Here is a 113508-nt window from a genome sequence, read left to right as displayed (position 1 = left end):
TGCAAAGAGCGCGCGCGTCACCTGCGGCTTCAGCATACGGAACCCGATGCCGTAAGGAACGTTGCCCCTGCATCCGCACAAACAGGAGCCTCCCTCATGAACAACATCATTTATATCGTCGGTCTGGTGGTTGTGGTCATCGCTGTTCTGTCCTTTTTTGGGCTGCGCTGATCGTTAGGACGCGCCGGGCGCCTCCTGGCGGCGGCTTAGGGCCGCCGGAATCCACAGCTTCGCCTCAAGGCCAGCAGATGTGCGGGCGAGGCGAAATCCACCCCCTGCCCTCGTGGCGAAGGCAGCTATCTCATCGATCCGCGTCGCCGCGCTTCTGCTCTCCTCGGGCACGGCGGTGAGGATCGAACGTACGGCGACAAGCACATAATCCCCCGGCTCGACCTCCTGCTCGCTACTGCGAACAACGTCGCGCTGGGCGGACAGGTGGATCTGGCTCCCGGCGTCCGCTTGTCGTTTCATACCCATGACGAGATCCAAGATCGCCAGTTCGAACCGGGCGGCATCTACAAAGGCATCTAATCCCCGCACGTCGTCCACAGCGACGATCTCGATCGGCGGCCAGATGGAGCCGATCAACAGGCGGCGCACGCCATTCAGAACGTTGGGAACGTTGACAATCCGCGGCAGTGTACTGCGACGACCGGCGCCGAGCAGACGTTGGGCGAGCCGCACGCCATGCGCCGCGCCGCTCAATGCGTCATCCCCTTCCTGCTCCTGCCCGTCGAGACGGGCGTGGGCCCCGGCAAAAGTCAGGTCGGCAAGCACCGGTGTCAGAACCCGGTCGACGGCGCCAACCGCCGCCAAATCGAGGGTATGCTGCGCATCGGTGCCCGCGGCACCACGCCGGCCCCTTGGCCCTGGCCCCAACCAATCCCACCCGCTGCGTCGACGCAGGAGCGCCCCCACTCCGATAGCGGACGCGACAGCGAACACCGCATATCCGGTCGCCCGCTTGTACCAAGCCGAAAGGATATCGAATTCGCTCACGGCGTAAACCATCGTGAGGTCGGTGCCCGGTACTGCGCGATAGGCGACAATCGCCTGATCGCCGTCGATCACCGCACTGGCGGTCAAAAGACCCGATTCGTGCCGGCTGCGCTCTTCTCTCACGTCGGGAACGAGGGTCGGCGTCTCCGGGGCGTCCCGCAAGTCCGGCGAGCGCAGCAGCAAGGTCCCGTCCTTGCGCACCAAGGCCATGGCAGCGCTGCTCGACTGCGCCAGCAGGGCCCGGTAGGAGGCATGAAAATATTCCGGGAAAACGATGGCGCCAACCACGCCTCGGAACACCCCGTCGCGCCAGAGCGCGCGACTGATCGCGAACGAGACCGACCGACTGGTCTGGCCCCGGAAGGGCACGGAGAACAGCAGCGCCTGCTGGCCCGCCTTGCCGGCGAGGTAGAATTCTCGCTGGCTCAAATCCCGCTCGGGAGCCGGGAAGGTCCGGCTCGTCGCCACCAGACCCCCGTTCTCATCGGCCACGAATACCAGTTCGAGCTGCGGCATGCGGCGGACCAGCCCCATCAAAATGCGATGCACGTCCGCGTCCGAGCGCAACTCCGCTGGTGCCCTGTCGCCCAGCGTTTCCCGCACCTGGGCCAATGCCAAGTCCACGGAAAGGAACAGCGCGCCGACATGCTCGGACAGCACATGCGTTGTAGCGACAACCTTCTGGCGGGCGCTCCTAAGTTCCGCCTCCCGGTCGATCCAGGCGACTGCCGCCACGATGAGCAGCGGCATGCAAACCAAGGCGACGGGACGCCCCAAGCGAAAAAGGCCCCTGTCCTGCGTCCTGGTTAGGCGCCAAAAGCGCAGCAGGCCGATCTGCATATCCATCCCCTGCTTCCGCCCCGCTCGACCATAGTCCAGCGCGACGGCGGTTTTCAAACCACACGATGCGATGGGAAAAGCCAGGATGCCCAGCATCGCGCCCTGGGGAAGAATCGACGTTGTGCTCTATGGTGTTCGCCTCGCAGGAAACACCCGCCATGAGCGCCGACACTTGGTATTTCTACACGCCCGCCGAGGGCCATGGGCTGCCCCATGATCCGCTGAACGCCATCGTGGGCCCGCGCCCAATAGGCTGGATTTCATCCCGTGCGACCGACGGGACGCTGAATCTTGCGCCTTACAGTTTCTTCAACGCCTTCAATTACCGCCCGCCGATCATCGGCTTCTCGAGCGTGGGCTGGAAGGATAGCGTCGCCAATATCGCGGCCCGTGGCGAATTCGCCTGGAACCTCGCGACGCGCCCCCTCGCGGAGGCCATGAACGTCACCAGCGCGGCCGTGCCGCCGCAGGTGGACGAATTCACCTTGGCCGGGCTGACACCGGCACCAAGCCGGCACATCGACGTGCCGCGCGTGGCACAGAGCCCGGTCTCGTTCGAATGCCGCCTGACCCAATTGATCCAGCTTGAGACGGCGGAAGGTCGGAAGATCGAAACTTGGCTGGTGCTGGGCGAGGTGGTCGGCGTGCACATCGCCCGCGCCCTGCTGAAGGACGGCATCTATCAGACCGCGCAGGCTCATCCCGTGCTGCGCGCCGGCGGACCGAGCGGCTATGTGGAGGTGACGCCCGAGGCGGTCTTCCACATGTGGCGACCGGAGGTCTGAGCCAGGCCACCGAAACCGGCGGCACCGGCAGCGTGCCGTGCCCCGAAGGCCAATGAACGTCAGGAAAACGAAAGTGGTGGAGCCAGGCGGAATCGAACCGCCGACCTCTTGAATGCCATTCAAGCGCTCTCCCAACTGAGCTATGACCCCACCGGGTCGCGAGCTTCGCGCTGCCACCTCGCCGCGGGCAAACCGCCCAATTCGAAGCGCTGGCGCGTCGGGAACTCCCGCGACGGTTCCCGGGGAAAGAACGCCCCCGAGCGCGCGCGGACCTTGAGACGATCCGCAATCTTTAAAGCCTTATCTCTTTTCAGAGCCGGCGGAAACGAAATGGTGGAGCCAGACGGAATCGAACCGACGACCTCTTCAATGCCATTGAAGCGCTCTCCCAACTGAGCTATGGCCCCACCGGATCGCGAGGTGCGCGCAGGCGGTCATTTAAGTGACACGTGATGTCAATTAAGAACCAATTGCGCGTCGGGATACCCCGCGACGGATGCCAGGGGGAATCGTGCCCCCCAGCGAGAGCGGCCTTTAAGCACAGGCCGCAGACCGTATCAAGTCTCTTCGTCGTCCTCGAGGCCCTCGCCGATCAAATCGGAGACGTCATCTCCTTCGTCCTCATCCTCTTCGAGGAAAGTGTCGTCGGCGTCGGCGACCAAGTCGTCGTCCACGTCCACATCGACGTCCACATCGTCCACGGGCACCTTGGCGCCTGCGGTTTCCTCATCCGCCTCTTCAAGGCTGATCACCTCGACGTCGGGGGTTTCCTCATCCACGTCCGCGACCACCGGAACGACGGCGGCACGCGCCGCTTCGCCACGACTGCGGACGACCGGCTCGAAATAGGAGCGCGGATAGGATTCGCCGGTGAAGGGAGACACCACCGGGTCCTTGTTGAGGTCGTAAAACTTGCGCCCTGTAACAGGACAGATGCGCTTGGTGCCGAGTTCTGGCTTCGCCACGGCAAAGATCCTAGGGGGCTGTCAAAAGGAGGGTGCTCCATTGGCGAATGCCCATGCCCCTGTCAAGCACCGAATCCATATCAGCCGCGTGGCCAGCGTGCACGAGCTTGTGTTAGACGGCATGCAATCCATCCTGGAACGGCGGCCGGCCGCGCTTTGCGAGGCATCGCACGCCGAAATTGGGAGCATCCGATGTCCAGCGCCGCCGCACAGTCATCTGCCCATGGCCATGGGCAAAATGCCGTTCCCGGCGAAAGCCGACCCTCCCCGGCTCTGCGCGGGACGGTACGGGTGCCGGGCGACAAATCGGTGTCGCACCGGGCGCTCATGTTCGGCGCGCTGGCGCGGGGCGAAACCCGGATCACCGGCCTGCTGGAAGGCGAGGATGTGCTCAACACCGCGAAAGCCTGCACGCAGTTGGGCGCCGAGGTCGAGCGGCTCGGCGCGGGAGAATGGCGGGTGGTCGGCCTCGGCGCCGGAAACTTGAAAAGCCCTGACGCCCCGCTCGATTTCGGCAATTCCGGCACCGGCGCGCGGCTGATGATGGGCGTGGTCGCCGGCAATCCCATCGTCGCCACCTTCGACGGCGACGCCAGCCTGCGCCGCCGGCCCATGAAGCGGGTGCTGGATCCACTGCTGGCCATGGGTGTGGTGGTCGAGGAGGAGGCCCCGGGCGGCCGCCTGCCTTTGCGCCTGAAGGGCCTCACAGCGCTGAAGGCGTTCACCTATGAAACCCCGGTCCCCTCGGCGCAGGTGAAGTCCGCCGTGCTCCTTGCGGGGCTCGCCGCAGCGGGCGACACGGTGGTGGTCGAACGCGAATCCACCCGCGACCATACCGAGCGCATGCTCACCCATTTCGGCGCCGACGTGCGCGTGGAGCCTTTCGGCGCCCACGGTCGGCGAATCACATTGGCGGGCCGGCCCAACCTCAAGGCGGCACCGGTTGCCGTACCGTCCGATCCCTCTTCCGCCGCCTTCCCGCTGGTGGCGGCGCTGATCGTGCCGGGTTCCGACATCGTGTTGAAAGACGTGATGATGAACCCGCTGCGCACCGGCCTCATCACCACGCTGAAGGAAATGGGCGCCTCCATCGAGACCCTCGCCGAGCGTACCGAGGGCGGCGAGACCGTCGCCGACCTGCGCGTGCGTCATTCCCACCTGAAGGGCGTGGACGTTCCGCCGGAGCGGGCACCCTCCATGATCGACGAATATCCCGTGCTCGCCGTGGCTGCGTCCTTTGCGCACGGCACCACGCGCATGCGCGGCCTCAACGAATTGCGGGTGAAGGAAAGCGACCGACTGGCCGCGGTGGCCGACGGCCTCGCCGCCTGCGGCGTACCCCATGAGATCCTTGGCGACGATCTGCTGGTAACCGGCCTCGGCCCCGATGGTGTCGTCGGCGGGGGGCCGGTGGCCACCCATATGGATCATCGCATTGCCATGGCCTTCCTCGTCATGGGCTTTGCTGCGCGAGACGGCGTGAGGGTGGACGACATGCGCTTCATCGCCACCTCCTTCCCCACCTTCGTGCCCATGATGGGCGACCTCGGCGCCGTGCTGAAATGAGCGCCGCCATGATCATTGCCATCGACGGTCCGGCGGCATCCGGAAAGGGCACCCTTGGCCGGCGCATCGCGGCCACCCTTGGCCTGCCCCATCTCGATACGGGCCTGCTCTATCGGGCGGTGGCGGCCCGCTGCCTCTCCGATGGCACGCTGGACGACGAATTGGCGAGCGCCGATGCCGCGCGCACCCTCGACCTGCGCAGCCTCGACCCGGAACAGCTTCGCACCGGCGAACTGGGCGAGGCGGCGTCTGTGGTGGCGGCCCGGCCGGCGGTGCGCAGCGCGCTGCTGGAGCTTCAGCGGCGCTTCGCCGAGCAGCCCGGCGGCGCGGTGCTGGACGGGCGCGACATCGGCACGGTGATCTGTCCGCATGCGCGGGTGAAACTGTTCGTCACGGCCACGCCCGACGTGCGCGCCACCCGCCGCCACCGTGAACTGCTGGAGCGGAAGTGCGACATCGCCTTCGAGGACGTTCTGGCGGACATCCGCAAGCGCGACGAACGCGATTCGCACCGCGCGACCGCACCGCTGGTTATGGCCGCGGATGCCGTCCTGCTGGACACCACCCACCTCGGCGTCGAGGACGTGCTGGCGGCGGCACTTGAAATCGTCGCCGCAAAGAAGGCCGGGGAACACGCCGAGGCGCAGCAGGGCGAAAGCTGAGACGGCGCACAGGGGTCCGATGCGGTTCATTGACTTCGGGCCTGACCGGTTCTTAAGTGTCGGCGTCGATGGTCCCGGTTCGAGCGGCTTGCTGCTTCCGCCGGGTGAAAAGGGAATGCGGTCGCGCACGGGTTTTCCGGACGATAGCCGCAGCTGCCCCCGCAACTGTAGGCGGTGAGTTCCGGCCGAAAAGCCACTGGAGAAGGGCGCTAGCGCCCCTTCCGGGAAGGCGGCCGCGAACGGCGATCCGCGAGCCAGGAGACCTGCCACCGACAGGAGCGCGTACCGGGCGGGGTGCCCTGGCATGGCGATTCTCTCTGAGGCACGCGCCGAGCGGGCCGCTCGCACCCATGGATACGCGGCGTGGAGCGACCTTCCAACGACGATGCACCTTTCGCGGCGGGCGACACGACGGCGCGAAGCGGCACGCCCGCCGACGGGCCGACCCGCGATTCCCTGCGCGTCGCCTGCGTTCCGGCCGTGACCCTGTTCGTCTGCACCACCTGCAAGCTTACCGGCGCCGATCCGCAAACCGAGCCGGCCGGCGCGGCCCTGGCACGGGACGCGATCCGCGCCGTGGCAACGGGCGGGGACCCCGCCATCGCCGTGAAAGAGGTGCGCTGCCTTTCCAACTGCAAGCGCGCGCTTTCCGCAGCGCTGGTGCGCACCGGCGGCTGGTCCTACGTGTTCGGCGATCTCACCCCCGACAGCGCCGCCGACCTGCTCACCGGCGCGACCCTCTTCGCGACCTCCACCGACGGCATCCTGCCCTGGCGCGGACGCCCCGACAGCCTCAAGCGCGGCATGATTGCCCGCATTCCTCCCATGAGCTTCTCCGAGGACCAGCGATGACCTCTCTCGCCCGCATTCCCTGCACCATCGTTACCGGCTTCCTCGGCGCGGGGAAGACGACCCTGATCCGCCACATCCTGGAAAATGCCGGGGGCAAGCGCCTCGCGGTGATCGTCAACGAATTCGGCGACGTGGGCATCGACGGCGAGATTTTGAAGGGCTGCGGCATCGAGAGCTGCCCGGAGGACAATATCGTCGAGCTGGCCAATGGCTGCCTGTGCTGCACGGTGGCCGACGATTTCGTGCCGGCGCTGGACCTCATCTTGTCCCGCACGCCGCGCGTGGACCACATCCTGATCGAGACCTCCGGCCTCGCCTTGCCAAAGCCCCTGGTGCAGGCGTTCCAATGGCCCGCCATCAAGAGCCGCGTCACGGTGGACGGCGTGGTGGCGGTGGTGGATGGGCCGGCGCTGGCGCAAGGCCGCGTCGCGGACGATCTGGAAGCCCTCGCCGCCCAGCGCGCGGCCGATGACACGCTCGACCACGACGATCCGGTGGAAGAGGTATTCGAGGACCAGATTGCCTGCGCCGATCTCATCATCCTCTCCAAGTCGGACCTGCTGGATGCGACCGGCGCTGAAATCGCCGATGCCCGCATCGCCAAAGCCCTGCCGCGCGCCGTCAAGGTGGTGCGCGCGGCCGGCGGCAAGGTGGATGCTGCGATCCTGCTTGGCCTTGGCGTCGGCACAGAGGACGAGATCGACGCCCGCCGGACCCATCATGACGACGAGCTGGATCACGACCACGACGATTTCGACAGTTTCATCGTGCGCCTGCCCGATATCACCGACCCTGCAGCGCTCGCCGCCCGGGTCGCCCGCGCGGCGGAAACGCCGGACGTCTTGCGTGTGAAAGGCTTCGCCCATGTGGCGGGCAAGCCGCTGCGGTTGCTGGTGCAGGGGGTGGGCACGCGCATCTCGCACCAATTCGACCGGCCCTGGCGCGAGGGCGAGCCGCGCACCGGTGCGCTGGTGGTGATCGGCCTGCAGGGCTTCGACCGCTCCGCCGTGGAGCGTGCCCTGCTGAGCGAGGAACCGCTGGCGCTTTCCGTTTGAGCCTGGGGTAAGCTTTCCCATGCACCTGCTCGCGAGCACGTCCGCAACCATCGAGGATCTGGCCGAGCCCATCGACTTGCGCCAGCCGCCCGGTGACGTGCTTGCCCTCTCCTTCACCGACAGCGACCTCCTGGCGCTCGCCGCCGCGTGGCGGCGGGGCCGCGACCGCCTGCCGAGCCTGCGGCTCGCGCGGCTGAAGGATCTGCGCCATCCCATGTCGGTGGATCTGTGGATCGACAAGGCGGCGCGGCACGCCAAGGTGATCTTGGTGCGCCAATTGGGCGGGCTCGACTGGTGGCGCTATGGCGCCGAGCGGCTGGCGGATCTCGCCCGCTCGCACGGCATCGCGCTCGCTCTGCTGCCCGGCGAGGACCAGGACGACCCCCGCCTCGCCGCCCTCTCCACGGTGCCGGCGGACCAACTCACCGACTGGCTGGGATATTTCCGCCAGGGCGGGCCGGACAACATGGCCGCGCTGCTGGAGCGGGTGGCGCGCGTGGTGCGGGGGGAAGCCGGCGCATCAATCGTCGCGCCGAAAAGCGTGCCGCCCGCGAGCTTCTATCTGCCGGGCCTTGGGGCAGTGGATCTGGCGGACGTGATACGGAACGCACCGCGCGCCGCAAGCGCTCTCCCTCCGCTTCCTCGCGACCTCCCTGCCCTTCCCCCCTCAGATCCCTCTGCTCCCCTGCCGCGCGCCCTGCTTCTGTTCTACCGCTCCATGTGGCTGGCCGGGGATCTTGCGCCCATCGATGCCCTCTGCGCGGCACTGGCGGCGCACGGCATCGCGCCGGTTCCGCTGTTTCTCGCCAGCCTGAAGGATCCCAGATCCCGCGCCTTCGTGCGCGACGCCATCGCCGCCACCGCCCCGGACCTGATCCTCACCGCCACCGCGTTTGCGGCAGGCGATGCGGAGGATATTTTCCCCGCCGGCGGGCCGCCGGTGCTCCAGATCATTCCCGCCACCACGGCGCGGGACGCCTGGGCGAACAGCCCGCGCGGCCTCGCCGCCGCCGATCTTGCCATGCACGTCGTGCTGCCGGAGCTGGACGGGCGGGTGCTGGCCGGCGCCATCTCCTTCAAGGACATGGCCGCCCCGGACGCGGACCTCGCCTTCACCGCCGCGCTCAATCGCGCGGAGCCGCAGGCCATCGCCCATGTGGCGGCGCGGGCCGCCGCCTTGATCCGGCTTGCCCACACACACCGCGCAGAACGCCGCATTGCGATCCTGATGCCCGATTATCCCGGTGCCCCCGGCCGCACCGGCTATGCGGTGGGCCTCGACGTGCCGGAAAGCGTGCGCCAATTGCTGGAGACACTGGAGCGGGAAGGCTATGACGTCGGTGCGGCGCCGGTGGATTCGAAAGCCCTGCTGGATTGCATCGTGGGCACCGCGGCGCTGCCGCTCGCCGATTATCAGCTCCTGTTCGCCGGCCTCCCAGACCCCGTGCGCGCCGCGATCACCGCCGCCTGGGGCACGCCGGAGCAGGATCGCGACCTACGGGCGGGCGTCTTCCATTTCCGCTTCGCCCGCTTCGGGCACGTGACCGTGGCGCTGGCGCCGGATCGCGGCGCCTCGCTCGACCGCCGCGCGGACTATCACGACCCGGCCTTGCCGCCGCGCCATGCCCTCCTCGCTTTCGGCCTGTGGTTGCGGCACGGGCTCGATGCCCATGCCCTTGTTCACATGGGCGCCCATGGCACGCTGGAATGGCTGCCTGGCAAGGCGGTTGCGCTCACGCAAGACTGCTTTCCGCAAGCCGTTCTGGGCGCCCTTCCGGTCATCTATCCCTTCATCGTCTCCAATCCGGGCGAGGCGGCGCAGGCGAAGCGGCGGATCGCCGCCGTCACGCTCGGCCACCTGCCGCCGCCGCTCACCGGCGCCGGACTTACCGAAGCGGAACAGACCCTCGAACGGCTGGTGGACGAATATGCCGAGGCGGACGGGCTCGATACCCGCCGCCGCGACCGGCTTGCCCGGCTGATTGTCGAGAGCGCCGCCGAAACCGGCCTTTCCGTGCGTGCCGGCATCGATGCCGGGACCGATCCGAACGAGGCGCTGCGCCGGATCGATGCCTGGTTGTGCGATGTGAAGGACATGCAGGTGAAGGACGGCCTGCATATCTATGGCGCGGAAGACGATGATGCCGACCGCACCCAGAGCGCCCACGCCGAGCGCGCGGCCCTGCTCACCGCCCTCGACGGTCGCCATGTCAGCCCCGGCCCAGCGGGCGCCCCGGCGCGTGGGCGGCGCGATGTGCTGCCCACGGGGCGCAATCTCTTCACCGCCGATCCGCGCCATCTGCCCACTGCCACCGCCATGGACCTCGGCCGCCTCGCCGCCGACGAGGTGGTGCGGACCTATCTCCAGGAGCATGGCGATTACCCCCGCAGCGTGGTGATCGACCTGTGGGGCAGCGCCACCTTGCGCACGGGCGGCGAGGAGATCGCCCAGGGGCTGCATCTGATGGGCTGCCGGCCGATCTGGGATCATGGCAGCGCGCGCGTTACCGGCATCGAAGTGCTGCCGCCCGCGAGCCTCGGCCGGCCGCGCGTGGATGTAAGCTGGCGCGTCTCCGGCCTGTTCCGCGATATTTTTCCAGCCCAGCTCGCCCTGTTGGACGCAGCAGCCCGCGCGGTCGCAGCCCGCGCGGAGGAAGCGGATGAAAATCCGCTCGCCGCTTTGGCGCGCGCCGGCGCGGATGTCGCCCGCATCTTCGGCTCGGCGCCGGGCGCCTATGGCGCTGGCATCGAGGACGCGCTGGCACGCGGGGCTTTCGCCGACCGGAGCGAACTCGGCGCCGCCTATCTTGCCGCCGCCTCCCATGTCTATGACGGGCCGGAGGGCGCGGCCCGCCCGGCCGTCGGCGCCTTCGCCGCCCAGGTGGCGCGCGCCGACGCGCTGTTGCATACGGCCGACGATCCCGCGCGCGACCTCCTGGACGGCACCGAGGATGGCGCCTTCATGGGCGGGTTCGCCGCCGCCGCCGCGCTGCTCGGGAAAGCGGTGGATCTGGTGGTGCTCGACACCAGCGATCCCGAAAAGCCGAAGGCCCGCGCCCTGAAGGATGCGCTGGCCCGCATCGTCCATGGACGCGTGTCCGCCACCTTCATCGCCGGCCAGATGCGCCACGGCCCGCGCGGCGCCGCCGAGCTGACCGAAACCGTGGACCGGCTGATGGCCTTCGCCGAGACCACCCATCAGGTGCCCCCCCACCTGCTCGACCAATTGCACGCGGCCTATCTTCTCGACGAGGCCGTGCGCGCCTTTCTGCTGCGCGAAAACCCGCAGGCGGCAGAGGCGATGGCGCGCCGCTTCGAGGATGCCCGCCGGCGCGGCCTGTGGCACGCGCGGCGCAACGATCTCGACGCGGATCTGGCCGCCCTGCGCGCGGAAGCACGTGACATCGCGAAGGCGCGCACCGAGGCGCGAAATCAAGCGACCCTTGGCACGGAGGCGGCGGAATGAACGCGCTGTCCCGCCGGCGCGGCGCCTGCCCGGCGCTGAGCGCCCCCATGGCGACCGGCGACGGCCTTCTGGTGCGCCTCGTGCCCGCCGACGGCATTTTCGCGCCGCGCGCCCTGGTGGGGCTGGCGCGGGCGGCCCAAGCGTTCGGCAACGGCATAGTGGAAGTGACCGCGCGCGGCAGCCTGCAGATTCGCGGCCTGGCGGAGGAGAGCGTCGGCCCGCTCAATGATGCCGTCGCCGCCCTCGCTCTGGTGCCGCGCGAGGGCCTCGCCATCGATGCATCGCCGCTCGCCGGCATCGACGCCGCCGAGATCGCGGACGCCCGCCTGCTTGCCGGGGAGATCGGCGCGGCGGTGGCCGCCGCCGGCCTTCTGCCCCGCCTTGGGCCGAAGGTTTCGGTTGTGATCGACGGCGGCGGCGCTTGCCCGCTCGATGCCTCCAAGGCCGACGTGCGGCTGCAAGCGGTGCGCGCGCTCCGTGGCGTGGCGTGGCGGATCGCCTTGGCCGGCGATGCGGCGCGCGCCCATCCCCTCGCCAAGCTAGGCCGGCGGGAGGCTATCGCGGCCGTGGTCGACCTCTTGGCGCGCATCGCCGCGCTTGGGCGTGCGGCCCGGATGGAAGATGTGCTGCGCCGGTCCGCATTGGACGATCGCGCGCGAGGCGCGGCATCCGCGCACGACGCATTCTCCGCCTCAAGCGCCCCCCAAGGGCCGCAAAGTCCCCTCTCCCGCGTACGGGGGAGGGGTGGGGAGGGGGAAGAGTGCCTCGACGCCGCACCGCAGCCGACCCGCACGCAGGCGAATTCTGAAGCGGACCCGGGCGCCGACCTCGCGCCCCGGCCCTCTCTCGCGCACCGGTCCCCCAAAACCCGCCCCGGCCCACTGCACCTCCACCCGCTCGCCGATGGCAGCTTCGCGCGCGGCATCGGCTTGCCGTTCGGCGCGCTGGAGGCAGAGACTTTCATCGCCCTCATCGAAGCCGCCGAACAGGCCGGCGCCCGGGAGATCCGCCTCGCCTCCGGCCGCGCGCTGCTGGCAATTGGCCTGACGCAGGACGGCGCCGCCTGCCTGGAACGGGCCGCCGCGACCCTCGGCCTCCTTACCGATCCCGCCGACCCGCGCGGCTTCGTGGCCGCCTGTCCGGGCGCGCCGGCTTGCGCGTCCGGCCTGCTGCCGGCCCGCGCGCTCGCCCCGCAGGTGGCGCGCGCGCTCGCCCCGCTGCTCGACGGCTCTTTCGAGGTGCATGTTTCCGGCTGCGCCAAGGGCTGTGCCCATCCCGCGCCCGCCGCCGTGACGCTCGTGGGGCGCGAACCGACCGGCGCGCGCCCGAATGACTTGCCCGTGGGAAACTTGCCGGCTGTGGACTTTCCCATCGCCCTCGTGCGAGAGGGCACGGCGGAGGGCGCGGCGCTCACCGCGCTTGCACCTTCAGCCCTCATCCCCACCCTCACCCGCCTCGCCGCGCCGGGCAGACAGCCCGGTGAAAGCGGGGCGCAGGCCCTGTCCCGCCTGCTCGCGCAGGCTTTTCTGGAGCGTTCCGCCTGATGGCTGCCGGGTTCGATTATGTGCGCGATGGCACCGCCATTTACGAGCGCTCCTTCGCCATCATCCGCGCCGAGGCGGACCTCTCGCGCTTCACCGAGGAGGAGGCCGACCTCGCGGTGCGCATGATCCATGCCTGCGGGCTGGTGGAGGCGGCGCGCGATTTCGTGTTCGGCCCCGGATTCGTGGCGGCGGCCCGCGCGGCGCTGAAAGCCGGAGCGCCGATCCTGTGCGATGCGCAGATGGTCGCCCATGGCGTCACCCGCGCCCGCCTGCCGGCCCGAAATTCTGTGCTGTGCACCTTGCGCGAACCCCAGGTGCCGGAACTGGCGGAGCGGCTCGGCACCACCCGGTCTGCCGCCGCGCTGGAATTGTGGCGGCCCCATCTGGAGGGCGCGGTGGTGGCCATCGGCAATGCGCCGACCGCTTTGTTCCACCTCCTGGAAATGCTGGACGCCGGGGCGCCGCGCCCGGCCGCCATCCTCGGCATGCCGGTGGGCTTTGTGGGGGCGGCAGAATCCAAGGATGCGCTGGCGGAAAACCCGCGCGGCATCCCCTTTGCCATCGTGCGCGGACGGCTCGGCGGCAGCGCCATCACCGCCGCCGCCTTGAATTCGCTTGCGAGGGCCGGCCTGTGACGGGACGTTTGATCGGTGTCGGCGTCGGGCCGGGAGACCCCGAACTCATCACGCTGAAGGCGGTGCGCGCGCTCGGCGCGGCGGACGTGATCGCGCATTTCGCCAAGGCCGGGAATTCCAGCCACGCCCGCGCCATCGCCAGTGCCCATTTCCCGCCGGGCGCCGAGGAAGTGCCGCTGCTCTATCCCGTGACGACGGAAATCCCTCATCGCGACGACGCCTATCGCAGCGCCATCGCCGCCTTCTACGACGCCTCCGCCGCCGCGCTCGCCGAACGGCTGATGGCGGGGCAGACGGTGGCGGTGCTGAGCGAGGGAGACCCGCTGTTCTATGGCTCCTACATGCATCTGCATGTGCGCCTCGCCCCGCGCTTTCCGACGCAGGTGATCGCCGGCGTCACCGGCATGTCGGGCTGCTGGTCCACGGTGGGCGCGCCCATCGCCCAGGGCGAGGACGTGCTGATGGTGCTGCCCGGCACGCTGGACGAGGATGCGCTGACGCTGCGCCTCGCCCAGGCCGATGCCGCCGTCATCATGAAGGTGGGCCGCAATCTGCCGAAGATCCGCCGCGCTTTGGAACGCGCCGGCCGGCTGGAGCGCGCCATCTATGTGGAGCGCGGCACCATGGCGGGCTGCACCCATGTTCCGCTCGCCGGACGCGACGATGCCCGCGCGCCCTATTTCGCCATCGTGCTGGTGCCGGGCTGGGAGGGCGCGGCGTGAGCGGGCATCTTAGCGTCGTCGGCCTCGGCCCCGGATCGCCGGAACAGGTGACGCCCCAGGCCCGCGCCGCGCTCGATGCCGCGCAGGAGATCTTCGGCTATGGCCCCTATCTCGCCCGCGTGCCCGAAAAGCCGGGCCAGACGCGCCACGGCACCGAAAATCGCGAGGAGCTGAGCCGGGCCGGCGCGGCGCTGGAACGGGCGGCGGCGGGGGCGCGGGTGGTGATGGTCTCGGGCGGCGATCCCGGCGTGTTCGCCATGGCGGCGGCGGTGTGCGAGGCGATCGAGCACGGCCCGCCGCCATGGCGCGCGGTGGAGGTGGAGATGGTTCCCGGCATCACCGCCATGCTGGCCGTTGCCGCCCGCATCGGCGCACCGCTGGGCCACGATTTCTGCGCGCTCTCGCTATCCGACAATCTCAAGCCCTGGCCGCTGGTGGAGGCCCGCCTGAAGGCGGCGGCGCAGGCAGGGTTCGTGATCGCGCTCTACAATCCCATCAGCCGCGCCCGGCCCTGGCAGCTCGATCGCGCCTTCGAGCTGCTGCGCGGCGTGCTCGACCCGTCGGTCCCGGTGATCTTCGGCCGCGCGGCGGGACGGCCGGACGAGCGGATCGTCCTCTCCACCCTCGCCGAGGCGAAGGGCGAACAGGCGGACATGGCGACCTGCGTCCTCATCGGCAGCGAGGAGACGCGGATCGTCGAGCGGCCGGGATTGTCCCCGCTGGTCTATTCCCCCCGCTCCGCGCGGGCCGCGGGATGAAGGCGGGCGTCCAGCCACGCCACCGCCGCATCGGCATCGCTCACCCGCGCCACGTCCGGCAGCGGAGGGCGGCGCAGCATCACCACTTCGATGCCGAGGGCGCGGGCAGCGGCGATCTTGCCATAGGTGGCGGTGCCGCCGCTGTTCTTGGCGACGATAATATCGATGCTTCGCGCCGCGAGCAGGGTCCGATCATCGGCCTCGGTGAAGGGCCCGCGCGCGAGGATATATTCGGCCGTCGGCACCGCGAGCGGCGGCGTGATGGAATCGACGCTGCGCACCACATAGGCATGCTGGGGCGCCGCCTCGAAGGCGCGCACCTCGTTGCGGCCGAGGGCCAGGAACACCCGGCGGGGCGCGGCACCGAGCGCATCCACAGCCGCCGCCACATCAGGCACCTCGCGCCAGCGGTCGCCCTCTTGCGCCTCCCAGGCCGGACGGCCGAGGGCCAGCAGCGGCACGCCGGTCGCCGCGCAGGCCGAAGCCGCATTGCGCGAGATGTTGGCGGCATAGGGATGGGTGGCGTCGATCACCGCGCATGTCCCGTGGGTGCGCAGGAAATCCGCCAGCCCCTCGGCGCCGCCGAATCCGCCGCTGCGCACCGGCACCGGCTGGGGCGCGGGATGTTCGGTGCGTCCCGCAAGGGACAGCAACACGCTAAGATCAGGGCGATCTGCGAGTCGCGCCGCCAATTGCCGGGCGTCTTGCGTGCCGCCGAGAATGAGGATCGGTCGCGTCATGGCTGAACCGCAGGAACAGGATCGAGCATCGGGCGAAGCCATCGGCACCGGAGGAACGGGGCCGGAGACTGCCGCACCCGCCCCCTGGCTGTCCATCGTCGGCATCGGCGAGGATGGACTCGCCGGCCTTTCGCCAGCGGCACGGGCGCGCATCGAACAGGCCGAGATCGTGTTCGGCGGCGCGCGGCATCTGGTGCTGGCGGCAGAGGCGATCATCGGCGAGGCGGTGCCTTGGCCCAGCCCCCTCGCCGACGGCGTCGCCGCCGTGATTGCCGCCCGCGGGCGAAACGTCTGCGTGCTCGCCTCGGGCGATCCGTTCCTGCACGGGGTCGGCGCGACGCTCGCGCGCCAGATTCCTGCCGGCGAAATGCATGTCATCCCCGCCCCTTCCGCCTTCAGCCTTGCGGCCGCGCGGCTCGGCTGGGCGCTGAGCGAGGTCGCCCAAATCTCCCTGCACGGCCGCGAGATCGGCCGCATCCGCCCTGCCCTCCATCCCGGCACCCGCATCCTCGTCCTGACCTCGGATGAGAACGGCCCGGCCGCCCTCGCCGCCTTGCTGGCGGGGCTCGGCTTCGGCGCCTCGCGCATCACGGTGCTCGAAGCGCTGGGCGGGCCGCGCGAGCGCATCCGCACCGCGCGGGCGCACGACTTTGCGCTCGCCGACATCGACCCGCTCAATGTCCTCGCCATCGAGGTTGACGGGCGCGGCGCGGTCCTCACCCGCGCCGGCGGGCTGGATGATGAATTGTTCGAGCATGACGGGCAGCTCACCAAGCGGGAGATCCGCGCCATGACCCTCTCCGCACTCGCCCCGCGCAAGGGCGAGTTGCTGTGGGACGTGGGCGGCGGCTCCGGCTCCATTGCCATCGAGTGGCTGCTGGCGGACCCATCGCTCTCGGCCATCGCGGTGGAATCCCACACCGAACGGGCCGCGCGCATCTGGCGCAATGCCATTGCGTTCGGCGTGCCCCATCTGCGCATCGTCGAGGGCAAGGCGCCGCAGGCGCTGGCGGGCCTGCCCGCACCGGACGCCATTTTTCTTGGCGGCGGAGTGAGCGACGAGGGCGTCGTGGCGGCTGCCGAGGCGGCGTTGAAGCCGGGCGGGCGGATGGTCGCCAATGGGGTGACGCTGGAAACCGAGGCGGTGCTGCTCGCGTTGCATGCGCGACTGGGAGGTGATCTGGTGCGGATCGCGATATCCCGTGCCGTGCCGGTCAAGACCATGACCGGATGGCGACCCGCCATGCCCATCACCCAATGGCGCTGGCAAAAGCCAGGGAGTGAGGCGGAATGATCGTGGCCGGCATCGGCAGCCGCCGGGGCGTCTCGGCGGAGGAGGTGATCGCCACCATCGATGGCGCCCTCGACCGCGCGAACCTGGAGCGCGGCGACCTCGGCGCCGTGGCAACCCCGGCCGTGAAGGGCGGGGAAGTTGGCATCTCCCAGGCGGCCGCCGAACTCGGCTTGCCGCTGGTTTTGGTGCCACAGGGCCAGTTGGAGGCGATGGCGGAGCGGGTGCAGACCCATTCCGAGCGCGTGGTCGCCCTGCTGCGCGTGCCCTCGGCAGCGGAGACCGCCGCGCTGGCGGCGGCGGGGCTCGGCGCGCAGCTTCTCGGGCCGCGCCTTGCGCTGGGGCCGGTCACCTGCGCCCTCGCGCGCAGCGGAGAGGATTCGTGACTGTACATTTCATCGGCGCAGGTCCCGGCGCGGCGGACCTCATCACGGTGCGCGGGCGCGATCTGCTGGCCCGCTGCCCGGTGTGCCTCTATGCCGGCTCCATCGTCGCGCCGGAATTGCTCGCCTATTGCACGCCCGGCGCGCGGCTGATCGACACCGCCCCGCTCGATCTCGACCGAATCGAGCAGGAATATGTGCGCGCCCATGAGGCGGGGCAGGACGTGGCGCGGCTGCATTCGGGCGATCTCTCGGTCTATAGCGCGGTGGCCGAGCAGATCCGCCGGCTGGAGCGCCACGGCATTGCCTATACGCTCACGCCCGGCGTGCCGGCGTTTGCCGCCGCCGCCGCCGCGCTCGGGCGCGAGCTGACCGTGCCTGAGGTGGCGCAGAGCTTGGTCATCACCCGCATTTCCGGCCGCGCCTCGGCCATGCCGCCGGGCGAGACCCTGGCCGCCTTCGCCGCCACCGGCGCCACACTGGCGATCCATCTCGCCATTCACGCCCTGGAGCGGGTGGCCGCGGACCTCATCCCCTTCTACGGCGCCGATTGCCCGGTGGCGGTGGTGGCCAAGGCGAGCTGGCCGGACGAAAAGCTGGTGCGCGGCACGCTCGGCGACATCGCCGCAAAGATCGCCGCCGATCCCATCGAACGCATGGCGCTGATCCTGGTGGGGCCGGCGCTCGGCGCGCGCGATTTCCGCGAGAGCGCGCTCTATGACGTGGATTATGTGCGCCGCTTCCGGGGCATGGCTACCTAGAGCTCAGCCCTTCCCCGCCGGCGCGAACGGCGCGCGGCCCATGAGCGTGCCGGCGCGATCGAACACCAGGATTTCCAGCGCCATATCCGCCCGCCCCAGCGCCGCCGCCGCAGTGGTCCAGGCGCGCGCGGCCACCAGATCGCCGAGCATCAGGCCGTCAGCCGTCGCATGCTGGAAGGCTTCCGCCACCGTATTGGCGGCGCGGATGCGCGCGCACAGCCCGGCCGAGCCGCCCGCCGCCCCGGCAAGAACCGCGAGCGCCTCCAGATCCGGCGCGCCGCGCTTGGAATGCAGGTCCAGCAGGCCTTGCGCGAGCTTGGTCATCTTGGCGACGCCGCCCGCCACCGTGACCTTGGCGACGGGATGGGCGCGCAGATATTTCAGCATGCCGCCGACGAAATCCCCCATGTCGATCAGCGCCACCTCGTCGAGGCCGTGAAATTTCTGCGCCGCCGCTTCCGAGGCCGAGCCCGTCGCCCCCGCCACATGGTCGAGCCCCATGGCGCGCGCGACATCGATGCCGCGATGGATGGAGTGAATCCAGGCCGAGCAGGAAAAGGGAATGACGATGCCGGTCGTCCCCAGAACCGAAAGCCCGCCGAGAATGCCGAGGCGCGGATTGAGGGTCTTCAGCGCCAGTTCGGCGCCATGCTCGATGGAAATCTCCACCTCCGCGTCGGCAGCGATGCCCTGCGCCGCCGCCACTTCCGCGATGCCCTGGGCGATCATGGCGCGCGGCACGGGATTGATGGCGGGTTCTCCGGGCGGGATCGGCAGGCCGGGCCGCGTCACCGTGCCCACCCCCGCCCCGGCGCGAAACACGATTCCGCCGCCAGCCGGCAGGCGCTTCACCCGCGCCATCACCAGCGCGCCGTGGGTGACGTCGGGATCATCCCCCGCATCCTTCACGATGCCGGCCATGGCGCTGTCCCCCTCCAGCGCCTGCACCGCCAGCGCGAAGGCCGGACGGGCGCCGGAGGGCAATTGCACCTCCACCGGATCGGGAAAATCGCCGCCCGCGAGCGCCGCGAACGCCGCCTTGGCCGCGCCGGCCGCACAGGTGCCCGTGGTCCAGCCGCGCTTGAGCGGCCGGTCGGGGGGCAGATCGAAATCGGCGCCGTCGAAATCGGAGCCGTCGGGGTCGGACGCGGCGGGATCGCTCATGGTCCTTTCATACGGCCGGCGCGGGCCTGCGTCACGGGCAGCGCGGACCACGCGGCTTGCCGCCCCCGGCGCCCTCCTCTAAGACGCGGCTTTCCGCACAAGAACAACAGGCGCATTTTCCCATGTCCACGCAGAGCAACAAGCCGAAGGCACGGCTCCCGCGCGGTCTCGTCGACCGGCACGGCGCGGAGCTGGCCGCCACCCGCGCCATGCTGGACAAGATCCGCGCCGTCTATGAGCTCTACGGCTTCGAGGCGCTGGAGACCCCGGCCATCGAGTACACCGACGCGCTGGGAAAATTCCTGCCCGACCAGGACCGGCCCAACGAGGGCGTGTTCTCGTTCCAGGACGATGACGAGCAGTGGCTCTCGCTGCGCTACGACCTGACCGCGCCGCTCGCCCGCCACGTGGCCGAGCATTTCGAGCAATTGCCGAAGCCCTACCGCTCCTATCGCTCCGGCTATGTGTTCCGGAACGAGAAGCCGGGCCCCGGCCGCTTCCGCCAGTTCATGCAGTTCGACGCCGACACGGTGGGCGCGCCCTCGGTCTCGGCGGACGCGGAAATCTGCATGATGGTCGCCGACACGCTGGAAGCAGTGGGCATCTGCCGCGGCGACTATGTGGTCAAGGTGAACAACCGCAAGGTGCTCGACGGCGTGCTGGAGGCCATCGGCCTCGGGGGCGAGGCGAATGCCGGGCGGCGGCTCACCGTGCTGCGCGCCATCGACAAATTGGACAAGGTGGGCCTTGAAGGCGTGCGCGACCTTCTCGGCAAAGGCCGCATGGACCCCTCCGGTGATTTCACCAAGGGCGCGGGGCTGGACGGCGCGGACATCGACAAGGTGATCGCCTTCGTCAGCGCGGGCGCTGGTCTCGGTGGGCTCGACAAGCTGGAGCTGGTGGTCGGCGAGAGCGAGATCGGCCGCGCGGGCCTGGACGAGCTGCGCCTCATCTGCAAGCTGGTGGCCGCCGCCGGCTATGATGACGGGCGCATCCTCGTCGACCCCTCGGTGGTGCGCGGGCTCGAATATTATACCGGCCCGGTCTACGAAGCCGAATTGACCCTCGATGTGAAGGACGCGGACGGACGGCCGGTGCGCTTCGGCTCGGTGGCGAGCGGCGGGCGCTATGACGGGCTGGTGGCGCGCTTCCGGGGCGAGCCGGTGCCGGCCACGGGTTGCTCCATCGGCGTCTCCCGCCTGCTCCATGTGCTCGCCCATCTCGGCAAGATGGAGAGCGCGGCCGAGATCGGCCCCGTCGTGGTGCTCGCCATGGACAAGGAGCCGGAGCGCGTCGCCGACTATATGAGGATGGTGTCGGAGCTGCGCGCCAACGGCATCCGCGCCGAGATGTATCTCGGCGGCTCGGGCATGAAGGCGCAGATGAAATATGCCGACAAGCGCGGCGCCCCGGCCGTGGTGATCCAGGGCTCCAACGAGAAGGCCGTCGGCGAGGTGCAGGTGAAGGACCTCGTGGAAGGCGCCCGGATCGCCGCTGGCATCACCGACAATGCCGAATACCGCGCCGCCCGCCCGGCCCAGTTCGCGGTGAAGGAAAGCGAATTGGTGGAGGCCATTCGCGGCATTCTCGAACGCCGCGCTGCGCCGACCCTCGGCCTTGCGGACTGACCGCACGCTCTCCCGCAAAAGCCCGCCTTCCGCTAAAGCCAGCCTCTTCCCCTCTCCCGCGTGCGGGGGAGGGAGCAAGCGGGGGCGGCAAGATGCACTCCGCTGCCACATAGGTGCGGATCAGGGAGCAACCACTGCCGCGGAGCGCACTTTCGCGCCACGGCCCAACGCCACGATTCCCACCACGGCGGCGGCGAACAGCAAAGTCTCAAGGTCCGGCACCTCGCCATTGATCGGCCAGGCGAGGCCCACGGTGACGAAGGTCTGCAGCAATTGCACCTGCGACACCCGCGAAATACCGCCGAGCGCGAGGCCGGCGTTCCAGAAGAAGAAGCCGATATATTGGCTCATCAGCGCCACATAGAGCATTCCGGCCCAGGCGCCCGGCGGCACCACACCCACATCGGCGGGAAAGGTGAGGAGGCTCAAAGGCAAGGTCAGCGGCAGGGCGAGGACGAGGGCCCAGGAGATTACCTCCCAGGCTTCCATATGCCGGGCTAGCCTCGCGCACACGGGATAGCCGATGCCACAGGCCACCACCGACAACACCAGCAGCGTGTCGCCGAAGCCGAAACGATCGGCGCCGCCGTTGCGCAGGGCGAATGCAACCACCACGCCTGCGCCGACCAGGCTGAGGAGGATGAAGGCGCGGCTCGGCCGTTCCCCGGCGAGTGCCGCCGCGCCGGCCATGGTCGCCAGCGGCAGCAGCCCGAGCACGACGCCCGCATGGGCCACCGGCACCGTAAGCGTGGCGAATCCCATCAGCAGCGGAAAGCCGAAGATGAGGGTCACGACCACCACTATCAGATCCAGGATCACGCCGGGGTGGCGCGGCACCGAACGGCCGCGCGCCAGCAGCAGCGCGCCCGCCACGAGCCCGGCCAGTGCGGCGCGTCCGAAGGTCAGAAAATCCGGGCTGAGGCCCGTGAGCGCCAAGCGGGTCGCCGGCAGGGTCGCACCGAAGATCAGCACACCGATGAAGCCGAGAAAAAGCCCGAGGGGAACACGTGAGGGCATGGGCGAACGGCACCTGAAGCGGCGTCTACCTGCACGCCTGGACGAGGAGAATGAGCGGCACCCGGCGCCGCCCTGATGCAAGCGGCGATGCCAAAGGCGGCGTCCCCCGGCCGCGACCCGTTCTAGGCTCCGGTCCGCGCAGCGAATAGCCAAAGGATGCGATGGCATCCATCACTTCTCGTGACCAATCCCGGCGGCGCTCTCGCGCGGCGCGCCCTGCGGCGCCTCCCGAAAGCCGCAAGACCGCAGCACTTTTGCCTGCTATATCTTGGACTTGACCGTGATGCCTAGGCGTGATGCCGGCAAAATTCATCATGGACGTGTGCGCCGCAGCAGTTACACTGCGTTGGCGTTTTGTTCGGTGCCACAGCCGATCCGGGGACCATCCTGGGATGGGGATCGCGTGGCAAGTCAAGGGGATGTTTGATGACGCAGCCGCAACGGCCGGGCCACGAAGTGGACCCCAAGCTTCTGGAAATCCTGGTCTGCCCGCTCACCAAGGCGCCGCTTTCCTATGATCGGGCGCGCCAGGAGCTGGTGTCGCGCGCGGCCAAGCTGGCCTTCCCGATTCGCGACGGCATTCCGATCATGCTGGCCGACGAAGCCCGTCGCCTCACGGAAACCGAGCTGAACGGCTGAGCTGACGTGATATCGCGTCGCACGCTCCTCGCAGCGGGCGCTTGTGGCCTGCTGCTGACCGGATCGAGGCGCCTCGGCGCCGCGCCCGCCTTCGCGGTCGACGAGCGCCCTTGGTCGCACGGCGGGTTGAGCGGAACCTTGGCGATCGCCCGTGACGGCCGCGCAGCCGGGCCGGCCGTGCTCCTTCTGCCGGGCTCCGGCCCGCTGGACCGCGACGGCAACGGGCCGGCCATCTCGACCGACCTCTACCGTCAGTTGGCCTTCGGCCTCGCCGGCGCCGGCTACCGGGTGCTGCGCTACGACAAGCGCGGCGTCGGGGCGAGCCGCGCGCTGGTCGCCCGCGAGGAGGATCTGCGGTTCGACCAATATGTCGACGACAGCATCGGCGCCCTGCAATCGCTCGCCGGGCGGGAGGACGTGTCGAGCCTCATTCTGATCGGCCATAGCGAGGGGGCAAGCGTCGCGACCCGCACCGCCGCGCGCGTCCCGGTGGCGGGGCTGGTGCTGCTGGCGGGCGCCGGGCGGCCGTTGGCGGATATCCTGCGGGACCAGTTCATCGCCATGAACCTTCCCGACTCCACCCTCGACACGGCTTTGACGATCCTGCGCACCGTGGCGGCAGGCGGGCGGGTGCGCGATGTTCCTGCCGCTCTGCGCATGGCGTTCCGTCCCTCTGTCCAACCCTTCCTCGCTTCGGAATGCGCGGTGGACCCGGCCCACGACCTGTCCCGCGTGCGTGCCCCGACGCTTCTGGTGCAGGGATTGCGGGATCTCCAGGTCGGCGGCCAGGACCTCGCCGCCCTGCGGCGCGGGCGGCCGGACGCGCAAGTCGTGACGCTGGCCGATGCCAACCACATGTTTAAGGTGGCGCCGGAAGACCGGGCGGCCAACTTCGCTCTCTACAAGAACCGCACGGCCCCGCTGCATCCCGGCGTGCTGCCGGCCCTGGTGCGGTTCATCGAGACCCAGGCCTGAGGCGCAGCCTCAGGCGGATGTGGGAGGTTGAGGCGAAGCCTCAGGCAGACGCGGGACGTTGGGGCGCAGCCTCGGGCGAGGGGCCGGGCCAGCCGCGCGCGAGGGGGGCGCATGGCGCGGATTCATCTTTCGCGAACTTCGGCGGAAATCACGATGTTCTCCGCCGAAAAGCCGCGAACAACACGCCGCAAACCCCTGTTCTTCTTCCCTGGACATTGTTTCACGTGAAACGTGTTCGGAAGATCGGGCGCTTGCAGGCCCGCTAAAGCGCCTGCCCCCGCATGAGCTTGGGCACCGCGCCGGTGAGCCCCGCGGCATCCTTGATGAACAGGCCCTTGAGGCGCGGCAGCCGGTCCACCAGCCCGAGGCCGACATCGCGCATCAGGCGCAGGACGTCGGAATGGTTGGAGAACAATTTGTTCAGTCCGTCGGTTGCAACCCCCATGGCCAGCGTGTCGAACCGGCGCCACTGCTGATAGCGCTCCAGAACCTGGGGGGAGGCGAAATCGAGGCCCACGCGGGCGGCGTCGGTGATCGCCTCGGCCAATGCCGCCACATCGCGCAGGCCCATGTTGAGACCCTGTCCCGCAATGGGATGGATGAGATGGGCGGCATCCCCAACCAAAGCGAACCGTTCGCCGATGAAGCTGCGGGCCATCGCAAAGCCGAGGGGATGCACGCTTGGCTTTGTGACGGGCGTTACAGCCCCGAGAGAAAGGCCGAAACGCTTCTCAAGCTCTTCCTGAAACCGGTAAGGCGGCAGTTCGACGATGCGCTGGGCCTCGGCCGTGCGTTCGGTCCACACGACGGACAGCCGGTTGCCGGGAAGCGGCAAGGTGGCGAACGGACCACCGGGCAGGAAATGCTCCTCCGCACGACCCTCGTGGGGCCGCTCATGCTCGACCGTGAAGGTGATCGCCGATTGGCCATAGGCCCAGGAGACGGTCTGAATGCCCGCCATCTCCCGCAGGCGCGAGCGTGCCCCGTCGCAGGCCACCAGCAGCGGCGCCCGCAAGGTCTGGTCGGCCCCATAGAATACCGTGACGCCACTGCGGTCTGTGGCGAAATCGCGCACCGGCTCAGCGATCAGCAGGACGCCGGCCGCTCGGGCCGCATCGGTCAGCGCCTGCTGGAGCACCGCATTGGGCACCATGTAGGCGAACGCCTCCCCCGGCTCCACCTCGCCATCGAAGGTGAGGAACACCGGGCGGGCGACGTCGCGGGTGCGACTGTCGGTGACCACCATGGTGCGCATGGGCTCCGCCGCCTGCGCCACCTTGTCCCAGACGCCGAGCACGGTAAGCAGGCGGCGCGCGCCGGCAGCGATGGCCGAGGCGCGGGGATCGGTCCAGGTGCCGCGCGCCAAGGCGGGATCGAGCACAGCGATGGCGGCATCGCTGCCAAGCCCGTCCTTGAGCGCCAACGCGAGGCTCAGCCCGGCGAGCCCGGCCCCTGCGATCACCACATCGGCGCGACCGGCGGCGGGCTCTTGGCTGTGGACAGTGGCGGTCATGGTATTCTCCCGAATTCGCCGGCACCCGAAACGCGCCGCCCGGCGCGTATCCGGCAGGGCCGGCAGCGCGGCCTTGACGGGAACCTGCGCGCGTGGCTCGCTCGCCCCGACCGCACTGCTCCTCCTTAAGGCCGAGCCCCGCACATGAATGATGTCGAAGCCCTTCTGAACATCCTCGACCTTGAGCCGCTGGAGATCAACCTGTTCCGCGGTCGCAGCGGCACGCCCGGAGGCGGGCGGGTGTTCGGCGGGCAGGTGGTGGCGCAGGCCCTGGTGGCCGCCCAGCGCACCGTGGATATCGACCGCATCACCCATTCCCTGCATGGCTATTTCCTGCTGGGCGGCGACCCCTCGGTGCCCATCATCTATGAGGTGGACCGCATCCGCGACGGCCGTTCCTTCACCACGCGGACCGTCAAGGCGATCCAGCACGGCAAGGCGATCTTCTCCATGTCGTGCTCGTTCCAGGTGCTGGAGCCCGGGCTGGAACATCAGATCGCCATGCCCGACGTGCCCCAGCCGGAGCAATTGCCTTCCGACGAAATCTGGCGCGAGAAGCTGCTGCGGCGCTTTCCCTCAGCCTCAAAGCGCGACTGGATGGCGCTGCGGCCACTGGAAGTGAAACCCACCAGCCTCGACCCCTCCTTCCTGTCCGGCACCATCAATACCTCGCGGCCGAGCATCTGGGTGCGCACCCGTGGGCCCTTGCCCGACGATCTGCGTACACAGCAGGCGGTGCTGGCCTATGCCTCGGACCTGTCTCTGCTGCAGGCGGCGCTCGTGCCGCATCGCAAGAGCGTGTTCGACCCCGATATCCAAGTGGCGAGCCTCGACCACGCCCTTTGGTTTCATAAGCCGTTCCGTGCCGATGAATGGTTGCTCTACGTACAGGAAAGTCCGGCGGCGGGGGCCGCGCGCGGCTTCTGCCGGGGCGAGCTCTTTACCCGCGACGGAAAACTGGTGGCGTCAGCGGCACAGGAAGGCCTGATGCGCCCAGTTACCCCCAGATGATCGCGCATTAGGCGATAAGATTAATTTTTAGGCAAAAATTCCGGCAACGCTGCGGCAAGCGCATGACGAAGAGTCTCGTGGCGAGAAAATAAGCACGCCGTAAAGGGCGCTTTACTCAACTGGCACGGTCCTTGATTCCCTGTTCGCAGGCTTGGGAGCCGCAGCGTGGATTTTCCCCGTCACGCACGGCCCAGCCGTAGGAACGCGCCCTCCGCTTTGCGGTGTGGGGGCATCACGGGGACAGGGACAGGGATCGATCCATGAAGATCGTGATGGCCATCATTAAGCCGTTCAAGCTGGAAGAGGTCCGCGACGCCCTCACTGGCATCGGGGTCCACGGCCTCACCGTGACCGAGGTCAAGGGCTACGGCCGCCAGAAGGGACACACGGAAATCTATCGCGGCGCCGAATATGCCGTGAGCTTCCTGCCCAAGCTGAAGATCGAGGTCGCAGTCGCGTCCGATCAGGTCGCGAAGGTTGTGGAAGCCATCACCGCTGCCGCCAAGACCGGCCAGATCGGCGACGGGAAGATCTTCGTCTTCCAGATCGACCAGGCGGTCCGCATCCGCACCGGCGAGACCGACACGGACGCCCTCTGAGCAATCCTCATTTGACGGAGTCTTTTTCAATGACGTTCAAGACCTGGTCCCGTGTGGGACTGCCAACCCTTCTCGCAGCGGCGGCCATTGCCATGCCCGTGCTTGCGCAGACAGCAACGCCGGCGGCCGACGCGGCTGCAGCGGTCGCTGCGGCTCCCACCATCAATAAGGGCGACACCGCCTGGATGCTGGTTTCCGCCATGGTCGTGCTGATGATGTCGGTCCCCGGCCTCGCCCTGTTCTACGGCGGCCTCGTACGCGGCAAGAACATGCTCTCGGTGCTGATGCAGGTGTTCTACACCGTCTGCATCGTCGGCCTCATCTGGGTCCTGTACGGCTATTCGATGGCCTTCACCGGCGGCTCCGATTTCGTCGGCGGCTTCTCCAAGGCCTTTATGAAGGGCATCACCACGGAATCCGCCGGCGCCACCTTCACGGTCGGCGTGGCCATTCCCGAGCTGGTGTTCGTCGCCTTCCAGATGACCTTCGCCATGATCACCCCGGCGCTGATCTTCGGTGCGTTCGCCGAGCGCGTGAAGTTCTCCGCAATCGTGCTGTTCGTGCCGCTCTGGGTCACGTTCATCTACTTCCCCATGGCCCACATGGTTTGGTACTGGGCGGGCCCGGATGCGGTTGACGCGGCTGCCAAGGCGCTTGCGGCTGCGGCTGACGGCCCGGCCAAGGCTGCCGCCCAGGAAGCCCTGGACGCGGTGATGGCCGATGCCGGTTACATCTACAAGCTCGGCGCTATCGACTTCGCCGGCGGCACCGTGGTGCATATCAATGCCGGTATTGCCGCCCTCGTGGGCTGCCTTATCGTCGGCAAGCGCACGGGCTTCGGTAAGGAAGCCTTCTCCCCCCACTCTCTGACGCTCACCATGGTCGGCGCCTCCCTCCTGTGGGTCGGCTGGTTCGGCTTCAACGCCGGCTCCAACCTGGAAGCCAACGGCCTCACCGCGCTGGCCATGATGAACACCTTCATCGCCACCTGCGCCGCGGCCATCTCCTGGATGATTATCGAGTGGCTCGCCAAGGGTAAGCCCTCCATGCTCGGCGTCGTGTCGGGCGCGGTTGCCGGCCTTGTGGCCGTCACCCCGATGGCTGGCTTCGCCGGCATCATGGGCTCGCTTGTGTCGGGCCTGATCGTCGGCGTGCTGTGCTTCTTCTTCTGCACCACCGTGAAGAACGCCTTCGGCTACGACGACTCGCTTGACGTGTTCGGCGTGCACTGCGTTGGCGGCATCTTCGGCGCCATCGCGACCGGTATCGTCGTGAGCCCCGCCCTCGGCGGCACGGGCATCTTCGACTACACCACCGGCGCGGTCGCTGAATATGCGATGGGTACCCAGGTGATGGCTCAGGTCAAGGCGGTGCTGGTCACCCTCGTGTGGTCTGGCGTCGGTTCCGCAATCCTCTTCTACATCATCAAGGCCGTGGTCGGACTGCGCGCCCCGGTGGAGAAGGAGCGCGAGGGTCTCGACATCACCGAGCACGGCGAGCGCGCCTACCACAGCTGAGGCTGAGGGGCGGGTTTATCCTCGCCCCTTCCTCCCGCTGCACCACAAGGGCCGCCCGCGCGGCGGCCCAAAGATGCGAACCAGAATGCGGCCTTGGCGAACCGGGCCGTGGACGATCACCGGGCAGGCCCCGCGAAACGGCGCTGCCCGTCCGAAATAAAAAGAGGGGAAGATGAAGCCTCGGCCTTAGGGCCGGGGCTTCATTGCTTTTGGGGCCAGGGTTCTCACGTGTGGCGCTTAGCGTCCCGACCGCTCGTCTCATCCCCTCCCTCGCCCGCACGCGGGCGAGGGAGGGGATGAGACCCACGAAGAAAATTGGGAACAGGAAGCAAGATCCCGCAGCACAACAGCGCGGCATCCGGGCTTTTCCCGCGCGAAGACGCCTGCTAGAAGCCCTGCATGGCACAAGCACCGTCACATCAGGGCGCGCGTAGCCCGGTTCGGGCGCGAATTACCGGCCCGGCACCCCGCCAGCGCGCCTAAGCGCGCGGGGTCAACCGGGACACGCCCTTCGTAGCGATCGCCCCCGCTTCCGCGCCGGGGCGCGCCATCCGATGTAACGATCTGCCGCCAAGATCCTTTCCGAGTCCGATCCCATGACCGACAAGACGCCGTCCGACACCGTGGACTATTCCGCGACCCTGTTCCTGCCGCAGACCGACTTCCCCATGCGGGGCGGCCTGCCGAAGAAGGAGCCGGAATTGCTGGAGCGCTGGGCCCGCATTGGCCTTCGCGAGCGGCTGCGTGAGGCGGGACGCGGGCGGGCGCGCTTCGTGCTGCACGACGGCCCGCCCTATGCCAATGGCAACATCCATATCGGCCACGCGCTCAACAAGATCCTCAAGGATGTGGTGACGCGCTCCCAGCAGATGCTGGGCTTCGATTCCAATTACGTGCCCGGCTGGGATTGCCACGGCCTGCCGATCGAATGGAAGATCGAGGAAGAGAATTACCGCAAGAAGGGCAAGGCCAAGCCGGACTTCTCCGACAGCGCGGCAATGATCGCCTTCCGCCAGGAATGCCGCGCCTATGCCGAGCATTGGCTGAACGAACAGCGCACCGAATTCAAGCGCCTCGGCGTCGAGGGCGATTGGGACCACCCCTACACCACCATGAGCTTCCTCGGCGAGGCGCAGATCGCCCGCGAGATCATCAAGTTCGCCGAAAACGGCCTGCTCTATCGCGGCTCCAAGCCGGTGATGTGGTCGGTGGTGGAGAAGACCGCCCTGGCCGAGGCGGAGGTGGAATATCACGACCACCAGTCGGACACGGTGTGGGTGAAGTTTCCGGTTCAGTATGCCGTTCGTCACGGGGCAGAAATCTCCGCACCCACCACCATTGCCGCGAACAAGCTCGCCGGCGCCTGCGTGGTCATCTGGACCACCACCCCCTGGACCATGCCCGGCAACCGGGCGATCTCCTTCTCGAACCGCATCTCCTATGGCCTGTATGAGGTCACCGAGGCGCCGGCCGACAATTGGTCGAAGGCCGGCGACAAGCTGATCCTCGCGGACAAGCTGGCGGAGGACGTGTTCAAGGCCGCCCGCGTCACCAGCTTCAAGCGCCTCGGCGACGTACCGGCCGATGTCCTGGCGAATCTCGTCACCGCCCACCCCCTCGCCAGCCTCGGCTATTCCTTCAAGGTCCCCCTGCTCGAAGGCGACCATGTCACCGACGACGCCGGCACAGGCTTCGTCCACACCGCCCCCGGCCACGGCCGCGAGGATTTCGAGGTGTGGACGCAGCATCGCCGCTGGCTGGAGGAGCGCGGCATCAATCCCGCCATTCCCTATACGGTGGACGCGGACAGCTTCTACACCGACCAGGCGCCGGGATTTTCGGGCAAGCGCGTTATCACCGAAAAGGGCGAGAAGGGCGACGCCAACCAGGCGGTCATCGACGCCCTTGTGGCGGCCGGCAACCTGCTCGCGCGCGGACGGCTGAAGCATCAATATCCCCATTCCTGGCGCTCCAAGAAGCCGGTCATCTTCCGCAACACGCCGCAATGGTTCATCGCCATGGACCAGGACATCCGCCTGCCCGACGGCACGGCGGCGCCGCGCCCGGCGACCCTGGCCGGCAACGAACCCGACACCCTGCGCGCCCGCGCGCTCGCCGGCATCAAGACCGTGGATTGGGTGCCGGCGACGGGTGAAAACCGCATCACCGGCATGATCGAGAGCCGGCCCGACTGGGTGGTCTCGCGCCAGCGCGCCTGGGGCGTGCCGATCGCCGTGTTCGTGAAGGAAGTGGGCGACGGCTCGGTGGAGATCCTCAAGGACCCGGCCGTAAACGCCCGCATCGCCGAGGCCTTCGCGCTGGAAGGCGCCGACGCCTGGTATAAGGACGGCGCCCGCGAACGCTTCCTCGCCGACCGCGCCTCAGAAGGCTGGGCGAAGGTGGACGACATCCTGGACGTCTGGTTCGACTCCGGCTCGACCCATGCCTTCACCCTGGAAGTGCGCCCCGACCTGAAGGCGAACCGCCCGCCGGACGGGCCGGACCGGGTGATGTATCTGGAAGGCTCCGACCAGCATCGCGGCTGGTTCCACTCCTCGCTGCTGGAAAGCTGCGGCACCCGCGGCCGCCCGCCCTATGATGCGGTGCTCACCCACGGCTTCGTGCTGGACGAGAACGGGCACAAGATGTCCAAGTCGCTCGGCAACGTGGTCTCGCCCCAGGACGTGATCAAGACTTCCGGCGCCGATATCCTGCGCCTGTGGGTGTGCGCCTCCGATTATGCCGACGATCTGAAGATCGGCCCCGAAATCCTGAAGACCACCGCCGACACATACCGGAAATTGCGCAATACCGTGCGCTGGCTGCTGGGCTCGCTGCATCATTACCGCGCCGCCGAGCGGGTCGCCTTCGCCGACATGCCGCCGTTGGAAAAGCTGATCCTGCATCGCCTCCAGGAGCTGGACGGGCAGATCCGCGCCGCTTACGTGGCCTATGATTACAAGAAGGTCCACGCCTTGCTCACGTCCTTCATGACGAGCGAGCTGTCGGCCTTCTATTTCGACGTGCGCAAGGATGCGCTTTACTGCGATCCTCTGTCCTCCCTCACGCGCCGCGCCTGCCTGACCGTGCTGGATGAGGTGTTTGAGCGCGTCGTGACTTGGCTCGCGCCCATCCTTCCCTTCACCTGCGAGGAAGCTTTTCTCGCACGCACCGGCGATACGGAAGGCTCGGTGCATCTGCGCACCTTCCTCGAAACGCCGGCATCGTGGAAGGATGAGGAACTCGCCGAAACCTGGCGGAAGATCCGCCTCGTCCGCCGGGTCGTGCTCGGTGCGCTGGAGGTGGAGCGCACCGCCAAGCGCATCGGCTCCTCACTGGAAGCCGCCCCGCACGTCTTTGTGACCAATGCCGATCTCGCCCAAGCCCTGGACGGGGTGGACCTCGCGGAAGTGTGCATCACTTCCGGCGCGACCTTGATCCTCGCCGAACCGCCCGAAGGCGCCTTTGCTCTGGACGAGGTACCGGGCGTCGCGGTGGTTCCCGCCTTGGCCCAAGGGCGCAAATGTGCGCGGTCCTGGAAGGTGCTGGAGGAAGTCGGCAGCGATCCCGATTATCCTGATGTGACCTTGCGCGATGCCCGTGCCTTGCGCGAGTTGGCAGCCCGCGTCGCTGCCGAATGAGCCGCCCGGTGCGCCACATCCGCCTTGGCGTCCTGGTGGCGCTGATCGTCCTGGTGCTCGACCAGGGCACCAAGACCGCGGTCCTGGCCTGGTCACAGAGCTGGCCGGAGGGCGTGCGGGAATTGACCCCGTTCCTCAATCTGGTCGTGCTCTGGAACAGCGGCATCAGCTATGGCCTGTTTCCCCAGGGCGAGACCGGGCGCTGGGTGCTGGTGGCCTTCAAGGTGGTGGCCTCGCTTCTGTTCGCGATCTGGCTGGCACGGACCTCGCGGCGGGTGGAAGCCTTCTCCCTTGGCCTTTTGATCGGCGGCGCCATCGGCAATGCGGCCGACCGGGTGGTCTATGGCGCGGTGTTCGACTTCGTGTCGCTGCACGCCTTCGGCTTCAATTGGTACGTGTTCAACATCGCCGACGTGGCCGTCGTTGTGGGTGTGGCGGTGCTGCTCTATGATGCTTTTTTCGGACGCGCCTCAAAAATGCCGCCCTCAGACCCCAGCCGTATGGGCTGAATGTCCGAGAAGGGGCAGGCGCACGAGGGAAAGGCCCATGCGAATGACGGATTATCGGCAGAGATACGGAATGGTGCTGCGCACGCTCGTGCTTGCGGCCCTGCCGTTCACCGCCCTCGCAGCCGCCCCGAATGCTGCCTTGGCGCAGGAAAACGACAGCGGCGACTTCTTCAAGACCACGCTCGGCGGATTCCTGGGCCTGAACGACGACGAGAAGCCGCAGATCCAGTACCGCGAGCGCGCCCCGCTGGTTGTGCCGCCGCCGAACGCGGCGACCACATTGCCACCTCCGCGCGCCGGCGGTGCGGCCGCAAATCCCAATTGGCCGAAGGATCCCGATGTCATCCGGGCGCAGCAGGCCAAGGCGGGCGACAAGACGCCGGTCGGCCTAAACGATCCAAGCCGTGTCCTGCTACCCTCGCAATTGAACAACGCCAAGCACAAGCCGACCCAGAGCGTGGCCAGCGGCGCGCCGGTCGGTGCCGAATCCAAGCGCGATGTCCTTATGCCGAACGAGCTCGGCTTCAAGAGCTGGTTCGGCGTCGCCGGCTCGAACGACAAGCTGACATTCAACGGCGAGCCGGAGCGGCAGGAACTGACCGAGCCTCCTCCGGGGTATCAGACGCCCTCTCCGAACGCGCCCTATGGCGTGGTGGAGCAGAAGGAAGAACCCTTCAAGTTCCCGACCCTGTTCGATCGCCAATAGGCAGGGCCCACCCCCGGCGGGGCAGCTAAAATTTTTCCGCGCTGACGCCTGTGCGTTGGCGCAACGGTACGGGCTTCCTATCTTTATGCGGCGCGTCGCAACCTTCCATGCGGCCTTCGCCTCGATCGGGGCAGAAACGAACAGATGAGACGCCTGGCAATGATTGCAATGGTCGCCGCGGGAACCGCCGCTGCTCAGTTGAGCCCTGCCTCCGCCGCGGGGCCTGACGTCACCGAATATCACCTGTCGAACGGCCTGACCGTGATGGTGATCCCGGATCACCGCGCGCCGGTCGTCACCCATATGGTCTGGTACAAGGTGGGCTCGGCGGACGAACAGCCGGGGAAGTCCGGCATCGCGCATTTTCTTGAGCATCTCATGTTCAAGGGCACCGAGATGGCGGGCCCTGGCAAATTCTCCGGCGAAGTGGCGCGGCTCGGCGGCCAGGAGAATGCCTTCACGTCCCAGGATTACACGGCCTATTACCAGCGCGTCGCGAAGGAACACCTTGAGACGGTGATGACCTTCGAGGCCGACCGCATGACCGGCCTCAAGCTTACCGATGACGTGGTGTTGCCGGAGCGCGACGTGGTGCTGGAAGAACGGCGGATGCGCACTGACAGCGATCCCGGCGCGCGCCTTTCGGAGGCGCTGCAGGCCGCGACCTATGTGAACCACCCCTATCAGCACCCGATCATCGGCTGGGAGCACGAGATCAAGAAGCTCAACCGGCAGGATGCGCTCGCGTTCTACCGTCGCTTCTATGCGCCCAACAATGCCCTGCTGGTGGTGGCGGGCGATGTGGAGCCCGAAGCCGTCGAAGCGCTGGCTGAGAAGACCTATGGCAAGATCCCGCGCGCCGATACTCCGCCCCGCGACCGCCCACAGGAGCCGGAGCCCCAGGTACATCGCCGCGTCTCCCTGAGCGACCCGCGCGTCGCCCAACCGACGCTTCAGCGCTCCTACCTCGTGCCGTCCTACCGCACCGCCAAGCCCGGCGAGGCGGAGGCGCTGGACGTGCTGGCGCAGATTCTCGGGGGTGGTCAGACCGGCCGCCTGTATCGCGAACTGGTCGCGGAACAGGGGCTCGCCGCCGGCGCCGGTGCCTGGTACCAAAGCACGGCCTATGACGAGACTCGTTTCGGCGTTTCCGCCGCGCCGCGCCCCGGCGTGACGCTTGAAACTCTCGAGCAGGCCATGGACGGCGTGATCGCGAAGATCGCCAAGGAAGGACCGGACGACGTCGAGCTGGCCCGCGCCAAGACCCGCCTCACGGCGGAAGCCATGTATGCGCGCGACAACCAGGCCACGCTTGCGCGCATCTATGGCGCAGCTTGGGCCACCGGCATTTCGGTGGACGACGTGAACCGCTGGCCGGACATGATCAAGCGCGTCAGCGCCGACGACGTGAAAACCGCCGCCGCACACTATCTCGTGCTGAAGCGTGCGGTGACGGGATATCTGACGCCACCTCCGGCGCCTGTGACGGCGGTGCCTTCGGCCCCGGAGAAACGCTCGTGAGCGTGCATCCCGCCGCCGCCTTGTTCCGTGTTCGCTTCCTTGTGTTGGTGATGATGGCTGTTTCCCTCCTTTCCGTGGCTCCGGCCCAGTCCCAGACCACGCGAATTACACGCGTGGTCAGCCCAGGCGGCATCGAAGCCTGGCTGGTGCGTGATACCACCTTGCCGATCCTGGCCATGGAGTTCGCCTTCCTCGGCGGCGCCGCGCAGGATCCCGCCGCGCGCCCCGGCATCGCCAGCCTCACCGCCTCTCTCCTGGACGAAGGCGCTGGCGAATATGATGCCGAGCGCTTCCACCAGGCCCTCGCGGACAAGGCCATCGAGCTCCATTTCGACGCCGGACGCGACGAACTGCGCGGCTCGCTGCGCACGCTTTCCGAAAATCGCGGCGAAGCCTTCGACATGCTGCGCCTGTCGCTGACCCAGCCGCGCTTCGACACCGAAGCGGTCGAGCGCATCCGCACCGCCCAGCTTGCCTCGCTGCGCCGGCGGTCCACAGATCCCAATTCCCTCGCCAATGAGCGCTGGTTCTCACTCGCGTTTCCGAACCATCCGTATGGCCGGCCGGTGGACGGAACGCTCGCCAGCGTCCCCGATATCACGCGCGAGGATCTCGCAGGCTTCGCCAAGCGCAATCTCGCCCGCTCCAATCTTCGGATCGCGGTGGTCGGCGACATCAGCCCCGAAGCACTCGCCGCCGAACTGGACCGGATATTTGGCGCCCTTCCCGCAACCGCCCAGTTGGTTCCGGTGGCAGACGTGACGCCGCAAGATCTCGGCAAGACCGACATCATCCCCCTCGACGTTCCGCAATCGGTCGTCGTGATCGGCACCGACGGACTTGAGCGCCAGGATCCGGATTTCATCCCGGCCTATGTGCTCAATCACATCCTCGGGGGCAGCGCCTTCTCCTCGCGCCTGTTCAAGGAAGTGCGCGAAGCACGTGGGCTCGCCTATTCGGTCTATTCCTATCAAGTCGCCTTGGCGCACGCCGGCCTGTGGTTCGCCGGTACGGCCACCAAGAACGATCGTGCGGGTGAATCCATCAAGATCATCACCGAGGAGTTCCAGCAGATCCTGGACAAGGGCCCCACCCAGGCCGAATTGGACGAGGCCAAAAGCTATTTGACCGGTAACTATGCGCTGCGCTTCGACACCTCCGCGAAGATCGCCGGCCAGTTGCTCCAGATCCAGATTGACAAGCTCGGCTTGGATTACATCGACCGCCGCAATGCTCTGATTGAAGCGGTCACGTTGGACGATCTGCGCCGCGTCGCGAACCGCCTCGCCGCAGCGAAGAAAGCCCTGGTCGTGGTGGCCGGGCGCCCGGTCGGCGTGGTGGGCAACTGATCCGCGCCGGTAACCATAGAATCAAATACCTCCACGCGGAAATGATTAAGGAGGGGTAGCCCTCTCCCCCCGAGCTTTAACCTTCTGTTATACATACGGGGTCCTGCGGAGGTTTTCGGAGTTTCCAGATGCGTTTTGCTTTCGACGCTGCTCTGCCTATGCGTGTGTTGGCCGGGGCAGCCATGGCCATCACCCTTGCAGGGTGCGCAGGCAATTCGCAGGGGACGTTCGGAGCGCCCGGTGTGAATGTGGACGCAGCCGCAGCGGGCGGCGTTGGTGCCGCTCAGCCCACGAACAATATGACAGTCGGCTCCGGCCCCGATGCCGTCGAGTTCGATTGTCCCCGTGTGGACGTGCGCTCCGGTGCATCCGCCTGGCAAGTGCCGGCGCCCGGTGGCGGCCTGAAATACCAGGGCTCGCTCGGCCAGCTCGCGCGGGAATGCAACATCGCCAACGGCGTCATGACAGTTAAGGTCGGCCTCGATGGTCGGGTCCTGCTGGGCGACAAGGGCACGCCCGGTGCGCTCAATGTGCCGATCCGCATCGCGGTGGTGCAGGAAGGCCCGACTCCCAAGACCATCACCACGAAGTTCTTCGTCGTACCCCTGAACATTCCCCAGGGCGAAACGCAGACCTCCTTCACGGTGGTGGAGGATACGATCTCCTTCCCGGTCACCACGCCGGGCGAGATCGAGAAATACGTCATCTATGTCGGCTTCGATCCCAAGGGCGAAGTTCCGGCCCGGCCACGTCCGGCCCGGCCCCGCCCCGCCGCGGCGGCCGCGCCCGCAGCAGCAACCACATCCGCGCCGGCCGCAACTCCTGCGAAGCCTGCCGCGGCGGCGCCCGCAGCGGCGGCCGCCGATCCCAACACCTTCGGTCCCGCCCCGACCTTCGGGCCGGCACCCGCCACGTTTGGCCCGGCGCCCGCGCAATGATGGGAACGCCGCATTGACCGTGCGGCGCTATTCTCTATGGTGACGGCGGCCGCTTTTCGAAGCGGTCGCTCGGAAGATCCCTGCGGGAGAGACCGGCCCATCTCCAGATGATGGCCGGCGCCGAAGGCGCAACCGCCCCGGAACCGCTCAGGCAAAAGGACCGCAGGGGGACGACACTCTGGAAAGCAGCTGCGGCGTGGCCTTGCGGTCATGCGGGTGGCTCACCGAAGGAGTAAGCCGCGCCCGTTCCACCGGGTACGGTCAAATCTCTCAGGTTCCGGTGACAGAGGGGGCGCCGCTCGGGCCGAAAGGTCCGATGACTTTGGCGCGCCCTAGGAACCGGAATGTCACAGACCGAAACCGATCCCCCCCTTCTGAAGACCCCGTTGCACGGCGCCCATGCGGCGCTCGGCGCGCGCTTGGTGCCCTTCGCCGGCTATGACATGCCGGTGCAATATCGCGACGGCATCCTCGCCGAGCATGCTTGGACCCGCTCCCACGCCGGCCTGTTCGATGTCTCCCACATGGGGCAGGCGCAATTGGTCGGCCCGGACCATGCGACCACGGCCGCGGCGCTCGAAGCGCTGATTCCCGCCGATATCCTCAATCTGAAGCCGGGCCGCCAGCGCTATTCCCAGCTCATGGCGGACGATGGCGGCATCCTCGACGATCTGATGGTCACCCGCCCGGCCGACCCAGAGGCGGACGGCACCTTGCTGCTGGTGGTGAACGCCGCCGGCAAGGAAACGGACTATGCCCACATCGCCGCGCGCCTGCCCGCGCATGTGAGGCTGGAGCGGTTCGACGACCGCGCCCTCCTCGCCCTGCAAGGCCCGGAGGCCGCGCCGGTTCTGGCGCGTCACGCGCCCGAAGGCGCGGCGCTCGACTTCATGGCGGCCGGGCCAACCACCTTTGATGGCATTCCCGTCCATATCTCCCGCTCCGGCTATACTGGCGAGGACGGGTTCGAAATCTCGATCCCCGAGGCATCTGCGCTCGTCGTTTGGAACACGCTCCTCGCAGAGCCGGAAGTGAAGCCGATCGGCCTCGGTGCGCGTGATTCGCTGCGGCTGGAGGCGGGGCTTTGCCTCTATGGCCATGATATCGACCCCACCACCTCGCCCGTCGAGGCCGCGTTGGTTTGGTCGATCCAGAAGCGGCGGCGCGAGGGTGGCGGTTTTCCTGGCGCCGCGCGCATCCAGCGCGAACTCACTGATGGCCCGGCGCGCATGCGCGTCGGTCTGCGCCTCGAAGGCCGGGCTCCGGCGCGCGAGGGCGCAGAAATCGCCAAGGATGGACGTGTGATCGGCATCGTCACCTCCGGCGGGTTCGCGCCCACGCTCCAGGCGCCCATCGCCATGGGCTATGTGCCGCCGGCCTTCGCCGCGCCCGGCACCGTCCTCGACATCGTCGTGCGCGGCAAGAATCTGCCCGCGACCGTTGTCACATTTCCGTTCGTGGCCCAGCGCTACGTCCGTAAGAGCGAACAGAAGGGGGCCTGACCATGAGCGATGTGCGCTACACCAAGGAACACGAATATGTCCGCATCGATGGCGATGTGGCCGTCATCGGCATCTCCGATTATGCCCAGAGCCAGCTTGGCGACGTGGTGTTCGTGGAATTGCCCACGATCGGCGCAAAGGTCGAGCAGGGCAAGGAAGCTGCCGTGGTCGAGAGCGTCAAGGCCGCGAGCGAGGTCTATGCCCCCGTCTCCGGCGAAGTCGTCGCGGTGAACGAGGCGCTGGAAGCAGCGCCCGGTGCGGTGAACGAGGACGCCGAGGGCAAGGGCTGGTTCGTGAAGCTGAAATTGTCCGACCCGAAGGAACTGGACGGCCTCATGGATGCGGCAGCCTATGCTGCCTTTGTCGAAACGCTGAGCTGACACACCACACATCGCGATCACGGGGCGCTCCGCCTCTACCTGGTCGCCGAGGCCTACGCATCATGCGATATCTTCCCCTGACTCCTGACGACAGGACGGAAATGCTGGCGCGCGTCGGCGTGCCGTCCATCGACGCCTTGTTCGCCGACATTCCCGCCGACAAGCTGCTCGCCGACCTCCCGGACCTGCCCCGACGCAAGGGCGAAATGGAGGTGGAGCGCGCCCTCTCGCGCCTGGCCGCACGTAACGTGCCGGCCGGCTCCGTGCCGTTCTTCGTCGGCGCCGGCGCGTATCGCCACCATGTGCCGGCGAGCGTGGACCATCTGATCCAGCGCTCGGAATTCCTCACCTCCTACACGCCCTACCAGCCCGAGATCGCCCAGGGCACGCTGCAATATCTGTTCGAGTTCCAGACCCAGGTGGCGGAACTCACCGGCATGGAGGTGGCCAACGCCTCCATGTACGACGGCTCCACCGCCGCCGCTGAGGCGGTGCTGATGGCCCATCGCGTGACGAAGCGCGGCAAGGCGGTGCTGGCGGGGAACCTCCACCCCCATTATGCCCAGACCATCGCCACCATCTCCCATTATGCCGAGGTGCCCCTGGTGCAGCTCTCACCCCAGCCTACGGGGCTGGACGATGTCCTGTCCGCCATCGACGAGACGGTCTCGTGCGTGGTGGTGCAGAGCCCGGACGTGTTCGGCAATCTGGTGGATTTGAAACCGATCGCGGAAAAGGCCCATGCGGCCGGCGCGCTGTTGGTCGCGGTGTTCACGGAAGCCGTATCGCTCGGCCTCGTCGAGCCGCCGGGCGCGCAAGGCGCGGATATCGTGGTGGGGGAAGGCCAGTCCATCGGCAATCCCCTCACCTACGGCGGCCCCTATGTCGGCCTGTTCGCCACCCGCGCGAAATTCGTGCGGCAAATGCCGGGCCGCCTGGCCGGCGAGACGGTGGACGCGGAAGGCCGGCGCGGCTTCGTGCTGACCCTCTCCACGCGCGAGCAGCATATTCGCCGCGAGAAGGCGACCTCCAACATCTGCACCAATTCCGGCCTGTGCGCGCTGGCATTCACCATCCATCTCTCGCTATTGGGCGAGGCGGGGCTGACACGGCTCGCCCGCATCAACCATGCCGCCGCCTGCGACCTCGCCGATCGGCTCGCCGCGCTCGACGGCGTCGCGGTTCTGAACGAGAGCTTCTTCAATGAGTTCACCATCCGCGTCGCAGGTAACGCTGCTGAAGTGATCGAGAAGCTGGCGGCCAAGGGCATTCTCGGCGGCGTGCCCTATTCCCGGCTCGCGCCGGATGCCGGCCTCGACGACCTGATCCTGGTGGCCGCCACCGAGACTTCCACGGACGAAGACCGCGCCGCCTATGCGGCCGCGCTGCAGGAGGTGCTGGCATGAATCGCGAAGGACGCGGCGCGACGGCGCCCCAGACCATCGGCGAGGCCCGCCCCGCCACCTTCACCGGGAACCGGGCTCTCGACCTGGAAGAGGGACTGCTGTTCGAAATCGGCCGGCAGGAGGTCACCGGCGTCGATCTCGACGAGCCGGCCACCTTCGCGCCGCGCCTCGGCGGACAGGAGCGTACCGCCCCCCTCGGCTTGCCGGGCCTCACCGAGCCGGAAGCCATGCGCCATTATGTGCGGCTGTCGCGCATGAATTACGGGATCGACAGCGGCCTGTTCCCGCTCGGCTCCTGCACCATGAAGCACAATCCCCGCCTCAACGAGGGCATGGCGCGCCTCGCGGGATTTGCCGATATCCATCCGTTGCAGCCGGTGTCCACCGTGCAGGGTGCACTCGCCCTGATGCAGGAGCTGTCACATTATCTGCTCACGCTCACGGGCATGGATGCGGTTGCGCTCACCCCCAAGGCCGGCGCCCATGGGGAATTGTGCGGGATGATGGCCATCAAGGCCGCCCATGAAGCCAATGGGCGCAAGCCCGGCATCGTGCTGGTGCCCGAAAGCGCCCACGGTACCAATCCGGCCACAGCGGCCCTGCTCGGCTATCAGGTGAAATCCATACCCGCCCGTGCCGACGGCACGGTGGATGTGGAGGAGGTGAAGAAGGCGCTTTCGCAAGACGTCGCCGCCATCATGCTCACCAATCCCAACACCTGCGGCCTGTTCGAGCCGGACGTGGTGGCGATCGCCGAGGCGGTGCATGCGGTCGGTGCCTATTTCTATGCCGACGGCGCGAATTTCAACGCCATCCTCGGCAAGGTGCGCATCGGCGATCTCGGCGTCGACGCCATGCACATCAATCTGCACAAGACCTTCTCCACCCCCCATGGCGGCGGCGGGCCAGGCGCGGGGCCGGTGGTGCTGTCAAAAGCCCTTGCCCCATTCGCCCCCGCCCCCGCTCTGGTGGCGGACGGCGAGGGCCTGCGCCTGGTCGAGCAGCAGCGCAAGGCCGGCGCCGAGCAGGCGCTCGGCCGCATGAGCGCGTTCCACGGGCAGATCGGCATGTTCGTGCGCGCGCTCGCCTGGATGCTGTCCCACGGCGCCGATGGCATGCGGCAGGCGGCGGAGGATGCGGTTCTCTCCGCCAATTATATCCGCGCCAGCCTGCAGGATGTGATGAGCGCACCCTTCGCCACGCGGCCGGCCATGCACGAGGCACTGTTCGACGATGCCTGGCTCGCCGGGACCGGCCTGTCCACGCTCGACGTCGCCAAGGCGCTGATCGACGAGGGCTACCACCCCATGACGGTCTATTTTCCGCTGGTGGTGCACGGCGCCATGCTGATCGAGCCGACGGAGAGCGAATCCAAGGCCGCGCTGGATCTGTTCATCGCCACCCTGCGGGATCTGGCGATGGCGGCGAAGGCAGGGGAGAAGGAGCGCTTCCTTGGCGCTCCCCATTATGCCCCGCGCCGCCGGCTGGACGAGACGCGCGCCGCCCGTGCCCCGGTTCTGCGCTGGGTGAAGCCCGAGCCGGTCGCCGAAGCGGCGGAATAGACCCCGCTCCCGGCCGCGCGCTCCTTGGGTGCGCGGCCGGGCCGACGGACACGGCCTGAAATGCCCGAAGCCGCCGTTCGCCCCCCGCGACGGCGGCTTCGGCTTTTGCAGGGGGTGCGCGCCTTGCGTCGGGGGTAAACCTAGACAGCAAACGGACTTCCAAAGGGTGAAAACCCTGACTCATTCTGTTCCAACATGATTACGCTAGGTAATCACAAGGATATCTCTGTATATTACCTTACGTAATATAGACTTTGGAATCATATCATTCCAAAATGCGGCGCAAGTTCGGCGCCAATGCCTCAGCTTTAGCCGACGAATTCTGATTTCATAGAGTTTCACCATTGACAGACGCAAGATGTCGCCCCGCAATAGCGGGGGCTGGAGGACCAGCACCTGAAGCAAAAATAAAACTGCTCTAGGGAGCGATGTAATGTGGAATCAGGTCTATGACCCGTTCGGCAGTGCAGTGCTGTCGACTCTCGCGGCGGCGATCCCCGTCGTTACACTTCTGGTATTGATTGCCTCCGGCAAGGTATCCGCACATATTGCCGCAGTGCTCGCCCTTCTCGTGGCGCTAGCGATTTCCATTTTCGCCTTCACCATGCCGGCGGATCTTGCCATCCGCGCGACGCTGCTGGGCGTCGTCACCGGATTTTTCCCGATCGGCTGGATTATTCTGAACGTCATTTTCCTTTATCGCCTCACGGTCGAGAAAGGGTGGTTCGAAATCCTCCAGCAATCCATCGGCGGAATCACGCAGGACCGGCGCCTCCAATTGTTGCTGATCGCCTTCGCGTTCGGCGCCTTCTTCGAGGGCGCCTCGGGTTTCGGTACCCCGGTCGCGGTGACCGGCGCGCTGCTGATCGGCCTTGGCTTCTCGCCGCTTGCCGCCTCGGGGCTCTCGCTGATCGCCAATACCGCGCCGGTGGCCTACGGGGCACTTGGAACCCCCATCCAGGGCCTCGCCTCCGTCACTGGGCTTGATCCCTATCTGCTCGGCGCCATGGTGGGGCGGCAATTGCCGTTCTTCTCCCTCATCGTGCCGTTCTGGCTCATCTGGGTGTTCGCCGGGCGCAAGGGCATGTGGCAGATCTGGCCGGCGATCCTGGTCACCGGCGTGTCGTTTGCCGTACCGCAGTTCCTGATTTCAAACTTCATCAATCCCTGGATCGTCGATATCGGCGCCTCCATCATCTCCATGGGGTGCCTCGTCGCATTCCTGCAGGTGTGGCAGCCCAAGGAATTGTGGCTGTCGCCGAAGCTGCGCACCCACGACACCAGCGCCGACACCATGCCGCCCCCGCCGCCGCCGCGCGCCAAGGCGAGCCGCGCCGAAGTCATCTGGTCCTGGGTGCCGTGGTTCATTCTCTCGCTGGTGGTGGGGCTGTGGGGCACCGGCTGGTTCAAGGCCCTGGTCAACCCCATCTTCACCATCAACGTGCCGGTCACCGGCCTGCACAATATGATCCAGAAGGTGCCGCCGGTGGTGGCAAAGCCGGTGGCGGAAGGCGCGGTGTTCGCCTTCACCTATCTCTCCTATACCGGCACCGGCATTCTGATCGCCGCGCTCATCGCCGCCGCCTTCATGAAATTCTCGCCGGTGCGGATGGTGACGGCCTATGCCGAAACCATCTGGGTTGTGCGCAAGTCGCTGCTCACCATCGCCGCCATGCTCGCCATCGGCACCCTCACCCGCTATTCGGGACTCGATGCGACGCTGGGCCTGGCCTTTGCCCATGCAGGCTTCCTCTATCCCTTCTTCGGCACCTTGCTCGGCTGGCTCGGCGTCGCGCTGACGGGATCCGACACCGCCTCCAACGTCCTGTTCGGCGGCCTGCAGAAGATCACCGCCGAGCAATTGGGCCTCAGTCCCATCCTGATGGGCGCCGCCAATTCCTCCGGCGGCGTCATGGGCAAGATGATCGATGCGCAATCCATCGTGGTCGCCTCCACGGCCACCAATTGGTTCGGCCATGAAGGCACGATCCTGCGCTTCGTGTTCTGGCACTCCATCACGCTGGCCTGCCTGGTGGGCGTGCTCGTGATGCTGCAGGCCTATGTCTGGCCGTTCACGGCGATGGTGATCCACTGACGCTGCGCCCGGCGTTCACGCGCCGGGCATTCATGCCACCGGCCCGACTTCGACCGATGCCGAGGTGGTTTCGGTCAGGCGCCGCGCGGGTTTGTCCAAGGGTCGTGGCGTGAGGTTTCAGCGGCCCTTGGTGTCAATCCTCGCCCGGGCGGGCCTGTGGCAGCGGGATCGGCGAGGCCTGCGGATAGGTCGGGGAATAATATTTCCGGTTCGCCACCGAGCCGGTCACCTGGGGATCGCCGGTCCCGACCGGCCCATAGGACATGGGCCCCGGCGGACGCAGCGTGTTGGGCTGGTAGACACCGCCCGGCGGCAGCACGCGCTGCACCGGATCGCCGGAGGGGGGATAGCCCGGCGGCGGCGCGCCATAGGGCTGCTGGGCACGGGCCGGCATTTGGCCATAGCCGGCCGGCTGCGATTGCCCATACCCCGCGGGCGCCCGCTCCGGCAGCGGTTGGGCACCCTGCGGCGAGATGCTCATGGGCTCGCCGGGCTGCCCGGTGCCCGGCACCTGCTGCCCTTGAAGGGCCGGCTGCGGCCCGCCGTAGGGCTGGACGCCAAGCTGGCTCTCGGTCTTGGGAATGGTGACAAATACCGGGGCGGGCGGGGTCATCGGGCGCGGCGCCGGCTTGCAGATCAGACGGGGATTGTTGCGCCGCATCAGATCCACATGGATATGGTCGTAGTGAAAGACGTTCGAGCCCGGGGCAAGGACGGTGGTGAACACCTCGCAGGCACCCGCCTGCACCTGAAGCAGAAAGCCGCGCGCCTCCTGCGGCCCCCTCCAGCCATTCTTGACCGAAATCTCGCGCCCGTCGGCAAAGGTAAAGCCGCCGACATCAAGGGCATTGCCGAAGGCGTGTTCGGAAATCTTGGCTCCGACCTGCCCGTTCATGCCCCGGCAGGAATAAGAGGACATCTGGCGGATGCCCACCACCGGCTGGCCGAGCCACGCCATGGCGGCGGGCTGCACCACCTCGGCGAGCCATAAATTGAGATCGCGGATCATGGGGCAGGCGAGCGTCGCCTTGGGCTCCACGGCTACGGAGCCGTCCTCAAGGCCGGACACACGGAACGGGTGATCCATGCCGCAGGCGCCCGCGCCATCAATCGCCGACATGGGTTCCATATAGACCGAGGGCACGACGCCCTTCTCGGCGATGCACTTCTCCTCGGCCTCGGCGCGCCAGGGCTCCCGTCGGTCGAACATGTCGAAACGACAACCCGACAGGAGCCCCACGCAGACGAGCGAGGCTACGAGATACCTGAATACGCCGCGCGTCATGGGCAGATGATGCGGGGGCCCGGTTGAAATCCGGTTAAAGGCGCGCCCCCCGTCCCAGCGGGCATTTTCGCGCGCCAGGACGATTGCAACGCCCAAAAAGCAAATGGCCGGGCAAGCCCGGCCATTGCGATCAAAGCTTCAGAGGCGCGGAAGGCGCGCCTGAGGAAAGCGTTCAGACACTCTCGACTTCAGGCTCCTCAAGGGCGCGCACGCGGTCGACAACCGCCTTCTGCACTTTCTCGAACGCCCGCACTTCGATCTGGCGCACGCGCTCGCGCGACACGCCGAACTCGGTTGCGAGTTCCTCAAGGGTCACCGGATCCTCGGAAAGACGACGCGCCTCGAAGATGCGCCGCTCGCGCTCATTGAGCACGTTCAACGCGCCGGCCAAAGCGCCGCGGCGGTTTGCCATCTCCTCGCTCTCGGCGAACACGCTTTCCTGGTCCAGGTGGTCGTCCACCAGCCAGTCCTGCCATTCCCCGCCCCCTTCGCCTTCCTCGCGCAGCGGCGCATTGAGGGAAGCATCACCCGAGAGGCGGCGGTTCATATCCACCACATCCTGCTCGGTGACACCGAGCTTGGTAGCGATATGCTTCACCTGATCGGGGCGCAAGTCGCCCTCTTCCAGCGCGGAAATCTGGCTCTTGGCCTTGCGCAGATTGAAGAACAGCTTCTTCTGCGCGGCCGTGGTGCCCATTTTCACGAGGCTCCAGGAGCGTAGGATATATTCCTGGATCGAGGCGCGGATCCACCACATGGCATAAGTGGCGAGGCGGAAGCCCTTCTCGGGCTCGAACCGCTTCACCGCCTGCATGAGGCCAACATTGCCTTCGGAAATCACTTCGGATATGGGCAGTCCATAACCTCGATAGCCCATGGCGATCTTCGCCACGAGACGAAGATGGCTGGTCACCAGCTTGTGGGCGGCATCGCGATCTCCATGCTCGCGCCAACTTTTGGCGAGCATGTATTCCTGCTGCGGTTCCAACATGGGGAACCGGCGGATTTCTTCGAGATAGCGTGTCAGCCCACCCTCGGCAGAGGGAATGGGCACATGTTGTGACCGGGCCATGGGCGGCCTCCTTGATGTCGTGGCCCTCGAGCGCAAGCGACCACCTACGCGGCCGCTTCACGCCGACCGCAACATTGAACCATATAGGCTTGAACGCTCTGGGGCTAGCTTCGATCCCCTCACGACGCCGAGAGTGTTTCCAAAAGGAACGCCAATTCGGCCGGAAGCGGGCTCTCGAAGGTCAGCGTCTCCCCGGTCGCCGGGTGGGCGAAGCCGAGGCGCGTTGCATGCAGAGCCTGTCGGTCGAGCGCCAGTAAGGCTGCGCGGGCAGGCTCAGGCAAGCGTGCGGCCTTCGTGCGGAAGCCCTGTCCATACACCTCGTCCCCCAGCAGCGGATGGCCGATATGCGCCATGTGCACGCGGATCTGGTGGGTGCGGCCCGTCTCGAGCTGGCACTCCACCAAGCTCGCCACCGGCGTCCCCGCCGTGTCGAGGAAGGTGTCCACCACCTGCCAATGGGTAACGGCCTCACGCCCGCCCGAACGCACCGCCATCTTCTGGCGGCTGGAAGGGTGCCTATCGATGGGAGCGTTCACCGTGCCGCGCTGGGCTGGAACGCCCCAGACAAAAGCCAGATAGGCCCGATCCAACGGCCCCGTGCGTCCGTGATCGGCGAACTGGGCCGAGAGCGCCGCGTGCGCCGCATCGTTCTTCGCCACCACCAGCAGGCCGGAGGTGTCCTTGTCCAGCCGGTGCACGATGCCGGGGCGTCGCACCCCGCCGATGCCCGAGAGGCTAGCGCCGCAATGATGCAGCAGGCCGTTCACCAGCGTGCCGGACCAATGGCCCGGCGCGGGATGCACCACCAGCCCCGCCGGCTTGTCGACGACGATCAGATGATCGTCCTCATAAGCAATGACGAGATCCATTGCCTCGGGCGTGGGCTCGGCCGGCTCGGGCGCCGGCACCCGCAGGCGCAGCACGTCGCCGGCATTGACCCGCTCGGAAACGTCTCCTACCACTCGCCCGCCGTTGGTCACGCGCCCTTCCGCCACCAGGCGCTGGATGCGGGTCCGGCTCAGCCCGTCGAGCCGGGCGGCGAGCACGCGGTCGATGCGCGCGTTCGCGTCTTCCACGGGCACGACCACCTCATGGTCGATCTCGCCCCCGGAAGCCTCGTCCAGCGCATCGAGAACGGCGTCGTCATCCACCCAGTCAGGCTTGTTCATGGTTTTCAATACACCAGATCCCGATCCTCAAGAGGAACTCACACCCGCCCAGGCGCGCGTGCTGAAGAAAGTGCGCCGCTTTTCCCTGGTGTCGGGCCTTATCATGATGCTCGGGGTCGCATCCGTGTTCGGCGTCATCGGCTATCGCATGTTGCGCGCCAAGGCGACGAAGACCAGCGATATCACGGCAACGCTGCCGAAAGGGGCGCGGATCGTCTCGACGGCTGTGGCCGACAGGCTGCTGGTGGTCACGCTGGATGTCGGCGGCGCGGTCGAGGTGCGCACCTTCGATCTCGACACGCTTGCCCCGGCCGGGCGCCTGCGCTTCGCGGTGGAGCCCTGAGCGAGGCCACCGCTATTGGAGCGGCGCCTCGCCGTCTCCCGGCATGCGGGCCAGCATCATCTGGGTGATGGCAACCAGCATTTCCGCCCGCGCCTTGAGATCCTTGGCTTCGAGAAGCGCCTGCTTCTCCAACGCGCCATAGGGCGACATGACGGAGAGCGCATTCACCAGCGTCTCGGTGCCCGCCTGCTGAATCCCGTCCCAGTCCGCCTCAAGCTGGTTCGCCTCCAAGAACGCTGCGAGGGCGGAAAGCAGGGCCGTGCGGTCGACCTCGTCCTCGCCCGCGCTTTCCTGAAAATCGCTGGCGAAGCCGCTGGCGTCGATGACGATCTGTCGATAGGGCGTCTCGACCGCCAGTTCCTCTCCCACCTTGAAGCGGCAAATGCCGGACAAGGTGATGAGATAGCGTCCGTCGCCAGTCTCGCCGAACTGAGTGATGCGGCCGACGCAACCCACCTGGAACAGGGCGGGTCCGTTGGCGCCTTCCGGCTTGCTCTCGTCGGGCTGGACCATGGCGATCAGCCGCTCGCCGGCCAGCGCATCATCGATCATTTCGAGATAGCGCGGCTCGAAGATGTTCAGCGGCAGCTCGGCGCGCGGCAGCAGCAGCGCCCCCGACAGGGGGAACACCGGAAGCGTTGCCGGCAGATCCGCAGGCGAATGATACGAACGATGCTTGGCCACGCGCGTCCCTTAAGCGAAAAGAATCGCTGAAAGCTTCCTGCGGCCGGATACCGTCAGCGGATCGGTCGGTCCCCAGGCCTCGAAGAATTGCACCAACTGCTTGCGCGCCCCATCCTCATTCCAGGCGCGGTCGCGCTTGACGATATCCAGCAGATGCACCAGCGCCTGCTCGCGCAGGCCCTTGGCATTGAGCGCGACGGCAAGATCGAAGCGCGCCTGGTGATCGTCCGGATCGGCGGCCACCTTGGCCTCCAGCGGCGCGGCATCGCCCAGCGATGCAGCCTGCTCGGCCAATTCAAGGGCCGCCCGCGCGGCAGTGATGGCGCCATCGGTCTGCTTGGCGGCCGGCACGCTTTCAAGCGTCGTCTTGGCTTCTTCCAAAGCACCCGCGAGGACCTGCGCGCGCACGAAGCCGCCGAGCGCCTTCAGGTTTTCCGGATCTTCGGAGAGGATATGGGCGAACACTTCCGCCGCGCCCGCCGCGTCGCCTTCGGCCAGCGCCGCCTCACCGGCGGCGAGCAGCTCGGCCGCATCGGGATTCACTGCCCCGCCCAGCAGGCGCTCGACGAAGGACTGCACCTGCCCTTCCGGCAGCGCACCCATGAAACCGTCCACCGGCTGGCCGTTCACGAACGCATAGACGGTGGGAATCGACTGGATGCCGAGCTTCCCGGCGACGGCCGGATGGTCGTCGATGTTCATCTTGACCAGCTTGACCTTGCCCTTGGTGGCCTTGACCGTCTTTTCGATCACCGGGCCAAGGGTTTTGCACGGGCCGCACCAGGGCGCCCAGAAATCCACCAGCACCGGGCGGCGCTTGGATTCCTCGATCACGTCGGCCATGAAGGTCTGGGTGGTGGTCTCGGTCACCAGATCGTCGGCTGCGCCCGCCCCACCTTGGACCGTGCCATTGGCCGCGCCTGCTTGATTGAACAGCATGTGCCTGTCCTCGAAAAACTCGTATGGTCACGCTCCGCCCTTAGATGGGCGCTCTTCCACGCGACGCAATCGCCATGAGCAGAGCTTCTAGCCGCAAATGCTGCGCGCCGCCATGCTTGCCCCCGCCAAATTGAGGGACAGGTCCATCCTCACGGCAGGAGATCATTGGTTGTGGATCATCGCCCGCGCAAGCGCAGATCAATGCCTGAACGCCTTGCCCTCGCGCCATGCTGCGGGCAGGCTGTTTGACCGTGGCCTCCAGGATTGGCAAACCGCCGCATAATGAAATTCACGCGCCTGCGGCTCGTCGGGTTCAAGACCTTCGTCGAGCCCTCCGACATGTTGATCGAGCCCGGGCTCACCGGGGTGGTGGGGCCGAACGGCTGCGGCAAGTCGAATCTCGTGGAAGCGATGCGCTGGGTGATGGGCGAAAGCTCCCATAAGGCGTTTCGCGCCAACGACATGGACGATGTTATCTTCTCCGGCACCACGGGCCGTCCGGCGCGTAATACGGCTGAGGTGGTGCTGCATCTCGACAATAGCGACCGCACAGCGCCGGCCGGCTTCAACGATGCCGACCATCTGGAAGTGGTACGCAAGATCGAGCGCGGCGCAGGCTCCCAATACCGAATCAACGGCCGCGACGTGCGCGCGCGCGACGTGCATCTGCTGTTTGCTGACGCCTCCACCGGCTCGCGCTCGCCCGCCTTGGTGCGGCAAGGACAGATCGGCGAGATCGTCGGCGCCAAGCCCGCCGCGCGCCGCCGCATCCTGGAGGAAGCCGCTGGCGTCGCCGGTCTGCACGCGCGCCGGCACGAGGCCGAGGTGCGCCTCAAGGCCGCTGAGCAGAATTTGCTACGCCTGGACGACGTCATCACCCAGATGTCCACCCAGGTGGAGAGCCTGCGCCGCCAGTCCAAGCAGGCGGTGCGCTATCGGATCGTGGCCGAGGAGATTCGCCGCAATGAGGCGACCTTGCTCTGGCTGCGCTGGAGCGAGGTGGTGCGCACGCTTGCGGAAGGGGAGCGCGCGCTTGAAGCGGCCGTGCGCGAAAGCGCCGAGCGCACGCGGGCCCAGGCGGAAGCCGCCCGCCTCCAGGCCATCGCGGCCCACGAACTGCCGCCCCTGCGCCAGGCCGATGCCCAGGCCGCCGCCGCCTTGCAGCGCCTGACGCTGGCGCTCGGCGAACTCGACAAGGAGGAGAGCCGGGTCGCGACCCGCCGGCAAGATCTGGAGCGGCGTCTCGCCCAGTTGACGCAGGACATGGGGCGCGAAGATGCCCTCTCGGCCGACGCCTCCGGCGTGCTGGAGCGCCTCGCGGAGGAAGCCGCTTTGCTGAGCGACGAGCAGGCAGACGCGGTGATGCAGGAGAGCGAGGCCGCCGAGGCCTTGGCGGAGGCCGAGGCGCGCCTTGCCGAAGCGGAAGACATGCTGGAAACTCAAACCGCCAGCTTCGCGGACCTCGGCGCCCGTCGCACGGCGCTGGACAATAGCCTGCGGGATATTCGCGCGCGGCTTCTGCGCAATGCGGCCGAGCGGGCTTCCGTCGACGCGGAGGAGCAGCGGTTGATGCGCGAATCGGGCGCCGACCAGCTCGATGCCCGACGGGAAGACGCCCTGATCGCCCGCGACCGGCTGGAGGCCGCGGAGGACTCCACCCTGGAAGCGGAGGCCGAACAGGCCGACGCCCGGCGCGCGCTCGATTCCCTTCGGCCCGGTGTCGCTGAGGCGGAACGAACCTTCGGCCGGCTCGATGCCGAGGCACGGACGCTGGAAAAGCTGTTGCAATCCTCCGATTCTCGCTTCCCGCCGGTGGCCGATCTGCTGCGCGTGGACAAGGGCTATGAAATCGCGCTCGGCGCGGCGCTGGGTGATGATCTCGACCTGCCCGTGGCCGCCGAAGCCGCCGCCCGCTGGGCCGGGGCGGATTTCGACGCGCTCGACCCTGCCTTGCCGGCTGCGACGCACGCGCTCTCGACCCATGTGTCGGGCGCCCCAGCCTTGGCGCGCCGCCTCGCCCAAGTCGGAATTGTGGCCCGCGAGGATGGGCCACAGGTGCAAAAGACGCTGCGGCCGGGCCAGCGGCTGGTTTCGCTTCAGGGCGATCTCTGGCGCTGGGACGGCGTGGTCGCCGCCGCCGATGCCCCGACCGCCGCCGCGCGCCGGCTCGCCGAGCGCAACCGCCTCGCCGATCTCACGGGCGAAGTCGAGGCGGCCCGCATCGCACTCGACACCGCCCGCGCCGCCCTGTCCGCCCAGGAAACACGCCTGAAGGCCGCCGCAGCCCAGGAGGCTCAGGCGCGCGAGGCGCGGCGTCACGCCCAGCGTGCCGCGGAACTTGCCCGCGAGGCCTCGGCCGCCGCCGAGCGCAAGGCCGCCCAGCATATGGCCCGGCTTTCGGCGCTGGCCGAGGCACGCACCCGCATCGCTGCCGCCCGCGTGGAGATGGAAGACGCCCAGAGCCGCGCGGAAGCGGATGTGGCCGCCCTCGATTCGCCCGCCCTCGTGGAGGCAGCGCTGGCCCAGGCACGGGCCCAGGCTGCCCAGGCGCGGGCGGCACTCGCCGAAACCCGGGCGGCCCATGCAGCCTTGCAGCGCGAGCGCGCCGCCCGGGTGCGCCGGCTTGAAGCCATCGCCGCCGAGGAACGCTCCTGGCACCAGCGCGCAGGCGGGGCAGGTGAGCGCATCGCCGCGCTGCAGGCCCGCCACAGGGAGGCCCAGGAGGCGCTGGAGCAGACGGAAGAAGCCCCCGCGCAGCTCGGGCATCAGCGCCGCATGCTGATGAGCGAGTTGGAAAAGGCGGAAGCCGCCCGGCGTGCCGCCGCGGACCGGCTGGTGGAGGGCGAGGCCGCACTGGTGGCGGCAGATCGCGCCGCCCGCGACACGCTTGAGGCCATGTCTGCCGCGCGCGAGGAAAATGCCCGCGCCGAGGCCCGGCTTGAGGCCCTGCGTCAGCGTCGCGACGATCTCATGCGGGAAATCGCCGACGCGCTCGAAGGCCCGCCGGAGACTGCCCGCGTTCAATCCGGATTGGAACTCGGCGCCCCCCTGCCCGACCTTGCCGGCATCGAGGCCGCACTTGAACGCGTGCGCCGCGACCGCGAGCGGCTCGGCGCGGTGAATTTGCGCGCCGAGGTGGAGCTTGAGGAAGCCGAGAGCCAGCATGGCAATCTTGCAGGCGAGCGCGACGATCTGATCGAAGCGATCAAGCGGCTGCGCGCCGGCATCCAGAGCCTGAACCGCGAGGCCCGCGAACGCCTGCAAGCTTCGTTCACGGTGGTGGACGGGCATTTCCGCAAATTATTCGACACGCTGTTCGGCGGCGGCGAGGCCCAATTGGTGCTGACCGATGCCGAGGATCCGCTGGAAGCGGGGCTCGACATCATCGCCAAGCCGCCCGGCAAGAAGCCGCAGACCCTCTCCCTGCTCTCGGGCGGCGAGCAGGCGCTGACCGCGATGGCCTTGATCTTCGCCGTGTTTTTGACGAATCCCGCGCCCATCTGCGTGCTCGACGAGGTGGATGCGCCACTGGACGATGCCAATGTGGAGCGATTCTGCGCGTTGATGGACGAAATGACGCGCCTTACCGACACGCGTTTTCTCGTCATCACCCACAATCCCATTTCCATGGCGCACATGGATCGATTATTCGGGGTCACAATGGCGGAACGCGGCGTCTCGCGGCTGGTTTCGGTCGATCTTCAGGCGGCCGAACGGTTACGCGAGGTGAGCTAAACGCCCCGGCCACGATGTCGCACAACGATTTTTCGTCATAAAACTCAAACACTTATGCATCTGCAGCAGCGCCTTGACACCCCATTTTGGCGCAACTATGGTGCCGCGCGGTTTCGGAGCTGAGATCGTTCGATCCTTCTTCCTTCGAAGCCGGAGTTTTCAGCATGCCGGACGGTTCGGGCTCCGATCATCGGACACCTGACGGGCGACCTGGAAAGCAGGCGAATGAAGGAGCGGATTCCGCTCTCTCGGACCGCCTTCAGCGGCTCAATGCCGCGCTTGACAAGGCTCGGCCGAAAGACCAATCGCAGCCGGCGGGTCCTCGCAACGATACGTCCACATCCTCTGGAATGGCCATGGCCTTCCGTCTGGGATCGGAATTCGTTGCCGGGGTCCTGGTGGGGGCACTCATCGGCTGGGGCATCGACAACGTCTTCGACGTCGCGCCCTGGGGGATGATCGTTTTCACTTTGGTCGGGTTCGGCGCAGGCGTGATGAACATGCTGCGTGCGGCGGGCGAGACCGGAAAGAAAAGCGGCCCAAAGGCGTAAGCCCGAGGGGTCGCATCGTTTTTCGCGGCGCAAGCCGTTCGTTTGGCACGGCTCTCGCGAGCCGCTTGAGACAGAGGCGAGTCGGATGAACATTGATCCGATCCACCAGTTTGAAGTGCAACGTTACGCGGACCTGCTGAGGGTCAGCGGCGTCTCGTTCTCCTTCACCAACGCCTCCGTTTTCATGATCGGGATCGTCGGGGCGATCTTCCTGTTCCTCACTTTCGCGACGCGCGGCCGCACCCTGGTGCCGGGCCGCATGCAGTCGGTGGCGGAAATGTCCTACGAATTCATCGCCAAGATGGTTCGAGACTCCGCCGGCAACGAAGGCATGGTGTTCTTCCCGCTCGTGTTCTCGCTGTTCATGTTCGTGTTCGTGGCGAACGTGATCGGCCTCGTGCCCTACACCTTCACCATCACCGCCCACATCATCGTCACCGCCGCCCTGGCGCTGCTGGTCATCGGCACCGTGGTGGTCTACGGCTTCTGGCGCCACGGCACACACTTCCTGCACCTGTTCGTGCCGTCGGGCGTGCCCAGCTTCCTGCTGCCCTTCGTGGTGCTGATCGAGGTGGTGTCCTTCCTCTCGCGCCCCATCAGCCTATCGCTGCGTCTGTTCGCCAACATGCTGGCCGGCCATATCGCGCTGAAGGTGTTCGCCTTCTTCGTCGTCGGCCTCAGTTCAGCGGGCATCGCCGGCATGTTCGGCGCGACGCTGCCCTTCTTCATGATCGTGGCACTGACCGCGCTCGAGCTTCTGGTCGCGGTGCTGCAGGCCTATGTGTTTGCGGTTCTCACCTCGATCTATCTCAACGATGCGGTCCATCCCGGGCACTGATCGCCGGGCCGCCATCCTCGCCTCAATACCACTCAAGCGTGTTTTTCAAGGAGCAGAACAATGGAAGCGGATGCTGCAAAGTTCCTGGGCGCCGGTATCGCCTGCCTGGGCATGGGCCTGGCCGGCATTGGCGTCGGTAACATTTTCGGAAACTTCCTCTCCGGCGCCCTGCGCAACCCCTCGGCCGCCGACGGCCAGTTTGCCCGCGCCTTTATCGGCGCCGCGCTCGCGGAAGGTCTCGGCATCTTCTCGCTGGTCGTCGCGCTGGTTCTGCTCTTCGTCGCCTGATCGGCTGCAAAAGACAGGCGGCTTCGGGCCTTCGCCCGGAGCCTGATGGACAAGAAACGGGCGGGCGAGCCATGACCAAGACATGGAAGCTGACGGTTGCAGCCGCGCTGATGGGACTAGCCCTTGCGGCTGCTCCGGCGGTGGCATCGGACAGCGCTAAACCTTCGTCCGGCCCGGCCGGAGCTGTTGTCGCGCAGCAGGATCATGGCGCCTCAACCGGCGCCCATGTGGCCGAAGCGGTCAGCGAAGCGGCGCACGGCGGCGAGCACAAGGGTGGGTTCCCGCCCTTCAATCCCGCCACCTTCGGCTCGCAGCTGATCTGGCTGGCGGTGAGCTTCGGCGCGCTCTATTTCCTCATGAGCCGGGTCACATTGCCCCGGATCGGCCGGATTCTGGAAGAACGCCACGATCGGATCGCCCGCGATCTCGCCGAGGCCTCCCAGCGCCGCGCGGAGAGCGAAGCGGCGCAGATCGCCTATGAGAAGGCGCTCACGGAAGCGCGCGGCAAGGCGAACGCCATCGCTGGCGAAGCCCGCAACCGCCTGAACGCCGAGACCGAGACCAACCGCAAGAGCCTGGAAGCAGCCCTTTCGGTGAAGCTCGACGAGGCAGAGACCCGCATCTCCGCGACCAAGTCCGGTGCCCTGTCCCACGTCCGCGGCATTGCGGTCGATGCGGCACAGACCATCGTGACCACGCTGGTCGGCACCACGCCGGGCCAGCAGGACACCGAGAGCGCGGTGGATCAGGTGCTCAGCCGCAAGGCCGCCGCCTGACACTGGGATAGCAGCATCAATCCCCCGCCAAGGCCGCGCGCCGCAACGGGGATTTCATCGAGAAGACGGGCGATCGAGGACTGCCATGAACGAGATGCAACTCGCGGAGCTTTGGGTCGCCATTGCCTTCGTCGTTTTCGTGGCGATCCTGCTTTACGCCGGTGTCCACCGCACCATCGCCGGCGCCCTCGACAGCCGTGGCGCCCGCATCGCCGCGGAACTGGATGAAGCCCGGCGGCTGAAGGAAGAAGCCCAGAAGCTGGTGGCGGAGTACAAGCGCAAGCAGCGTGAGGCGGAAGCGGAAGCCGAATCCATCGTCACCGCCGCCAAGGCCGAAGCCGAGCGCCTCGCCGCCGAGACCAAGGCGAAGCTGGAAGATTTCATCGCCCGCCGCACCCGCATGGCGGAAGAGAAGATCGCACAGGCGGAGAGCCAGGCGGTCGCCGACGTCAAGGCTTTCGCGGCCGATGCCGCGGTCAAGGCCGCCGAGCACCTGCTCACCGGCAGCGTCACCGGGAATTTGGCCGAGCGCCTGATCGGCGGCGCCATTGCCGATGTAAAAGCCAAGTTGAACTGATCTTTCGGCACCGACAGCCGATGCGAACGGCCGCCCCGAACGGGGCGGCCGTTTTGCTTGGCGGCCGTGTTCGACGGTAGACATGACCCATGGTCTTGAAACAGCCGCCCTCCTGGGTCAATGCTGGCGCATGACACGTTCACGGCCGCTCTTCGCGCCCCTGCTCTGCCTGCTGCTGCTGGGCCTACCCACCCTCGCCGCCGCGCAGGATCTGCGTCCGCCGGGTGCCATTCCGGGCGCCGGAGGCGGTGGTTCGCAGCCGTTCAATCTGTTCGGCGGCTGGTTCGCACCGCCGCGCCAGACCGTCCCGGTGCAACCGCCCGCGCCCAAGCGCGTGGCCCCTCCGGAACCGGAGGGCGTCGTCCATGCCTCGCGCGCCGATGCGGTAGAGGGCAAGAAGCAGCCCGCCACCAAATTCGTCCTGGTGCTGGGCGATCGCCTCGCCGCCCAGCTCGCACAGGGCCTCGCCGATACCTACGTGCCCGAGCGCAACAGCCCCGCCGTCATCGGCATCACCGACGACGACAGCGGCTTCCTGGCCCCGACCACCCCAGGCGGGACCGACTGGCTGACGAAGGGTCCAGACGCCATCGGAGCGGCCAGCCCCAACGGCGTCGTGATCGCCCTCGGCTCCAACGACCTGCAACCCATCAGCGAGGGTGAGACCAAGCTGGAGCCTCTGACCGACCGCTGGCAGGAGCTTTACGCCAAACGGGTCGCCGACGTGATCGCCGCCCTGCGCGCGCGCACCGGTAACATCATCCTGGTTGGCATCGCACCGGTGCAGAATGCGGCTCTGTCGGCCGATTACGAGCGGCTGAACGACGTGCTGCGCGCCCAGGCCCTGCGGGCGGGCATCGTGTTTGCCCCGGTGTGGGACGGCTTCGTGGACGAAGACGGAAAATATGCCGCCTCGGGCGCAGCGGTGGACGGGCAGCGCCGACGCCTGCGGTTCAACGACGGCGTGCGGTTCACGCGAGCGGGCGCGCGCAAGCTTGCCTTTTTCACCCAGAAGGATCTCACGCGCTTCCTCTCCGAAGCGCCCCGGCCAGAGGAACTCCCGCCGGACGAACGCGACGGCACGAAGGCGCCGCTTTCACTTAATGATATCGCGCGCGGTGCCAGCACGTTGGCCGGCGGCCCCCAGCCCACAAACCCGGTCGCAACCCCTGTGAAACTGCAGCCGAACGATTCCGCACGGGCGCTTCTGGAAGGAAGCCCGGCGCCGGTTGTACCCGGACGGGCCGACGATTATTCCTGGCCGCCCACGGTCGCTCCGTCAGCCACTTCGGCCGATCGCCCCGCGTCGACGCCCGCATCGGCCCCCTGAGCGGACGACATCACATGAAACGGCGCACCCTCGCGGATGCGCCGCCGAGCGTCCGGCACTGCCGGAGCGCCAACCGAACCCTTATCGTCAGGCCGCCTTCGCCTCGATGGCCTGAGCGGCATTGGCCGCGGCGCCGGAGCTGATCGCAATGGTCCGCGGCTTCTTCGCCTCGGGAATGTTGCGCACCAGCTCGACGTGCAGCAGCCCGTTCTCCAAGCTCGCGCCCTTTACCTCCACATGCTCGGCCAACTGGAACCTGCGTTCGAAGGCACGCGCGGCGATCCCGCGATACAGGATCTGCGCATTCTCCGAAGGGCGTTCCGCGGCTTTCTCACCACGCAGGGAAAGGACGTTCTCGTTCACCTCAATGGCCAGCTCGGCCGGGGTGAAACCCGCCACCGCCACCGTGATTCGATAGTCGTTTTCACCGGTCCGCTCGATATTATAGGGCGGATAGGTGGGAGCTGCCTCAACCCCGCCGACGGAATCGAGTAGGGAAAACACCCGGTCGAAGCCAACGGTGTTGCGGTAGAGTGGAGCAAGATCAAGACGCATGGCATATCCTCCTCAAGCGACATGCAAGGGCCCGCCGAAGCCGGGCCCGGCCAACGCGCCGTCAACATGACCGGCGCTGCCATCGATGTGGGAACGGCAATTTTTTCCGTCAAGGGGCCCGGCGTTACGTGGCGATGAACATCGGCTGAACGAAATTGTCGGCGGCTGTTCACCCCATTTGATCTACAATGAGCAGTCGGAATGGGGCGCCGACCCAAAATCACGCACTCTCGCCAGGAGATTTGCGGATGTGGTTGCCTTTTGCCGTCGCCTTTGCCGCCCTGCTCGTGAGCGGCGTCCTCACGAGCGGCCACGCTCAAGTGGTGGGCTTAACCTTGGGCGCCCCCTTCCGTGAAGGATCCGCTGTAAGCGCGACGAGCGCGCCCGCTTATGCGCCATACCTTGCACCCGCACCACAGCACCGCGCACCGGCGAATGTGGACGCCATCCTGGACCAGCTTCGCGCGCGCGGCTTTTCCCATTTTTCCGGCGTTCAACGGAAGGGCGGCAGCATCATCTGCGAGGCGACCGGGCCGCGACGGGAACGCGTTCGTCTTGTGGTGGACGCGGCGACCGGAGACATCAGCGGCGTGGCTGTCATCGGCTTCGGCGACAAGCGCTATTAAGCGCGCGTTGTCGCCGTCGCAGGGAGCGTGTATCGCACACGGGCGCCCGGCATTTGCGACCGCCCTCCCCAGATGGCCCGCCGATTCGCGGCGCAAAACTCATGAACATTTCTCGGGCCGGCGCGCGTCATGACCCTTTTCGCCATAGCTTCGAACCCGGTTCCCGAAGGCGCCGTAAGCGGGCATCTCACAACCGATGACGCGATTCGCATCCGCTTCGCCCGCTGGCCGGCCCTTGAGGGCACGCAGCGGCGGGGGACGGTGACCCTGCTGTCCGGGCGCACCGAGTTCATCGAGAAATATTTCGAAGTGGTGCGCGAATTGCGGGCCCGCGGCTTCGCCGTGGCGATCCTCGACTGGCGCGGACAGGGTGGCTCCGAGCGGCTGCTGCGCAATCCCCGCAAGGGTCATGTGGCAAGCTTTGCCGATTACCAGCGCGACCTGGCGGTGTTCGCCCGCGAAGTGCTGCTGCCCGATTGTCCGGCCCCTCACTTCGCCTTGGCGCACTCCATGGGCGGCGCGATCTTTCTGGAGACGGTCCTCGCCGGCCACCGCTGGTTTGACCGCGCGGTGCTGACCGCACCGATGGTGGACCTGCAAGTGTCGCGCTTTGCCCCGGTTCTGTACCCGACAGCAAAAATCCTGGCCAACCTCGGCTTCGGCGGGGCTTTCGTGCCCGGCGGCAGCAGCAAGGCGGCCTCCGCGCGGGCATTTGACGGCAATCCCGTCACCTCCGATCCGGCGCGCTACGCCCGCACGGCACAGATTGTGGACGCGCACCCTGAGCTCGGCCTCGGGGGACCCACCATCGGCTGGGTGAACGCTGCCTTCGCCTGCATGCAGCATCTCATGGCGCCAGAGACGGTGCGCCTCATTCGCCAGCCGCTCCTGATGGTGGCGGCCGGGGCGGACACGGTCGTGTCCAGTGCCGCAATCGAGCACATGGCCGCGCGGCTGATCGCCGGAGCCCAAGTCGTCGTGCCGGCCAGCCGGCACGAAATCCTGATGGAGCGCGATATCTTCCGCGCGCAGTTCTGGGCCGCCTTCGATGCCTTTATTCCGGGCACGGCGTCCTATTGAGGAGCGCGCCTATCCGTTCAGGACCGCCAGGGCTTGAGCGTGCACGGCAGCACTGCCCGCGGCGACCACGCGGCCCCCGGCTGCCGGCGAGCCACCTTCCCAATTGGTGACGATGCCGCCCGCGCCCTCGATGATGGGAATGAGCGCGATCACGTCATGATCCTGGAGGCCGGTCTCGATGACGAGATCCACAAGGCCCGCCGCGACCATGCAATAGGCATAGCAATCCCCGCCATAGCGGGAGAGCCGCACCCGGGCTTCCACCAGCTCGAAGGCGGCGCGGTCATCGGCATTCATCAGGCGCGGGCTGGTCGTGAAAAGCACCGCATCCTCCAGCCGCTTGCAGTCGCGGGCCGTGAGCACGCGCGCTCCGGCGGGCCCCTGATAATGGGCCGAGGCGCCATCGCCGAAGAAGCGTTCCTGGATGAACGGCTGATGCATCATCCCATAGACCGGCGCGCCGTTCTTCAGCAGGCCGATGAGGGTGCCCCAGGCCGGCAGACCGGAGATGAAGGACTTGGTGCCGTCAATGGGATCGAGCGCCCAGACATAACAGGCGTCCGTGCGTTCGTTGGCGAATTCCTCGCCGATGATTCCGTGGGCCGGGAAATGCTGGTTGATGAGGCGGCGCATCACCTGCTCGGCGGCGCGGTCCGCTTCGGTGACCGGATCAAAGGCCTGGCCGCCGCTCTTGTCCTCGACGCCGATGGCGGTGCGGAAAAACGGCAGGATGGCCCGCCCCGACTCCGTGGCGAGTTGATGAACGAACGCATCAAGGGCGACGGCGGTCATGGGCGGCTCTCCAAGGGGCGCGCCCTGCTTAGAGCAACTCGTGCCAAGGGAGAAGGCATGTTCGACGCTGGAGTGCCGTGCGGCTCAAGCTGACGGCGGCGCGACTGATTGAAAGGATTTGAAAGTGCCGCCTGCCGAACCGAACGCGTAGCGATGAATTCCGCGCCACCTTTGGCGATCCATCGGCACTTCCCTTAAGCGAAGGACCGACAACATATTGCAAATAAAAGAAAGTTTATAATCTATGCACGCTCAAAATATGAGCATGAAGCCGACTTGATGCCACCGGGGAAGGGGCTCATATTGATGCGGCGCGGTATTGCTTGCTGCGATGCCGCTGCCCTCCTTGGGCGTTTCCTCCCTAGACTTGGGCCGCTCCGAAATTCGTGAGCGGCCCCTTTCTTTTTGCGGCCTTTGCGGCCGTCTTCTCCCCTCACACTACCGGCCCAGCGGCCGTCAGAGCCCGACCCAATTGCGGGCGGCGTTTGGCGCCGCCTCACCGATTTGAACTGTGGCCAAAATCACACGCGTGCGCCGCACGAAGCGGAATCCGATAGGCATTTTAAGGATTGAGTCGATTTTCTCGCCCTTTTATGGGGAAAAAACCCGCCATCTCGCGCCATGTACCTACAAAAACTCTCCGTATTTCAAATACTTAGCCTGGTATACAAGAGTGCGACAAACCACCACTTGATTTTTGGCAGCGCAATGGGCTATTGCTGCATTGCGACATGGCGATTGGCGTCGCTGTGTCGCTGCCCTCCTTGGGCGTTTCCTCCCTAGACTTGGGCCGTTCGCTCTGCGGGCGGCCCCTTTCTTTTTTGGGCCTGCTGCATCGAGGCAACGGCCCATCCGGAGCCATTCCTTTCGGAAATCGCCCCGTGCGCAAATTCGTATATCTGCCATTCAAAAAACGCAAGGCACCTTTTTTATGCCTTATTCAGCCGCAGCCGCCCGTGGCGGCATGAGGGCCTCCGCCGTGCGCGCGACCGCCCCCTGCATCGCGGCGCAAAGGTCTGATCGCACACGATAAAAATTTTGGCCGCGCTGATAATTCGTCTCGTCCATGTAGAGTCCGCGGTTGATTTCGATCTGCACGGCATGCAGGCCTGCCGACGGATTCCCATAGTGTTCGGTGATATAGCCACCCGCATAGGGCTTGTTTCGGACCACCGCATACCCACGCGACGCCAGTTCCTGCTCGAGCGCATCGGTCACGATCCCCGCGCAGCTCGTGGCATAGCGGTCGCCCAGGACGATATCGGCGCGCGCACCCTCTTCCCGGCCTGGGCCTGAGGGCATGGAATGGCAATCCACCAGCACCACCGCCCCGAAGCTGCGATGGGTGCGGGTGATGAGCCGCCGCAGGGCCTGATGATAGGGCTTGTAGAAGGTCTCGATGCGCTCCAGGCCCTCGCTCACTGTGAGGCGGCGATGGTAGATATCCTGCGCCTCGCCCACCACGCGGGCGATGGTGCCGAGCCCGCCGGACACCCGCAGCGACCGTGTGTTGGCGAACGCCGGCAGCCGCCCCTCGAACATGCGCGGGTCAAGCTCGTAGGGCTCGCGGTTGAGATCGAGGAAGGCGCGGGGAAACAGCGCCCGCATCAGCGGCAGCCCGCTTGAGACCACGTCCGCGAACAATTCGTCCACGAAGCTGTCCTCCGAGCGCCGCAAGGTATCGAAATCCAGCCGCGTCTGCTCCATGAAGGTGCGGGGATAGATTCGCCCGCTATGGGGCGAATTGAACACGAACGGCGCCGTGATCGCCTCGGGAAGCAGAATGTCGAAGGCTGGGTCGATGGTGTCGGCGAGGCAGGCTGTCATCGCGGGCCCAAATGATCGATAGGTGAGCCGACGGCCCGGTTCATGATGCCTGGAGCGACACCGTTTTGGGAAGAGGCGAGAAGGTTCACTTCGAATTTACCCGAATGCGCGAAACAAGCCATGGACGCTGCAGCCAGCACGCCGACGGCGCAGCACATGTAACAAGGGGACGAAGGCGTGTCGAAGATCCTGCTCGCCGAAGACGACAACGATATGCGCCGCTTCCTCGTGAAGGCGCTCCAGAATGCGGGCTACCAGGTGGCCTCGTTCGACAACGGCCGTTCGGCGTATGAGCGCATGCGGGAGGAGCCGTTTGAACTGCTGCTGACCGACATCGTCATGCCCGAGATGGACGGCATCGAGCTGGCCCGGCGCGCCACCGAGCTCGATCCCGACCTCAAGGTCATGTTCATCACCGGATTCGCCGCCGTTGCGCTGAACGCCGATGTGGAGGCGCCGCGTGAGGCCAAGGTGCTCTCCAAGCCGTTTCATCTGCGCGATCTGGTGTTCGAAGTGGGAAAGATGCTCGCCGCCGCGTGAGGCGGGGGATATCGTGGCTTGACCGCCTTGCATCCCCCCAGGCTTGCCGATATAGAGGCCTCCTTCCGACGGATGGGCGCGTAGCTCAGCGGGAGAGCATCACGTTGACATCGTGAGGGTCACAGGTTCGATCCCTGTCGCGCCCACCATCCGTACCCCTTCACCCGGCGCCTTTTATGCTCCGGCGGGGCGACTCCTCCCTTCCGAACTTGGCTCTTCGCGCTCGGCTTTGCGTCCGGCCGGCGCGGTCGTTTGCGCGCCACTGCGAACCGGCGAAGACGCTTTCCCCCCGAACGAAGAACCGTTCTAACCTGTTGCCTGGACGCATTTCTTCACATGATGCTGTGTCCCCTCCGCGCGAAAATGCTCTAGGAGAGAGGCGCCGGCCCGCGCGCGGGCCGGCAGCAGAAGCAGGAGACGCCCATGTACATCGCGATGAACCGCTTCAAGGTGAAGCAGGGATCGGAGGCCGAGTTCGAGCGCGTCTGGCGCGAGCGCGACAGCTATCTCGCCACCGTGCCCGGCTTCGTGACCTTCAACCTGCTGAAGGGGCCGCAGAAAGACGACTACACTCTCTACGCCTCCCACACCCATTGGGCATCGAAGGCGGACTTCGAGGGGTGGACGCGCTCGGAGGCCTTCCGCGCCGCCCATCAGAGCGCCGGCACCAACAAGGTGAATTACATCGGCCCGCCCGAATTCGAGGGCTTCGAATCCGTACTTGCCCTGCCGCCGAACGCGGCCTGAGCTTCGGCGGCAGGGCGGCGCGCCAGCGCAATGGTGAACGCAGCCGCCGCTTGGCGCGGCTGCGTTTCGCATTGACCTTGGGACCGCAAAGCCTCATCTCGCCTCGCAAGAGGAGAGACCATGACCCCGTCCCCCGCGCCCTCGGCCGCTTCCTTCGGCGATAAGAGCCATTTCCCCAAAGACCATCCCGCCGTGTCTTACGGGCGGATCGGGGTGCTGCTGGTCAATCTCGGCACGCCGGAGGCGACCGATTATTGGTCTATGCGCGCTTATCTCAAGGAGTTCCTCTGGGACAAGCGGGTCATCGAGGTGAACCGTGCCCTGTGGTGGTTCATCCTGAATGCCATCGTGCTCACCAAGCGCCCGGGTCCCAAGGGCAAGGATTATGAGAGCATCTGGAACAAGGAGCGCAACGAAGGTCCGCTGAAGACCATCACCCGCTCCCAGGCCGAGAAGCTCGCCGAGAGCCTCAAGGATACCGATGGGCGCGTCGTGGTGGACTGGGCCATGCGCTACGGCAAGCCGCCCATCGGAGAGCGCATCGAGGCGCTTCAGAAGGCCGGATGCGAGCGCATTCTGCTGGTGCCGCTCTATCCCCAATATGCCGCCGCTACCACCGCCACCGTGTGCGACAAGGCGTTCGACAAGTTGAAGACCATGCGCTGGCAGCCGATCCTGCGCGTCGCCCCACCCTGGCACGACGATCCGGTCTATATCGACGCCGCCTGCACCGCGCTGGAGCAGCACCTGGCGGCGCTGGATTTCGAGCCGGAGGTGATCCTCGCCTCGTTCCACGGCGTGCCGAAATCCTATCTGCTGAAGGGCGATCCCTATCATTGCCAGTGCGTGAAGACCGCCCGCCTGATGCGCGACCGGCTCGGCTTCTCGCCGGAGAAGTTCCGCCTCACCTTCCAGTCCCGCTTCGGCAATGAGGAATGGCTCCAGCCCTATACCGACAAGACGGTGGAAGCCCTGGCGAAGAGCGGCGTGAAGCGGCTTGCCGTCGTCAATCCCGGGTTCACTGCCGATTGCCTGGAGACGCTGGAGGAGATCGGCGTCGAAAATGCCGAGATCTTCACGCACAACGGCGGCGAGAAATTCGCCGCCATCCCGTGCCTGAACGACAGCACCGAGGGCATGCGGGTGATCGAGGCGGTGGTGCGACGCGAGCTGTCCGGCTGGATCGCAGCCTGAGCGCACACGCCTCGCCGAGCTTGCCCCATGATGGGACAGGAGGTGCCGCCCCTTGCGAACACGCAGGGAACGAACCGGGCGCGAATCGCTGCTTTCGGGAAAACGCGCTTCGTTCTCCCTCCCCCGCCCCCCTCCTCTGCCCAGTCCCGCTGCGGGACGGCCACGCCGGGACGTCCGAACGGTTGAGGAACGAACCGCGTCCGAATCGCGGCACCGGCTGGATCGTCCTTTGTTCTCAGTGTCACTACCGCGCGCTTGCGGCAGCGCGACCGGCGTGCCCTTATCCGCCCGCCGCCTCACGCCGAGGCGCTGCGCGGGAGACATACCCATGCCGTTCGGATTGAATGCGTTCGTCCTGGTTCTGCTGGTGCTGGTCATCGCCGTGGTGTTCGCCGGCGTGAAGACCGTGCCCCAGGGCTATCAATATACCGTCGAGCGGTTCCGCCGCTATACGCGCACCCTCTCGCCCGGCCTCAATCTGATCGTGCCCTTCATCGACCGCATCGGCCAGAAGGTGAGCATCATGGAGCAAGTCCATGATGTGCCGACCCAGGAGGTCATCACCAAGGACAATGCGACCGTCTCGGTGGACGGGGTGGTGTTCTACCAGGTGTTCGACGCGGCCCGCGCGAGCTATGAGGTGGCGCAGCTCGATTCCTCCATCATCGCGCTCACCACCACCAACATCCGCACCGTCATGGGGTCCATGGACCTCGATCAGCTCCTCTCCCATCGCGATGAGATCAACGAGCGGCTGCTGCGGGTGGTGGATGCGGCGGTTTCAAGCTGGGGGGTGAAGATCAACCGCATCGAGATCAAGGACATCGTCCCCCCCGCCGATCTCGTGGCCGCCATGGGCCGGCAGATGAAGGCGGAGCGTGAGAAGCGCGCCGTGATCCTGGAGGCGGAAGGCCAGCGCCAGTCGGAGATCCTGCGCTCGGAAGGCGAGAAGCAGGGGCAGATCCTCCAGGCGGAAGGCCGGCGCGAAGCCGCCTATCGCGATGCCGAAGCCCGCGAGCGCCTCGCCGAGGCCGATGCCAAGGCGACGCAGATGCTCTCCACGGCCATTGCGGCGGGCGATCCGGCGGCGCTGAATTATTATATCGCCGAGAAATATGTGAAGGCGTTCGAAACCCTCGCTGGCGCGCCGAACCAGAAGGTCGTGCTGATGCCCTACGAGGGCACGGCCCTGCTCTCCTCGCTGGCCGGCATCGGCGAAATCGCACGCGGCGCCTTCGGCGGCGAGGACGGCAAATCGATCCGCCGCCCGGGTCCCACCGGGCCCGGCAGCGGGCCGACCCGAGGCGCCTGAGCGGCCATGGGCGATCTTCTCGAACAATCCCTCTGGGCCTGGTTCGTCATCGGCGGCCTGCTTCTGCTGGCCGAGGTGTTCCTGCCGGGCGTGTTCCTGCTCTGGCTCGGCCTCGCCGCGATCGCCACCGGCGGGGTGGCGCTGGTGATGGCGCTCTCCTGGCAGGCCCAGGTGGTGATCTTCGCGATCCTCGCGCTGGTGGCGGTGCTGGCTGCCCGCCAGATCGCGCCCAAGCCCGACAAGGCGAGCGACCGCCCGTTCCTGAACCGGCGGGCCGATGGATATGTCGGGCGCGTCTTCACGCTGGAGCATGCGATCCACGAGGGCATCGGGCGGGTGCGCATCGACGATACCATCTGGCGCGTGGAAGGCCCCGACCTGCCCGTGGGCGCGCGGGTGAAAGTGGTGGCGGCGGATGGGCCGGTCCTGCGGGTGGAGCCGGCCTGAGGCGAACGACACCAACACGGGGCGACTTGGCCTCCCTCCCCCGCAAGGGGGCGGGGAAAAGCGGCACCGCACGCTCTTGCTTGTCCCGGTGATGCCAGGCCGGCAGCAAAGCCGCGACCCGTTCATCTCTGAAAATCCATTGGCCTTAAGGCTGCGGCTCCTCGACATCCCGCACCTCGTGCCTCTCCAGGAACGCCTCGATGGAGAGGGCGCGGAAATCCTCCAGCGCCGCACGCAGGGCCTCGTGGGACCAATCCCACCACGCGAGTGCCTGAAGCCGCGCGGCGATATCCTCGGGAAAGCGCCATTTCACGATGCGCGCCGGCACCCCGGCGACGATGGCATAAGGTGGCACATCCTTGCTCACAACTGCGCCGGCGGCGATCACCGCGCCGGTGCCGATGGTGCGGCCCGGCAAGATCACCGCGCCGTGCCCCACCCACACGTCATGCCCCATATTCAGATGATGGTCGCGCCGCCATTGGAAGAAATCCGGCTCGTCGGCGGCGTCCTCGAAATAGGCTGAGGCGCGATAGGTGAAATGCGACTGGCTCGCCCGCCACATGGGGTGGTTGCCGGGATTGAGCCGCGTCATGGCCGCGATGGAGCAGAATTTGCCGATGCTGGCGTAGGCTATGTCGGCATCATTGGCGACGTAGGAATAATCGCCCATCGTCACTTCGAGCAATTTGGTGCGGGCGCCGACCTCGGTATAGCGCCCGAGCGTGGAGGCCCTCACCTGGGCGCCCTCGTGGATCAGCGCCGCGAGGCCGAGCTTCTTGGGTTGGGATGGGGTCACAGTGCGGGATCCTGCGGGGGCTCAACACCGCCGAGCGGCGCGCGGTGGAGGATGCGGAAGCACTGGCCCGCTTCCGACTGCCGATAGATGGCGATGTCGTCGATCCGCACCGGCAGATGCGCGCCGCTGGCCGCATAAGCCTCGTTCAAACTATTGAGCGCATGGGCGCAGGTCGGCTCGTCGAGCGCCCCGGTCAATGTCATATGGAAGCGGAATTCTTCGAGCACATAGGGATATCCGTGGCGCTCCAGATACGCCATCTGCCGCGCCGAGAGACGATCCGGCCGGCGCCGCGCCACCTCTTCGGGCGTCAGGGGCGCGCGCATAGGGTCGAGTTCCACCACGGCGCAGGCGGCAAGGTCGAGGAGGGCCGGCACCGGCACGGTCGGCACCAGGGCCACGAAGGCGCCGAGCGCCTGCACGTCCAGCGGCGGCAGTTCGAACGGGCGATAGCCCGCCGCGAACGCCGCGACGGCGGCGAACAGATCGGCCTCGTCCAACCCCTCCGCGAGCCGGAACGGCGCCTTCAGCGTACCGTGAAATCCGTAGCGGCGCGGCTCACCGGTCAGGGCGTGCCACGTCTCGGCGTCGAAACCCGCAAGGCTCGGCGGCAGGAGGTCCGCCCCGCTCGCGGCATCATAGCCGATCACGGTGGAGCCGAAGGCCCACAGGGCCCCATCGGCGGGCGGCGCAAGATAAACGGCATAACGCGGCGACATCTATCCCCCGATCGGATTCGGCGCCGCAGGACGCGGGCGGCGCCAAACTAAGGCCGTCGCGCACACGCGCAAGAGACGCGCGGCAGAAGGCATCCGGCAAAAGGCGCGGGCCGGTCAGAACACCCGCGCCCCTTCCACGAAAACCTCGCGTACCACAGGTGTTTCGCCATCCAGCCGGAAGCGCAGCAGGTCGGCGCGCAGCCCGCGCGCCAATTGTCCGCGATCCGCAAGCCCGGCCATGCGGGCCGGCCGGGAGGTGACCAGCGAGAGGGCTTGCGGCAGCGCGATGCCCTGACGGGTCAAGGCAATGGCCGCCTGCAAGAGGCTCGCCGGCACATAATCGGAGGCAAGGGCATCCAGCAGGCCAGCGGCCGCGAGATCCTTCATGGCGACGCCGCCGGAATGCGAGCCGCCGCGCACCACGTTCGGCGCCCCGCCGATGGTGGTCATGCCGGCGGCATGGGCGGCGCGCGCCGCATCCAGCGTGGTGGGAAATTCGGAAATGGTGCAGCCTGCCTCCCGCGCCATGTCCACATGGGCGGGCACGGTATCGTCGTGGCTCGCGAGCACGATCGGCGTCCCGCGCAGGAGCTGGGCGAGGCGGGCATGATTTTCCGCAACCGCCGCGCGGCCGCGCTCGGTGCGCTCTTCCACCTCCTGGTCGACCTCCTCGGCGCTCTTGCCGATGCCGGAGAGGAAGATCTTCAGATGCTCCACATTGCGCCACTGGCGCGTTCCGGGCGTGTGGTCCATCAGCGAGGCGAGGGAAAGCCGGTCGCGGCCGAGCTGCGGCTCCACCAGATCGAGGACGGTCGGGTCCGTCAGTTCGCAGCGCAGATGGATGCGATGATCGGCCCGGAACAAGGGCGCCCCCTGCTCCACAGCGTCCAGCATGGTGGTAAAGAGTTCGCGGCGCACGGATTTCGCCTGGTCGAACCCACCGGCGCAGATGGCGTCGAACACGGTGGTGATGCCCGAGGCGACGGTCTGCCCGTCATGGGCGAGCGCGGCGGCGCGCGGATCGGGCCAGATCACCTTCGGGCGCGGGACGAAATGGCCTTCAAGCGCATCCGTGTGGAGGTCGATCAGGCCCGGCGCGATATAGTCGCCGCCGCAATCCTGCGCCGCGGGAATGTGGGAACGCCCCTCGTCGACATCGTGGATGCGGCCGTCCCGCACCACCAGCGTCCCCGGGGCGATGCGATCCTCGAACACGAGGAGCGCATGGGTCAGAATGATCTCCATCACAGCCTTTCACTGGCGCAACGCTCCGCCTGCCCGCGAGGGGCGAAGCCATGCGTCATACTCCTGAAGTCATGTGTCATAAATGGATGACATGCCGGTGAAGCGCCATCACGATGCCGGCTTCTCCAGCTTCGCCTTCACCACTTGGTAAAGCTGGAAGCGGTCGCCGCTATAAATTAGCTTCATCTCCTCCGGATCCGGGTTCTTGTCGTTGGGCTCGGTGAACAGGAGATAGACATAGTCGAAATGCTGCGGCCACAGGTCCCAATAGCGCGGGCCGTCGATGGTCGGCTCCTCGGAGGAGAGCAGCATCTGCTCCAGAGTCGGCGGCGTGCCGTCCTCCGTATCCACCCAGTCCTTGTACGGAGGCTTCACCCGCAGGATCTGCTTGCCCGGCACGGTGAACGCGGTGGTCACGAGGGCCGACTTCTCGATCATGGCAAGGCACGCCGCATGGACCAGGCCGAGGTCGCGCACGTCATAGCCCCCCGTGGGGTCGGCATAGGCCACCAGCACCTTGGAGCCGCGCTGGATCTGGTCCACCGAGCCGCGGAACGCCACGGTCCATTGCGACAGGCGGTCCCAGACCAATTGCACTTCCCCGACCCGCGCCGCGAGCAGCAGCAGCAGGACCACGGCAAAGCCACGCTGGGCGAGACGGTGGCGCAGGTCCACCTGGATGCAGGCGATCACCATGAAGGCGATGGCGATGGGGATACGCTGGTCCGCCATATAGGTGGCGAAGAAGGTGCGCGGCAAGGCGAGATAGATCACCCCGCTGACGATCAGCAGCGGCGTGATGACCGGGTGCAGGCGGATCAGGCGGTGGCGCACCGCCCATAGGGCGGCCAGCAGGACGATGCCGGTGAGGGCGAAGGCCACATAGTCATAATAGACGTTCACCACCATCTCGACGCCGTCGATCTTGCCACGCGGCTCCCACCAATTCTGGCCGGCGAGCTTCAGCGTCGGGCTTGCGAGCATCAGCGGAACGGTGAAGGCGAACGGAAAGCCGGCGGTGACGAAGCGCACCAGGCGGATCTTCAGCGGCCCGTCGGCGCGCTGCCACAGGCGGTAGAGCTCGTAGGACAGGATGCCGATGCCATAGATGCCGGTTGCCACCAGATGGCAGAAGAACAGCAGCAGCACGAACAGGCAGGACACCACATAGCGCCATGGCCACGCCTTGTCGCGCAGCAGGATCCAGCAGGCGAGGGCCGTCAGCGCCAAGCCGATGCCGAAGATGTAGTTCATCACGCCGACCAGGAACACGCTGTTGTACAGCAGCGGGAAGGCGAGAAGCGCGATCGCCGACCAAGAGCCGAACAGGGCCCGATGCAACAGCATGGTGCCGAACGCGATCAGCGCGAACGTGGTCAGCGTGAAGACTTCGCCGGCGGCATAGACGTTCACGATGCGCGCGAAGATCGGCACCACCATGTCCATCATCAGGTTCGGGATCACGCGCCATTCGATGAAGTAGAAGCGCGACAGGTCCGGGTCGCCCGGCACCGAGGCGATCACATGCATCCGCGCCAGATGGTTCACGTAATCCGACAGCGGGGGAATCGGGTGGGTGAGGATGGGGATCGCCACCATTGCGAGGCAGATGACGAACAGCAGCACGATATAGCGGGGCCGCAGATCGAGCGCGCGTCGCGCATGCTGGCGTGAGGTCGGCATCTAGGTATCCTAAGGGAATGCGAGCGGATGGACAGCGCCGCCCCGCGCGCAGCACGGTTAGGCCGGGAAATGTGTTGGATACAAGGCCTGCGTACGCAGCTCTTTCCTGCGCACACCGCGGCCGATCGCGCTCGCCATCTTGTGACTTTGGCGCGGGCCGCGGCGGCGGGGGGAGCTACGGCGCGACAAAAAGCGTTCGACTTTGCCGCCACATGCTCTAGAACGGCGCCGCCCCAAGCCCGCAGACGTGAGAGGCCGAGCCGATGAGCCCGCAGGACACCGCCGAACTGGCGGAAGGCAGATTGCAAGCTGAAGTGCTCGCGAAGGCCCTCCCCCACATGCAGCGTTACGACGATGCCATCGTGGTGGTGAAATACGGCGGCCACGCCATGGGCGACGAGGCGGTGGCGCGCAATTTCGCCGAGGACATCGTGCTGCTGGAGCAAGCCGGGGTGAACCCGGTGGTGGTGCACGGCGGTGGCCCGCAGATCGGCGCGATGCTCACCAAGCTGGGCATCAAGAGCGAATTCGCAGCCGGGCTGCGCATCACCGACAAGGCGACGGTGGAAATTGTCGAGATGGTGCTGGCCGGCTCCATCAACAAGCAGATCGTGGGCTTCATCAACGAAGCCGGCGGCAAGGCGATCGGCCTGTGCGGCAAGGACGGCAACATGGTGCTCGCCAAGAAGGCGAGCCGCGTGGTGGTCGATCCCGGCAGCAATATCGAAAAGGTGGTCGACCTCGGCTTCGTCGGCGAGCCGGACCAGGTGGACACCATGGTCCTCGACCAGATCCTCGGCCGGGACCTGATTCCAGTACTCGCCCCGGTCGCGGCCGCGCTCGACGGCGGCACCTACAATGTGAATGCCGACACCTTCGCGGGCGCCATCGCCGGCGCGCTCGGGGCAAAGCGCCTGCTCATGCTCACCGACGTGCCGGGCGTGCTGGACAAGGACAAGCAATTGATCCCGCGCCTCACCATCGAGCAGGCGAAGGCGCTGATCGCCGACGGGACGGTCTCCGGCGGCATGATCCCCAAGGTGGAAACCTGCATTTATGCCCTGGAAAAGGGCGTGGAAGGGGTCGTTATCCTTGACGGCAAGGTGCCGCACGCGGTGCTGCTGGAGCTGCTCACCGACCACGGCGCGGGCACGCTGATCACCCGCTGATCCGATTGCGACCGCCACCCCGGCCCGCGCGGCAGGGGTGGCAAACTCTCAGGGACGCATAAGATAAACTTCGCGCAGCCCCGAGAAAGGCGTGCCATGTCCTCAGAAACACCGTCCCCTTCGTTCGAAGCCGTCGAGACCTGGGTGTTCGACCTCGACAACACCCTCTATCCCGCGCATCTCGATTTGTGGACGCAGCTCGACGCGCGCATGCGCGAATATGTGGCCGGCCTGCTGAACCTTACCCTCGACGAAGCCTTCGTGGTGCAGAAGGATTATTATCGGCGCTACGGCACGTCCCTGCGCGGCCTCATGATCGAGCACGGGGTGGACGCCGAGGCCTTCCTCGCCCATGTCCACGATCTCGACCTGTCGGAGCTGGAGCATTCCCCGCGCCTCGCGGCGGCCATCGAGGCGCTGCCGGGCACCAAGCTCGTCTACACCAACGGGTCGGAGCGCCACGCGCAGAATGTGCTGGAGAAGCTCGGCCTCGGCGGGCATTTCGCGGCGGTGCACGACATCGTCGCGGCGGAATTCCATCCCAAGCCGACCGAGGAGGCCTATCAACGCTTCCTGCGCGCCCATGGGGTGGACCCCACCCGCGCCGCCATGTTCGAGGATCTCGCCCGCAATCTGGAAGTCCCGCATCGCATTGGCATGATCACCACCCTGGTGGTGCCGCCGGGCGAACACATCGCGGCGCGTGAGAGCTGGGAGTTCGAAGGCCGCGAAGACGCCTATGTGGACTTCATCACCGAAGACCTCGCCGGCTTCCTGGACCAAATCATTCAAGCGTGAGCGGGACGCGGCCCAAGCGAGAGGAAATCTCCCCCTTTCGCGGGCAGCAGCGCTATCGACGGACCCGCCTTCGCCATGTAAAGAGCGCTTACATGAAGCAATTTCACCCATGAGCTGGTCGAAGTCGAACCGGGAATCGCCCCGGGGCTATCACCACGGCAATCTGAAGGAAGCGCTGGTCCGCGCTGCGCTCGAACTGATCGCGCAAAAGGGGCCGGCCGGCTTCACATTTGCCGAGGCGGCCCGCACCGCCGGCGTCAGCGCGGCGGCACCCTATCGTCATTTTCGTGATCGCGACGAACTGATGGCCGATGTGGCCCGCAGGGGCTTCGAGGCCTTTGAGCAGGCGCTTTTGGCGGCCTGGGGCGACGGGCGGCCTGATCCGCTCACGGCCCTGGAGCGTCTCGGCAAGGCCTATCTCGCCTTCGCCCGCACCGAGCCCGCTTATTATGCCGCCATGTTCGAGGCAAGTGTGCCCCTCGACTCCAGCCCAGAAATGCGCGCGGCGGGCGACCGGGCGTTTGCAGTGCTGCGCACCGCCGCAGAGGCCGTGGCCGCGAGCCTGCCGCCGGCGTCCCGGCCACCGGCTCTCATGATGGCGCTGCACATCTGGTCTCTCGCGCACGGCATCGCCGCCTTGTTCGCACGCGGCGACGGGGCGCGAAGGTCGCTGCCCATGGCCCCGGAAGATCTTCTGGAAGCCGGGCTGCTGATCTATCTCCAAGGCCTGGGCGCCCGGCCGAACTCCTGACGCTCCCTTCGGTCGTCAGCCCTCCCCTTTCGGAATGAGAACCGCGGGCTCGATCCACGCTTCTTGACAAGACGCGGCGTCGTCCATATCTATGTAAATGTTATTAACATTCACTATCGAGGATGGCCGTGCCTATCGTAGCGAAACTTGACGATCTCGGGACCGGAGCTTGGATCGCGCTTGCGGTTCTCGGCTTCGTCTTCTGTTGGCCACTGGGTCTGGCGATACTCGCCTTCACCTTCTGGAGTGGCCGGATGTTTGGTGGAACCAATCGCATGGTGCATTGGCAGGATAAGATGGATCGGAAAATGGACCGGATGCGTCACTGCATGAACCGCGCAGGTGGCAACGGATTCTGGGGGCCTGCCTCCAGCGGCAACCGGGCATTCGATGACTATCGGGCGGAAACCCTCCGCCGCCTGGAAGATGAGCAGCGCGAATTCAAGGACTTCCTGGAACGGCTGCGCATGGCCAAGGACAAGTCCGAGTTCGACCAGTTCATGGCGGAGCGTCGCCGGTCCGGGTCCAGCACGCCAACTCCTCCGAACCCTGAATTTCAGTAAGCACTGAAGGCCGCGCGCCTGAAGCTGACATTAAGAGAAAGGCCGCAGGCGAACCGCCGGCGGCCTTTTTCACGCAATGGACCGTCTGACCGGGCGCGCGCTATTCCGCCGCCTGCGCGGGCTGCACGGCGGGCGCGCGGAACTTGGCGAGCAACTCCGCCTGCTCGGCCTTCACCGCCGCCAGATGCCGCTCCTTCACCGGGCCATAGCCGCGGATCTTTTCCGGCAGGCTGGCCAGCGCCACCGCATAGGCATGAGTGTCGCGGTCGAGCCGCTCCAGCACCTCACCCAGCAATCCCTCATAATCCGCGATCAAGGCGCGCTCGGTGCGGCGCTCGGCGCTGTAGCCGAACACGTCCAGCGGCGTACCGCGCAGGCCCTTCAGCCCGGCGAGAATGCCGAACGCCTTCATCATCCACGGGCCGAAGCGCATCTTGCGCGGCTCGCCGTTCGGCCCCGCCTTGCGGGCGAGCAGCGGTGGGGCGAGATGGAATTCGAACTTCAGATCGCCCTCGAAGGCCGCGTTCGCCTGGCGCTGGAATTCACCGTCGGCGAACAGGCGCGCCACCTCATATTCGTCCTTATAGGCCATGAGCTTATAGAGATTGCGGGCGACCGCCTCGGCCAGCCCGCCACGTCCCGGCGCACGGGTGGTCTCGGCGGCGCGCATGCGCTCCACCAGATCGAGATAACGCCGCGCATAAGCCGCATTCTGATAGGCGGTCAGGGAGGCCACCCGGCGGGTGACGATCTCGTCCAGGCTCTGCGAAAGCTTGCGCGCGTCCGTGGGGGCGGCGGTGGGCCCGAGCAGGGCCTCGACGCGGGCCGGATCGTGCGCCGCGCGGCGGCCCCACAGGAAGGCGGCCTTGTTCATGGCCACCGCCTCGCCGTTCAGCTCCAACGCCCGCAGGATCGCCTCTTCCGATACCGGCAAGGCGCCAAACTGATAGGCATAGCCCACCATGAAGATGTTCTGCGCCAGCGAATTGCCGAACAGCGCCAGGGCGAGCCGGCTGGCCTCGATGAGATGAGTCTTCTCCGGCCCCGCGAGGTCGGAAATGGTGCGCTTCAGCCGCTCGACGGGCAGGGAATAATCGGCGTCGCGGGTGAAGTCGCCGGGCAGAACCTCATGGGTGTTCACCACCACGATGGTCGCGCCGGGCTTGACCGCCGCCAGCACCTTCTTGGTGCCGGCCACCACGAGATCGCCGCCAAGGATCAGGTCCGCCCCACGCGCGGGGATGCGGATGGCGGTGATGTCCTCGGGACGATTGGCAAGGCGGATATGGCTGTAGACCGCCCCGCCCTTCTGCGCGAGGCCGGCCATGTCGATCATGCCGCAGGCCTTGCCTTCCAGGTGCGCCGCCATGCCGAGGATCGCGCCGATGGTCACCACCCCGGTGCCGCCGATGCCGGTGGCGATGATGCCGTAGGTGCCGTGAATTTCAGGGTGCGCGGGCGCCGGCAGATCCGGCCAACCCTGGGCACCGGAGGCCGCGCCCGCTGACTTTTTGGGCTTGGCCCCGTGCACCGTCACGAAGGATGGGCAGAAGCCGTTCACACAGGAGAAATCCTTGTTGCAGGAGGATTGGTCGATCTCCCGCTTGCGGCCCCATTCGGTCTCCAGCGGCTGCACCGAGACGCAATTGGATTTGGTGCCGCAGTCGCCGCAGCCCTCGCACACCCGCTCGTTGATGAGGACGCGCTTGTCCGGGTCGGGATATTGGCCGCGCTTGCGGCGCCGCCGCTTTTCCGAGGCGCAGGTCTGGTCATAAATCAGAACGGTGCAACCGGGCACGGTGGCAAGTTCGCGCTGCACGGTTTCCAGTTCGTCGCGGTGATGGATCGTGAGACCCGCGGGCCACGCCTCCCCGGCGGCATATTTCTCCGGCTCGTCGGTGACGATGACGACCCGCTTGGCGCCCTCGGCGGCAACCTGCCGGGCGATCACCGGCACGGTGAGATTGCCTTCGTGGTGCTGACCGCCGGTCATGGCGACCGCATCGTTGAACAAGATCTTGTAGGTGACGTTCACGCCCGAGGCGATGGATGCCCGCAGCGCCAGATAGCCGGAATGGTTATAGGTGCCGTCGCCCAAATTCTGGAACACATGGCCGCGCTTGGAGAACGGCGCCTCGCCGATCCAGTTCGCCCCCTCCCCGCCCATCTGGGTGAAGCCGGTGGTCTCCCGGTCCATCCACTGCACCATGTAATGGCAGCCGATGCCGGCATAGGCCCGCATGCCCTGCGGCACCACGGTGGAGCTATTGTGGGGGCAGCCGGAGCAGAAATAGGGAATGCGGGTGGCCACATCGCCGGTCGCGGCCAGCACCCGCTGGGCCTCTTCCAGCTCGGCGAGACGGGCGGCGATGTCGGGAATGTCACCATAGGCCAGCAGCCGCTTGGCGAGCGCGATGGCGATATCGTTGGGATCGAGCGCGCCCTTCACGGGGAACAGCCACTTGCCCGCTTCGTCCCGCTTGCCGATGCACACCGGCTGATTGGCGGTGCCGTACAGCTCCTCGCGGACCTGCACTTCGATCAGCGAGCGCTTTTCCTCCACCACCATGATGAGGTCGAGGCCGCGCGCGAACTCCCGCAGGCCCTCGGGCTCCAGCGGCCAGGGACAGGCCACCTTCCAGATGCGCAGGCCAAGATCATTGGCGCGCACCTCGTCGATGCCCAGTTCGTCGAGGGCGAGGCGCACATCCAGATAGCTCTTGCCGACGGTGGCGATGCCGATGCGCGGGCGCGCGCCGCCGGAGGTGATGAACCGATTGAGCCGGTTGGCGCGCAGGAAATGCAGGATCGCGTCGCGCTTGTATTCCTGGAGCCGCTCCTCCTGGGCGATGGGGGTATCGCCGAGGCGGATGTTGAGCCCGCCCGGCGGCAGCGCGAAGCCGAGCGCCGGCTCGATGCGCACCCGGTCCACCCGGCCATCGACGATGCCGGTGGATTCGATGGTGTCCTTCACCGCCTTGAGGCCGACCCAGGTGCCGGCGAAGCGCGAGAGCGCCCAGCCATAAAGGCCATAGTCCAGGATTTCCTGCACGCCGGCGGGGTTCAGCACCGGGATCATCACGTCGACGAAATGAAATTCGCTTTGGTGCGCGGTGGTGGAGCTCTCGCAGGTGTGATCGTCCCCCATGAGCGCGAGCACGCCGCCATGCTTGGAGGTGCCGGCATTGTTGGCGTGGCGGAACACGTCGCCGGAGCGGTCCACGCCCGGCCCCTTGCCGTACCAGAGACCGAACACCCCGTCATATTTGCCCTCGCCCCGCAATTCCGCCTGCTGGGACCCCCACAAGGCGGTGGCGGCGAGATCCTCGTTGAGGCCGCTCTGAAACAGGATGTCGTTGGTGGTCAGGAGCTTCTGCGCGCGGCCGAACTGCTGGTCGAGCCCGCCGAGCGGGGAACCGCGATAGCCGGTGACATAGCCGCCGGTATTGAGCCCAGCGCGCCGGTCACGCTCCTTCTGCATCAAGGTCAGGCGGACCAGGGCCTGAGTGCCGGAAACGAACACGTCGTCCTGCTTGAGGTCATATTTGTCGTCGAGCGAGACGGGCTTCATGGCCATGGGCGCCTCCGGTGCGACGCGACGGCCGCTTGGCCGTTATCCTTCGTGCGCCCTACAGGCGCCGACGCATCTTTTGATCTGCATCAAAGGTTACACGCGCCGGCTTCCCCGGCAATTTCGTTGTTTGGAGGGATTGTGAAATGAAGTTGCTTAAAAACTAGACTTGACGAATTTTGGTGCATCGCACCCGGTTCTTCGCATATGCGTTGGCGGCTGTGAGGCCCATGCCCCCCCTCAGCCGGGAAGAAGCCGCTCACTGACGGCATAGCCGGTGAGCAGGGCGACACCGAAAAAGCAGACCAGCATGGCCGCGCCCATCTCGATGGCCAGCAGCAAGGCGGCGCCCCGTCCTGAGGCGACCGTGGCAAGCTTCACCGCCAGCCTCTTGCCGTACACCGCGAGCGCGGCGATGCCCGTGACCGTCAGCGCGGTTCCGAGGCCCATGGCGAAGGTGGCAGCGACGCCGCTCCAGATCACGCCCTGCGACAGCGCGAAGGTCAGCACCAGGATCGCGCCCGAGCAGGGCCGTGCACCGGCCGAAATCACCGCCACCCCCGCGCGCTTCCACCCGCCCCGCCCATCCAGGAGATGGGGATCTGGGGCGTGCTTGTCGCTGCAGCCGCACTCCGGTCCATGCACATGACCCGCCGGCTGGCCGCGCAGCACCGCCACCAGGCTGCGCGCCTTGCGGAAGGCGAGATAGGCGCCGAACACGGCGATGCCGCCATAGGCTGCGATCTCCAGCACATTCATCGCCCCCGCCATGGAGGCCGCGGTGCCGCCCAGCAGGATCGCCAGGATGCCGACGAACAAGACCGCCGCCAGCGCCTGAACCATGCCGGCCGCGAGCGCCAGCAGTGCCCCGCGCCGCAGCGTGCCGCCGTCCGCCAGGAGATAGGAGGAGATCACCGCCTTGCCGTGGCCCGGACCTGCCGCATGGAACACGCCATAGGCGAAGGAAAGGCCCGCCAGCAGGCCGAAGGCATTGCCATCCGCCTTCGCCGCCCGCACCGCCTGGATCAAGGCGCGATAGAAGGCGCTCTGCTGGGCGATGAGAAAGCCGGTGATGCCGGAAGGGGCCGGCCCGCCCGCCCCGAGCCCGAACGGGGTGGTCTTCGGTCCGCCGATGGCACCCGGCGTCTGCGCGAGGGACGGCTCGACCGCAAGGAGGACAGCGACAGCCGCGAGGAAGGCGACAAGCAGGCCGGCTCCGCAGGCGTACTTGCGCATATTGGTATTAAAATACCATTTCGAAAGCATCATGAGTGAATCTTCCGATGGGTCATGCGAAACTTCTGCGGAATTTGCCAGAACCTCGCCGAACACGCGGCGAGAAACGCGGTCAAGGGCACTTCACCGCGACTTTGTCCGCGTACTGGGCGCCGTACGTGCTCGAACTGGTGAGATTGGTGAAGAACTCCTCACCCAGCTGCATGCTCTGGGGCTGCTCCGGCTGGATGGTATTGAAGGTGCAGCCCGCCGGCGCCCCGGCCAGGGACACCGGGTTCTTCTCGGCGAATTCAAACGAGACGAAATAGGTCGGATCGTAGATGTCGAAGCTCATGCTTCCCTTGGCGGGGATTGGTTTTACCAAGGGCAGGAAGAAGTGCAGCGTCAACGCTTCGTTTTCATAGGTCAGGTGATAATCCACCGGGTCCTTGAAGGTGAGCTTCGCCGTCGCGGTCTTCGCTTTGACGAAATAATCGTATTCCTTAAGGGACGTGACATTTACTTCCGCGAGCGGCTTCAGGACGCTGTCCGGATACGATCCGTCCTTGTTGCGCTCCAGGCCTTGAAGCGCAAAAGCCGTGAAAGCCTCGTCGAAGGTCCAGTCCTGGTTCAGGCCGGTGATGGTGCCGTCGGGGGCATAGACCACCTGGGTCTTCATCGTCACCCACACATGAGGATGCGCCGAGGCAAGGCCGGTGCCCGCAAGCAAGGCCAGGACCGCTGCGGCGAACCTCAAGGCGAATCGCGCTTTCATGCTTCCCCACTTCATGGCGCAGACTGATCGCCCGCGAGTTCGGCGGAATGGTGGCGCACCGCCTCGCATTGCAGACATCATGCCGTTAGGGAAGTGTGAAAATCGCCGCAAGAGCGCGTGATCTCATTGCCTCTGCGACGGGTAGCCGATGGTCTTCGCGACGGGGAAAATCCAGTGCGGGCGCCGCACTGGCATTCTCACAGCAGGTGTCAGTCGGTCTCGCCGGCGCCCTGGAAGAAATCCTTCATCTTGGCGAAAAAGCCGTTCGATTCCGGATTGGTCTCGCTGGAGCATTCACGCTCGAACTCGGAGAGCAATTCCTTTTGCCGCTTGGTGAGGTTCTGCGGCGTTTCCACCACCACTTGCACATACATGTCGCCATGGGCCCGCGAGCGCAGGATCGGCATGCCCTTTCCAGACAGGCGCAGGCGCTTGCCGGACTGTGTGCCCTCAGGGATGCGCACCTTCGTCTTCTCGCCGTCGATGGTCGGCACCTCGACCGAACCACCGAGCGACGCCGTGACCATCGAGATCGGCGCACGGCAATAGAGATCCGCCCCCTCGCGCTGGAAGAAGGGATGGGGCTCCAGCGACAGGAAGATATAGAGATCGCCGGCAGGACCACCCCGCACGCCGGCCTCCCCCTCGCCGCCGAGGCGGATCCGCGTGCCATCCTCAACCCCGGCCGGGATCTGGACAGAAAGCGAACGCTCGCGCGTCACCCGGCCCGCGCCGCCACACGCGGTACAGGGATCTTCGATGACACTGCCCCGGCCCTGGCAGGCCGGGCAGGTGCGTTCAAGGGTGAAGAAGCCCTGGGCATGGCGGATCTTGCCGGCGCCGCCGCAGGTCCGGCACACCTTCGGCTGGGTGCCGGGCTTAGCGCCCGAACCCGAGCAGGTCTCGCAGACGATGGAGGTGGGAATCTTGATTTCGGCGGTCTTGCCGGCGAACGCCTCTTCGAGCGTGATCTCCATGTTGTAGCGCAGGTCCGCGCCGCGCCCGCGCCCGCCCTGCGCACCGCCCCGGCCAGCGCCGCCGCCGCGTCCGCCCACGGAACCGCCGAACAGATCGTCGAAGATATCAGCGAACGTGGAGGCGAAATCCGGTCCGAAGCCGGGACCACTCCCGCCACCATTCTCGAACGCGGCATGGCCGAAGCGATCATAGGCCGCGCGCTTCTGCGGGTCCTTGAGCACTTCATAGGCCTCGCTGACCTCCTTGAAGCGCACCTCGGCCTCCCCGTCGCCCTGGTTGCGATCGGGATGCCACTTCATGGCCAGCTTGCGATAGGAGGCCTTCAGCACCGTCTCGTCGGCGCTACGCTCACAGCTGAGAACTTCGTAATAATCGCGCTTTGACATGGCTTCGTTTACCCGCCGCCCGGTTCAGGCGTCCTCGACATAAAGGTCAGCCCCGGCGCCTTGCCGGCCTCCACCGGCAGAAAGCCGCAGCCCCGCCGTCGGAAACGTCGACCCCCGGGACCGGCCCGGGGGTGACTTGCTTTGACTGTTCACATGCACCTGTGTGGTACAGGCAAGGATCAGGCCGACTTTTTCTTGTCGTCGTCGACTTCGGTGAACTCAGCGTCCACCACGTCGTCCGCCGGCTTGGCGGAAGCACCGGGCTCGCCGCTCTGCTGGGCCGCATACATGGCCTCGCCCAGCTTGAGCGACACCTGCGCCAGGGCCTGCGTCTTGGCCTGGATCGCGTCCACATCCGAACCTTCCAGCGCGGCCTTCAGTTCAGCCAAGCCGGTCTCGATGGCGGTCTTCTCGGCAGAGCCGACCTTCTCGCCATATTCCGCGACCGCCTTTTCGGTGGAGTGGACCAGCGCTTCGCCGTGGTTCTTGGCTTCAGCCAAGGCCTTGCGCTTCTTATCTTCCGCGGCGTGCGCCTCGGCGTCCTTCACCATCTTCTCGATGTCGCCCTCATTGAGGCCGCCGGACGCCTGGATGCGGATCTGCTGCTCCTTGCCCGTGCCCTTGTCCTTGGCGGACACCTGCACGATGCCGTTGGCGTCGATGTCGAAGGTGACTTCCACCTGCGGCACGCCGCGCGGCGCGGGCGGGATGCCCATCAGGTCGAACTGGCCGAGGACCTTATTGTCCGCCGCCATTTCGCGCTCGCCCTGGAACACCCGGATGGTCACCGCCGTCTGGCCGTCCTCGGCGGTGGAGAACACCTGGCTCTTCTTGGTCGGGATGGTGGTGTTGCGGTCGATCAGGCGGGTGAACACGCCGCCGAGCGTCTCGATGCCCAGCGACAGCGGGGTCACGTCGAGCAGCAGCACGTCCTTCACATCGCCCTGGAGCACGCCGGCCTGGATGGCGGCGCCGATGGCAACCACTTCATCCGGGTTGACGCCCTTGTGGGGCTCCTTGCCGAAGAACTGCTTCACGATCTCCTGAACCTTGGGCATGCGGGTCATGCCGCCCACCAGCACCACTTCGTCGATCTGGCCGGCGGAGAGACCCGCATCCTTCAGCGCGAGCCGGCAGGGCTCGACGGTGCGCTGGATCAAATCGTCCACCAGCGCCTCGAACTTGGCGCGGGTCAGCTTCATGGTCAGGTGCTTGGGACCGGACGCATCGGCCGTGATGAAGGGCAGGTTGATTTCGGTCTGGGTCGCGGACGACAGCTCGATCTTCGCCTTTTCGGACGCTTCCTTGAGGCGCTGCAGGGCGAGCTTATCGTTGCGCAGGTCGATGCCCTGCTCCTTCTTGAACTCGTCGGCGAGGTAATTGACGAGCCGCATGTCGAAGTCTTCGCCGCCCAGGAACGTGTCGCCGTTCGTGGACTTCACCTCGAACACGCCGTCGCCGATTTCGAGCACCGACACGTCGAACGTGCCGCCGCCGAGGTCGTACACCGCGATGGTGCCGGCAGACTTCTTGTCGAGACCATACGCCAGCGCAGCCGCCGTGGGTTCGTTGATGATGCGCAGCACCTCAAGGCCGGCGATCTTGCCCGCGTCCTTGGTGGCCTGACGCTGGGCGTCGTTGAAGTAAGCGGGGACGGTGATGACCGCCTTTTCCACCTTCTCGCCCAGGAACGCCTCGGCGGTTTCCTTCATCTTCTGAAGGATGAAGGCCGAGATCTGCGAGGGCGAATATTTCTTGCCGTCCGATTCCAGCCACGCATCGCCGTTGTCGGCGCGCACGATCTGGTAAGGAACGAGCTTCTTGTCCTTCGCGACGGTGGGATCGTCGTAGCGGCGACCGATCAGGCGCTTCACCGCAAAGAAGGTGCGCTCGGGATTGGTGACGCCCTGGCGCTTGGCCGGCTGGCCGACGAGGCGCTCACCGTCTTCCGTGAAGGCGACGATGGACGGCGTGGTGCGCGCGCCTTCCGCGTTTTCGATGACTTTCGGGCTGGAACCCTCCATCACCGCCACGCAGGAATTTGTGGTGCCGAGGTCGATGCCGATGATCTTGGACATGTACTTCTCCTTATCGGCAGACCGGCCGGGCCTTTGCAGCGCCCATGAAGGATGCCCGCGGGCCCCTCCCGCGGCTGTCCGCCGGTCCCCGTTGCATTGGGGTACGCTGTGATCACAGCGTTCGAGGCCGATATAGGAGGGGTCCTTAGGCGCCGCAAGGCATGCTTGGCTGCACCATACTGCTTTTTCACCTTCTCGCGATCAGGAGACGCAAATAGGCACCCCCGAGGCCTCCCCGGCGGGTCCCGATTTGCGGTTCCGACGTTTTTTCGCGCCCAGCGCCTCCGAGGGGCAACTCTGAATTTAGCTACCTTATTACCTCTATTATCTGTCGGGTGGATGGCTCGACGAGGATCGTCTGGTTATCCGGCATCACCACGTAGCGGTAGCGCGCGGCATCAAACCCGCCATAGGAGCCATCGGGGGCAAAGCTATACAATTGCACCTCCTGCGGCATCACGGTACCGGTCACGGGGGCAAAATCGGGCGGCATCACAAACACTTCGGCACGCGGCTGCTGGACCACATAGCGCTGGATCTGGACCTGCTGCTCGGGCGTCACGACCACATAGCCGGACGGCTGCGTGACGATGACCACGGAGGTCTGGGCGCCGGCTGACGAGGCGCCGAGCACCAAGGCGAGGGCGCCGGCGGCGCCGAGAAAATGTGTGTTCATGCGGTTTCTCCTGCCCTTCCCATTATGTTGGGGAACGCGGGCTTGCAGGTTCGCGTTCCCTCGGAAACCCTGGGGCCCGGCCCTGCCTCGCAAAGCGGGATGGGTGATGGGAGGAGATCAGCGGTGCCGCAGCCTTTGGAGGTCGCCCCCGGATGCCTGTATTGGCCTGCCTTTCTCGACCGGAAGGCGCAGCAGGCGCTGATGGGGGAGATCGATCGCATGCTCGCGGTGGCGCCCCTGTTCACACCGCGCATGCCACGGACTGGAAAGGCTTTTTCGGTCAGGATGAGCAATTGCGGACCGCTTGGCTGGGTCTCGGACGAGGCGGGATATCGCTACCAGCCGTTTCACCCCGACACCCGAGAACCCTGGCCCCCGATGCCCGCATCCCTGGTGGATATATGGTATCATACAACCGATGTGACCTATCCGCCGCAGGCCTGCCTGATCAATTGGTACGCGCCCGATGCCCGCATGAGCCTGCATCAGGACCGAGACGAACATGACTTCTCAGCCCCTGTTCTGTCGATTTCCCTGGGAGATTCTGCAGTCTTCCGCATTGGAGAAACCGAACGTCGCGGACCGACCAGATCCCTGCGCTTGGCCTCGGGGGATGTGCTGATGCTCTCGGGGGAAAGCCGGCTCGCCTTCCACGGGGTCGATCGCATCCTGCCCGGCAGTTCCACCTTGCTCCCCCATCCCGGCCGGTTCAACCTGACGCTCCGGCGCGTCGACCCGGCATGAGCGCGGGTCACGCTTCCGCCGGGTTTCGCCGCCAAGACGCCATGATGGGTCGGCCATGCCGGTGTTCGCCCCGGCGGGGCCGGCCGCAACGGATTTTGCCGCAATGGGATTGCCGAAGATGAAGATGCGCCTTGGGGTCGCGCTTGCCGTGCTGGTGGTTTCGGGCGGGCTTGCCGCGGCTGCCGATGCCATATTTCCACGAGGAACCCTGGTGGGCCTCGTTCCGCCGGACGGCATGGTGGAGAGCCAGACCTTCTCCGGCTTTGAGGATCGCAGCAAAGCCGCTTCCATCCTGATCATCGAAATGCCGGCCCAAGCCTATCCGCAGGTCGAGGCGGGCTTCACCGACGCGGCGCTGGCGACCAAGGGCATTACGGTCGAAAGCCGGGGCCCCCTGGTGCCCGACCCCACGGCCCTGCCGCAGACCTCGCCGTTCCGCGAGGGCAAGTCGCTGCTGGTGATCGGCAAGCAGACCGCCGGCCCCGTGGTCGCCAAGAAGTGGATCCTGCTTGCCGGCTCGCCCAAGGGGACGGCCCTGGTTACGGTACAGCTTCCCGAAGCCAATACCGGCCAGCTCACCGACGAGGCGGTCCGCAAAAGCCTGGCGACGCTGGCCTTCCGCGCACCACCCTCGACCGGCGAGCAATTGGCGGGACTGCCCTTCAAGCTCGGCGAGCTGGCGGGTTTCCGAGTGGTGAAGGTGATTGGCAATACCGCGGTCGTGCTCACAGAGGGCGACAAGGACGTGGTCGAAAGCGCGAGCCAGCCGATTTTCGTGGTCGGCGTTTCCCCCGGCACGCCGCGTGAGGACGATCGCGGGCAATTCGCCCTGCGGTCCCTCTCCTCGGTTCCGGCGGTGCGTGACATTCACCTCGAACGGGCCGAACCGCTGCGCATCGGCGGCCAGCCGGGGTTCGAGATCATCGCCAGCGCCAAGGACGCAACGTCCGGGGCCGATGTGAAGGTGATCCAGTGGCTCCGGTTTGGCGCCAATGCGCACATCCGGATGATCACCGTGGTGAAGGCCGATGCCTTTCCCGATACCTACACCCGCGTCCGCGCCATCCGGGACGGCCTGGAGACCAATTGACCGCTGAAACGAAAGACCGCCCACGGCGAGGCCGGGGCGGTCTGATCGCAAGGCTGCGAGAGGATCAGTGCCTCAGGAGGCGGACCCATTGTCGGCTTTGGCTTCGCCCGCCGCCGCCTTCGGGCCGCCGCGCGAAACACCGACCATGGCCGGACGCAGCACCCGGTCGCCGATCACATAGCCGGACTGAACCACCTGAACGACGGTCCCGTTGGGAACGCTCGCGTCGGGAACCTCGAACATGGCCTGGTGGAGATTGGGATCGAATTTCTCGCCCACCGGCTCCACCTTGCGAATGCCGTGCTTTTCCAAACCCTTGTGCAGGCTGCGCTCGGTCAGCTCCAAGCCGTCGAGCAGCGCCTTGAACGCGCCTTCCGCCTTTTCCTTGGCTTCCGCCTCAACCGCGCCCAAGGCGCGCGCTAAATCGTCGGCCACATTCAGCACGTCGCGAGCGAAGGAGGCGATGCCATAGGTCTTGGCATCGGTGACTTCCTTCTCGGCCCGGCGCCGGATGTTCTCCGCTTCCGCATAGGCCCGCAGGAACTTGTCCTTCAAGTTCGCGACCTCAGCTTCCAGCCGCTGCTTCTCCGCCTGGAACGCACCGCCTTCAACGGCCTCGGCACACGCCTCCATCGTGGCGCCTTCCGGGTCGATATTCGGGTCGGTGTGGGGCTTCGCGTCTTTCGCGCCACCCTGATCGCTCATGCCCATGTCCTCATCGCTGCAAACACCGCCCAAAGGGGAAGTGCATCAATTTCGCCCCGCATATCGGGGGCATGGCGAGAAAAATCAAGCCGCGTCGGCCCCTGGGGCACCCAGAACGCGGCTGACGACCCGTGCGGTGAAATCCACCATGGGGACAATGCGGCCGTAATTGAGCCGGGTCGGGCCAATGACGCCCAGCACTCCCAGCACCCGCCCCTGGCTGTCGTGATACGGCGCGACGATGGTGGAGGAGCCAGAAAGGGAGAACAATTTATTCTCCGAGCCGATGAAAATACGCAAGGATTGGGCATCTTCCGCCCGGCCCAGCAGGTCCACCACGTCGCGCTTGGATTCCAGGTCGTCGAACAGCAGGCGGATGCGCTCCAGGTCTTCCAGGGCGTGGAGATCCTCCAGCAGCTTGGCCTGCCCGCGCACGATCAGCTTGCGCTCGGCCGGCACGTCGCCGGACCAGGAGGCAAGGCCCGCCTCCACCACCCGCGCGGTCAGGGCGTCGAGTTGCTGGCGCAGATCGCTCAACAGATTTTCCATCTCGCCGCGCGCTTCGGCCAGGGTGCGGCCGCGAATATGGGCGTTGAGGAAATTGGTGGCCTCGGTCAGCGCCGAGGCCGGCAAGCCGAGCGGGAGGGGCACGGCCCGGTTTTCCACCTGCCCGTCCTCGGACACGAGGATCACCAGGGCCCGGTTGGAATCCAGCGGCACGAATTCCACATGCTTCAGGCGGGGATCGGTTTTGATGGCGGTGACAACGCCCGCGCCGCGCGACAGGCCCGACAACAAGGCGGACGCCTCGCGCAGCACGCCGTCCACGGTATAGCCCTTGGCGGCGGCGGCGACCTGGGATTCGATATTGCGCCGGTCGCCCTCGCTGACGTCGCCAATCTCCATCAACGCATCGACGAAGAAGCGCAGCCCGCGTTCGGTCGGCAGGCGCCCGGCGCTGGTGTGGGGGGCATAGATCAGCCCCGCGGCCTCCAGGTCCGCCATCACGTTTCGCACGGAGGCCGGCGACAGCGACATGGGGATGAGGCGGGCAATGTTGCGCGAACCCACCGGCTCGCCGGTGGCGAGATAGCTTTCAACGATCTGGCGGAAGATCTCGCGCGAACGCTCGTCGATCTGGCCGAGGGCTGCGGACGGCAGGGAAAGGAAGGGGTCCAACGGCACGGAATTTGACCTCGGGTACGGTCTTTAAATGTGTCTGCTCCGGCCCTCGGTTTCAAGCGGCCTTGCAGTCGCGCGCGCTCGGCGCCTAAAAGGGGGCCCTTCGAACCAATGACAAGGACCATATTATGCGCCCGAGCCGCCGCGCGAGCGACGAGATGCGAGCCGTTTCCTTCGAGCGCAATGTTCTGCGTCATGCCGAGGGCTCATGCCTCGTCAAGTTCGGCGACACCCATGTGCTGGTGGCCGCGACCCTTGAGGAGCGCCTGCCGCCGTGGCTGAAGGGCCAGGGGCGCGGCTGGGTGACGGCGGAATATTCCATGCTGCCCCGCGCCACGCTTGAGCGCACCCGGCGCGAAGCCACCACCGGCAAGCAGTCCGGCCGCACCCAGGAGATCCAGCGGCTGATCGGCCGTTCGCTCCGCTCCGTGACCGATCTCGTGGGCCTCGGCGAGCGCCAGATCACGCTCGATTGCGATGTGCTCCAGGCCGATGGCGGCACCCGCACCGCCGCCATCACCGGCGCCTGGATCGCCCTGCACGACTGCATGACCTGGATGTACTCGCGCTCCATGCTGAAGAGCATTCCCCTGCGCGAACACGTGGCAGCGGTCTCCTGCGGCATTTTCGAGGGGACCCCGGTGCTCGATCTCGACTATCCCGAGGACAGCAAGGCGGAAACCGACGCCAATTTCGTCATGACCGGCTCCGGCGGCATCGTCGAGATCCAGGGCACGGCGGAAAAGACTCCCTTCACCGAGGCCGAGTTCCTGCACTTGCTCTCGCTCGCCCGCACCGGCATCAACCAATTGGTGGATTTGCAGAAGCAGGCGGTGGCCTGATGTCCCATCGCCGGCTCGAGGGGCGGCTGGTGGTCGCCACGCACAACAAGGGCAAGCTCATCGAGATGCGGATGCTGCTCGAACCCCATGGGGTGGAGGCGGTCGCCGCCGGCGAACTGGGTCTGCCCGAGCCCGACGAGACCGGCACCACCTTCGCCGCCAATGCCCGGCTGAAGGCGGTTGCGGCGGCGCAGGCGGCGCAATTGCCCGCCTTCGCCGACGACAGCGGGCTGGTGATCGACGCGCTCGGCGGCCAGCCGGGCATCCATACCGCCCGCTGGGCCGGGCCGGAGCGCGATTTCGAAAAGGCGATGGAAACCATCCAGTCGCTTCTTGTGGCCCGAGGCGCCACCGATCCCGCGGCGCGCACCGCGCGCTTCGTCTCGGCCTTGTGCCTTGCTTGGCCGGACGGCCATGTGGAGGAATTCGAGGGCGTGGTGGAAGGCGAGCTGGTGTGGCCGACCCGAGGCGCGAAGGGGTTCGGCTATGACCCCATGTTCGTGCCCGAGGGCCATGCCCGCACCTTTGCGGAGATGAGCGCGGAGGAGAAGCACTCCATGCCGCCGCTCGGCTTCGGCCTCTCCCATCGCGCCCGCGCCTTCCGCCAATTGGCGCAGGCGTGCCTGGAGGGATGACCACGACCACCGCCTTTCCGCCTGTTCCCGCCTCAAGAGGTCCAGGCCCTCTCCCGCTTGCGGGGAAGGGAGCAGACCGTGCCGGTGAAGACACGGCGGGCGGTTTTGGCGTCTATGTGCATTGGCCGTTCTGCCTCGCCAAATGCCCCTATTGCGACTTCAACAGCCATGTGCGGCACGCGCCGCCGGACCAAGCGCGCTTCGTCGCCGCCTTTCGGCGCGAGATTGCGCACATGCGCGCCCTCACCGGGCCGCGGGTGGCGGGCACGGTATTTTTCGGCGGCGGCACCCCCTCCCTCATGGCGCCGGCCACGGTCGCGGCGATCCTGGAGGCGATCAACACCGCCTGGCCGCTTGCCGCCGATGCCGAGATCACGCTGGAAGCCAACCCCACCAGCGTCGAGGCCGAACGGTTTCGCGGCTATCGGGCGGCGGGCGTGAACCGAGTGTCGCTCGGCGTGCAGGCCCTGGACGATGCGGAACTGAAGGGGCTCGGCCGCATGCATTCGGTGGACGAGGCGCTTGCAGCCGTAGCCATCGCCCGCGCTGCCTTCGAGCGAGTGTCGTTCGACCTCATCTATGCCCGCCCGCGCCAGAAGCCGCAGGATTGGGCGCGTGAGCTGAAGCGCGCCATCGCCGAAGGCTGCGAGCATCTCTCGCTGTACCAGCTCACCATCGAGCCGGGCACCATGTTCGAGAAACTCTATTCCGCCGGCAAGTTGCTGATCCCCGACGACGATCATGCCCGCGCCCTGTGGGACGTGACGCAGGAGATCACCACGCAGGCCGGCCTGCCGGCCTATGAGATTTCCAACCATGCGCGCCCGGGCGCCGAGGCGCGGCACAATCTGGTCTATTGGCGCTACGGCACCTATGCCGGCATCGGCCCCGGCGCCCACGGCCGGCTTGCGGTGGAGGGAAAGCGCCGCGCCACCTTCACCCAGAAGCAGCCGGAGAAATGGCTGGACCTGGTGGAGGCGAACGGCCACGGCATCGTCACCGACGAAACGCTGGCGCGCGATGAACAGGCCGACGAATTGCTGCTCATGGGGCTGCGCCTCGCCGAAGGCGTGGATCTTACCCGCCATGCCCGGCTGGCGGGACGCGCGATTCCGCAGGCGCGCATCGCTCCGCTGGAAGCCGATGGTCTCGTCAGGCGCACCGGTGACCGGCTCGCGGCGACATCGGCCGGCTTCCCGGTACTGAATGCCATCATCGCCGCGCTTGTGGATTGACGCCTATTTCGGGAAGAAGCCATCGGGAATGTCGAATTCCCCTTCCAGCTTCACACCCGCGCGCTGAAAGAAGTCGGAGCCGAGCACGCTCACCGGATCGGTGCGGCAGGCGATGTCCGCAAGCGCCTTGCCATCCTTCTCCACCGCCACGCCGGCGATGCCGAGCGGCCCCCCCTGCGGGTTCCATTTGCCGATGGCGGTGAAGACGGTGTAACGGAACGGCGGCTTCTCGAACCGCAGCCAGGCCCCGCCGCCACCGGCGAACATCAGCCGGCCGGCGGTGAAGGCCTTGGCCGGCGGCGTGCCGGGCTCGGGATAGGTGAGTTCCACGCTGTGCGTGCGGCCATAGCGGTATTGTACCGCGCCTCGACCGGAGGCGAAGTCGCCGGAAGCGCAGACCGAAATGATCCGCGCTTCAGTCGGACAGGAAAAGATGACGGCTTCGTCCGCTTTGCACAGGCTGGGCTCAGGCGCGGCGCGGGCCGGGACCGCAAGCACTGCCAGCGCCAGCGCCGCCAGCAGGCGAGAGAACGGAAAAGCGGTGGATCCGAAAGACATGAGCGCGCCCCGCGGGAAGAATCGTAGGAAGACTATATCACGCGCGGCAGACCCTACCGTTCGCTGCGGGAGATCACGTCCATAAGTTCCGCGACCTTCTTGCGCTGCTCGTCGGCATCGCCGGAGCGGATCGCGTGCTCGACGCAATGGGCCACATGATCGCGCAGCACTTCTTCTTCCGCCCGCCGCAGGGCCGCGCGCACAGCGGAGATCTGGGTGATGAGGTCGATGCAATAGCGATCCTCCTCCACCATGCGCGAAATGCCGCGCACCTGCCCCTCGATGCGGTTGAGACGTTTCAGGACGGAGGACTTTGCCGGGTCACGCATGCTTGCCATATACCCCCGGTGGGTATAAATAACAAGTGATAGATACCCCCTGGGGGTTCTTCCGAGAAGTCAATTCGCGTCTTTCTGAGCAAGCGCAAAGACCGCCGCGCGCAGAGACGCAATGAGGCGACCATGGCACATGATCCGCACCCCCCGTCTTCCGCCTCCCCGACCGGGACAGAACCGGCCGCAAGCTGCTGCGGCGGCCCGGCGCCGCTGAACATGCCGGAAAAGCCGGCCGCCGCGCCCTGCTGCGGCTCGGCCAAAGGCGCCGAGCCGGGCAAGGCCGAGGCCGGGCACCAGCACGCGGGCCACGATCACACGGGCCACGATCACGCCAGCCACGATCATTCCGCCTGCGGCCATTCCCACATGGCCAAGGACCCGGTCTGCGGCATGGATGTGGATCCCCACACCGCCAAGCACCGGGCCGAGCACAATGGGCAGCCGTTCTATTTCTGCTGCGCCGGCTGCAAGACCAAGTTCGAGGCCGATCCCGAGCGCTACCTCGCCGACAAGGCGGCCCCCGCCGCGCCGGTGCCGGAGGGCACGGTGTTCACCTGCCCCATGCATCCGGAGATTCGCCAGATCGGCCCCGGCTCCTGTCCCATCTGCGGCATGGCGCTCGAACCGGACCTGGTGACCCTGGACGACGGCCCCAATGCCGAACTCCTCGACATGACACGCCGGTTCTGGATCGGCCTTGCCCTCACCGTGCCGGTGTTCGTGCTGGAAATGGGCCAGCACCTGTTCGGCCTGCACTTGCTGCCGCAGCAGACCTCGAATTACATCCAGCTCGTCCTCGCGACCCCGGTTGTGCTGTGGGCCGGCCTGCCCTTCTTCGAGCGCGGCGCCGCCTCGGTGCGCAGCGGGCACCTCAACATGTTCACGCTGATCGCCCTCGGCACCGGCGTGGCGTTCCTCTACAGCCTTGTCGGCACGTTCGCGCCCGGCTTGTTCCCCCAGGCGTTCCAGACCCATGACGGGGCCGTGCCGGTCTATTTCGAGGCCGCCGCCGTGATCACGGTTCTGGTGCTGCTCGGGCAGGTGCTGGAATTGCGGGCGCGCGACCAGACCTCCGGCGCCATCAAGGCTCTGCTCGGCCTCGCGCCCAAGACCGCACGGCGCCTCAATGCCGACGGGACAGAAGAAGACGTGGCACTGGACCTCGTCCATCCCGGCGACCGGCTGCGGGTGCGGCCGGGTGAGAAGGTGCCGGTGGACGGCACGGTGGAAGAGGGCCGATCCAGCCTGGACGAATCCCTCATCACCGGAGAATCCCTGCCGGTCTCCAAGGAAGCCGGCGACCCGGTGATCGCGGGCACGCTCAATGTCAGCGGCGGCATCGTCATGCGCGCGCAGAAGGTGGGCCGCGAGACCCTGCTGTCCCAGATCGTGCAGATGGTGGCGCAGGCCCAGCGCTCGCGCGCGCCGATCCAGAGGCTGGCGGATCAGGTCTCCGGCTGGTTCGTGCCGGCAGTCATCGCCGCCGCCCTGGTGGCCTTCGGCGTGTGGATGCTGGTCGGCCCCGAGCCGCGCCTCACCTTTGCGCTGATGGCCGGCGTGTCGGTGCTGATCATCGCCTGCCCCTGCGCCCTCGGGCTCGCCACCCCCATGTCGATCATGGTGGGTGTCGGGCGCGGCGCCCAGGCGGGCATTCTCATCAAGAGCGCCGAAGCCCTCGAACGGCTGGAAAAGGTCGATACCCTGGTGGCCGACAAGACCGGCACCCTCACCGAGGGCAAGCCCAAGCTCACCGCCGTCCGTGCCCTCGGCCGCACCGAGGACGAGGTGCTGCGCCTCGCCGCCAGCCTGGAAAAGCCGAGCGAGCACCCGCTCGCCGCCGCCATCGTCGCCGGCGCGAAGGCACGCGGACTGAAGCTCGCGGAGCCCACGCAGTTCGACAGTCCCGTGGGCAAAGGCGTGATCGGCATGGTGGAGTCCGAGACCGTGCTGGTCGGCCACGCCCCGTTCCTTGCCGAGCACGGCATCGCGACCGATGCCTTGGCGACCGAAGCCGAGAGCTTGCGCCGCGAAGGAGCGAGCCTCGTGTTCGTCGCCGCCGGCGGCACCCTCGCCGGGTTCATCGCGGTGGCGGACCCGGTGAAAGCCAGCACGCCGGCAGCCCTTGCCGCGCTGAAGGCGGACGGCATCCGGGTCATCATGCTCACCGGCGACAATCGCGCCACCGCCCAGGCGGTCGCGGCGCGGCTCGGCATCACCGAGGTGGAAGCCGAGGTCCTGCCCAAGGACAAGGCGGCGCTCATCGCGCGCCTGCGTAGCGAGGGCCGCATCGTCGCCATGGCGGGCGACGGGGTGAACGACGCCCCCGCCCTCGCCGCCGCCGACGTGGGCATCGCCATGGGCACCGGCACCGATGTCGCCATGGAGAGCGCGGGCATCACTTTGCTGAAAGGCGACCTTGCAGGCATCGCGGATGCCCGCGCGCTCTCGCGCGCCACCATGGCCAATATCCGCCGCAATCTGTTTTTTGCCTTCTTCTACAATGCGGCCGGCGTCCCGATCGCGGCGGGCGTGCTGTATCCCGTGCTCGGCCTGCTGCTCTCGCCCATGGTGGCGGCTGCCGCCATGGCGCTGTCCTCGGTCAGCGTCATCGCCAATGCGCTGCTGCTGCGCCGCTGGCATCCGCGATAGCCGTTGAAGGCGCGCCCGCCCCAGCCCATTGTGGGTGGGAACGGGATGGCGGCGAAGATGGATCGCGGACTTCCAGAGGCCGGCGCAGAGACGGACGGGGCAGCACCTCCCTTACCGCTCGCGCGCCGGCTCCAGACCGGAGCAGGCCGTGCGGCCCATGCGCTTCGGGGCGCGGGGAAGGCCGCGCTCGGCCTCGTGCTGCCCCCGACCTGCGTCTCCTGCGGCGCCATCGTCCACGAGGCCGGAGGCCTGTGCGGCGCCTGCTGGCGGCGCCTCGCCTTCATCGAGCGGCCCTATTGCGAGCGCCTCGGCATCCCCTTCGCCTTCGAACAGGTGGCCTTGGACCCTGAACCCCGCCTTTCGCCGCAGGCGGTCATGGACCCGCCGGCCTTCGACCGGGCACGGGCTGCGGTGCTGTTTGGCGATATCGCGCGGGATCTGGTGCATGGCTTGAAATATGGCGACCGGCTCGACATGGCGGCGCCCATGGCCCGCTTAATGGCCCGTGCCGCAGGCGACTTGCTCGCCGAGGCGGATTTGATCGTGCCGGTGCCGCTGCACCCCTTGCGGCTGTGGCGGCGCCGCTTCAACCAGGCCGCCCTGCTCGCCCGCCGCCTGTCGAAAGCGAGCGGCGTGCCCTGCCGCACCGACGTGCTCGTGCGTGCGCGCGCCACATCCTCGCAAGTGTCCCTCAGCCGGGCCGAGCGGCGCGCCAACGTGGCCGGCGCATTCAAAGTCCCCCCGCAGCAGGTCCATCACGTCACCGGCCGGCGGATTTTGATTGTGGACGACGTCCTCACAACCGGGGCGACACTGGACGCCTGCGCCCAGGCCTTGAGGTATGGGAAGGCCACTCATATTGACGCGGTGACCTTCGCCAGGGTTGTCGAAGCCGGCTGAAGGGCTTTATCATGCAACAATTCCGTGACGGCGATTTGGGCCGTCGCGCAGAGGGCTGCATGAAAACCATCGAAATTTACACCAAGAGCTGGTGCTCCTATTGCCACGCCGCGAAGGAGTTGCTGCGCCGCAAGGGATTGACGTTCACCGAGATCGACGTGACCACCGATTCCGCCGGGCAGGAAGAGATGTCCCGCCGCGCCGACGGCCGCACGAGCGTGCCGCAGATCTTCATCGGCGAAGTCCATGTGGGAGGCTGCGACGACCTCTATGCCCTGGAAAAAGCCGGCCAACTGGACCCGCTGATCGCAGCCTGAGCCGCACCGCAGAGGCGTGGCGCCCCGCCGGCCCTCTCCGCCGAAGCCGCCCTTCCCCGCCCGCCTTTCTCCTCGCGCCAGACGGGACGAGCCTCTACACTTCACTGTTGATCCTGACCCTGGCCGCCGCGAGCCCAAACCATGAGCGAAATCCAAAAGATCGAAACCCTGCGCGTGGGCCTCGTTCAGTTGCGCTCCGGGCGCGACGTGGGCGCCAATATTGAGATGGCAACGGCCCTGATCCGCGAGGCCGCGCAGGCCGGCGCGCAATATGTGCAGACGCCGGAGACCACCAATCTCATGGAGCTGGACCGCTCCGCGCTGTTCGAGAAGCTGCGGGAAGAGGAGGGCGACCCGGCACTCGCGGCCTTCCGCGCCCTCGCCCGGGACCTGCAGATTCATCTCCATGTGGGCTCGCTTGCGCTCAAGATCTCGGAGCAGCGGGCAGTCAATCGCGGCTTCCTGATCGCCCCCGACGGCGAGATTGCCGCACGCTACGACAAGATCCACATGTTCGACGTGGATCTCGGCAATGGCGAGAGCTATCGCGAATCCAATTCCTACAAGCCCGGCGAGCGCGCCGTGACCGCGCGGGTCGCGGGCGTGAAGGTGGGGCTGAGCATCTGCTATGATCTGCGCTTCCCACCGCTCTACCGCGCGCTCGCGGAAAGCGGCGCCGAAGTGCTCACCGTCCCGTCCGCCTTCACCCGTCCCACTGGCGAAGCCCATTGGCACGTGCTGCTGCGCGCCCGCGCCATCGAGAATGGCGCCTATGTGCTTGCCGCCGCCCAGGGCGGGCGCCATGAGAATGGCCGCGAGACCTATGGCCATTCCCTGGTGGTGGACCCGTGGGGCCGCGTTATCGCCGAAGGGGGAAGCGACCCCTGCGTGATCCTCGCCGAGATCGACCTCAACGAGGTTTCCGCCGCCCGCCGCCGCATCCCGTCCCTTCAGCACGGACGCAGATTCGAGGTCGCAGACACCGGCCAGGGCGGCCGTCTCCATCTGGTGGGGGCGGACACGTGATCCGTTACACCTTGCGGTGCGCGGCGAACCATGATTTCGAAAGCTGGTTCCCCTCCTTCGACAGCTATGAGGCCCAGCGCGGACGCGGGCTGGTCTCCTGCCCCCATTGCGGCAGCGTGGAGGTGGGCAAGGCCATCATGGCCCCGTCGGTCGCCCGCACCGACCGCGCACCCACGGCTGCGCCGGCCGCGAGCCCCGATCCGGCCACACCCGCGGCGCCGGCAACCGGAAGCCCGGTCGCCTTGATGGGGGACCAGGAACGCGAATTCCGCCGCCTGGTGCGCGAACTGCACGACCACGTCACCAGCAAGGCCGATTATGTCGGAGAGGATTTCGCCGATCTCGCGCGCAAGATGCATGGCGGCGAGATCGAGCATCGCTCGATCTATGGCGAAGCCAGCGCGGACGAGGTGAAGGCATTGCGGGACGATGAGGTGGAGGTGTTCCCCCTGCCCATCCTGCCGGAAGATCGCAACTGAACCGGATTTGAGGACTGAAGTCCGAGGTTCAGCCCATCGGCCCCGCGACGATGAAATAATTCACGTCCGTATCCGCCGAGAGCGCCCAGGTGCCGCGCAGCGGATCGAAGCTCAGGCCGCAAAGCTCCCGCATGGCAAAACCGCCCGAGGCAAGGGTGGCCTCGAACTCCTGCGGCGTCACGAACTTGTCCCAGCGATGGGTGCCGCGCGGCAGCCAGCGCAGCACATATTCCGCCCCGACGATGGCGAGGGCGAAGCTCTTGCCGGTGCGGTTGAGCGTCGAGCCGATGAACAGGCCGTTCGGCTCCACCATCTCCACGGCGCGCCGCACGAACAAGCCGACGTCGGCCACGTGCTCCACCACCTCCAGCGCCATCACCACATCGAACCGCGCGCCCGCGTCCGCCAGTTCCTCGGCGGTTGCGGCGCGATAATCGATGGCAAGGTCGCTGCGGGCCGCATGGGCGCTGGCGATCTCCACATTGCCAGTGGAGGGATCGATACCCGTCATCTCGGCACCCATGCGGGCCATGGGTTCGCTGATGAGGCCGCCGCCGCAGCCGATATCAAGGACGCGCAATCCCTTGAGCGGCCGCAGGCTGCGCGGGTCATGGCCGAAATGGCGCACCATCACGTCGCGCAGGAAGGCGAGCCGCACCGGGTTGATGGCGTGCAGCGGCGCCATCTTGCCCTTGGGATCCCACCATTCCTCGCCCAGCGCCTCGAAGCGGGCGACCTCGGCGGGATCGACGGTCAGGTTCGCTTGGGTGCTGGCCTGCGGCATGGGGGCCTCCTCTGGCAGGAGGAGAGGCTTACGCCAGTGCGGCGGCAGCGGCAAGGCGAGGGATCTTCGCCGGCGCAGCGGTGCCCCGGCGCGCGCGTCCCGGCAAATGTCCCGGCCAAGTGGAACGCCGACCTGCCGGCGCAGACCGCGAGCCGGGACCCAGCACATGACGCCGCCGAAGGCGCCTTTGCGAAAGCACAGTCGCTTCGCCTGCTGCGCAGGGCTCCTGTGCTGGGTCCCGGATCGGCGCTCCGGCTATGCCGTCGCTGGTCCGGGACAAGCGGTATAAGGCGCTCCTTCGCGGAAATCAGCCCCGCACCATCCCGACGATATCCTTCACGTCGCGGATGGTCTCATCGGCGATCACCCGCGCGCGGGCCGCGCCGTCGGTGAGAATGGCGTCGATCGCGCTGGTATCGGCCATCAGGCGCTGCATCTCCCCGGCGATGGGGCCGAGCTTGTCCACCGCCAGATCCACCAGCGCCGCCTTGAAGGCGGAGAACTGGCCGCCGCCATATTCATCCAGCACGCCCTGCTTGGTCCCGTCCGAGAGCGCGGCATAGATGCCGACCAGATTATCCGCCTCCGCACGCGCCTTGAGGCCGGCTTCCTCGGACGGCAGCGGCTCGGGGTCGGTCTTGGCCCTGCGGACCTTGCCGGCAATGGCATCCTTGTCGTCGGTCAGATTGATGCGGGAGAAGTCCGACGGGTCGGACTTGGACATCTTCTTGGACCCGTCGCGCAGGCTCATCACGCGGGTGGCGGGGCCGGCGATCAGCGGCTCGGTCAGCGGGAAATAGCCCTCGCCATGGCCGTTGGCGGCAATCGAGGCGGCGAAATCCACGTTGAACTTCTGGGCGATGTCGCGGGTGAGCTCCAGATGCTGCTTCTGGTCTTCGCCGACCGGCACGTGGGTGGCCTTGTAGAGCAGGATGTCGGCGGCCATCAGATCGGGATAGGCGAACAGGCCCACCGAGACGTTCTCGCGGTCCTTGCCGGCCTTTTCCTTGAACTGGGTCATGCGGTTGAGCCAGCCCATGCGGGCGACGCAATTGAAGATCCAGGCCAGTTCCGCATGACCGGACACCTGGCTCTGGTTGAACACCACATGGCGCTTGGGGTCGATGCCGCAGGCGATGAACGCGGCGGTGACCTCGCGCGTGTGGCGCTTCAGCTCTTCAGGATCCTGCCACACGGTGATGGCGTGAAGATCGACCACGCAATAGATGCAGTCGTGGCTGTCCTGCAGGGCGACGAAGCGCTTGATGGCGCCGAGATAATTGCCCAGATGCAGGTTGCCGGTGGGCTGCACACCGGAAAAGACGCGTTCCGCGACCGCCGCCATGGCGACCTCCCGAAGACCGGCGTGCACGAGGCACCGCCGTCAGACATGACAGCGCAGCGGCCGGACGGTCGCGCGCGAAGACGAAGCGCGCCTCATGCCACCCGCCGCCGCTCGGCGCAAGCTACCCGGGGGGCACACCCCGCGCCGCGCGGGGAAAGCGCCTCAGCGGGGCGGATTTGCCGCGTCGATGAAGGCGCCGATGGCGTCCTGCGTCGCCGCATCCCACAGCAGCGGGGCATGGCCCTCATCCTGCACGGTGTGGACGGTCAGGCCGGGATGGCGCGCGGCCATCTGCGCCACCGTGTCGACGCTGAGAATGTCGGACAGCGCGCCGTGCACCACCATGACGGGGATATCCTTCATGGCCTCGAACCCGGGCCACATGTCCGGCAGCACCGCGTTGGGATCGAAGGCCTTGAACGCTTCCGAGAGCGCCGGATCATAGGCGAGGTAGGGCACGCCGGCATCATCGCGATAAATCTGCCGGGCAAACCGCTCCCAGCCGGCATCGTCCAGGCTCGGGAACAGGAAGCCCTGGCTTGCCTTCAGGCCGGCGATCAAGGTCGGCCAATCGGAGAGGGCGGCGACGCCCACATAGCCGGAGATGCGGGCAAGGCCGGCCTTCTCGATCACCGGGCCGATGTCATTGAGCACCGCCGCAGCCATCAGGTCGGGCCGCGCTTGGGAAAGCACCATCATCACCAGCCCGCCACGCGAGGTGCCGACGAATATGGCCCGCGCGATATCGAGCGCCGCCAGCGCGGCGATGGTGTCACCCGCCTCCTGCACCGGCGTGTAGGTGGCCACCGGCCCGAAAGCCGAGCCGCCCCGCCCCCGGAAATCCAGCCCGATCACGCGCCGTCCCCGCGCCACCAGCGCCTGCGCCAAAGCTTCAAAATCGCGGGAATTGCGCGTCACCCCGGGCAGGCACACCACGGGCAGATCATCGCCGGGCGCGCCCCAGTCGCGGCCGAACAAGGCAAGGCCATCCGCCGAGGGATAGGCGAAGAAGCGGCAGGGTACGCAGGCAGGAACGGGTTCGGCCATGGGAACACTCCTTCGGGGCGCGCGCAGCCTAGGGGCAAGACCATGAAGCATGGAAGACCCTGAGGCACGGCACAGCGACGCGGGAGCGGCGTTCAGGCCCCCGCGCGCCGCAGGCCGCGCCGCACCAGAAGCGCCACCGCGCCATAGGTCACCACCCCCGCCCCCACCAGCACCGCCAGCCGGGCCAAAGCGGCGAAGGTGCCGGCGGCGGGCTCTTGCCAGAGCGCGGCGAGCCCCAAGACCACCAGCGCCATCAGCGCGCATCCCCCCAATAACCCGGCGAGGCTGCGCCCGAGCACGCCGTCAAAGTGCAGGTGCCCGGCCCGGACCAGGAGGCCGCCGATCACCAGCGCGCTCAGCATTGCGGATACCGCGACCCCACTGGCCGCCCCCGCCGGGCCGAACAGCACGCTGAGGCCGGCGCAGACCAGCAGGCAGGCCAGCAGCGAGGCGAGGCCGACCCGCTCCACCGTCCGCGTCATGCCGTGGGTCAGGGCGGTCGCCGACAGTACGCGCTCAAGTCCCTGCGCCGGCAGGGAAAAGGCAAGCGCGGTCAAGAGCAGCGCGGTCAGGTGCGCATCCTGAGCATCGAAGCTGCCGCGCTGGTAGAGCACGGTGACGATGGGACCTGCCAGCACGGCGAGCCCGGTGCCCGCCGGCAGGGCCAGCGCGAGCGCGGCCAGGCTCGCGCCGCTGGCGTGCCGCCCCCGCCCGCCCCCGCCCGCCGCCAGCAGCGGCACCAGAACCGCCCCGGCGCTGGCGCCCACGAGGCCGAGCGGCAGATCCACCAGGCGCTGGGCATAATTCAACGCCGCCACCGCTCCCGGCAGTGCGGAGACGGTGGCCGCCGCGATCAGCAGGCGGAACTGGGAGAGACCAGCAAACAACAGCGCGGGCGCGCAGGCGCGCAGCACTGCACGGGCACCGCGCCAATCGCTGCCGGGCCCGGTGGGTGTCGGCGCGCCCGTGGTGCCGCGGCTGGCGATGATCATCAGCGCAAGCTGGGCGACGCCGGCGGCCACCTGTGCGCAGGCGACGAGGAAGGCTGCGGTATCGGTGGCCACTTCGCCATGCAGGACGAGAAACAGGATCACCGTCAGCACCACGGCATTGGCGAGCCCCGGCGCGAGGGCGGGCAGGAATACGCGGTGCCCCGCATTGGCCAAGCCGCCGAAAACCGCCGCAGCGGCGGCGAGCGGCAGGTAGAGCAGCGCCACGCGGCCGCAGGTGACCGCAAGGTCCGCCCGGTCGCCGCCCAACGCGAAGCCCGGCGCGAGCAGCGCGATCAGCGCCGGCATGAACAAGGCGCCGAGCCCGGCCAGCACGATCAGGGCAAGGACAAGAAGGATCAGCACCGCGCGGGACAGGGCGCGCCCGGCCGCATCCCCGCCGCGTTCGCGGGCCGCTGCGAGGCCGGGCAGGAAGGCGGCATTGAACGCCCCCTCCGCCAGCAGGCGCCGCGCCAAAAGGGGCAGTGACAGGGCCGCCATCAGCGCATCCGCCGCCGGCCCCGCGCCGAGCACGGCGGCGGTGCCGGCATCGCGGGCAAAACCCATCACGCGCGAACCGAGCGTCGCGGCGGTCACGGTGGAGGTGCGGGCGAGAAGCGACATGAACCATCCAGGGCCTGGCAAGGGCTGCGGACCCCGCCGGCAGCCTCAGGACGCGCGCGAGGCCGGGCCGTCGAGGGGCAGCGCGATGACCACCAGCACCTCGGCCTTCTGCCGGCCAAGGCTGCGCACCTCATGCTTGATCTCGCCGGAGAAATAAAGGCAATCGCCTTTTTCCATGGTCAATTCGTCCGCCCCCAGCTTGACCGCGATGCGACCGCTGACGACGAACAGCATCTCCTCGCCGCCATGCTCCCAGCGCGGGCTGGCCTTCTGCAACGGCACGGTGGACGGCGTCATGAGGAAGGGCTCCATCATCTTGCGCGCCCGGCCCGCCGCCAGCGGCACGAGACCGAACGCACCATCCATGTGGGTCGCCGGGCCCTCGCCGGAACGATGCAGCGTATAACGCGGCGCCAGGTCGGCGTTGGGATCGAACAACTGGGCGATGTTGACGCCGAGCGCATCCGCCAGGCGCAGCAGCGCGGTGACGGAGGGCGTCTTCAGCCCGCGCTCGACCAGGGACAGATACCCTCGGGTCAACCGGCTCAGGCCCGCGAGATGGTCCAGCGTGAAGCCGCGCGCGAGGCGCAATTCCCGCAGATTGGGGCCAAGGCGATCCGCCCGGCTGACATCCAGCACCACTCGTCTCCCTGCCGCATTGCGCGCCGGTGCCCGGCCAAGGCGGCAATGGATAAGCGGGCCGGAAAAATTTTTCCACTGGGAAACACGATGGTCTGCGGAAATTTGCGCCGGGGATTTCTCGCAAGATGTGCAAACGCGAAAAATCCTGATCATCGGCGCGGCAATAGGCTGCCTCGTGCCGCAGTTTTGTGCATCTGCTCGATATGCATCATTTTGCGGCTATTGATTTCCAGGGGTAAACTTGTTTGACTTTGCGAGTGGCTCGCAGCTGACCGGGTCGAAATAACAGAGGGGACCATCATGGCCGACAGATCCATCACACGCCGCCATCTCCTCAGCGTCGCCGCCCTCGGCGCCGGTGTTTCCCTTCTCCCGCGCCAGCTTTACGCCGCTGCGTCCGTCACATTCGGTGTCGCGAGCCTGGATGTCAGCTACGCCTTCATCTACGCCGCCCTGAAGAAGGGCTATTTTGCCGAAGCCGGCCTGGATGTGGAACATCTGAACTCCCAGAGCGGCCCGCGGACCAAGCAGATGCTCTCGGCCGGGCAGGTGTTCGCCGCGTGCACGGGATCCAGCGACGCTGTCGCCCTGACCATGGCCGGCAAGCCATCCGTCCTCGTGTGCTCGTTCGAGCGTCGGCCGGCACTGGCCAACATCCTGGTCAGCAAAACGGCCTACGAGGCGGGCGTGCGGAGCGTCAAGGATCTCGCCGGCAAGAAGATCGGCGTCACGCAACCCCAGGCGCTGACATGGCTTCTCGGCGTCGCCATCACCGAGGCCGCGGGCTTGAAGGGCAAGGTGGACTTCCGCCCCCTGGGCGACTTCACCACCATGCTCGGCGCCGTGAAGGCCGGATCGGTCGACGGCTGCATCGCCTCGTTCTCCATGCTGGATGCGGCGGAAGCGGAGGGCTGGGGCGTGCCGATCTTCCGGGCCTACGACAGCGCCGAGTGGAACGCCGCCTTCAAGGGCGACCTGCCGGGCGTGGGCGTCTATGTGCTCAAAGACGTTCTCGAAGAGAAGCGCGCCGAAGTGCAGATGCTGGTGAACGGCCTCGTGAAGGGCACGGACTATGTGAAGGCCGCGGCCCCGGAGGAAATCGCGGAACTGGTGAAGTCCGGCTTTCTGCCCACGACCCCGCTGCCCGCCCTCGTCGAGGCGGCGAAGAAGTTCAAGACCACGTGGAACTTCGAAAACACCTACACCCCGGAAGCCTACGCCGACCTTATGACCTTGATGGGCGAAGGCCGGATGTATCCCTCCGCGGATCTTGCGGCTCGCGCGAAGTTCGCGGACCAAGTGGACAATTCCTTCGTCCTCAAGGCGCGGGGGAAAGCGTGATGCGGGTCATGATCCGCCTGGACGCGGTCGGCAAGACCTACAGTTCCAAGAGCACCCGGCACACCGCAATCGGCAGCGTATCGCTCGATGTCGCGCAGGGAGAGTTCGTGTGCCTCGTGGGTCCCTCCGGCTGCGGAAAGAGCACCTTGCTGAATATGGTCGCCGGCTTCCAGCCGGCAACCGCCGGGACGATCACGGTCGACGGCATGCCTGTGCTGCCGGGGTCCGTCCCCCATGGGCTGGGCTATCTGTTCCAGAAGGACACAGTGCTGCCCTGGCTCACAGTGGAGCAGAATGTCGGCCTCGGACCGCGCTTCGCGCACCTCCAGCCGGACCGCATCGCGGCAAAGGTGAAGAGCCTGCTCAAGCTCGCCAAGCTCGAACCCTACGCGCACTATTACCCCTACCAGATCTCGGGCGGCATGCGGCAGCGCACGGCGCTGTTGATGACCCTTGCCTGCGATCCCCGCGTGCTGCTGCTGGACGAACCGTTCGGCGCGCTCGATTCCCACACCAAGATTAATCTGCATCGCGAGCTGCACGAGATCTGGCGCCAATTGAACCAGACCATCGTCATGGTGACCCACGACCTCGACGAGGCGGTGGCCCTCGCGGATCGGGTGATCGTACTGTCGGGACCGCCCAGCCGGGTTCTGCTCGACCACCGCATCGACATTCCCCATCCCCGCGATCCCTACACGGTGCGCGAGACGGACGCCTTCAGCCAGCACCTCAAGGCCTTATGGGCAGTGCTCGGGCGCGAATACCAACGCACGCCGGACGGCCCGCAGGGCGTGATCGGAGCCGCAGCATGAGTCGCGTCGTGAACAGCGTCAATGCGCAACTCGAGCACCCCGCCCGCCCGCACCAGGGCCCGCGGTTCAGCGAAACCACGCGCGTTCGGCTCTACCAGCTCGCGCTCCTCGCCATCTTCCTCGGCCTGTGGGAGGGGCTGACGCGGGTGCCTTATCTGATCAAAAACACCTTCCTCGATCCGTTCTTCATCAGCCGCCCGTCGCTCATCGCAGAGCAATTATGGTCGTGGACCTTCGGCGCCCAGGCCGGCTTCCTGCTCCCGCACCTCGCCTCGACCCTTGGCGCAACGCTGCTGGGCCTCGCGGTAGCTGGCGTGACCGGCTTCGCCGCCGGCCTCGTCCTCAGTCAGAATCCCATCCTCGCCCGGACGCTGAACCCCTTCATCGTCTGCTGCAATTCCCTGCCCCGCATCGCCATGGTGCCACTGATCACGATGATGTTCGGGCTCGGGCTGCTGGCAAAGGTGGTCACGGTCTGGTTCGTGGTCTTCTTCCTCATCTTCTTCAACACCTTCAAGGGCTCCCTATCGGTGGAGACCCACATCCTCCAGTTCTGTCGGACCCTTGGCGCCTCATCGCGCCAGATCCTCTGGAGCGTGCGGGTTCCGAGCGCACTTGCCTGGACCTTCGCCGCGTTGCCCAACGCCATCTCCTTCTCACTGGTTGGCGTGGTCATCGCGGAGTTCGTCGGCACGACCACGGGCATGGGTTACCTGATCGTCTCCTCCCTCTCGACCCTCAACGCCAGCGAGATGTTCGCCGCCATCACCGTATTGGGCCTGGCGGGGATCTGCCTGGTCTCCCTCGCCGAGCGCGTGGAGCGGCGCCTCCTGCGCTGGTCGCCGCAATTCAACGAACGCTGATCCCTCGGAGAACGCCCATGAGCGATAAGACTTCGAACGCCATCGACTATTATTTCTGGATCAACTCGGATTGGGCCTATTTCGGCAACCCGCGCCTGAAGGCGATGGCCGAGCGTTACGCCCTGCCCGTCAATTATTATCCGGTCGATATCGGCTCGGTCTATGCCCGCACCGGCGGCATCAAGCTGCCGCTGCGCTCCAAGGAGCGGCGCGATTACCGTTTTCTCGAGATGCGGCGCTTCCGCGACATCCTCGGCATGCCGATCAATCTCGAACCGAAATACATGACCCAGTCGGTGGAGACCCCGTCGCGCTTCGCCATAGCGGCGATGCAGATGGGCCTTCCCCCGCACGATCTCATCCACGCCATCATGACCGCCCTGTGGGCCGAGGAGCGCGACATCGAGGACGAGGCGACGCTGGTGTCCATCGCGGACCACCTCGGGCTCGACGGTCCGGCGATCCTCGAACGCTCGAAGGGCAAGGCGGCGGTCCAGGCCTATTACCAAAACACCGATCTCGCCGTGCAGTCCGGCATGTTCGGCGCCCCCTTCTACGTCTTCCGCGGCGAAGGGTTCTGGGGACAGGACCGCCTTTCGATGCTGGACGACACCATCGCCCGTGCGCTCGGAAGGGCGCCGGCCCCCGCCGACCTCAAGGTGGCGTCATGATCACCCGTATCGGCGTCGGCAAGCGGCTCAGCGCCGCGACGGTCTTCGGCGGCATCGCCTATCTCGCGGGCCAGGTGCCCGACGATCTCAGCGTGGGCGTGGAAGCCCAGGCGAGCCAGGTGCTGGCCAAGATCGACGCGATCCTGGCGGAAGCCGGAACCGACAAGACGCGCCTGCTCTCGGCCACGGTATGGCTCCCCGACATTTCGGACTTCGCCGCCTTCAACACGGTGTGGGACGCGTGGGTGCCGGCCGAGCCGCCGGCCCGCGCCTGCATCGAAAGCCGCCTCGCCAATCCCGGGATCAAAGTGGAAATCGCCGTCATCGCGGCACTGCCAGCCTGAGGCTGCCCGGCGCGGCGCGCTTGCCGCACCGCCCAATCGTTGCGAACCCGCCCGGACGCAGAAGCCGGGCGGGCAGCGGGAACGTGCGTCCTGACGAAGAACAACCTTCCATCGTGGGGATTATCATGACCATCACCGAACGTCTGGCGGCGCCCGCCGCCGTATCGCCGCCCTCCACCATGCGCCGCATCATCTGGTCGTCCGTCATCGGCACCGCCGTGGAATGGTACGACTTCCTGATCTATGCGGTGGCCACCGCGCTGGTCTTCAACAAGCTGTTCTTCCCGGTCGCCGAGCCGGCGCTCGCCACCATCGCCGCCTTCGGCACCTATGCGGTGGGCTTTCTGGCCCGCCCGCTCGGCGCCGCGATCTTCGGCCATTACGGCGACAAGCTCGGCCGCAAGGCGATGCTCGCCACCACCATCGTCATCATGGGGTTCGGCACCTTCCTGATCGGCCTGCTGCCCACCTATGCCCAGATCGGCGTCGCCGCCCCGGCCCTGCTGGTGGCCCTGCGCTTCCTTCAGGGCATCGGCCTCGGCGGGGAATGGGGCGGAGCCGTGCTGATGGTGGTGGAGAATGCGCCCGCCGACCGGCGCGGCCTGTACGGCTCGCTGGTGCAGGTGGGAAACCCCATCGGCAATCTCGCGGCGCTCGGCATCTTCGCCATCATCTCGCAGATGCCGGACGCCGATTTCCTCGCCTGGGGCTGGCGCGTTCCGTTCCTCATGTCGGTGCTGCTGATCGGCGTCGGCCTGTTCATCCGCCTGCGGCTGGAAGAGACCCCCGCGTTCCGCGACCTCCAGGCCAAGCGCGAAGTGGCGCAGATGCCGATCGTCGAGATCTTCAAGTATCACCGCCGGCCGTTCTTCACCGCTGTGGGCCTGAAGATCGCTGAAATCTCCTATGCCTCCATCGCCGGCGTATTCGTCATCTCCTATGCGACGCAGACCCTCGGCATGTCGCGCGGCACCATCCTCAACGGCGTGATGCTGTCCTCCTTCATCGCTTTGTTCTCGATCCCGTTCTTCGGCTGGCTGTCGGACAAATGGGGCCGCAAGACCATGTTCTATCTGAGCTGCCTGTTCTGCATGGGATTTGCCTTCCCCATGTTCGCGCTGCTGCAGACCCGCGACCCGATGATCGTCTCGCTGACCGTGGTGGTGGCCATCTCGTTCGGCCAGATGGTGATGTTCGGCATTGGCGCGCCGTTCTACTCCGAACTGTTCGAGGCGCGCCTGCGCTATAGCGGCGCCTCGCTCGGGTTCCAGATCGGCGCGGCCATTTCCGGCGGACTCACCCCCTTTATCGCCGCCTCGCTCATGGCCTGGAGCGGCGGGGCCACCTGGCCGATCTCGATCTATCTGATCGGCTGCGGCCTCATCACCACCTTCGCCACCTACATGGCGCCGGAGACCGCCAAGAAGCCCCTAAACTGAGGCGCGCCGCGCTCACCCCGCGACCGCGCGTCGGCCGCCCCGGACCCCGGCACGCCGGGGTCCTTCGCATCGAACCAAGGAGCACCCATGCTTGCCAGCGACACGGCGGAAGCCCCGCGCACCGCCCTCACCACCTTCACCGGCGTGGTCCGGTGCCTGCACATCACCGCCCGCGCCTTCCTGCCCATGCGTGCCATGAACGAGATCAATCTGATCGCCGGAAAGGGCATCGAGGGCGACCGCTACATGATCGGACGCGAGGAGGGCTTCTATTCCGACCGGCCCGAGGACGGCCGGCAGATTACCTTGTTCGAGATCGAGACCCTCGATGCCCTCAAGCGCGACGCCGGCATCGAGATCGCCCCGCAGGACCATCGCCGCAACGTCACGGTGGAGGGCGTGCCGCTCAACCATCTGGTGGGCAAGCGCTTCCTGCTGGGCGAGACACTGCTGGAGGCGACCCGCCTTTCGGTGCCGTGCCGGCATATCGAGGAAATCACCGGCAAGGCCATCTTCGATCCCCTGATCAATCGCTCGGGCCTCAACTGCCGCATTCTCGTGGGCGGCGTGGTCCGGATCGGCGATCTGGTGCGGAACGTGTGATGGCACGCGGAACCCTCCGCACCGTCGTTGCCGAGATCACCGCCGGAGACGGGGTGAAGCGCTTCGTGCTGAAGGACCCGGACGGCTGGGACCTGCCCCCCTTCAAGCCCGGCGCCCACGTGGATCTGCACCTGCCCGGCGGGCTGCTGCGGACCTATTCCCTGTGCAATCCGCCGCACCAGAACGACCGCTATGTGGTGGCCGTGAAGCGCGAGCCGGCGGGCCGGGGCGGCTCGGCCCTGCTGCACGACGCGGTGCAGGCGGGCGACGAGATCGGCGTCACCTTGCCGCGCGGCGGCGTACCCCTCGCGGAACGGCGGCATGTCTTCATCGCGGGGGGCATCGGCGTCACGCCTTTCCTCTCCGCCGCCCATGCCTTGCTGGCCGAGGGACGGGACGACTTCACGCTGCACCTGCTGGCGCGCGGCGCGCCGCCTTTGGCGGAGGAATTGGCGCCGCTGGTGGCCGCGGGCCATGCCGTGATCCACGACACAAGGGCTGGGCCTCGGCCGGATCTCACCGTCCTTCTCGGCGCTCCGCGTACCGGCATCGCCCTCGCCTGCTGCGGGCCGGACGGACTGACGGACGCCTTCGAGGCGGCGACGCGGGACTGGCCCTTGGAGCAGGTGCACGTGGAACGCTTCGTGCCCCCGCCGGTCATCGCCGACCCTCAGGCTCGCCCCTACACGCTAGTGCTGGCCCGTAGCGGACAGGAGATCGAGGTGCCGCTGGGCGTGACCATGCTGGAGGCGCTGGAGCGCAGCGGCGTGCGGGTGCCGGCGTCCTGCGGCGGCGGCATCTGTGGCGCGTGCAAGGTGGAGTGGATCGAGGGCCGCCCGATCCATCGCGACCGCGTCCTCTCGCCCGAGGATCGCAGCCATGCGCTCATGGCCTGCGTCGCGCTGTCGGCGGAAGCGCGGCTGACCCTCGACCTTTAGGCCGGCTCAGGACGAGGCGCGCTCCTGCTCCAGCATGATGCGGATCCGGGCCGCCAGTTGCTCGATGGCGAAGGGCTTCGTCACCATCGCCATCCCCGGCTCCAGAAACCCGCCCGCGATGGCGGCATTCTCGGCATAACCGGTCATGAACAGCACCTTGAGGGAGGGGCGCAGGGCGCGCGCGGCGTCCACCATCTGCCGCCCGTTCAGGCGCGGCAGGCCGATGTCGGTCACCAGCAGGTCGATCTTGCGCTCGGACATCAGCAGATCGAGCCCCGCCTGCCCGTCCACAGCCTCGATCGCGGCATAGCCCAGCTCATGCAGGACCTCGATGATCAGGCCACGCACCACCCGATCGTCCTCCACCACCAGCACCACCTCCGCGTCGACCGACAGATGGCTGTCGTCGAGATCGCGCGGGCCGGTCTCCCCGACCGCGTCGCCGTGGTGGCGCGGCAGGTAGAGCTTCACCGTGGTGCCGTGCCCGACCTCGCTGTAGATGCGGCAATGGCCTTCGGACTGCCGCGCGAACCCGTAAATCATGGACAGGCCGAGCCCGGTGCCCTGGCCGATCGGCTTGGTGGTGAAGAAGGGATCGAACGCCCGCTCGATCACCTCCGGCGCCATGCCGGTGCCGGTGTCGGTCACGCTGAGGCAGACATATTGTCCGGGCGAGACGCCGTGGGCGCGGGCCGCATAGAGGCCGTCGAGGTGAACGTTGCAGGTCTCGATGATCAGCTTGCCGCCGTTGGGCATGGCGTCACGCGCATTGATCACCAGATTGAGGATCGCATTTTCCAGCTGATTGGCATCGCACAAGGTGAGCCAGAGACCTCCCGCGAGCACCAGCTCCAGATGAATGCTTTCGCCCATGGTTCGCCGCAGCAGATCCTCCATGGATGTGACCAGCGGATTGGCCTGCACCGGCTTCGGATCCAGCGGCTGGCGGCGGGAGAAGGCCAGCAGGCGGTGGGTGAGCGCGGCGGCGCGGCTGGCCGAGCTCATGGCATTGGCGACGAAGCGATCGAGTTCCGCGGTACGTCCCTGACTGACCCGGCGCTGAAGAATATCCAGCGAGCCGGTAATGCCCTGGAGCAGATTGTTGAAATCGTGGGCGATGCCCCCGGTCAATTGGCCCACCGCCTCCATCTTCTGGGCCTGACGCAATTGCTCCTCGGTCTGGCGCTGATCCGTCATGTCGCGCCCGACGATATAAAGTCGCCCGGTATCGGCGGCGAGGGTCCAGGCGAGCACGCGATAGGAGCCATCCTTGCGGCGGCAGCGATTTTCGAACCGCCCCACCGCACGGGCCTCCCGCGAGCGGGCAAGGGCGGCCTGAGTCGCCGGCATGTCATCGGGATGCACCAGATCCAGGAAACCGCCCGTAAGCAGATCGCCTTCGCTCCAGCCGAGCAGGTCGCTCCAGGCGCCGTTGACCGCTTCGAGGCCGCCGTCTTCCCGGCACACGCCCATGAGATCCCCACTGAGCCGCCACAGCCGGTCGCGCTCGCGGGTGCGGTCGGCCACCTGGGCCTCGAGGGATTCGTTGAGGCGGCGCAGTTCCGTCTCGCGCGCGCGCAGGGCATCCTCGGCGCGGCGCTGCTCGGTGATATCCTGTCCTTGGATGAAGATGCCGCCAACCGAGCCGTCGGCATCGATCACCGGCTGATAGATGAAATCGAGGACGCGTTCCTGCAGAGGCTGGTTCGGCGTGGTGCGCAGCATCACCGAAAGCCCCCGCGCCACGAATGTTTCACCCGTGCGGTAGGCGCGGTCCAACTCGTCCAGAACGCGGGAGCCGGCCAGCTCCGGAAATGCCTCGCGCGCCGTGAGGCCGACCAGCGGACGCTCGCCCACCAGCCGCATATAGGCGGCATTCGCCAACTCCACCACATGATCGCGGCCGCGCAGCACGGCGGTGAAGGTGGGGGCCTGCTCGAACAGGTTGCGCAGCCGCTGGCGCTCGCGGTGCAACTCGACATTGGCTTCCTGCACCGCCTCTGCGCGGTCGAACACCTCCCCCTCGATCAGCAGCGAGGGACTGGCGGACGTCGCCCCCACGCTCAGGCGCAGATTGTGAAGCTCGGTCACATCCACCGTGTACTGCACCACGTAGCCCACCGCGCCGTCCTCGCCGAACAAGGGGGTATGGGTGGCGCTCCAATAGCGCATCTCCATCGCGCCGTCGGGCCGCTGAATCGGATAGGGAAGGAACGGCAGATCGTCGCGCACCTTGTCGCGCAGCACTCGCTCCAGGGAGGCCCGCAGCATCTGGTTGGACTTCGAGGCCGGGTCGCTCGGGAACGCCTCGAACATCGAAATACCGGTAATGTCCTCCCGCCGCCGCATGGTGACGCGCAGATAGGCCTCGTTCATGCCGACGATCTTGAAATCCGGCGCCATGATCACGTAAGGATTTGGCACGGCGTTGAAGAGCGCGGCGAGGTCGATTCCCCGCAACCCCACATTTGTGAACACGCGCGCCTCCTTCGCTGCAGCGCGCCTGACCGCCGATGGCGCGCGCCGACAGCGATGTTATCGCCCGCATCGGTCCGCGCCTCAACCGGGGCGAGAGGTATTTTACTGCGATTTGAGGCTCATAGCTGGACCTGAGCGGCCGCCACGTGGCGCGAGCGCGCGGCGGGGAAACCGGGCCATCACGCAGCCGGCAGGCCACCCGCACCGCGGCGCATGCCGTCCACCGGAAGCCATGGCGTGAACCCAACCGCACGCGGGATCATCACCGGCCTTGTCGGCCCGCCCCTGCTTGGTGTCTGATCCCGTTTTGCAGTGCGGCAGGCGCTCAGCGCCGGGCCGGGGGAGGCCGGGCGATGAAGGTGGTGATTTTAGGATCGGGGGTCATCGGCGTGACCCTCGCATATTATCTCGCCGCCGCCGGCCACGAGGTGGAAGTGGTGGATCGGCAGGCGGGTCCGGCGCTGGAGACCAGCTTCGCCAATGCGGGCGAGGTCTCGCCCGGCTATTCGGCGCCTTGGGCCGGGCCGGGCCTGCCGCTGAAGGCCATCAAATGGCTCATGATGAAGCATCGGCCGCTGGTCATCCGCCCGCAATTCGATGCCGCCATGGTCGCGTTCGGCCTGCGCCTGCTGACCAATTGCACCCATGCGCGCTACGAGATCAACAAGAGCCGGATGGTGCGGCTTGCCGAATATAGCCGCGATTGCCTCATTGCCCTGCGCCAGCAGACCGGCATCGCCTATGACGCGCGCATGCAGGGCACGCTGCAGATGTTCCGCACCCAGCAGCAGCTTGACCATGCGGGCGAAGACATGGCGATCCTCGATCGGTTTTCCGTGCCGTACGAGTTGCTAGACCGCGCCGGCTGCATCACTGCCGAGCCGGCGCTCGGGCGGGTCGCGGAAAAGATCGCCGGCGGCCTGCGCCTGCCGGGCGACGAGACCGGCGACTGCTTCAAGTTCACCAATGCACTCGCCGCGCTCGCGGCTGAGCGGGGCGCGGTCTTCTCCTACGGGCGCGCCCTGCGGGAGATCCAGCACGACGGCGCCAGCATCACCGGCGTCGCGACCCATGGCGGGACCATCCGGGGCGATGTTTACGTGGTCGCGCTCGGCAGCTATTCGACCAAGGCGGTGCGCCCGCTGGGAATCCGCCTGCCGGTCTATCCGGTGAAAGGCTATTCGCTGACCATCCCCATCACCGATCCCTCCGGGGCGCCGGAATCGACCGTGATGGACGAAACCTACAAGGTTGCGGTCACGCGCCTCGGCGACCGCATCCGGGTCGGCGGCACGGCGGAACTGGCGGGCTTCGATCTCTCGTTGCGCCATTCGCGCCGGGACACATTGGAGCATGTGGTCAGCGACCTGTTTCCCCAGGGAGGGAACGCCAAGGCCGGCTCCTTCTGGAGCGGTCTGCGGCCCATGACGCCGGACGGCCCGCCGATCCTCGGCAAGGCAAAATATCCCAATCTCTTTCTCGGCACCGGGCACGGCACGCTGGGCTGGACCATGGCCGCGGGCACCGGGCGCCTGCTGGCCGATCTGATCACGAACCGCACGCCCGATATCGATACCGAGGGGCTCACGCTCGCCCGCTACGGTTGAGGCGAGCGCCGCGGCCCCATCAGCCGATGGATCGCGTCACACCCCGGCTGGCATAGCGCTCGGCCCATTTGGCGAGCCGCACGAAGGGCAGGCCGATGAGCAGATAGATCGCCGCCACCAGCAGGCCGGTGCCGAAATAATCATAATAGGTGGTGGAGATCAGCTCGTAGGTCTTGGTCAGTTCCACCAGCGAGATCACCGACACCAGGGAGGAGTCCTTGATGAGCGAGATGAAATCGTTGGTGGTCGGCGGCAGCACGATGCGCGCCGCTTGGGGGATGATGACGTTCCGCAGCGCCTGGCGCTCGGTCATGTTGAGCGCGATGGCCGCTTCCATCTGGTTGCGCGGAATGGCCAGAAGCCCGGCGCGGTAGTTTTCCGCCTCATAGGCCGCATAGTTCAGGCCCAGCGCGATCACGCCCGCGACGAACGGTTCGAGCTGCAATCCCACCTTCGGCAGGCCGTAATAGAT

General features: G+C 67.0%; 103 protein-coding genes, 3 tRNA genes and 3 riboswitches. Of the genes, 69 read left to right on the top strand and 37 right to left on the bottom strand.

The features are described 5' to 3' along the window. Window positions 1–174: 174 nt before the first annotated feature. Window positions 175–1776 carry a cache domain-containing protein gene (locus V5F77_RS14505; protein WP_429006066.1) on the bottom strand — a complete coding sequence of 534 codons (1602 nt, stop codon included), beginning with the start codon at window positions 1774–1776 and terminating at the stop codon, window positions 175–177. Window positions 1777–1997: 221 nt separating this feature from the next. Here V5F77_RS14505 and V5F77_RS14500 point away from each other — a divergent pair, with 221 nt between their 5' ends. Beyond that, complete coding sequence (locus V5F77_RS14500) at window positions 1998–2624, top strand: flavin reductase family protein (RefSeq protein ID WP_429006065.1); 627 nt, start codon at window positions 1998–2000, stop codon at window positions 2622–2624. A 74-nt stretch (window positions 2625–2698) separates the two neighbouring features. Here V5F77_RS14500 and V5F77_RS14495 read toward each other — a convergent pair. The 3 genes from V5F77_RS14495 to V5F77_RS14485 all read right to left on the bottom strand — a co-directional run bounded on the left by V5F77_RS14495 (window position 2699) and on the right by V5F77_RS14485 (window position 3589). Continuing rightward, window positions 2699–2774, bottom strand: a tRNA-Ala gene (locus V5F77_RS14495). A 181-nt stretch (window positions 2775–2955) separates the two neighbouring features. Beyond that, window positions 2956–3031: transfer RNA gene (locus V5F77_RS14490), tRNA-Ala, on the bottom strand. 150 nt (window positions 3032–3181) lie between these two features. Beyond that, window positions 3182–3589: a TIGR02300 family protein gene (locus tag V5F77_RS14485; RefSeq protein WP_429006064.1), complete on the bottom strand. Its 408-nt coding sequence runs from the start codon at window positions 3587–3589 to the stop codon at window positions 3182–3184. A 192-nt stretch (window positions 3590–3781) separates the two neighbouring features. On the opposite strand from V5F77_RS14485, the gene aroA reads away from it, so the two are divergent. The 9 genes from aroA (at window position 3782) to V5F77_RS14440 (ending at window position 14849) form a co-directional block, all read left to right on the top strand. Continuing rightward, window positions 3782–5155 (top strand): 3-phosphoshikimate 1-carboxyvinyltransferase, encoded by a 1374-nt coding sequence (aroA, locus tag V5F77_RS14480; protein WP_429006063.1) that lies wholly within the window; start codon window positions 3782–3784, stop codon window positions 5153–5155. 8 nt (window positions 5156–5163) lie between these two features. Next, on the top strand, window positions 5164–5817 hold the full coding sequence (cmk, locus tag V5F77_RS14475) for a (d)CMP kinase (protein ID WP_429006062.1): 654 nt from the start codon (window positions 5164–5166) through the stop codon (window positions 5815–5817). 52 nt (window positions 5818–5869) lie between these two features. Next, window positions 5870–6102, top strand: a riboswitch (cobalamin riboswitch). 78 nt (window positions 6103–6180) lie between these two features. Then, window positions 6181–6669, top strand: coding sequence for a DUF1636 family protein (locus V5F77_RS14470; RefSeq protein ID WP_429006061.1), 489 nt, complete (start codon window positions 6181–6183; stop codon window positions 6667–6669). Then, window positions 6666–7724 carry a cobalamin biosynthesis protein CobW gene (gene cobW, locus V5F77_RS14465; protein ID WP_429006060.1) on the top strand — a complete coding sequence of 353 codons (1059 nt, stop codon included), beginning with the start codon at window positions 6666–6668 and terminating at the stop codon, window positions 7722–7724. Before V5F77_RS14470 ends, cobW begins: the two co-directional genes overlap by 4 nt. A 19-nt stretch (window positions 7725–7743) precedes the next feature. Then, entirely contained in the window at window positions 7744–11190 is a 3447-nt protein-coding gene (gene cobN, locus V5F77_RS14460) for a cobaltochelatase subunit CobN (protein WP_429006059.1), read from the top strand. Then, a complete protein-coding gene (cobG, locus tag V5F77_RS14455) occupies window positions 11187–12734 on the top strand; it encodes a precorrin-3B synthase (protein WP_429006058.1) in 1548 nt (515 codons plus the stop codon). Before cobN ends, cobG begins: the two co-directional genes overlap by 4 nt. Beyond that, window positions 12734–13369 carry a precorrin-8X methylmutase gene (locus V5F77_RS14450; RefSeq protein WP_429006057.1) on the top strand — a complete coding sequence of 212 codons (636 nt, stop codon included), beginning with the start codon at window positions 12734–12736 and terminating at the stop codon, window positions 13367–13369. Before cobG ends, V5F77_RS14450 begins: the two co-directional genes overlap by 1 nt. Continuing rightward, complete coding sequence (locus tag V5F77_RS14445; protein ID WP_429006056.1) at window positions 13366–14091, top strand: precorrin-2 C(20)-methyltransferase; 726 nt, start codon at window positions 13366–13368, stop codon at window positions 14089–14091. Before V5F77_RS14450 ends, V5F77_RS14445 begins: the two co-directional genes overlap by 4 nt. Next, window positions 14088–14849 (top strand): precorrin-3B C(17)-methyltransferase, encoded by a 762-nt coding sequence (locus V5F77_RS14440; RefSeq protein ID WP_429006055.1) that lies wholly within the window; start codon window positions 14088–14090, stop codon window positions 14847–14849. Before V5F77_RS14445 ends, V5F77_RS14440 begins: the two co-directional genes overlap by 4 nt. Here V5F77_RS14440 and V5F77_RS14435 read toward each other — a convergent pair. Continuing rightward, entirely contained in the window at window positions 14816–15589 is a 774-nt protein-coding gene (locus tag V5F77_RS14435; protein ID WP_429006054.1) for a cobalt-precorrin-6A reductase, read from the bottom strand. The two genes, V5F77_RS14440 and V5F77_RS14435, sit on opposite strands and share 34 nt — an antisense overlap. On the opposite strand from V5F77_RS14435, the gene cbiE reads away from it, so the two are divergent. From cbiE to cobM, 3 genes are read left to right on the top strand one after another with little or no spacing between them, the layout of a single operon-like run. Beyond that, window positions 15588–16883, top strand: a complete 1296-nt coding sequence (gene cbiE, locus V5F77_RS14430; RefSeq protein WP_429006053.1) for a precorrin-6y C5,15-methyltransferase (decarboxylating) subunit CbiE — start codon at window positions 15588–15590, stop codon at window positions 16881–16883. The two genes, V5F77_RS14435 and cbiE, sit on opposite strands and share 2 nt — an antisense overlap. Continuing rightward, window positions 16880–17266, top strand: coding sequence for a cobalamin biosynthesis protein (locus tag V5F77_RS14425; protein ID WP_429006052.1), 387 nt, complete (start codon window positions 16880–16882; stop codon window positions 17264–17266). Before cbiE ends, V5F77_RS14425 begins: the two co-directional genes overlap by 4 nt. Beyond that, the gene (gene cobM, locus V5F77_RS14420; RefSeq protein ID WP_429006051.1) at window positions 17263–18024 is read left to right on the top strand and encodes a precorrin-4 C(11)-methyltransferase; all 762 of its coding nucleotides are present in this window, start codon (window positions 17263–17265) and stop codon (window positions 18022–18024) included. Before V5F77_RS14425 ends, cobM begins: the two co-directional genes overlap by 4 nt. 3 nt (window positions 18025–18027) lie before the next feature. On the opposite strand, the gene V5F77_RS14415 is transcribed toward cobM, so the two are convergent. Continuing rightward, window positions 18028–19188, bottom strand: a complete 1161-nt coding sequence (locus V5F77_RS14415) for a cobalt-precorrin-5B (C(1))-methyltransferase (protein ID WP_429006050.1) — start codon at window positions 19186–19188, stop codon at window positions 18028–18030. 122 nt (window positions 19189–19310) lie between these two features. Between V5F77_RS14415 and hisS the strand changes: the two genes are divergently transcribed. Further along, on the top strand, window positions 19311–20816 hold the full coding sequence (hisS, locus tag V5F77_RS14410) for a histidine--tRNA ligase (RefSeq protein WP_429006049.1): 1506 nt from the start codon (window positions 19311–19313) through the stop codon (window positions 20814–20816). A gap of 120 nt (window positions 20817–20936) precedes the next feature. Here hisS and V5F77_RS14405 read toward each other — a convergent pair whose 3' ends face one another. After that, window positions 20937–21833, bottom strand: a complete 897-nt coding sequence (locus V5F77_RS14405; protein WP_429006048.1) for a DMT family transporter — start codon at window positions 21831–21833, stop codon at window positions 20937–20939. 426 nt (window positions 21834–22259) lie between these two features. On the opposite strand from V5F77_RS14405, the gene V5F77_RS14400 reads away from it, so the two are divergent. Both V5F77_RS14400 and V5F77_RS14395 read left to right on the top strand, forming a co-directional pair. Continuing rightward, window positions 22260–22472 carry a Trm112 family protein gene (locus V5F77_RS14400; RefSeq protein WP_394042052.1) on the top strand — a complete coding sequence of 71 codons (213 nt, stop codon included), beginning with the start codon at window positions 22260–22262 and terminating at the stop codon, window positions 22470–22472. A gap of 6 nt (window positions 22473–22478) precedes the next feature. Next, entirely contained in the window at window positions 22479–23447 is a 969-nt protein-coding gene (locus V5F77_RS14395) for an alpha/beta hydrolase (RefSeq protein ID WP_429006047.1), read from the top strand. A 262-nt stretch (window positions 23448–23709) separates the two neighbouring features. On the opposite strand, the gene V5F77_RS14390 is transcribed toward V5F77_RS14395, so the two are convergent. Next, window positions 23710–24960 carry a ubiquinone biosynthesis hydroxylase gene (locus V5F77_RS14390; RefSeq protein ID WP_429006046.1) on the bottom strand — a complete coding sequence of 417 codons (1251 nt, stop codon included), beginning with the start codon at window positions 24958–24960 and terminating at the stop codon, window positions 23710–23712. 144 nt (window positions 24961–25104) lie between these two features. On the opposite strand from V5F77_RS14390, the gene tesB reads away from it, so the two are divergent. The 14 genes from tesB (at window position 25105) to V5F77_RS14320 (ending at window position 43696) form a co-directional block, all read left to right on the top strand. Next, window positions 25105–25971 carry an acyl-CoA thioesterase II gene (tesB, locus tag V5F77_RS14385; protein ID WP_429006045.1) on the top strand — a complete coding sequence of 289 codons (867 nt, stop codon included), beginning with the start codon at window positions 25105–25107 and terminating at the stop codon, window positions 25969–25971. Between the two features lie 260 nt (window positions 25972–26231). Then, entirely contained in the window at window positions 26232–26570 is a 339-nt protein-coding gene (locus V5F77_RS14380; RefSeq protein WP_348844448.1) for a P-II family nitrogen regulator, read from the top strand. A 29-nt stretch (window positions 26571–26599) separates the two neighbouring features. Then, the gene (locus tag V5F77_RS14375; protein ID WP_429006044.1) at window positions 26600–28087 is read left to right on the top strand and encodes an ammonium transporter; all 1488 of its coding nucleotides are present in this window, start codon (window positions 26600–26602) and stop codon (window positions 28085–28087) included. Window positions 28088–28683: 596 nt separating this feature from the next. Next, window positions 28684–31728 carry an isoleucine--tRNA ligase gene (gene ileS, locus V5F77_RS14370; protein WP_429006043.1) on the top strand — a complete coding sequence of 1015 codons (3045 nt, stop codon included), beginning with the start codon at window positions 28684–28686 and terminating at the stop codon, window positions 31726–31728. 8 nt (window positions 31729–31736) lie between these two features. Then, complete coding sequence (lspA, locus tag V5F77_RS14365; RefSeq protein ID WP_429006042.1) at window positions 31737–32237, top strand: signal peptidase II; 501 nt, start codon at window positions 31737–31739, stop codon at window positions 32235–32237. 37 nt (window positions 32238–32274) lie between these two features. Next, window positions 32275–32943: a hypothetical protein gene (locus V5F77_RS14360; protein WP_429006041.1), complete on the top strand. Its 669-nt coding sequence runs from the start codon at window positions 32275–32277 to the stop codon at window positions 32941–32943. A 144-nt stretch (window positions 32944–33087) separates the two neighbouring features. Further along, window positions 33088–34464: a M16 family metallopeptidase gene (locus V5F77_RS14355; protein ID WP_429006040.1), complete on the top strand. Its 1377-nt coding sequence runs from the start codon at window positions 33088–33090 to the stop codon at window positions 34462–34464. Next, entirely contained in the window at window positions 34461–35813 is a 1353-nt protein-coding gene (locus V5F77_RS14350; protein ID WP_429006039.1) for a M16 family metallopeptidase, read from the top strand. The genes V5F77_RS14355 and V5F77_RS14350 overlap by 4 nt, the downstream gene beginning before the upstream one ends. A 182-nt stretch (window positions 35814–35995) precedes the next feature. Next, entirely contained in the window at window positions 35996–36751 is a 756-nt protein-coding gene (locus tag V5F77_RS14345) for a hypothetical protein (RefSeq protein ID WP_429006038.1), read from the top strand. A gap of 73 nt (window positions 36752–36824) precedes the next feature. Continuing rightward, window positions 36825–36924, top strand: a riboswitch (glycine riboswitch). 1 nt (window position 36925) lies between these two features. Next, window positions 36926–37042, top strand: a riboswitch (glycine riboswitch). Window positions 37043–37095: 53 nt separating this feature from the next. Beyond that, window positions 37096–38253, top strand: coding sequence for a glycine cleavage system aminomethyltransferase GcvT (gene gcvT / locus V5F77_RS14340; protein ID WP_429006037.1), 1158 nt, complete (start codon window positions 37096–37098; stop codon window positions 38251–38253). A 2-nt stretch (window positions 38254–38255) separates the two neighbouring features. Beyond that, window positions 38256–38633: a glycine cleavage system protein GcvH gene (gcvH, locus tag V5F77_RS14335; protein WP_429006036.1), complete on the top strand. Its 378-nt coding sequence runs from the start codon at window positions 38256–38258 to the stop codon at window positions 38631–38633. 62 nt (window positions 38634–38695) lie between these two features. Beyond that, a complete protein-coding gene (gene gcvPA, locus V5F77_RS14330; protein ID WP_429006035.1) occupies window positions 38696–40039 on the top strand; it encodes an aminomethyl-transferring glycine dehydrogenase subunit GcvPA in 1344 nt (447 codons plus the stop codon). Continuing rightward, window positions 40036–41601, top strand: a complete 1566-nt coding sequence (gene gcvPB, locus V5F77_RS14325; protein WP_429006034.1) for an aminomethyl-transferring glycine dehydrogenase subunit GcvPB — start codon at window positions 40036–40038, stop codon at window positions 41599–41601. The genes gcvPA and gcvPB overlap by 4 nt, the downstream gene beginning before the upstream one ends. Before the next feature lie 433 nt (window positions 41602–42034). Beyond that, complete coding sequence (locus tag V5F77_RS14320; protein WP_429006033.1) at window positions 42035–43696, top strand: L-lactate permease; 1662 nt, start codon at window positions 42035–42037, stop codon at window positions 43694–43696. 133 nt (window positions 43697–43829) lie between these two features. Here the strand turns inward: V5F77_RS14320 and V5F77_RS14315 are convergent, their stop codons facing one another. The 3 genes from V5F77_RS14315 to V5F77_RS14305 form a co-directional block, all read right to left on the bottom strand. After that, window positions 43830–44906 carry an extensin-like domain-containing protein gene (locus V5F77_RS14315; RefSeq protein WP_429006032.1) on the bottom strand — a complete coding sequence of 359 codons (1077 nt, stop codon included), beginning with the start codon at window positions 44904–44906 and terminating at the stop codon, window positions 43830–43832. A 247-nt stretch (window positions 44907–45153) separates the two neighbouring features. After that, window positions 45154–46053: an RNA polymerase sigma factor RpoH gene (gene rpoH / locus V5F77_RS14310; RefSeq protein WP_429006031.1), complete on the bottom strand. Its 900-nt coding sequence runs from the start codon at window positions 46051–46053 to the stop codon at window positions 45154–45156. Window positions 46054–46172: 119 nt separating this feature from the next. Beyond that, entirely contained in the window at window positions 46173–47222 is a 1050-nt protein-coding gene (locus tag V5F77_RS14305) for an RluA family pseudouridine synthase (protein ID WP_429006030.1), read from the bottom strand. On the opposite strand from V5F77_RS14305, the gene V5F77_RS14300 reads away from it, so the two are divergent. After that, window positions 47221–47565, top strand: a complete 345-nt coding sequence (locus V5F77_RS14300; protein WP_429006029.1) for a hypothetical protein — start codon at window positions 47221–47223, stop codon at window positions 47563–47565. The genes V5F77_RS14305 and V5F77_RS14300 overlap by 2 nt on opposite strands. 12 nt (window positions 47566–47577) lie before the next feature. Here the strand turns inward: V5F77_RS14300 and V5F77_RS14295 are convergent, their stop codons facing one another. Then, complete coding sequence (locus tag V5F77_RS14295; RefSeq protein ID WP_429006028.1) at window positions 47578–48249, bottom strand: LON peptidase substrate-binding domain-containing protein; 672 nt, start codon at window positions 48247–48249, stop codon at window positions 47578–47580. Window positions 48250–48258: 9 nt separating this feature from the next. Then, the gene (gene trxA / locus V5F77_RS14290) at window positions 48259–49188 is read right to left on the bottom strand and encodes a thioredoxin (RefSeq protein ID WP_429006027.1); all 930 of its coding nucleotides are present in this window, start codon (window positions 49186–49188) and stop codon (window positions 48259–48261) included. A gap of 282 nt (window positions 49189–49470) precedes the next feature. Between trxA and smc the strand changes: the two genes are divergently transcribed. From smc to V5F77_RS14255, 7 genes are all read left to right on the top strand, one after another. Continuing rightward, on the top strand, window positions 49471–52923 hold the full coding sequence (gene smc / locus V5F77_RS14285) for a chromosome segregation protein SMC (RefSeq protein ID WP_429006026.1): 3453 nt from the start codon (window positions 49471–49473) through the stop codon (window positions 52921–52923). 356 nt (window positions 52924–53279) lie between these two features. Beyond that, window positions 53280–53474, top strand: a complete 195-nt coding sequence (locus V5F77_RS14280) for an AtpZ/AtpI family protein (protein ID WP_429006025.1) — start codon at window positions 53280–53282, stop codon at window positions 53472–53474. An 85-nt stretch (window positions 53475–53559) separates the two neighbouring features. Then, window positions 53560–54312, top strand: a complete 753-nt coding sequence (locus V5F77_RS14275) for a F0F1 ATP synthase subunit A (RefSeq protein WP_429006024.1) — start codon at window positions 53560–53562, stop codon at window positions 54310–54312. Between the two features lie 60 nt (window positions 54313–54372). Continuing rightward, window positions 54373–54600, top strand: a complete 228-nt coding sequence (locus V5F77_RS14270; RefSeq protein ID WP_348844428.1) for a F0F1 ATP synthase subunit C — start codon at window positions 54373–54375, stop codon at window positions 54598–54600. Window positions 54601–54671: 71 nt separating this feature from the next. Beyond that, entirely contained in the window at window positions 54672–55376 is a 705-nt protein-coding gene (locus V5F77_RS14265) for a F0F1 ATP synthase subunit B (protein ID WP_429006023.1), read from the top strand. Between the two features lie 85 nt (window positions 55377–55461). Continuing rightward, entirely contained in the window at window positions 55462–55953 is a 492-nt protein-coding gene (locus V5F77_RS14260) for a F0F1 ATP synthase subunit B family protein (RefSeq protein WP_429006022.1), read from the top strand. A 130-nt stretch (window positions 55954–56083) separates the two neighbouring features. Further along, window positions 56084–57283, top strand: coding sequence for an SGNH/GDSL hydrolase family protein (locus tag V5F77_RS14255; RefSeq protein ID WP_429006021.1), 1200 nt, complete (start codon window positions 56084–56086; stop codon window positions 57281–57283). Between the two features lie 87 nt (window positions 57284–57370). On the opposite strand, the gene V5F77_RS14250 is transcribed toward V5F77_RS14255, so the two are convergent. Then, window positions 57371–57838 (bottom strand): Hsp20 family protein, encoded by a 468-nt coding sequence (locus tag V5F77_RS14250; protein WP_429006020.1) that lies wholly within the window; start codon window positions 57836–57838, stop codon window positions 57371–57373. A 248-nt stretch (window positions 57839–58086) separates the two neighbouring features. Between V5F77_RS14250 and V5F77_RS14245 the strand changes: the two genes are divergently transcribed. Together V5F77_RS14245 and V5F77_RS14240 are read left to right on the top strand one after the other, a co-directional pair. Then, window positions 58087–58464 (top strand): hypothetical protein, encoded by a 378-nt coding sequence (locus V5F77_RS14245; protein ID WP_429006019.1) that lies wholly within the window; start codon window positions 58087–58089, stop codon window positions 58462–58464. Window positions 58465–58593: 129 nt separating this feature from the next. Next, window positions 58594–59544: an alpha/beta fold hydrolase gene (locus V5F77_RS14240; protein WP_429006018.1), complete on the top strand. Its 951-nt coding sequence runs from the start codon at window positions 58594–58596 to the stop codon at window positions 59542–59544. 9 nt (window positions 59545–59553) lie between these two features. Here V5F77_RS14240 and hisN read toward each other — a convergent pair whose 3' ends face one another. Continuing rightward, window positions 59554–60336: a histidinol-phosphatase gene (gene hisN, locus V5F77_RS14235; protein ID WP_429006017.1), complete on the bottom strand. Its 783-nt coding sequence runs from the start codon at window positions 60334–60336 to the stop codon at window positions 59554–59556. 936 nt (window positions 60337–61272) lie between these two features. Further along, window positions 61273–62163 carry an N-formylglutamate amidohydrolase gene (locus tag V5F77_RS14230; RefSeq protein ID WP_429006016.1) on the bottom strand — a complete coding sequence of 297 codons (891 nt, stop codon included), beginning with the start codon at window positions 62161–62163 and terminating at the stop codon, window positions 61273–61275. A 177-nt stretch (window positions 62164–62340) separates the two neighbouring features. Between V5F77_RS14230 and cpdR the strand changes: the two genes are divergently transcribed. The 6 genes from cpdR to V5F77_RS14200 all read left to right on the top strand — a co-directional run bounded on the left by cpdR (window position 62341) and on the right by V5F77_RS14200 (window position 66403). Continuing rightward, on the top strand, window positions 62341–62703 hold the full coding sequence (gene cpdR / locus V5F77_RS14225; RefSeq protein ID WP_348844419.1) for a cell cycle two-component system response regulator CpdR: 363 nt from the start codon (window positions 62341–62343) through the stop codon (window positions 62701–62703). Window positions 62704–62777: 74 nt separating this feature from the next. Then, window positions 62778–62852 (top strand) — tRNA-Val (locus V5F77_RS14220). A 274-nt stretch (window positions 62853–63126) separates the two neighbouring features. Beyond that, window positions 63127–63450, top strand: a complete 324-nt coding sequence (locus V5F77_RS14215; protein ID WP_429006015.1) for an antibiotic biosynthesis monooxygenase family protein — start codon at window positions 63127–63129, stop codon at window positions 63448–63450. A 120-nt stretch (window positions 63451–63570) separates the two neighbouring features. Continuing rightward, on the top strand, window positions 63571–64644 hold the full coding sequence (hemH, locus tag V5F77_RS14210) for a ferrochelatase (RefSeq protein WP_429006014.1): 1074 nt from the start codon (window positions 63571–63573) through the stop codon (window positions 64642–64644). A 328-nt stretch (window positions 64645–64972) separates the two neighbouring features. Then, entirely contained in the window at window positions 64973–65956 is a 984-nt protein-coding gene (locus V5F77_RS14205; RefSeq protein ID WP_429006013.1) for an SPFH domain-containing protein, read from the top strand. Window positions 65957–65962: 6 nt separating this feature from the next. Next, window positions 65963–66403, top strand: coding sequence for an NfeD family protein (locus V5F77_RS14200; RefSeq protein WP_429006012.1), 441 nt, complete (start codon window positions 65963–65965; stop codon window positions 66401–66403). A gap of 145 nt (window positions 66404–66548) precedes the next feature. Here the strand turns inward: V5F77_RS14200 and V5F77_RS14195 are convergent, their stop codons facing one another. The 4 genes from V5F77_RS14195 to V5F77_RS14180 all read right to left on the bottom strand — a co-directional run bounded on the left by V5F77_RS14195 (window position 66549) and on the right by V5F77_RS14180 (window position 70849). Beyond that, window positions 66549–67202, bottom strand: coding sequence for a chloramphenicol acetyltransferase (locus tag V5F77_RS14195; protein ID WP_429006011.1), 654 nt, complete (start codon window positions 67200–67202; stop codon window positions 66549–66551). After that, complete coding sequence (locus V5F77_RS14190) at window positions 67199–67921, bottom strand: DUF1045 domain-containing protein (protein WP_429006010.1); 723 nt, start codon at window positions 67919–67921, stop codon at window positions 67199–67201. Before V5F77_RS14190 ends, V5F77_RS14195 begins: the two co-directional genes overlap by 4 nt. A gap of 114 nt (window positions 67922–68035) precedes the next feature. Then, window positions 68036–69166: an alpha-D-ribose 1-methylphosphonate 5-triphosphate diphosphatase gene (locus V5F77_RS14185; protein ID WP_429006009.1), complete on the bottom strand. Its 1131-nt coding sequence runs from the start codon at window positions 69164–69166 to the stop codon at window positions 68036–68038. Window positions 69167–69274: 108 nt separating this feature from the next. Beyond that, window positions 69275–70849, bottom strand: a complete 1575-nt coding sequence (locus V5F77_RS14180) for a hypothetical protein (protein ID WP_429006008.1) — start codon at window positions 70847–70849, stop codon at window positions 69275–69277. 263 nt (window positions 70850–71112) lie between these two features. Here V5F77_RS14180 and argB point away from each other — a divergent pair, with 263 nt between their 5' ends. The 4 genes from argB (at window position 71113) to V5F77_RS14160 (ending at window position 74130) form a co-directional block, all read left to right on the top strand. Beyond that, window positions 71113–72018 (top strand): acetylglutamate kinase, encoded by a 906-nt coding sequence (argB, locus tag V5F77_RS14175; protein ID WP_429006007.1) that lies wholly within the window; start codon window positions 71113–71115, stop codon window positions 72016–72018. 96 nt (window positions 72019–72114) lie between these two features. Then, window positions 72115–72816, top strand: coding sequence for a pyrimidine 5'-nucleotidase (locus V5F77_RS14170; protein ID WP_429006006.1), 702 nt, complete (start codon window positions 72115–72117; stop codon window positions 72814–72816). A gap of 109 nt (window positions 72817–72925) precedes the next feature. Further along, complete coding sequence (locus V5F77_RS14165) at window positions 72926–73567, top strand: TetR/AcrR family transcriptional regulator (protein ID WP_429006005.1); 642 nt, start codon at window positions 72926–72928, stop codon at window positions 73565–73567. A 128-nt stretch (window positions 73568–73695) separates the two neighbouring features. Beyond that, the gene (locus tag V5F77_RS14160) at window positions 73696–74130 is read left to right on the top strand and encodes a DUF2852 domain-containing protein (RefSeq protein ID WP_429006004.1); all 435 of its coding nucleotides are present in this window, start codon (window positions 73696–73698) and stop codon (window positions 74128–74130) included. 100 nt (window positions 74131–74230) lie between these two features. On the opposite strand, the gene V5F77_RS14155 is transcribed toward V5F77_RS14160, so the two are convergent. The 6 genes from V5F77_RS14155 to V5F77_RS14130 form a co-directional block, all read right to left on the bottom strand. Further along, entirely contained in the window at window positions 74231–77707 is a 3477-nt protein-coding gene (locus V5F77_RS14155) for an indolepyruvate ferredoxin oxidoreductase family protein (RefSeq protein ID WP_429006003.1), read from the bottom strand. 234 nt (window positions 77708–77941) lie between these two features. Further along, the gene (locus V5F77_RS14150; protein WP_429006002.1) at window positions 77942–78970 is read right to left on the bottom strand and encodes a nickel/cobalt transporter; all 1029 of its coding nucleotides are present in this window, start codon (window positions 78968–78970) and stop codon (window positions 77942–77944) included. A 79-nt stretch (window positions 78971–79049) separates the two neighbouring features. Next, window positions 79050–79691 (bottom strand): DUF1007 family protein, encoded by a 642-nt coding sequence (locus V5F77_RS14145; protein WP_429006001.1) that lies wholly within the window; start codon window positions 79689–79691, stop codon window positions 79050–79052. A 209-nt stretch (window positions 79692–79900) separates the two neighbouring features. Beyond that, window positions 79901–81055, bottom strand: coding sequence for a molecular chaperone DnaJ (gene dnaJ, locus V5F77_RS14140; RefSeq protein WP_429006000.1), 1155 nt, complete (start codon window positions 81053–81055; stop codon window positions 79901–79903). Between the two features lie 179 nt (window positions 81056–81234). Continuing rightward, on the bottom strand, window positions 81235–83172 hold the full coding sequence (gene dnaK, locus V5F77_RS14135) for a molecular chaperone DnaK (RefSeq protein WP_429006081.1): 1938 nt from the start codon (window positions 83170–83172) through the stop codon (window positions 81235–81237). A gap of 268 nt (window positions 83173–83440) precedes the next feature. Next, complete coding sequence (locus tag V5F77_RS14130; RefSeq protein WP_429005999.1) at window positions 83441–83809, bottom strand: DUF1236 domain-containing protein; 369 nt, start codon at window positions 83807–83809, stop codon at window positions 83441–83443. Between the two features lie 99 nt (window positions 83810–83908). On the opposite strand from V5F77_RS14130, the gene V5F77_RS14125 reads away from it, so the two are divergent. Next, window positions 83909–84553 (top strand): alpha-ketoglutarate-dependent dioxygenase AlkB family protein, encoded by a 645-nt coding sequence (locus tag V5F77_RS14125; RefSeq protein ID WP_429005998.1) that lies wholly within the window; start codon window positions 83909–83911, stop codon window positions 84551–84553. Between the two features lie 55 nt (window positions 84554–84608). Further along, window positions 84609–85643 (top strand): hypothetical protein, encoded by a 1035-nt coding sequence (locus tag V5F77_RS14120; protein ID WP_429005997.1) that lies wholly within the window; start codon window positions 84609–84611, stop codon window positions 85641–85643. A 72-nt stretch (window positions 85644–85715) separates the two neighbouring features. On the opposite strand, the gene grpE is transcribed toward V5F77_RS14120, so the two are convergent. After that, window positions 85716–86348 carry a nucleotide exchange factor GrpE gene (gene grpE / locus V5F77_RS14115; RefSeq protein WP_429005996.1) on the bottom strand — a complete coding sequence of 211 codons (633 nt, stop codon included), beginning with the start codon at window positions 86346–86348 and terminating at the stop codon, window positions 85716–85718. 84 nt (window positions 86349–86432) lie between these two features. Then, window positions 86433–87533, bottom strand: coding sequence for a heat-inducible transcriptional repressor HrcA (gene hrcA, locus V5F77_RS14110; RefSeq protein ID WP_429005995.1), 1101 nt, complete (start codon window positions 87531–87533; stop codon window positions 86433–86435). A gap of 125 nt (window positions 87534–87658) precedes the next feature. On the opposite strand from hrcA, the gene rph reads away from it, so the two are divergent. From rph to hemW, 3 genes are read left to right on the top strand one after another with little or no spacing between them, the layout of a single operon-like run. Further along, window positions 87659–88372 carry a ribonuclease PH gene (rph, locus tag V5F77_RS14105; protein ID WP_429005994.1) on the top strand — a complete coding sequence of 238 codons (714 nt, stop codon included), beginning with the start codon at window positions 87659–87661 and terminating at the stop codon, window positions 88370–88372. Further along, window positions 88372–89007 (top strand): RdgB/HAM1 family non-canonical purine NTP pyrophosphatase, encoded by a 636-nt coding sequence (rdgB, locus tag V5F77_RS14100; protein ID WP_429005993.1) that lies wholly within the window; start codon window positions 88372–88374, stop codon window positions 89005–89007. Before rph ends, rdgB begins: the two co-directional genes overlap by 1 nt. Further along, complete coding sequence (hemW, locus tag V5F77_RS14095; RefSeq protein WP_429005992.1) at window positions 89004–90242, top strand: radical SAM family heme chaperone HemW; 1239 nt, start codon at window positions 89004–89006, stop codon at window positions 90240–90242. The genes rdgB and hemW overlap by 4 nt, the downstream gene beginning before the upstream one ends. Window positions 90243–90245: 3 nt before the next feature. Here the strand turns inward: hemW and V5F77_RS14090 are convergent, their stop codons facing one another. Both V5F77_RS14090 and V5F77_RS14085 read right to left on the bottom strand, forming a co-directional pair. Further along, on the bottom strand, window positions 90246–90800 hold the full coding sequence (locus V5F77_RS14090) for a hypothetical protein (RefSeq protein ID WP_429005991.1): 555 nt from the start codon (window positions 90798–90800) through the stop codon (window positions 90246–90248). A 53-nt stretch (window positions 90801–90853) separates the two neighbouring features. Further along, window positions 90854–91129 carry a metal-sensitive transcriptional regulator gene (locus V5F77_RS14085; RefSeq protein ID WP_429005990.1) on the bottom strand — a complete coding sequence of 92 codons (276 nt, stop codon included), beginning with the start codon at window positions 91127–91129 and terminating at the stop codon, window positions 90854–90856. A gap of 372 nt (window positions 91130–91501) precedes the next feature. Between V5F77_RS14085 and V5F77_RS14080 the strand changes: the two genes are divergently transcribed. The 5 genes from V5F77_RS14080 (at window position 91502) to V5F77_RS14060 (ending at window position 96506) form a co-directional block, all read left to right on the top strand. Next, on the top strand, window positions 91502–93784 hold the full coding sequence (locus tag V5F77_RS14080; protein ID WP_429006080.1) for a heavy metal translocating P-type ATPase: 2283 nt from the start codon (window positions 91502–91504) through the stop codon (window positions 93782–93784). Between the two features lie 57 nt (window positions 93785–93841). Continuing rightward, window positions 93842–94684: a ComF family protein gene (locus V5F77_RS14075; protein WP_429005989.1), complete on the top strand. Its 843-nt coding sequence runs from the start codon at window positions 93842–93844 to the stop codon at window positions 94682–94684. A 59-nt stretch (window positions 94685–94743) separates the two neighbouring features. Further along, window positions 94744–95001 (top strand): glutaredoxin 3, encoded by a 258-nt coding sequence (grxC, locus tag V5F77_RS14070; RefSeq protein WP_429005988.1) that lies wholly within the window; start codon window positions 94744–94746, stop codon window positions 94999–95001. A gap of 141 nt (window positions 95002–95142) precedes the next feature. Beyond that, entirely contained in the window at window positions 95143–96027 is an 885-nt protein-coding gene (locus tag V5F77_RS14065; RefSeq protein WP_429005987.1) for a carbon-nitrogen hydrolase family protein, read from the top strand. After that, the gene (locus V5F77_RS14060) at window positions 96024–96506 is read left to right on the top strand and encodes a DUF1178 family protein (RefSeq protein WP_429005986.1); all 483 of its coding nucleotides are present in this window, start codon (window positions 96024–96026) and stop codon (window positions 96504–96506) included. The genes V5F77_RS14065 and V5F77_RS14060 overlap by 4 nt, the downstream gene beginning before the upstream one ends. Window positions 96507–96534: 28 nt before the next feature. Here the strand turns inward: V5F77_RS14060 and ubiG are convergent, their stop codons facing one another. The 5 genes from ubiG to V5F77_RS14035 form a co-directional block, all read right to left on the bottom strand. Further along, the gene (gene ubiG / locus V5F77_RS14055; protein ID WP_429005985.1) at window positions 96535–97290 is read right to left on the bottom strand and encodes a bifunctional 2-polyprenyl-6-hydroxyphenol methylase/3-demethylubiquinol 3-O-methyltransferase UbiG; all 756 of its coding nucleotides are present in this window, start codon (window positions 97288–97290) and stop codon (window positions 96535–96537) included. A gap of 307 nt (window positions 97291–97597) precedes the next feature. Then, a complete protein-coding gene (trpS, locus tag V5F77_RS14050; RefSeq protein ID WP_429005984.1) occupies window positions 97598–98635 on the bottom strand; it encodes a tryptophan--tRNA ligase in 1038 nt (345 codons plus the stop codon). A gap of 162 nt (window positions 98636–98797) precedes the next feature. After that, entirely contained in the window at window positions 98798–99682 is an 885-nt protein-coding gene (locus V5F77_RS14045; RefSeq protein WP_429005983.1) for an alpha/beta fold hydrolase, read from the bottom strand. A 92-nt stretch (window positions 99683–99774) separates the two neighbouring features. Further along, complete coding sequence (murJ, locus tag V5F77_RS14040; protein WP_429005982.1) at window positions 99775–101295, bottom strand: murein biosynthesis integral membrane protein MurJ; 1521 nt, start codon at window positions 101293–101295, stop codon at window positions 99775–99777. 45 nt (window positions 101296–101340) lie between these two features. Further along, entirely contained in the window at window positions 101341–101934 is a 594-nt protein-coding gene (locus V5F77_RS14035; protein WP_429005981.1) for a helix-turn-helix domain-containing protein, read from the bottom strand. Between the two features lie 303 nt (window positions 101935–102237). Between V5F77_RS14035 and V5F77_RS14030 the strand changes: the two genes are divergently transcribed. The 8 genes from V5F77_RS14030 (at window position 102238) to V5F77_RS13995 (ending at window position 108951) form a co-directional block, all read left to right on the top strand. Next, the gene (locus tag V5F77_RS14030; protein WP_429005980.1) at window positions 102238–103278 is read left to right on the top strand and encodes an ABC transporter substrate-binding protein; all 1041 of its coding nucleotides are present in this window, start codon (window positions 102238–102240) and stop codon (window positions 103276–103278) included. Next, window positions 103278–104093, top strand: a complete 816-nt coding sequence (locus V5F77_RS14025) for an ABC transporter ATP-binding protein (RefSeq protein ID WP_429005979.1) — start codon at window positions 103278–103280, stop codon at window positions 104091–104093. The genes V5F77_RS14030 and V5F77_RS14025 overlap by 1 nt, the downstream gene beginning before the upstream one ends. After that, a complete protein-coding gene (locus V5F77_RS14020; RefSeq protein WP_429005978.1) occupies window positions 104090–104956 on the top strand; it encodes an ABC transporter permease in 867 nt (288 codons plus the stop codon). Before V5F77_RS14025 ends, V5F77_RS14020 begins: the two co-directional genes overlap by 4 nt. A gap of 17 nt (window positions 104957–104973) precedes the next feature. Beyond that, window positions 104974–105627: a 2-hydroxychromene-2-carboxylate isomerase gene (locus V5F77_RS14015; RefSeq protein WP_429005977.1), complete on the top strand. Its 654-nt coding sequence runs from the start codon at window positions 104974–104976 to the stop codon at window positions 105625–105627. Beyond that, entirely contained in the window at window positions 105624–105971 is a 348-nt protein-coding gene (locus V5F77_RS14010; protein WP_429005976.1) for a RidA family protein, read from the top strand. The genes V5F77_RS14015 and V5F77_RS14010 overlap by 4 nt, the downstream gene beginning before the upstream one ends. A 125-nt stretch (window positions 105972–106096) precedes the next feature. Then, a complete protein-coding gene (locus tag V5F77_RS14005) occupies window positions 106097–107410 on the top strand; it encodes an MFS transporter (RefSeq protein WP_429005975.1) in 1314 nt (437 codons plus the stop codon). Between the two features lie 87 nt (window positions 107411–107497). Further along, on the top strand, window positions 107498–108013 hold the full coding sequence (locus V5F77_RS14000) for an MOSC domain-containing protein (protein ID WP_429005974.1): 516 nt from the start codon (window positions 107498–107500) through the stop codon (window positions 108011–108013). Beyond that, complete coding sequence (locus V5F77_RS13995; RefSeq protein WP_429005973.1) at window positions 108013–108951, top strand: PDR/VanB family oxidoreductase; 939 nt, start codon at window positions 108013–108015, stop codon at window positions 108949–108951. Before V5F77_RS14000 ends, V5F77_RS13995 begins: the two co-directional genes overlap by 1 nt. Before the next feature lie 6 nt (window positions 108952–108957). Here V5F77_RS13995 and V5F77_RS13990 read toward each other — a convergent pair whose 3' ends face one another. Continuing rightward, window positions 108958–111429 carry a hybrid sensor histidine kinase/response regulator gene (locus V5F77_RS13990; protein ID WP_429005972.1) on the bottom strand — a complete coding sequence of 824 codons (2472 nt, stop codon included), beginning with the start codon at window positions 111427–111429 and terminating at the stop codon, window positions 108958–108960. Window positions 111430–111782: 353 nt separating this feature from the next. Here V5F77_RS13990 and V5F77_RS13985 point away from each other — a divergent pair, with 353 nt between their 5' ends. Next, window positions 111783–113036, top strand: a complete 1254-nt coding sequence (locus V5F77_RS13985) for a D-amino acid dehydrogenase (RefSeq protein WP_429005971.1) — start codon at window positions 111783–111785, stop codon at window positions 113034–113036. A gap of 19 nt (window positions 113037–113055) precedes the next feature. Here the strand turns inward: V5F77_RS13985 and V5F77_RS13980 are convergent. Beyond that, window positions 113056–113508: amino acid ABC transporter permease (locus V5F77_RS13980; protein ID WP_429005970.1), on the bottom strand; the 453-nt coding region annotated here is incomplete at its 5' end.

The sequence above is a fragment of the Roseixanthobacter psychrophilus genome, from assembly GCF_043195195.1.
GTDB lineage: Bacteria > Pseudomonadota > Alphaproteobacteria > Rhizobiales > Xanthobacteraceae > NCEH01.
This window is presented reverse-complemented; position numbering and strand designations above follow the sequence as displayed.

Coding starts and splice junctions, on each gene's coding strand:
- V5F77_RS14500 (WP_429006065.1), top strand. CDS start 1,998: ATGAGCGCCGACACTTGGTATTTCTACACGCCCGCCGAGGGCCATGGG.
- aroA (WP_429006063.1), top strand. CDS start 3,782: ATGTCCAGCGCCGCCGCACAGTCATCTGCCCATGGCCATGGGCAAAAT.
- cmk (WP_429006062.1), top strand. CDS start 5,164: ATGATCATTGCCATCGACGGTCCGGCGGCATCCGGAAAGGGCACCCTT.
- cobW (WP_429006060.1), top strand. CDS start 6,666: ATGACCTCTCTCGCCCGCATTCCCTGCACCATCGTTACCGGCTTCCTC.
- cobN (WP_429006059.1), top strand. CDS start 7,744: ATGCACCTGCTCGCGAGCACGTCCGCAACCATCGAGGATCTGGCCGAG.
- cobG (WP_429006058.1), top strand. CDS start 11,187: ATGAACGCGCTGTCCCGCCGGCGCGGCGCCTGCCCGGCGCTGAGCGCC.
- V5F77_RS14450 (WP_429006057.1), top strand. CDS start 12,734: ATGGCTGCCGGGTTCGATTATGTGCGCGATGGCACCGCCATTTACGAG.
- cbiE (WP_429006053.1), top strand. CDS start 15,588: ATGGCTGAACCGCAGGAACAGGATCGAGCATCGGGCGAAGCCATCGGC.
- V5F77_RS14435 (WP_429006054.1), bottom strand. CDS start 15,589: ATGACGCGACCGATCCTCATTCTCGGCGGCACGCAAGACGCCCGGCAA.
- V5F77_RS14425 (WP_429006052.1), top strand. CDS start 16,880: ATGATCGTGGCCGGCATCGGCAGCCGCCGGGGCGTCTCGGCGGAGGAG.
- V5F77_RS14415 (WP_429006050.1), bottom strand. CDS start 19,188: ATGAGCGATCCCGCCGCGTCCGACCCCGACGGCTCCGATTTCGACGGC.
- hisS (WP_429006049.1), top strand. CDS start 19,311: ATGTCCACGCAGAGCAACAAGCCGAAGGCACGGCTCCCGCGCGGTCTC.
- V5F77_RS14405 (WP_429006048.1), bottom strand. CDS start 21,833: ATGCCCTCACGTGTTCCCCTCGGGCTTTTTCTCGGCTTCATCGGTGTG.
- V5F77_RS14400 (WP_394042052.1), top strand. CDS start 22,260: ATGACGCAGCCGCAACGGCCGGGCCACGAAGTGGACCCCAAGCTTCTG.
- V5F77_RS14390 (WP_429006046.1), bottom strand. CDS start 24,960: ATGACCGCCACTGTCCACAGCCAAGAGCCCGCCGCCGGTCGCGCCGAT.
- tesB (WP_429006045.1), top strand. CDS start 25,105: ATGAATGATGTCGAAGCCCTTCTGAACATCCTCGACCTTGAGCCGCTG.
- V5F77_RS14380 (WP_348844448.1), top strand. CDS start 26,232: ATGAAGATCGTGATGGCCATCATTAAGCCGTTCAAGCTGGAAGAGGTC.
- V5F77_RS14375 (WP_429006044.1), top strand. CDS start 26,600: ATGACGTTCAAGACCTGGTCCCGTGTGGGACTGCCAACCCTTCTCGCA.
- ileS (WP_429006043.1), top strand. CDS start 28,684: ATGACCGACAAGACGCCGTCCGACACCGTGGACTATTCCGCGACCCTG.
- V5F77_RS14360 (WP_429006041.1), top strand. CDS start 32,275: ATGCGAATGACGGATTATCGGCAGAGATACGGAATGGTGCTGCGCACG.
- V5F77_RS14355 (WP_429006040.1), top strand. CDS start 33,088: ATGAGACGCCTGGCAATGATTGCAATGGTCGCCGCGGGAACCGCCGCT.
- V5F77_RS14345 (WP_429006038.1), top strand. CDS start 35,996: ATGGCCATCACCCTTGCAGGGTGCGCAGGCAATTCGCAGGGGACGTTC.
- gcvT (WP_429006037.1), top strand. CDS start 37,096: ATGTCACAGACCGAAACCGATCCCCCCCTTCTGAAGACCCCGTTGCAC.
- gcvH (WP_429006036.1), top strand. CDS start 38,256: ATGAGCGATGTGCGCTACACCAAGGAACACGAATATGTCCGCATCGAT.
- gcvPA (WP_429006035.1), top strand. CDS start 38,696: ATGCGATATCTTCCCCTGACTCCTGACGACAGGACGGAAATGCTGGCG.
- gcvPB (WP_429006034.1), top strand. CDS start 40,036: ATGAATCGCGAAGGACGCGGCGCGACGGCGCCCCAGACCATCGGCGAG.
- V5F77_RS14320 (WP_429006033.1), top strand. CDS start 42,035: ATGTGGAATCAGGTCTATGACCCGTTCGGCAGTGCAGTGCTGTCGACT.
- V5F77_RS14315 (WP_429006032.1), bottom strand. CDS start 44,906: ATGTTCGACCGACGGGAGCCCTGGCGCGCCGAGGCCGAGGAGAAGTGC.
- rpoH (WP_429006031.1), bottom strand. CDS start 46,053: ATGGCCCGGTCACAACATGTGCCCATTCCCTCTGCCGAGGGTGGGCTG.
- V5F77_RS14300 (WP_429006029.1), top strand. CDS start 47,221: ATGGTTTTCAATACACCAGATCCCGATCCTCAAGAGGAACTCACACCC.
- V5F77_RS14305 (WP_429006030.1), bottom strand. CDS start 47,222: ATGAACAAGCCTGACTGGGTGGATGACGACGCCGTTCTCGATGCGCTG.
- trxA (WP_429006027.1), bottom strand. CDS start 49,188: ATGCTGTTCAATCAAGCAGGCGCGGCCAATGGCACGGTCCAAGGTGGG.
- smc (WP_429006026.1), top strand. CDS start 49,471: ATGAAATTCACGCGCCTGCGGCTCGTCGGGTTCAAGACCTTCGTCGAG.
- V5F77_RS14280 (WP_429006025.1), top strand. CDS start 53,280: ATGGCCTTCCGTCTGGGATCGGAATTCGTTGCCGGGGTCCTGGTGGGG.
- V5F77_RS14275 (WP_429006024.1), top strand. CDS start 53,560: ATGAACATTGATCCGATCCACCAGTTTGAAGTGCAACGTTACGCGGAC.
- V5F77_RS14270 (WP_348844428.1), top strand. CDS start 54,373: ATGGAAGCGGATGCTGCAAAGTTCCTGGGCGCCGGTATCGCCTGCCTG.
- V5F77_RS14265 (WP_429006023.1), top strand. CDS start 54,672: ATGACCAAGACATGGAAGCTGACGGTTGCAGCCGCGCTGATGGGACTA.
- V5F77_RS14260 (WP_429006022.1), top strand. CDS start 55,462: ATGAACGAGATGCAACTCGCGGAGCTTTGGGTCGCCATTGCCTTCGTC.
- V5F77_RS14255 (WP_429006021.1), top strand. CDS start 56,084: ATGACACGTTCACGGCCGCTCTTCGCGCCCCTGCTCTGCCTGCTGCTG.
- V5F77_RS14250 (WP_429006020.1), bottom strand. CDS start 57,838: ATGCGTCTTGATCTTGCTCCACTCTACCGCAACACCGTTGGCTTCGAC.
- V5F77_RS14245 (WP_429006019.1), top strand. CDS start 58,087: ATGTGGTTGCCTTTTGCCGTCGCCTTTGCCGCCCTGCTCGTGAGCGGC.
- V5F77_RS14240 (WP_429006018.1), top strand. CDS start 58,594: ATGACCCTTTTCGCCATAGCTTCGAACCCGGTTCCCGAAGGCGCCGTA.
- hisN (WP_429006017.1), bottom strand. CDS start 60,336: ATGACCGCCGTCGCCCTTGATGCGTTCGTTCATCAACTCGCCACGGAG.
- V5F77_RS14230 (WP_429006016.1), bottom strand. CDS start 62,163: ATGACAGCCTGCCTCGCCGACACCATCGACCCAGCCTTCGACATTCTG.
- V5F77_RS14215 (WP_429006015.1), top strand. CDS start 63,127: ATGTACATCGCGATGAACCGCTTCAAGGTGAAGCAGGGATCGGAGGCC.
- hemH (WP_429006014.1), top strand. CDS start 63,571: ATGACCCCGTCCCCCGCGCCCTCGGCCGCTTCCTTCGGCGATAAGAGC.
- V5F77_RS14205 (WP_429006013.1), top strand. CDS start 64,973: ATGCCGTTCGGATTGAATGCGTTCGTCCTGGTTCTGCTGGTGCTGGTC.
- V5F77_RS14200 (WP_429006012.1), top strand. CDS start 65,963: ATGGGCGATCTTCTCGAACAATCCCTCTGGGCCTGGTTCGTCATCGGC.
- V5F77_RS14190 (WP_429006010.1), bottom strand. CDS start 67,921: ATGTCGCCGCGTTATGCCGTTTATCTTGCGCCGCCCGCCGATGGGGCC.
- V5F77_RS14185 (WP_429006009.1), bottom strand. CDS start 69,166: ATGGAGATCATTCTGACCCATGCGCTCCTCGTGTTCGAGGATCGCATC.
- V5F77_RS14180 (WP_429006008.1), bottom strand. CDS start 70,849: ATGCCGACCTCACGCCAGCATGCGCGACGCGCGCTCGATCTGCGGCCC.
- argB (WP_429006007.1), top strand. CDS start 71,113: ATGAGCCCGCAGGACACCGCCGAACTGGCGGAAGGCAGATTGCAAGCT.
- V5F77_RS14170 (WP_429006006.1), top strand. CDS start 72,115: ATGTCCTCAGAAACACCGTCCCCTTCGTTCGAAGCCGTCGAGACCTGG.
- V5F77_RS14165 (WP_429006005.1), top strand. CDS start 72,926: ATGAGCTGGTCGAAGTCGAACCGGGAATCGCCCCGGGGCTATCACCAC.
- V5F77_RS14155 (WP_429006003.1), bottom strand. CDS start 77,707: ATGGCCATGAAGCCCGTCTCGCTCGACGACAAATATGACCTCAAGCAG.
- V5F77_RS14150 (WP_429006002.1), bottom strand. CDS start 78,970: ATGATGCTTTCGAAATGGTATTTTAATACCAATATGCGCAAGTACGCC.
- V5F77_RS14145 (WP_429006001.1), bottom strand. CDS start 79,691: ATGAAAGCGCGATTCGCCTTGAGGTTCGCCGCAGCGGTCCTGGCCTTG.
- dnaJ (WP_429006000.1), bottom strand. CDS start 81,055: ATGTCAAAGCGCGATTATTACGAAGTTCTCAGCTGTGAGCGTAGCGCC.
- V5F77_RS14130 (WP_429005999.1), bottom strand. CDS start 83,809: ATGAACACACATTTTCTCGGCGCCGCCGGCGCCCTCGCCTTGGTGCTC.
- V5F77_RS14125 (WP_429005998.1), top strand. CDS start 83,909: ATGGGTGATGGGAGGAGATCAGCGGTGCCGCAGCCTTTGGAGGTCGCC.
- V5F77_RS14120 (WP_429005997.1), top strand. CDS start 84,609: ATGCCGGTGTTCGCCCCGGCGGGGCCGGCCGCAACGGATTTTGCCGCA.
- grpE (WP_429005996.1), bottom strand. CDS start 86,348: ATGAGCGATCAGGGTGGCGCGAAAGACGCGAAGCCCCACACCGACCCG.
- rph (WP_429005994.1), top strand. CDS start 87,659: ATGCGCCCGAGCCGCCGCGCGAGCGACGAGATGCGAGCCGTTTCCTTC.
- rdgB (WP_429005993.1), top strand. CDS start 88,372: ATGTCCCATCGCCGGCTCGAGGGGCGGCTGGTGGTCGCCACGCACAAC.
- hemW (WP_429005992.1), top strand. CDS start 89,004: ATGACCACGACCACCGCCTTTCCGCCTGTTCCCGCCTCAAGAGGTCCA.
- V5F77_RS14090 (WP_429005991.1), bottom strand. CDS start 90,800: ATGTCTTTCGGATCCACCGCTTTTCCGTTCTCTCGCCTGCTGGCGGCG.
- V5F77_RS14085 (WP_429005990.1), bottom strand. CDS start 91,129: ATGCGTGACCCGGCAAAGTCCTCCGTCCTGAAACGTCTCAACCGCATC.
- V5F77_RS14080 (WP_429006080.1), top strand. CDS start 91,502: ATGGCCAAGGACCCGGTCTGCGGCATGGATGTGGATCCCCACACCGCC.
- V5F77_RS14075 (WP_429005989.1), top strand. CDS start 93,842: ATGGATCGCGGACTTCCAGAGGCCGGCGCAGAGACGGACGGGGCAGCA.
- grxC (WP_429005988.1), top strand. CDS start 94,744: ATGAAAACCATCGAAATTTACACCAAGAGCTGGTGCTCCTATTGCCAC.
- V5F77_RS14065 (WP_429005987.1), top strand. CDS start 95,143: ATGAGCGAAATCCAAAAGATCGAAACCCTGCGCGTGGGCCTCGTTCAG.
- ubiG (WP_429005985.1), bottom strand. CDS start 97,290: ATGCCGCAGGCCAGCACCCAAGCGAACCTGACCGTCGATCCCGCCGAG.
- trpS (WP_429005984.1), bottom strand. CDS start 98,635: ATGGCGGCGGTCGCGGAACGCGTCTTTTCCGGTGTGCAGCCCACCGGC.
- V5F77_RS14045 (WP_429005983.1), bottom strand. CDS start 99,682: ATGGCCGAACCCGTTCCTGCCTGCGTACCCTGCCGCTTCTTCGCCTAT.
- murJ (WP_429005982.1), bottom strand. CDS start 101,295: ATGTCGCTTCTCGCCCGCACCTCCACCGTGACCGCCGCGACGCTCGGT.
- V5F77_RS14030 (WP_429005980.1), top strand. CDS start 102,238: ATGGCCGACAGATCCATCACACGCCGCCATCTCCTCAGCGTCGCCGCC.
- V5F77_RS14025 (WP_429005979.1), top strand. CDS start 103,278: ATGCGGGTCATGATCCGCCTGGACGCGGTCGGCAAGACCTACAGTTCC.
- V5F77_RS14020 (WP_429005978.1), top strand. CDS start 104,090: ATGAGTCGCGTCGTGAACAGCGTCAATGCGCAACTCGAGCACCCCGCC.
- V5F77_RS14015 (WP_429005977.1), top strand. CDS start 104,974: ATGAGCGATAAGACTTCGAACGCCATCGACTATTATTTCTGGATCAAC.
- V5F77_RS14010 (WP_429005976.1), top strand. CDS start 105,624: ATGATCACCCGTATCGGCGTCGGCAAGCGGCTCAGCGCCGCGACGGTC.
- V5F77_RS14005 (WP_429005975.1), top strand. CDS start 106,097: ATGACCATCACCGAACGTCTGGCGGCGCCCGCCGCCGTATCGCCGCCC.
- V5F77_RS14000 (WP_429005974.1), top strand. CDS start 107,498: ATGCTTGCCAGCGACACGGCGGAAGCCCCGCGCACCGCCCTCACCACC.
- V5F77_RS13995 (WP_429005973.1), top strand. CDS start 108,013: ATGGCACGCGGAACCCTCCGCACCGTCGTTGCCGAGATCACCGCCGGA.
- V5F77_RS13985 (WP_429005971.1), top strand. CDS start 111,783: ATGAAGGTGGTGATTTTAGGATCGGGGGTCATCGGCGTGACCCTCGCA.